This is a genomic window from Bittarella massiliensis (ex Durand et al. 2017), assembly GCF_017566145.1.
GTDB classification, from domain to species: domain Bacteria; phylum Bacillota; class Clostridia; order Oscillospirales; family Ruminococcaceae; genus Bittarella; species Bittarella massiliensis_A.
In genome coordinates this window covers 1-115,343 of the sequence record NZ_JABFCL010000006.1, presented here as the reverse complement: position 1 = coordinate 115,343, position 115,343 = coordinate 1, and the positions used below count along the sequence as shown (strand labels likewise).

Annotated in this window: 104 protein-coding genes, 2 tRNA genes and 1 pseudogene (1 of these 107 running past the window's edge); 71 read left to right on the top strand and 36 right to left on the bottom strand. The window is 61.8% G+C overall.

Translation table 11 applies throughout. The annotated features are described in order from the left end of the window. From dnaB to HJY11_RS08160, 6 genes are all read left to right on the top strand, one after another. On the top strand, positions 1–781 hold the 3' portion of the coding sequence (gene dnaB / locus HJY11_RS08185; RefSeq protein ID WP_368041563.1) for a replicative DNA helicase. The gene continues 575 nt to the left of window position 1, outside the view; only the last 781 of its 1,356 coding nucleotides appear in the window; the start codon falls outside the window, past its left edge; it ends in the stop codon at positions 779–781. Next, positions 771–2,168 carry a tRNA lysidine(34) synthetase TilS gene (gene tilS / locus HJY11_RS08180; RefSeq protein ID WP_208075497.1) on the top strand — a complete coding sequence of 466 codons (1,398 nt, stop codon included), beginning with the start codon at positions 771–773 and terminating at the stop codon, positions 2,166–2,168. The genes dnaB and tilS overlap by 11 nt, the downstream gene beginning before the upstream one ends. 4 nt (positions 2,169–2,172) lie before the next feature. Continuing rightward, entirely contained in the window at positions 2,173–2,712 is a 540-nt protein-coding gene (hpt, locus tag HJY11_RS08175; protein ID WP_208075526.1) for a hypoxanthine phosphoribosyltransferase, read from the top strand. A 29-nt stretch (positions 2,713–2,741) separates the two neighbouring features. Beyond that, on the top strand, positions 2,742–4,733 hold the full coding sequence (gene ftsH, locus HJY11_RS08170) for an ATP-dependent zinc metalloprotease FtsH (protein WP_208075496.1): 1,992 nt from the start codon (positions 2,742–2,744) through the stop codon (positions 4,731–4,733). A gap of 704 nt (positions 4,734–5,437) precedes the next feature. Beyond that, the gene (locus HJY11_RS08165) at positions 5,438–7,417 is read left to right on the top strand and encodes a DNA gyrase/topoisomerase IV subunit B (RefSeq protein ID WP_208075495.1); all 1,980 of its coding nucleotides are present in this window, start codon (positions 5,438–5,440) and stop codon (positions 7,415–7,417) included. A 42-nt stretch (positions 7,418–7,459) separates the two neighbouring features. After that, a complete protein-coding gene (locus HJY11_RS08160) occupies positions 7,460–9,700 on the top strand; it encodes a DNA gyrase/topoisomerase IV subunit A (protein ID WP_208075494.1) in 2,241 nt (746 codons plus the stop codon). A 214-nt stretch (positions 9,701–9,914) separates the two neighbouring features. Here HJY11_RS08160 and HJY11_RS08155 read toward each other — a convergent pair whose 3' ends face one another. Continuing rightward, positions 9,915–10,244, bottom strand: a complete 330-nt coding sequence (locus HJY11_RS08155) for a winged helix-turn-helix transcriptional regulator (protein WP_208075493.1) — start codon at positions 10,242–10,244, stop codon at positions 9,915–9,917. 196 nt (positions 10,245–10,440) lie between these two features. Here HJY11_RS08155 and HJY11_RS08150 point away from each other — a divergent pair, with 196 nt between their 5' ends. The 4 genes from HJY11_RS08150 to HJY11_RS08135 all read left to right on the top strand — a co-directional run bounded on the left by HJY11_RS08150 (position 10,441) and on the right by HJY11_RS08135 (position 13,164). Continuing rightward, entirely contained in the window at positions 10,441–10,842 is a 402-nt protein-coding gene (locus HJY11_RS08150; RefSeq protein WP_208075492.1) for a pyridoxamine 5'-phosphate oxidase family protein, read from the top strand. A gap of 15 nt (positions 10,843–10,857) precedes the next feature. Then, complete coding sequence (locus tag HJY11_RS08145) at positions 10,858–11,481, top strand: 4Fe-4S binding protein (protein ID WP_208075491.1); 624 nt, start codon at positions 10,858–10,860, stop codon at positions 11,479–11,481. Positions 11,482–11,570: 89 nt separating this feature from the next. Beyond that, positions 11,571–12,350, top strand: coding sequence for a protein-ADP-ribose hydrolase (locus tag HJY11_RS08140; protein ID WP_208075490.1), 780 nt, complete (start codon positions 11,571–11,573; stop codon positions 12,348–12,350). Next, positions 12,295–13,164, top strand: coding sequence for an SIR2 family NAD-dependent protein deacylase (locus HJY11_RS08135; protein WP_208075489.1), 870 nt, complete (start codon positions 12,295–12,297; stop codon positions 13,162–13,164). Before HJY11_RS08140 ends, HJY11_RS08135 begins: the two co-directional genes overlap by 56 nt. A gap of 76 nt (positions 13,165–13,240) precedes the next feature. On the opposite strand, the gene aepX is transcribed toward HJY11_RS08135, so the two are convergent. The 7 genes and pseudogenes from aepX to hemA all read right to left on the bottom strand — a co-directional run bounded on the left by aepX (position 13,241) and on the right by hemA (position 21,254). Further along, positions 13,241–14,536, bottom strand: a complete 1,296-nt coding sequence (gene aepX / locus HJY11_RS08130) for a phosphoenolpyruvate mutase (RefSeq protein WP_208075488.1) — start codon at positions 14,534–14,536, stop codon at positions 13,241–13,243. Beyond that, complete coding sequence (gene aepY / locus HJY11_RS08125; protein ID WP_368041562.1) at positions 14,533–15,675, bottom strand: phosphonopyruvate decarboxylase; 1,143 nt, start codon at positions 15,673–15,675, stop codon at positions 14,533–14,535. The genes aepX and aepY overlap by 4 nt, the downstream gene beginning before the upstream one ends. Then, a complete protein-coding gene (locus tag HJY11_RS08120) occupies positions 15,672–16,817 on the bottom strand; it encodes a 2-aminoethylphosphonate aminotransferase (protein ID WP_208075487.1) in 1,146 nt (381 codons plus the stop codon). The genes aepY and HJY11_RS08120 overlap by 4 nt, the downstream gene beginning before the upstream one ends. A gap of 192 nt (positions 16,818–17,009) precedes the next feature. Beyond that, positions 17,010–17,494: pseudogene (locus tag HJY11_RS08115) on the bottom strand (QueT transporter family protein). A 212-nt stretch (positions 17,495–17,706) separates the two neighbouring features. Then, complete coding sequence (hemL, locus tag HJY11_RS08110; RefSeq protein WP_208075486.1) at positions 17,707–18,984, bottom strand: glutamate-1-semialdehyde 2,1-aminomutase; 1,278 nt, start codon at positions 18,982–18,984, stop codon at positions 17,707–17,709. Beyond that, positions 18,984–19,967: a porphobilinogen synthase gene (gene hemB, locus HJY11_RS08105; protein ID WP_208075485.1), complete on the bottom strand. Its 984-nt coding sequence runs from the start codon at positions 19,965–19,967 to the stop codon at positions 18,984–18,986. Before hemB ends, hemL begins: the two co-directional genes overlap by 1 nt. A gap of 45 nt (positions 19,968–20,012) precedes the next feature. After that, positions 20,013–21,254, bottom strand: a complete 1,242-nt coding sequence (hemA, locus tag HJY11_RS08100; protein ID WP_208075484.1) for a glutamyl-tRNA reductase — start codon at positions 21,252–21,254, stop codon at positions 20,013–20,015. Positions 21,255–21,626: 372 nt separating this feature from the next. Here hemA and secG point away from each other — a divergent pair, with 372 nt between their 5' ends. The 4 genes from secG (at position 21,627) to HJY11_RS08080 (ending at position 24,842) form a co-directional block, all read left to right on the top strand. Further along, entirely contained in the window at positions 21,627–21,878 is a 252-nt protein-coding gene (gene secG, locus HJY11_RS08095; RefSeq protein WP_208075483.1) for a preprotein translocase subunit SecG, read from the top strand. Between the two features lie 122 nt (positions 21,879–22,000). Continuing rightward, positions 22,001–24,109 carry a ribonuclease R gene (gene rnr, locus HJY11_RS08090; RefSeq protein ID WP_208075524.1) on the top strand — a complete coding sequence of 703 codons (2,109 nt, stop codon included), beginning with the start codon at positions 22,001–22,003 and terminating at the stop codon, positions 24,107–24,109. A gap of 160 nt (positions 24,110–24,269) precedes the next feature. Continuing rightward, on the top strand, positions 24,270–24,539 hold the full coding sequence (locus tag HJY11_RS08085; RefSeq protein WP_208075482.1) for a DUF2508 family protein: 270 nt from the start codon (positions 24,270–24,272) through the stop codon (positions 24,537–24,539). A gap of 36 nt (positions 24,540–24,575) precedes the next feature. Continuing rightward, positions 24,576–24,842 carry a pro-sigmaK processing inhibitor BofA family protein gene (locus HJY11_RS08080; RefSeq protein ID WP_208075481.1) on the top strand — a complete coding sequence of 89 codons (267 nt, stop codon included), beginning with the start codon at positions 24,576–24,578 and terminating at the stop codon, positions 24,840–24,842. Between the two features lie 220 nt (positions 24,843–25,062). Here HJY11_RS08080 and HJY11_RS08075 read toward each other — a convergent pair whose 3' ends face one another. The 4 genes from HJY11_RS08075 to serS all read right to left on the bottom strand — a co-directional run bounded on the left by HJY11_RS08075 (position 25,063) and on the right by serS (position 28,879). Then, positions 25,063–25,698, bottom strand: a complete 636-nt coding sequence (locus HJY11_RS08075; protein WP_208075480.1) for a hypothetical protein — start codon at positions 25,696–25,698, stop codon at positions 25,063–25,065. Positions 25,699–26,004: 306 nt separating this feature from the next. Then, complete coding sequence (locus HJY11_RS08070) at positions 26,005–26,490, bottom strand: hypothetical protein (RefSeq protein ID WP_208075479.1); 486 nt, start codon at positions 26,488–26,490, stop codon at positions 26,005–26,007. A gap of 99 nt (positions 26,491–26,589) precedes the next feature. Next, entirely contained in the window at positions 26,590–26,967 is a 378-nt protein-coding gene (locus HJY11_RS08065) for a hypothetical protein (RefSeq protein ID WP_208075478.1), read from the bottom strand. A gap of 628 nt (positions 26,968–27,595) precedes the next feature. Further along, positions 27,596–28,879, bottom strand: a complete 1,284-nt coding sequence (gene serS / locus HJY11_RS08060) for a serine--tRNA ligase (RefSeq protein WP_208075477.1) — start codon at positions 28,877–28,879, stop codon at positions 27,596–27,598. 455 nt (positions 28,880–29,334) lie between these two features. Here serS and vanR point away from each other — a divergent pair, with 455 nt between their 5' ends. From vanR to HJY11_RS07975, 17 genes are all read left to right on the top strand, one after another. Beyond that, positions 29,335–30,030: a VanR-ABDEGLN family response regulator transcription factor gene (gene vanR / locus HJY11_RS08055; RefSeq protein ID WP_208075476.1), complete on the top strand. Its 696-nt coding sequence runs from the start codon at positions 29,335–29,337 to the stop codon at positions 30,028–30,030. A gap of 28 nt (positions 30,031–30,058) precedes the next feature. Then, positions 30,059–31,183, top strand: coding sequence for a sensor histidine kinase (locus HJY11_RS08050; RefSeq protein ID WP_208075523.1), 1,125 nt, complete (start codon positions 30,059–30,061; stop codon positions 31,181–31,183). A gap of 363 nt (positions 31,184–31,546) precedes the next feature. Further along, complete coding sequence (locus HJY11_RS08045; protein WP_208075475.1) at positions 31,547–32,305, top strand: coenzyme F420-0:L-glutamate ligase; 759 nt, start codon at positions 31,547–31,549, stop codon at positions 32,303–32,305. Positions 32,306–32,312: 7 nt separating this feature from the next. Next, on the top strand, positions 32,313–32,456 hold the full coding sequence (locus HJY11_RS08040; protein WP_208075474.1) for a hypothetical protein: 144 nt from the start codon (positions 32,313–32,315) through the stop codon (positions 32,454–32,456). A gap of 186 nt (positions 32,457–32,642) precedes the next feature. Then, positions 32,643–33,098: a GNAT family N-acetyltransferase gene (locus tag HJY11_RS08035; protein WP_208075473.1), complete on the top strand. Its 456-nt coding sequence runs from the start codon at positions 32,643–32,645 to the stop codon at positions 33,096–33,098. A 207-nt stretch (positions 33,099–33,305) separates the two neighbouring features. Next, a complete protein-coding gene (locus tag HJY11_RS08030) occupies positions 33,306–35,738 on the top strand; it encodes a GLUG motif-containing protein (RefSeq protein ID WP_208075472.1) in 2,433 nt (810 codons plus the stop codon). A gap of 222 nt (positions 35,739–35,960) precedes the next feature. Further along, entirely contained in the window at positions 35,961–36,407 is a 447-nt protein-coding gene (locus tag HJY11_RS08025) for a CtsR family transcriptional regulator (protein WP_208075471.1), read from the top strand. Between the two features lie 12 nt (positions 36,408–36,419). Beyond that, entirely contained in the window at positions 36,420–36,914 is a 495-nt protein-coding gene (locus HJY11_RS08020) for a UvrB/UvrC motif-containing protein (protein ID WP_208075470.1), read from the top strand. Further along, on the top strand, positions 36,914–37,990 hold the full coding sequence (locus HJY11_RS08015) for an ATP--guanido phosphotransferase (RefSeq protein WP_243764346.1): 1,077 nt from the start codon (positions 36,914–36,916) through the stop codon (positions 37,988–37,990). Before HJY11_RS08020 ends, HJY11_RS08015 begins: the two co-directional genes overlap by 1 nt. Positions 37,991–38,055: 65 nt before the next feature. Continuing rightward, complete coding sequence (locus tag HJY11_RS08010; protein WP_208075468.1) at positions 38,056–40,491, top strand: ATP-dependent Clp protease ATP-binding subunit; 2,436 nt, start codon at positions 38,056–38,058, stop codon at positions 40,489–40,491. A 28-nt stretch (positions 40,492–40,519) separates the two neighbouring features. Beyond that, positions 40,520–40,909, top strand: a complete 390-nt coding sequence (locus HJY11_RS08005; RefSeq protein ID WP_208075467.1) for a thioesterase family protein — start codon at positions 40,520–40,522, stop codon at positions 40,907–40,909. A gap of 172 nt (positions 40,910–41,081) precedes the next feature. Further along, positions 41,082–42,458, top strand: a complete 1,377-nt coding sequence (locus HJY11_RS08000) for an MATE family efflux transporter (RefSeq protein ID WP_208075466.1) — start codon at positions 41,082–41,084, stop codon at positions 42,456–42,458. Positions 42,459–42,590: 132 nt separating this feature from the next. After that, positions 42,591–43,112 (top strand): GNAT family N-acetyltransferase, encoded by a 522-nt coding sequence (locus HJY11_RS07995; RefSeq protein ID WP_208075465.1) that lies wholly within the window; start codon positions 42,591–42,593, stop codon positions 43,110–43,112. Positions 43,113–43,324: 212 nt separating this feature from the next. After that, entirely contained in the window at positions 43,325–43,822 is a 498-nt protein-coding gene (locus tag HJY11_RS15660; protein ID WP_208075464.1) for a helix-turn-helix domain-containing protein, read from the top strand. Next, positions 43,819–44,061 (top strand): hypothetical protein, encoded by a 243-nt coding sequence (locus HJY11_RS07985; protein ID WP_208075463.1) that lies wholly within the window; start codon positions 43,819–43,821, stop codon positions 44,059–44,061. The genes HJY11_RS15660 and HJY11_RS07985 overlap by 4 nt, the downstream gene beginning before the upstream one ends. Positions 44,062–44,233: 172 nt before the next feature. Beyond that, positions 44,234–45,808 carry a site-specific DNA-methyltransferase gene (locus HJY11_RS07980; RefSeq protein WP_208075462.1) on the top strand — a complete coding sequence of 525 codons (1,575 nt, stop codon included), beginning with the start codon at positions 44,234–44,236 and terminating at the stop codon, positions 45,806–45,808. Between the two features lie 53 nt (positions 45,809–45,861). Then, the gene (locus HJY11_RS07975; RefSeq protein WP_208075461.1) at positions 45,862–46,833 is read left to right on the top strand and encodes a hypothetical protein; all 972 of its coding nucleotides are present in this window, start codon (positions 45,862–45,864) and stop codon (positions 46,831–46,833) included. A gap of 196 nt (positions 46,834–47,029) precedes the next feature. Here the strand turns inward: HJY11_RS07975 and HJY11_RS07970 are convergent, their stop codons facing one another. After that, positions 47,030–48,127, bottom strand: a complete 1,098-nt coding sequence (locus tag HJY11_RS07970) for a DUF362 domain-containing protein (RefSeq protein WP_208075460.1) — start codon at positions 48,125–48,127, stop codon at positions 47,030–47,032. A 33-nt stretch (positions 48,128–48,160) separates the two neighbouring features. Next, on the bottom strand, positions 48,161–48,844 hold the full coding sequence (nth, locus tag HJY11_RS07965; protein WP_208075459.1) for an endonuclease III: 684 nt from the start codon (positions 48,842–48,844) through the stop codon (positions 48,161–48,163). 371 nt (positions 48,845–49,215) lie between these two features. Here nth and HJY11_RS07960 point away from each other — a divergent pair, with 371 nt between their 5' ends. From HJY11_RS07960 to HJY11_RS07935, 6 genes are all read left to right on the top strand, one after another. After that, entirely contained in the window at positions 49,216–50,052 is an 837-nt protein-coding gene (locus tag HJY11_RS07960) for a tyrosine-type recombinase/integrase (RefSeq protein ID WP_208075458.1), read from the top strand. 409 nt (positions 50,053–50,461) lie between these two features. Further along, positions 50,462–52,780, top strand: a complete 2,319-nt coding sequence (locus HJY11_RS07955) for an immunoglobulin domain-containing protein (RefSeq protein WP_208075457.1) — start codon at positions 50,462–50,464, stop codon at positions 52,778–52,780. Positions 52,781–52,830: 50 nt separating this feature from the next. Beyond that, positions 52,831–53,457, top strand: a complete 627-nt coding sequence (locus HJY11_RS07950) for an HD-GYP domain-containing protein (protein WP_208075456.1) — start codon at positions 52,831–52,833, stop codon at positions 53,455–53,457. A gap of 246 nt (positions 53,458–53,703) precedes the next feature. Then, on the top strand, positions 53,704–54,135 hold the full coding sequence (locus tag HJY11_RS07945; protein WP_208075455.1) for a DUF2752 domain-containing protein: 432 nt from the start codon (positions 53,704–53,706) through the stop codon (positions 54,133–54,135). 93 nt (positions 54,136–54,228) lie between these two features. Beyond that, entirely contained in the window at positions 54,229–55,485 is a 1,257-nt protein-coding gene (gene glyA / locus HJY11_RS07940) for a serine hydroxymethyltransferase (RefSeq protein WP_208075454.1), read from the top strand. A gap of 100 nt (positions 55,486–55,585) precedes the next feature. Continuing rightward, a complete protein-coding gene (locus HJY11_RS07935; RefSeq protein ID WP_208075453.1) occupies positions 55,586–56,878 on the top strand; it encodes a replication-associated recombination protein A in 1,293 nt (430 codons plus the stop codon). Positions 56,879–56,946: 68 nt separating this feature from the next. On the opposite strand, the gene HJY11_RS07930 is transcribed toward HJY11_RS07935, so the two are convergent. Beyond that, entirely contained in the window at positions 56,947–57,453 is a 507-nt protein-coding gene (locus HJY11_RS07930) for a hypothetical protein (protein ID WP_208075452.1), read from the bottom strand. A gap of 1,187 nt (positions 57,454–58,640) precedes the next feature. On the opposite strand from HJY11_RS07930, the gene HJY11_RS07925 reads away from it, so the two are divergent. Together HJY11_RS07925 and HJY11_RS15160 are read left to right on the top strand one after the other, a co-directional pair. Beyond that, positions 58,641–59,201, top strand: coding sequence for a hypothetical protein (locus tag HJY11_RS07925; protein ID WP_208075451.1), 561 nt, complete (start codon positions 58,641–58,643; stop codon positions 59,199–59,201). Between the two features lie 49 nt (positions 59,202–59,250). Beyond that, positions 59,251–60,606, top strand: a complete 1,356-nt coding sequence (locus HJY11_RS15160) for an Ltp family lipoprotein (RefSeq protein ID WP_243764330.1) — start codon at positions 59,251–59,253, stop codon at positions 60,604–60,606. Positions 60,607–60,697: 91 nt separating this feature from the next. Here the strand turns inward: HJY11_RS15160 and HJY11_RS07915 are convergent, their stop codons facing one another. Together HJY11_RS07915 and HJY11_RS07910 are read right to left on the bottom strand one after the other, a co-directional pair. Continuing rightward, the gene (locus HJY11_RS07915) at positions 60,698–61,726 is read right to left on the bottom strand and encodes a hypothetical protein (RefSeq protein ID WP_208075450.1); all 1,029 of its coding nucleotides are present in this window, start codon (positions 61,724–61,726) and stop codon (positions 60,698–60,700) included. A gap of 156 nt (positions 61,727–61,882) precedes the next feature. Then, positions 61,883–61,959 (bottom strand) — tRNA-Pro (locus HJY11_RS07910). Between the two features lie 340 nt (positions 61,960–62,299). On the opposite strand from HJY11_RS07910, the gene potA reads away from it, so the two are divergent. The 9 genes from potA to HJY11_RS07865 all read left to right on the top strand — a co-directional run bounded on the left by potA (position 62,300) and on the right by HJY11_RS07865 (position 70,329). Next, positions 62,300–63,349: a spermidine/putrescine ABC transporter ATP-binding protein gene (potA, locus tag HJY11_RS07905; RefSeq protein ID WP_208075449.1), complete on the top strand. Its 1,050-nt coding sequence runs from the start codon at positions 62,300–62,302 to the stop codon at positions 63,347–63,349. Next, positions 63,346–64,158, top strand: coding sequence for an ABC transporter permease (locus tag HJY11_RS07900; protein ID WP_208075448.1), 813 nt, complete (start codon positions 63,346–63,348; stop codon positions 64,156–64,158). Before potA ends, HJY11_RS07900 begins: the two co-directional genes overlap by 4 nt. A 14-nt stretch (positions 64,159–64,172) precedes the next feature. After that, entirely contained in the window at positions 64,173–64,961 is a 789-nt protein-coding gene (locus tag HJY11_RS07895) for an ABC transporter permease (RefSeq protein ID WP_208075522.1), read from the top strand. Beyond that, positions 64,958–66,205 (top strand): ABC transporter substrate-binding protein, encoded by a 1,248-nt coding sequence (locus HJY11_RS07890; protein WP_208075447.1) that lies wholly within the window; start codon positions 64,958–64,960, stop codon positions 66,203–66,205. Before HJY11_RS07895 ends, HJY11_RS07890 begins: the two co-directional genes overlap by 4 nt. A 200-nt stretch (positions 66,206–66,405) precedes the next feature. Next, positions 66,406–67,242 (top strand): endonuclease/exonuclease/phosphatase family protein, encoded by an 837-nt coding sequence (locus HJY11_RS07885; RefSeq protein WP_208075446.1) that lies wholly within the window; start codon positions 66,406–66,408, stop codon positions 67,240–67,242. A gap of 148 nt (positions 67,243–67,390) precedes the next feature. Next, positions 67,391–68,164, top strand: coding sequence for a hypothetical protein (locus HJY11_RS07880; RefSeq protein ID WP_208075445.1), 774 nt, complete (start codon positions 67,391–67,393; stop codon positions 68,162–68,164). A gap of 261 nt (positions 68,165–68,425) precedes the next feature. Further along, positions 68,426–69,199, top strand: a complete 774-nt coding sequence (locus HJY11_RS07875; RefSeq protein WP_208075444.1) for a nitroreductase family protein — start codon at positions 68,426–68,428, stop codon at positions 69,197–69,199. Between the two features lie 12 nt (positions 69,200–69,211). Continuing rightward, entirely contained in the window at positions 69,212–69,577 is a 366-nt protein-coding gene (locus HJY11_RS07870; protein ID WP_208075443.1) for an ArsR/SmtB family transcription factor, read from the top strand. After that, on the top strand, positions 69,574–70,329 hold the full coding sequence (locus HJY11_RS07865; RefSeq protein ID WP_208075442.1) for an EFR1 family ferrodoxin: 756 nt from the start codon (positions 69,574–69,576) through the stop codon (positions 70,327–70,329). Before HJY11_RS07870 ends, HJY11_RS07865 begins: the two co-directional genes overlap by 4 nt. A gap of 174 nt (positions 70,330–70,503) precedes the next feature. On the opposite strand, the gene HJY11_RS07860 is transcribed toward HJY11_RS07865, so the two are convergent. Beyond that, positions 70,504–70,779, bottom strand: coding sequence for a hypothetical protein (locus HJY11_RS07860; RefSeq protein WP_208075441.1), 276 nt, complete (start codon positions 70,777–70,779; stop codon positions 70,504–70,506). 75 nt (positions 70,780–70,854) lie between these two features. Further along, positions 70,855–72,417: a Na+/H+ antiporter NhaC family protein gene (locus tag HJY11_RS07855; protein WP_208075440.1), complete on the bottom strand. Its 1,563-nt coding sequence runs from the start codon at positions 72,415–72,417 to the stop codon at positions 70,855–70,857. A gap of 200 nt (positions 72,418–72,617) precedes the next feature. On the opposite strand from HJY11_RS07855, the gene HJY11_RS07850 reads away from it, so the two are divergent. From HJY11_RS07850 to HJY11_RS07810, 9 genes are all read left to right on the top strand, one after another. Continuing rightward, positions 72,618–73,499 carry a DegV family protein gene (locus HJY11_RS07850; protein ID WP_208075439.1) on the top strand — a complete coding sequence of 294 codons (882 nt, stop codon included), beginning with the start codon at positions 72,618–72,620 and terminating at the stop codon, positions 73,497–73,499. 475 nt (positions 73,500–73,974) lie between these two features. Beyond that, positions 73,975–75,078, top strand: a complete 1,104-nt coding sequence (locus HJY11_RS07845; RefSeq protein ID WP_208075438.1) for a BMP family lipoprotein — start codon at positions 73,975–73,977, stop codon at positions 75,076–75,078. Between the two features lie 320 nt (positions 75,079–75,398). Continuing rightward, positions 75,399–76,493: a BMP family ABC transporter substrate-binding protein gene (locus HJY11_RS07840; RefSeq protein WP_208075437.1), complete on the top strand. Its 1,095-nt coding sequence runs from the start codon at positions 75,399–75,401 to the stop codon at positions 76,491–76,493. A gap of 525 nt (positions 76,494–77,018) precedes the next feature. Continuing rightward, complete coding sequence (locus HJY11_RS07835; protein ID WP_208075436.1) at positions 77,019–78,113, top strand: BMP family ABC transporter substrate-binding protein; 1,095 nt, start codon at positions 77,019–77,021, stop codon at positions 78,111–78,113. Between the two features lie 653 nt (positions 78,114–78,766). Continuing rightward, positions 78,767–80,308: an ABC transporter ATP-binding protein gene (locus HJY11_RS07830; RefSeq protein ID WP_368041560.1), complete on the top strand. Its 1,542-nt coding sequence runs from the start codon at positions 78,767–78,769 to the stop codon at positions 80,306–80,308. After that, the gene (locus tag HJY11_RS07825; protein ID WP_208075434.1) at positions 80,301–81,380 is read left to right on the top strand and encodes an ABC transporter permease; all 1,080 of its coding nucleotides are present in this window, start codon (positions 80,301–80,303) and stop codon (positions 81,378–81,380) included. Before HJY11_RS07830 ends, HJY11_RS07825 begins: the two co-directional genes overlap by 8 nt. Then, the gene (locus HJY11_RS07820; RefSeq protein ID WP_208075433.1) at positions 81,380–82,312 is read left to right on the top strand and encodes an ABC transporter permease; all 933 of its coding nucleotides are present in this window, start codon (positions 81,380–81,382) and stop codon (positions 82,310–82,312) included. The genes HJY11_RS07825 and HJY11_RS07820 overlap by 1 nt, the downstream gene beginning before the upstream one ends. A gap of 105 nt (positions 82,313–82,417) precedes the next feature. Then, complete coding sequence (locus tag HJY11_RS07815) at positions 82,418–83,359, top strand: nucleoside hydrolase (RefSeq protein ID WP_208075432.1); 942 nt, start codon at positions 82,418–82,420, stop codon at positions 83,357–83,359. A gap of 491 nt (positions 83,360–83,850) precedes the next feature. Next, the gene (locus HJY11_RS07810; protein ID WP_208075431.1) at positions 83,851–84,801 is read left to right on the top strand and encodes a nucleoside hydrolase; all 951 of its coding nucleotides are present in this window, start codon (positions 83,851–83,853) and stop codon (positions 84,799–84,801) included. 147 nt (positions 84,802–84,948) lie between these two features. Here HJY11_RS07810 and HJY11_RS07805 read toward each other — a convergent pair whose 3' ends face one another. The 8 genes from HJY11_RS07805 to HJY11_RS07770 form a co-directional block, all read right to left on the bottom strand. Beyond that, complete coding sequence (locus tag HJY11_RS07805) at positions 84,949–86,115, bottom strand: M20 metallopeptidase family protein (protein ID WP_208075430.1); 1,167 nt, start codon at positions 86,113–86,115, stop codon at positions 84,949–84,951. Positions 86,116–86,398: 283 nt separating this feature from the next. Continuing rightward, positions 86,399–86,662: a GNAT family N-acetyltransferase gene (locus HJY11_RS07800; protein WP_208075429.1), complete on the bottom strand. Its 264-nt coding sequence runs from the start codon at positions 86,660–86,662 to the stop codon at positions 86,399–86,401. A 144-nt stretch (positions 86,663–86,806) separates the two neighbouring features. After that, positions 86,807–88,633, bottom strand: coding sequence for a glutamine--fructose-6-phosphate transaminase (isomerizing) (glmS, locus tag HJY11_RS07795; protein ID WP_208075428.1), 1,827 nt, complete (start codon positions 88,631–88,633; stop codon positions 86,807–86,809). A 460-nt stretch (positions 88,634–89,093) separates the two neighbouring features. Continuing rightward, positions 89,094–89,633: a hypothetical protein gene (locus HJY11_RS07790; RefSeq protein ID WP_208075427.1), complete on the bottom strand. Its 540-nt coding sequence runs from the start codon at positions 89,631–89,633 to the stop codon at positions 89,094–89,096. A 41-nt stretch (positions 89,634–89,674) separates the two neighbouring features. Then, positions 89,675–90,322: a J domain-containing protein gene (locus HJY11_RS07785; RefSeq protein WP_208075426.1), complete on the bottom strand. Its 648-nt coding sequence runs from the start codon at positions 90,320–90,322 to the stop codon at positions 89,675–89,677. Beyond that, positions 90,322–91,194 (bottom strand): DUF5685 family protein, encoded by an 873-nt coding sequence (locus HJY11_RS07780; RefSeq protein ID WP_208075425.1) that lies wholly within the window; start codon positions 91,192–91,194, stop codon positions 90,322–90,324. Before HJY11_RS07780 ends, HJY11_RS07785 begins: the two co-directional genes overlap by 1 nt. Positions 91,195–91,404: 210 nt before the next feature. After that, the gene (locus HJY11_RS07775; protein WP_368041559.1) at positions 91,405–91,881 is read right to left on the bottom strand and encodes an 8-oxo-dGTP diphosphatase; all 477 of its coding nucleotides are present in this window, start codon (positions 91,879–91,881) and stop codon (positions 91,405–91,407) included. A gap of 101 nt (positions 91,882–91,982) precedes the next feature. Further along, a complete protein-coding gene (locus tag HJY11_RS07770) occupies positions 91,983–92,810 on the bottom strand; it encodes a polysaccharide deacetylase family protein (RefSeq protein WP_208075424.1) in 828 nt (275 codons plus the stop codon). Between the two features lie 257 nt (positions 92,811–93,067). Between HJY11_RS07770 and HJY11_RS07765 the strand changes: the two genes are divergently transcribed. The 5 genes from HJY11_RS07765 (at position 93,068) to HJY11_RS07745 (ending at position 97,030) form a co-directional block, all read left to right on the top strand. Beyond that, positions 93,068–94,012, top strand: coding sequence for a nucleoside hydrolase (locus tag HJY11_RS07765; protein ID WP_208075423.1), 945 nt, complete (start codon positions 93,068–93,070; stop codon positions 94,010–94,012). Beyond that, the gene (locus HJY11_RS07760; RefSeq protein WP_208075422.1) at positions 94,009–94,962 is read left to right on the top strand and encodes a nucleoside hydrolase; all 954 of its coding nucleotides are present in this window, start codon (positions 94,009–94,011) and stop codon (positions 94,960–94,962) included. Before HJY11_RS07765 ends, HJY11_RS07760 begins: the two co-directional genes overlap by 4 nt. A gap of 57 nt (positions 94,963–95,019) precedes the next feature. After that, positions 95,020–95,955 carry a nucleoside hydrolase gene (locus HJY11_RS07755; protein WP_208075421.1) on the top strand — a complete coding sequence of 312 codons (936 nt, stop codon included), beginning with the start codon at positions 95,020–95,022 and terminating at the stop codon, positions 95,953–95,955. A 143-nt stretch (positions 95,956–96,098) separates the two neighbouring features. Beyond that, positions 96,099–96,557 (top strand): MarR family transcriptional regulator, encoded by a 459-nt coding sequence (locus tag HJY11_RS07750; protein WP_208075420.1) that lies wholly within the window; start codon positions 96,099–96,101, stop codon positions 96,555–96,557. Beyond that, positions 96,554–97,030 carry a flavodoxin domain-containing protein gene (locus HJY11_RS07745; RefSeq protein WP_208075419.1) on the top strand — a complete coding sequence of 159 codons (477 nt, stop codon included), beginning with the start codon at positions 96,554–96,556 and terminating at the stop codon, positions 97,028–97,030. Before HJY11_RS07750 ends, HJY11_RS07745 begins: the two co-directional genes overlap by 4 nt. A 42-nt stretch (positions 97,031–97,072) precedes the next feature. Here the strand turns inward: HJY11_RS07745 and HJY11_RS07740 are convergent, their stop codons facing one another. Next, on the bottom strand, positions 97,073–97,807 hold the full coding sequence (locus tag HJY11_RS07740; protein WP_208075418.1) for a metallophosphoesterase family protein: 735 nt from the start codon (positions 97,805–97,807) through the stop codon (positions 97,073–97,075). 54 nt (positions 97,808–97,861) lie between these two features. After that, the gene (gene fabV / locus HJY11_RS07735) at positions 97,862–99,043 is read right to left on the bottom strand and encodes an enoyl-ACP reductase FabV (RefSeq protein ID WP_208075417.1); all 1,182 of its coding nucleotides are present in this window, start codon (positions 99,041–99,043) and stop codon (positions 97,862–97,864) included. 241 nt (positions 99,044–99,284) lie between these two features. Here fabV and HJY11_RS07730 point away from each other — a divergent pair, with 241 nt between their 5' ends. The 6 genes from HJY11_RS07730 (at position 99,285) to HJY11_RS07705 (ending at position 105,586) form a co-directional block, all read left to right on the top strand. Beyond that, positions 99,285–99,851 (top strand): manganese efflux pump MntP, encoded by a 567-nt coding sequence (locus HJY11_RS07730; protein ID WP_208075416.1) that lies wholly within the window; start codon positions 99,285–99,287, stop codon positions 99,849–99,851. Positions 99,852–99,895: 44 nt separating this feature from the next. Further along, positions 99,896–100,597: an AzlC family ABC transporter permease gene (locus HJY11_RS07725; RefSeq protein ID WP_208075415.1), complete on the top strand. Its 702-nt coding sequence runs from the start codon at positions 99,896–99,898 to the stop codon at positions 100,595–100,597. A gap of 20 nt (positions 100,598–100,617) precedes the next feature. Next, on the top strand, positions 100,618–100,920 hold the full coding sequence (locus HJY11_RS07720) for a branched-chain amino acid transporter permease (protein ID WP_208075520.1): 303 nt from the start codon (positions 100,618–100,620) through the stop codon (positions 100,918–100,920). Between the two features lie 12 nt (positions 100,921–100,932). Next, positions 100,933–102,060, top strand: coding sequence for an exonuclease SbcCD subunit D (locus HJY11_RS15655; protein ID WP_208075414.1), 1,128 nt, complete (start codon positions 100,933–100,935; stop codon positions 102,058–102,060). 4 nt (positions 102,061–102,064) lie between these two features. After that, positions 102,065–104,965 carry an AAA family ATPase gene (locus tag HJY11_RS15475; protein WP_208075413.1) on the top strand — a complete coding sequence of 967 codons (2,901 nt, stop codon included), beginning with the start codon at positions 102,065–102,067 and terminating at the stop codon, positions 104,963–104,965. Between the two features lie 66 nt (positions 104,966–105,031). Continuing rightward, a complete protein-coding gene (locus HJY11_RS07705) occupies positions 105,032–105,586 on the top strand; it encodes an inorganic diphosphatase (protein ID WP_208075412.1) in 555 nt (184 codons plus the stop codon). A gap of 66 nt (positions 105,587–105,652) precedes the next feature. On the opposite strand, the gene HJY11_RS07700 is transcribed toward HJY11_RS07705, so the two are convergent. The 4 genes from HJY11_RS07700 to HJY11_RS07685 all read right to left on the bottom strand — a co-directional run bounded on the left by HJY11_RS07700 (position 105,653) and on the right by HJY11_RS07685 (position 109,262). Further along, entirely contained in the window at positions 105,653–106,279 is a 627-nt protein-coding gene (locus tag HJY11_RS07700) for an SOS response-associated peptidase (protein WP_208075411.1), read from the bottom strand. 79 nt (positions 106,280–106,358) lie between these two features. After that, the gene (locus HJY11_RS07695) at positions 106,359–107,294 is read right to left on the bottom strand and encodes an NERD domain-containing protein (protein WP_208075410.1); all 936 of its coding nucleotides are present in this window, start codon (positions 107,292–107,294) and stop codon (positions 106,359–106,361) included. Between the two features lie 182 nt (positions 107,295–107,476). After that, positions 107,477–107,563: transfer RNA gene (locus HJY11_RS07690), tRNA-Leu, on the bottom strand. A gap of 94 nt (positions 107,564–107,657) precedes the next feature. Next, complete coding sequence (locus tag HJY11_RS07685; RefSeq protein ID WP_208075409.1) at positions 107,658–109,262, bottom strand: MBL fold metallo-hydrolase RNA specificity domain-containing protein; 1,605 nt, start codon at positions 109,260–109,262, stop codon at positions 107,658–107,660. A gap of 278 nt (positions 109,263–109,540) precedes the next feature. Here HJY11_RS07685 and HJY11_RS07680 point away from each other — a divergent pair, with 278 nt between their 5' ends. Next, positions 109,541–109,741, top strand: a complete 201-nt coding sequence (locus HJY11_RS07680; protein WP_208075408.1) for a hypothetical protein — start codon at positions 109,541–109,543, stop codon at positions 109,739–109,741. Between the two features lie 41 nt (positions 109,742–109,782). Here the strand turns inward: HJY11_RS07680 and HJY11_RS07675 are convergent, their stop codons facing one another. The 3 genes from HJY11_RS07675 to HJY11_RS07665 form a co-directional block, all read right to left on the bottom strand. Continuing rightward, a complete protein-coding gene (locus tag HJY11_RS07675; protein WP_208075407.1) occupies positions 109,783–111,279 on the bottom strand; it encodes a putative bifunctional diguanylate cyclase/phosphodiesterase in 1,497 nt (498 codons plus the stop codon). A gap of 244 nt (positions 111,280–111,523) precedes the next feature. Continuing rightward, positions 111,524–112,192 (bottom strand): orotate phosphoribosyltransferase, encoded by a 669-nt coding sequence (pyrE, locus tag HJY11_RS07670; RefSeq protein WP_208075406.1) that lies wholly within the window; start codon positions 112,190–112,192, stop codon positions 111,524–111,526. Positions 112,193–112,375: 183 nt separating this feature from the next. Beyond that, positions 112,376–112,900: a hypothetical protein gene (locus HJY11_RS07665; RefSeq protein WP_208075405.1), complete on the bottom strand. Its 525-nt coding sequence runs from the start codon at positions 112,898–112,900 to the stop codon at positions 112,376–112,378. A gap of 166 nt (positions 112,901–113,066) precedes the next feature. Between HJY11_RS07665 and HJY11_RS07660 the strand changes: the two genes are divergently transcribed. Together HJY11_RS07660 and HJY11_RS07655 are read left to right on the top strand one after the other, a co-directional pair. After that, positions 113,067–114,614, top strand: coding sequence for a DUF4118 domain-containing protein (locus HJY11_RS07660; protein ID WP_208075404.1), 1,548 nt, complete (start codon positions 113,067–113,069; stop codon positions 114,612–114,614). Beyond that, positions 114,590–115,279, top strand: coding sequence for a response regulator (locus HJY11_RS07655; protein WP_208075403.1), 690 nt, complete (start codon positions 114,590–114,592; stop codon positions 115,277–115,279). Before HJY11_RS07660 ends, HJY11_RS07655 begins: the two co-directional genes overlap by 25 nt. Positions 115,280–115,343: the final 64 nt, after the last annotated feature.

The window sequence follows — 115,343 nt, the reverse complement described above, 5'->3', positions numbered from 1 at the left end:
CCTCTCCACCGGCTTTTCGGCGGTGGACAGCCTGATTTTCGGCCTCAACAAGTCCGACCTGATCCTGCTGGCGGCCCGCCCGGCCATGGGCAAGACCAGTTTCGCCCTCAACATCGCCACCAATGTGGCCAACCGCAGCGACAAGGCGGTGGTCATCTTCTCGCTGGAGATGAGCAAGGAGCAGCTGGTCTCCCGCGTCCTCTCCAGCGAGGCGTCCATCTCCAACTCGGCCTTTCGCACCGGCGATCTGACCGGGCAGGAGTGGGCCAACCTGGTGGCGGTGGCCGAGCACCTCTCCCAGAAGGAGATCTACATCGACGACTCCTCGGGGATCACCGTCCCCGAGATGAAGGCCCGGCTGCGGCGGATCAAGAACCTGGGGCTGGTGGTCATCGACTACCTGCAGCTCATGACCTCTGGCCGCCGCATCGAGAGCCGGGTGGCGGAGGTGTCCGAAATCACCCGGAGCCTGAAGATCATGGCCAAGGAACTGGACGTGCCCATCATCACCCTCTCCCAGCTCTCCCGCGGCCCCGAGAGCCGGCCCGACAAGCGGCCAATGCTCTCCGACCTGCGGGAGTCCGGCTCCATCGAGCAGGACGCCGACATCGTCATGTTCCTCTACCGGGACGAGTACTACAACCGGGACACCGAGGACGTGAACATCGCCGAGTGCATTGTGGCCAAAAATCGCCACGGCGAGGTGGACACGGTGAAGCTCAGCTGGGACGGCTCCTACACCCGCTTTGCCTCGCTGGAAACCTACCGCGATGCCCCGTAACCCAAAGGGGGAGGGGCTGCGGGCAGCCGTCTGCGACACGGTGCGGCGGCACCGGATGTTTTCCCCCGGCGAGCGGGTGATCGTGGCCCTTTCGGGCGGGCCGGACTCGGTGGCCCTCCTCCACGCCCTGCTGGCGAGTGAGGGGGAGCTGGGAGCCCGGCTCTCGGCCTGCCATCTCAACCACCGGCTGCGGGGGGAGGAGGCCGGGCGGGACGAGGCATTTGTCCGCGATCTCTGCGAGCGGTGGGGGGTGCCCCTCTACGCCTTTTCCGAGGACGTGCGGGCCGCCGCCCGGTCCCGGGGCATCTCGGAGGAGCTGGCGGGACGGGAGATCCGCTACCGCCTCTTCGGCGAACTGGCTGTGCGGGAGGGGGCGAAGATCGCCACCGCCCACCAGCTCACCGACCAGGTGGAGACCGTCCTCTTTCGCCTCACCCGCCGCGCCGGACTCGACGGGCTTTGCGGCATCCCGCCGGTGCGGGGTCCCTTTATCCGCCCCCTGCTGGGCTGTACCCGGGCCGAGGTGGAGGAGTACTGCCGGGAGGAGGGGCTCCCCTTTGTGGTGGACTCCACCAACGGGGACGAGGCCTATGCCCGCAACCGCATCCGGCTGCAGGTGTTGCCCGCCCTGCGGCAGCTCAACCCCAGTTTGGAAAAAACGGTGGCCGCCACCGCCGGCTACCTGGCCCAGGACCGGGATTTTCTCAATCTCCAGGCCGCCGAGGCATATGCTGCTTGCAGGGGCCCCGGCGGCGGGAGATCCCCGTCCCTGGAGGCCGCCGCCTTTGCGGCCCTCCACCCGGCCCTGCAGGGCCGGGTGGCCCGGCTCTTTTTAACCGACTGCGCCCTGCCCGCCACCGCCCTGGCCGCCGAGGCGGTGGCGCGGTTGGCTCTGGGGGAGGAGGGGGAGCGGGAGCTGGCCGCCGGGCACTACCTGCGCCGCCAGGGGACACTCCTCGTCTGCCGGGAGCGGACTGCCCCCCTCCCGCCGTCGCGCCCCTGTGAATTGGCGGTGGGCAAAAGCGCCAGTATTTTTGGCAAAACCCTCACCCTCTGTGTCACAACAGCGGAAAATAGCGCAATTCTAGAAAAAGTTCACAAAAACCACTTAATAAATTGTATGGACTATGATAAACTAAAGACTACACTTGTTGCGCGCGGCCGCCGGGCAGGGGACAGTATCTCCCTCTCCCGGCGGGGCGTCACCAAAACGCTGAAAAAGCTGTTTTGCGAGCTGGGTATCCCCCCCGAAGAGCGGGGGCGGGTCCCGGTGGTCGCTGACGGCGAAGGGGTGGTCTGCATCCCCGGCGTGGACGTGGCGGCCCGGGTCGCCGTGACTGGAAAAACCGAGAGGATAGCGGTACTGTACTGCGGGGAGGACGTATAAAATGATGAAAGACGACGTGCTGAAGACCCTGATCGGCGAAGAGGAGCTCAAAAAGCGGGTGCAGGAGCTGGGGGAGCAGATCACCCGGGACTACCAGGGCAAAAACCTGCTGCTGGTGAGCGTGCTCAAGGGCTCGATCGCCTTTATGGCGGATTTGATGCGGGCCATCGACCTGCCTCTGTCCATCGATTTCATGGCGGTTTCAAGTTACGGCGCGGGGGTCAAGACCTCCGGCGTGGTCAAGATCATCAAGGATCTGGACATCGACCTCAAGGGCTATGACCTGCTGATTGTCGAGGACATCCTCGACTCGGGGATGACTCTTAGCTACATCATGGAGATGCTGGAGGCCAGGGAGCCCAGCTCGGTGAAAATCTGCACCCTGCTCGACAAGCCCGAGCGCCGCCAGGTGGCGGTGGCCCCCGCCTATGTGGGCTTTACCGTCCCCGACGAGTTCGTCATCGGCTACGGGTTGGACTATGACGAGAAGTACCGCAACCTCCCCTATATCGGCGTTCTCAAACCAGAAGTTTACACGAAATAGCAAAAGCAGTCAGTTAGGAGGCTAAGCCGTTGACAAAAAAGAGAGGGAAAGGCTCCGGCACAGGAATCTATGTACTCATCCTGTTGGGGCTGGTGGTCTGCGCCTTCGTCCTGCTCAACCTCAAGACGGGCGAGACCAGAACCTACCAAGAAGTCATCGGGTATTTTGACGACCAGAAGGTGGAGAAGTTCACCCTGGATTTCGGCAGCGGGGAACTCAAGGCCAAGCTGCGGGGCCAGGAGGAGACCATCACCTACAACGTGCCCAATGTAAAGATGTTTGTGGACCATGTGGAGCCCGGCGTGCTCGAGTACAACGAAAAACACGCCGACGCCCCCATTGAGTACGACTACACCCCGCCGGTGGAGGCCCCCTGGTGGGCGGCCATGATCCCCTACGTGCTGCTCATCGGCGGGATGGCGCTGCTGTGGTTTTTCATGTTCCGCCAGTCTGCGGGCAGCGGCGGCAAGATGAATTCCTTCGGCAAGGCCAAGGTCAAACCCCAGCAGGGGGAGGGCCCTAACCGGGTCACCTTCCAGGACGTGGCCGGCGCCGACGAGGAGAAGGAAGAGCTGCGCGAGGTGGTGGAGTTTCTCAAAAACCCCGGCCAGTTCTCCTCCCTGGGCGCCCGCATCCCCAAAGGGGTGCTGCTCATCGGCCCCCCGGGCACCGGCAAGACCCTGTTGGCCAAGGCGGTGGCGGGGGAGGCCAAGGTCCCCTTTTACTCCATCTCCGGCTCCGATTTTGTGGAGATGTTTGTCGGCGTGGGCGCCTCCCGGGTGCGCGATCTCTTTGACCAGGCCAAGAAGAGCGCCCCCAGCATCATCTTCATCGACGAGATCGACGCGGTCGGCCGCCAGCGCGGCGCCGGCCTGGGCGGCGGCAACGACGAGCGGGAACAGACCCTCAACCAGCTGCTGGTGGAACTGGACGGCTTTGGCGCCAACGAGGGGGTCATTGTCATCGCCGCCACCAACCGCCGCGATGTCCTCGACCCCGCCCTGCTGCGGCCCGGCCGCTTTGACCGCGAGGTCTATGTGGGCTACCCCGACATCAAGGGCCGGGAGGAGATCCTTCAGGTGCACGCCCGCAACAAACCCCTGGGCCCCGATGTGGACCTGGGCGTCATCGCCAAGACCACAGGCGGTTTTACCGGCGCAGACCTGGCCAACCTCCTCAACGAGGCGGCCCTGTTGGCAGCCCGCAGAAACCGCAAGGCCATCACCGAGGCCGACATTCAGGAAGCCACCATCAAGGTGGTGGCCGGCCCTGAAAAGAAGAGCCGGGTGGTCTCCGACAAGGAGCGCCGTCTTACGGCCTACCACGAGGCGGGCCACGCCATCGTCACCTACTACTGCAAGTCCCAGGACCCGGTTCACCAGATTTCCATCGTCCCCCGGGGCCAGGCGGGCGGCTACACCATGAGCCTGCCGAAGGAGGACCGCAACTACCGCACCCGCTCCCAGATGTTTGAGGACATCGTCACCCTGCTGGGCGGCCGGGTGGCCGAGTCGCTGATGCTCGACGACATCTCCACCGGCGCCTCCAACGACATCGAGCGGGCCACCAACATCGCCCGGGCAATGGTCACCCGCTACGGCTTCTCCAAGGAGTTGGGCCCCCTGGTCTACGGCACCGACCAGCAAGAGGTGTTTTTGGGGCGCGACCTCAACCAGGCGCGCAACTACTCCGAAGAGGTGGCCTCCAAGATCGACAAGGAGATGCGGGCCATCATCGACAAGGCGTACAGCCAGGCCAAAACCATTCTGGAGGAGCACACCGACGCCCTGCACACCGTGGCCAAGGTCCTGCTGGAATACGAAAAGGTCGACGGCGAGACCTTCATCAAGTTGATGGAGACCCCCATGTTGGAAGGGGAAGAGGCGGCTCCGGCCCTTTCGGCTCCGGCGGGCGATCCCCCGGTTTTGCCCGAGGGGAACGGCGGTCTGCCGACGCCTCCCGATTCCGCGGCCCAGCCCGATGCGGGTGAGGGCGAAAACAGGGAGGAAGCGAAAGAATAGCCCTTTGCACCGACCTGAGACAGGCGGCTGCCGGTATTTCGGCAGCCGCCTTTTTGCACCCGCCCGCAGGGAGCCGCCGGCCCGGCCGCTGCACTCCTCCTTTTGGCTGTCGCCCCTGTCCCGGTTTTTCCCCGGCGTGGGATGGGCGCCTCTTACAGGCCGCCTTCTCCCTGGCCGTATTGCCCCCCTTTTTTCTGGAGGTGACTGCGCCCCCCGGCTCTGCTACAGAAAAAAGCTGTCTGCTGGGCCGCCAACATCTAATGCGAGGGAGGTGACAACCGGTCTGCGCTGCCGGTGGGCGGGAAAGACGCCCTGTGTGCGCCGAGGGGGACCCGCCTGGCGGTGAATTGTCGCGGCCTTTCCTTGGAGCGGGGGGCGGCACGGCCGCACCGAAAGCCGCCCGAAAAGGCATGGAGATGCCCCATCTGTCTGTCGGAAAAAGGACGGGCGGCGGGGGAATGGCCCATTGAGCAGCCGCCTCCCCGCGCCTCCCCTTTGACGCGCGTTCCGGCGCGGCGTATAAGCGGGCAAAAAGGGCGCAGAATCACCAAAGACGGCTGCCGGCCCTTGACAGTCCGCCCTGTTTTGAGATACTCTAATAAAGTTGGGAAGTGCGCCCGCCGCCCCTTGATCCAGGGGGTTCGCCGGGCGCCGCTCCCGTTATCCGACGCCGCACCGACAGAGAAAAAGGATGTAGAGCAGATATGACAGCGAAAGCCAAACAGTACGGCAACGAAAGCATCACCGCCCTAAAAGGGGCTGACCGGGTCCGCAAGCGCCCCGGTGTTATTTTTGGTTCAGACGGGCTGGAGGGCTGCGAGCACTCGGTCTTTGAAATCCTCTCCAACTCCATCGACGAGGCCCGTGCGGGCTTTGGCGACAAGATCGTGGTCACCAAGTACCGGGACAACTCCATCGAGGTGGAGGATTTCGGCCGGGGCATCCCGGTGGACTACAACCCCCGGGAGAAAAAGTACAACTGGGAACTGGTGTTCTGCGAGCTCTATGCCGGCGGCAAGTACGGCCAGGGCGGGGACAACTACGAGTACTCCCTGGGCCTCAACGGCTTGGGGCTCTGCGCCACCCAGTACGCCAGCGAATACATGGACGTGGAAATCTACCAGGGCGGTTTTCGCTACGAGATGCACTTTCGAAAGGGCGAGCCAGTGGGGGAGCTGCAAAAGGAACCCACCACCCGCAAAAAGACCGGCACCCGCATCCGCTGGCGGCTCGACCTGGACGTCTTCACCGCCATCGACATCCCCCTGGAGTACTACCAGGAGACCATCAAGCGCCAGGCGGTGGTCAATCCCGGGGTTCTCTTTCTGCTGCGGGCGGAGGGGGATGGGGGCTTTGAGGAGTTTACCTACCGGTACGAAAACGGCATCAAGGACTATGTGCAGGAGCTGGCGGGGGAGGACACCCTCACCGCTGTCCAGTACTGGCAGACCGAGACGGCCGGCCGGGACCGGGCCGACAAGCAGGACTACAAGGTGAAGCTGTCAGTGGCCTGCTGCTTTTCCAACCGGCGCCAGGTGGTGGAGTACTACCACAACTCCAGTTTCCTGGAGCACGGCGGCTCCCCTGAGCGGGCGGTGAAAACGGCCTTTGTCTACCAGATCGACGCCTACTTGAAGCAAAACGCCAAGTATCTCAAGGGGGAGAGCAAGGTCACCTACCAGGACGTGGCCGATGCGCTGGTGCTGGTCTCCTCCTCCTTCTCGACCCAGACCTCCTATGAAAACCAGACCAAAAAATCCATCACCAACGCCTTTATCGCCCAGGCCATGACCGACTTTCTCAAGCGCTCACTGGAGGTCTACTTCATCGAGCAGCCGGAGGAGGCGGGGAAGATCGCCGACCAGGTGCTCATCAACAAGCGCAGCCGGGAGAAGGCGGAAAACACCCGCAAAAACCTGAAAAAGACCCTCACCGCCACCATCGACATGGCAAACCGGGTGCAGAAGTTTGTGGACTGCCGCACCAAGGACGTCTCCCGGCGGGAGGTCTACATCGTGGAGGGAGACTCGGCCCTGGGGGCCTGCAAGCTCTCGCGGGACGCCGAGTTCCAGGCCATCATCCCGGTGCGGGGGAAGATCCTCAACTGCCTCAAAGCCGAGTACGACAAGATCTTCAAGAGCGAGATCATCACCGACCTCATCAAGGTGCTGGGCTGCGGGGTCGAGGTCAAGAGCAAGGCCAACAAGGACCTCTTGAACTTCAACCTGGACCAGCTCAAGTGGAACAAGGTCATCATCTGCACCGACGCCGACGTGGACGGCTTTCAGATTCGCACCCTGATCCTCACCATGCTCTACCGGCTGACCCCCACCCTCATCCGGGAGGGATATGTGTTCATTGCCGAGTCCCCCCTCTACGAGATCACCACCAAGGACAAGGTCTACTTTGCCTACAACGAGAGCGAAAAGACCGATATGCTGCGGGAGATCGGCAACCAGAAATACACTATCCAGCGCTCCAAGGGGCTGGGGGAAAACGACCCGGATATGATGTGGATGACCACCATGAACCCCGAGAGCCGGCGGCTGATCAAGGTCACCCCCGATTCGGTGGAGGAGACCGCCGCCATGTTTGACATCCTGTTGGGGGACAACCTGGCCGGCCGCAAGGCGTTTATCGCCGAGCGGGGACAGGACTACCTGGACATGCTGGATGTGTCCTGACCCAGACGCGCCCCAGAAAAACGCTTTTGAGAGGGAAATGATATGGCACCCAAGAAGAAAAAAGAGGCCCCGCGGCAGAAGCGGGCCATTCCCAACGCCGAGATCGCCGGGGCGGGGATCGTGGTGGAACAGCCCATCACCAACACCCTGCAGGAAAACTACATGCCCTACGCCATGAGCGTCATCGTCTCCCGGGCCATCCCCGAGATCGACGGCTTCAAGCCCGCCCACCGCAAGATCCTCTACACCATGTACAAGATGGGGCTGCTCAAGGGCGGGCGCAGCAAGTCGGCCCGCATCGTGGGCGAGACCATGAAACTCAACCCCCACGGGGACGCCGCCATCTACGAGACCATGGTCCGCCTCTCCAAGGGAAACCAGACCCTGCTGCACCCCTATGTGGACTCCAAGGGCAACTTCGGCAAGGCCTATTCCCGGGATATGGCCTACGCCGCTTCCCGGTACACCGAGGCCAAGCTGGACCCCATCGCCGAGGAGCTCTTTCGCGACATCGACAAGGACACGGTGGACTTTGTCGACAACTACGACAACACCATGAAGGAGCCCACCCTGCTGCCGGCCACCTTTCCCACCATCCTGGTCAACGCCAACCTGGGCATCGCCGTGGGGATGGCCAGCGCCATCTGCTCCTTCAACCTGCGGGAGGTCTGCGAGGCCACCATCGGCATCCTCAAAGACCCGAACTGCGACATCAGCGAGACCATCAAGGCCCCCGACTTCCCGGTGGGGGGCATCTATCTCTACGACGAGGCGGAGCTTCGCAAGGTGATCGACACCGGGCGGGGCAGCTTTAAAATTCGCGCCAAGTACCGCTACGACGAGAGGGAAAACTGCCTGGAGATCACCGAGATCCCCCCCACCACCACGGTGGAGGCCATCATCGACAAGATCATCGACCTCTCCAAACAGGGCAAGCTGCGGGAGATAAACGACATCCGCGACGAGACCGACCTGGGGGGGCTCAAGATCGCCATCGACCTAAAGCGCCGGGTGGAGCCGGACAAGCTGATGGCCAAACTCTACCGAATGACCCCCCTGCAGGACAACTTCTCCTGCAACTTCAACGTCCTCATCGCCGGGTCGCCCCGGGTGATGGGGGTGCGGGAACTGCTGCAGGAGTGGACGGCCTTTCGCCGGGAGTGCGTCCGCCGCCGGGTCTACTTCGATTTGGAGAAGAAAAAGGCCCGGCTGCACCTGCTGCTGGGGCTCGAAAAGATTTTGCTGGACATCGACAAGGCCATCCGCATTGTGCGGGAGACCAGGGAGGAGCAGGAGGTTGTCCCCAACCTGATGATCGGCTTTGGCATCGACAAGATTCAGGCCGACTATGTGGCCGAGATCAAGCTGCGCCACCTCAATCGGGAGTACATCCTCGCCCGCACCAGCGAGATCGAGAGCCTGAAGGCGGAGATCGCCGAGATGGAGGAGATTCTCGGCAGCCAGAAGAAGCTGGACAGGATCATCATCGGCGAGCTCAAAGAGGTGATGGCCAAGTACGGCCAGGACCGCCGCACCGAGATCAGCTATGTGGACGAGTACGTCTACGAGCCGGAGGAGGAGCAGGTGCAGAGCTACGAGGTGCGCCTGTTCTTCACCGCCGAGGGCTACTTCAAGAAGATCACCCCCCAGTCCTGGCGGATGAGCCAGGTGCACAAGCTCAAGGAGGGGGACTTCATCGCCCAGGAGATGGATGCCAACAACGACTGCGAACTGCTCTTCTTCACCGACCGCCAGCAGGTCTACAAGGCCCGCTGCGCCGACTTTGCCGACACCAAGGCCAGCCTCATCGGGGACTTTATTCCCGCCAAGCTGGAGATGGAACCGGGGGAGAAGTGCCTCTACATGGTGGCCACCAAGACCTTTGAGGGGTATATGCTCTTCTTCTTTGAAAACGGCAAGGTGGCCAAGGTGGGCCTCTCGGCCTACCGGACCAAGACCAACCGCAAAAAGCTGGTGGGCGCGTACAGCGATAAATCCCCCCTGGTGGCCATTGATTGCGCCCTTGAGGACAGGGAGTATCTGCTGCGCACCTCGCTGGACCGGATGCTCATTGTCAACTCGGCCCTCATCGCCCCCAAGCAGACCAAGAACACCCAGGGGGTGGCGGGCATCAAGCTGACCAAAAAGGCGGTATTGCAGAGCGTGCGTCCCCTGCAGGAGGCCGAACTGGCCGACGAGCACCGCTACCGCACCAAGACCATCCCCTCCATGGGGGCCAAGATCGCCCCGGAGGACCTGGCCAGCCAGCTGACTTTGGGCTGACGGCGGAGAGCTTTTTTTCAGACAAAGACGCGCGCCCTGTGACACGGCTTCTCGCCACGCCGCAGGGCGCGCGTCTTTGCGCGGGCGGCGGGAGAACAGCCCCTGCGCCGATTGTTTGTCCCGCTGCCCCGATGAAATGGCGGCAGAAGAGAAACGATAAAAGAGAGGGCGGGTTGCCGGCGAAGGACCGGCAGCCCGCCCTCTTCTCTCTTGCCTAGGCGGAGGGGGTATTTTGGGCCTTGTAGTGTTCGCCCCAGGCCCACATGGCGTCGAGGATGGGGCGGAGGCTGTACCCGGTCTCGGTGAGGGTGTACTCCACCCGGGGCGGCACCTCGGCGTAGACCTTGCGGCGCACCAGGCCGCTTGCCTCCATGGCTCGCAGTTGGGCGGTGAGCACCTTTTGCGAGACGCTGCCGATGGAGCGCTTGAGTTCGCCGAAGCGCTTGGTGCCGGAGAGCAGGTCCCGCAGGATCAGCACCTTCCACTTGTCGCCGATGAGGGTGAGGGTGGTCTCCACCGGGCAGGCGGGCAGCTGTTTTTCCATCTCGACTCCTCCTTTTTCCGTGCGCGGGGGAGGGAGAAAGTTCCTCTAAAAACCGCACGGTTATACGATGGTTTCCATTTGGTAACTACACCACTTTGTAGTGCGTACTTTACGAAAAGTGTCTGTGGGACTAGTATAGGGTTGTGGGAGGGAAAAGTCAACTCCTCCCCCTAAGCGACACAGGAGGTGCTTTTAAATGAACGAAGTGGTTACATTTTTGCAGGAGAACCCGGTACAGTATCTGGCGACCGTGGGGCGGGACGGCAAGCCCAAATGCCGGCCGTTTATGTTCTGCTTTGAGAGGGGGGGCAAACTCTGGTTTTGCACCAACAACACCAAAGAGGTCTACAAGGACTTGCAGGAAAACCCCTATCTGGAGGTCTCCACCTCCAGCCCCGCCTACGCCTGGATCCGCTTGAGCGGCAAGGCCGTCTTTGCAGACGACCGGGCGGTGAAGGAGGGCTGCATGGAAAACCCCATCGTCAAGGGCCAGTACCAGAGCGCCGACAACCCGATCTTCGTGGTCTTTTACCTGGAGGAAGCCAAGGCGGTCCTCGCCGACTTTTCCGGCAACCCGCCCCGGGAGTACACCCTTTAGGGGGGAGGGAACGCGGTGAACGCACAGCAGTGCCTGGCCTATCTGGTGGGGGAGGTTCACTCCACCGTGGCCGCCACGGTGGATGAGCAGGGGCTGCCCCACACCTGCGCCATCGACATGATGCTCGCCGACGAGGGGGGCCTCTACTTTCTCACCGCCCGGGGCAAGGCCTTTTACCGGCGGCTGATGAAACGGCGCTACCTGGCCCTTTGCGGGATGAAGGGGGAGGACACCCTCTCCACTGTGTCCGTCTCGGTGCGGGGCTGGGTGAGGCCCATCGGCCGGCAGCGGCTGGGGGAGATTTTCGAGAAAAATCCCTATATGCGGAAAATCTACCCCACCGAGGCCAGCCGCCGGGCGCTGGAAGTGTTCTGTCTCTACCGGGGGGAGGGGGAGTACTTCGACCTCTCCCAGCTGCCGCCCCTTCGCCAGACCTTTTCCTTTGGCGGGGAGGAGGTGCGGATATCGGCCTACCGAATCGACCCGGCCCGCTGCATCGGCTGTCAGGCCTGCCGGGCGGTCTGCCCCACCGGCTGCATCAGCGCGGAGGTCCCCCGCGCCATCGACCCGGCACACTGTATCCACTGCGGCAACTGCGCAGACGCCTGCCCGGTGGGGGCGGTGGAACAACCCAATTGAGCGGCAGGGGCCAATTCCCCCGGCAGGGCAAGCCCGGCCGGGGGCGTTGCCGTCTCTTTTGATGGCCCAAAGAGAGAGGAGAGGGAGCGATGAACCAGGACGAGCGCAGGGTCTACCTGCTGCGGGCCCTTTTGGCGGAGCGGCCGCAGGGGGAGGGGATGGCGATCCCCCCCTCGCCGGAGGGACAGTGGCGGCTGTTGCGCAGCCTCTTAAATATCCGCCCGCCGAGGCCGGTCAGCGAGGCCTTTTTGCAGGTGCAGGACGCCTACTTGCAGGAGGAGACCGCCCGCAAGGGGATTGCCGACTGGGCGGACCTCGCCCCGGTGGAGGAGGGCATCGCCCTCTGGCGGGGGGACATCACCACCCTGCGCATCGACGGCATCGTCAACGCCGCCAACAGCCAGCTGCTGGGTTGCTTTTGCCCCTGCCACGGCTGCATCGACAACGCCATCCACACCTATGCCGGGGTGCAGCTGCGCCTGGCCTGCGCCGAGCTGATGGCCCGCCAGGGGGCGGAGGAGCCGGTGGGCCGGGCCAAAATCACCCCCGGGTTCAACCTGCCCTGCCAGTACGTCCTCCACACGGTGGGTCCCTACGTGGCCGGCCCCCTGACCGAGGAACACCGCCGCCAGCTGGCCGCCTGCTACCGCGCCTGCCTGGCGCTGGCGGATGAGCGGGGGCTGCGCTCGCTGGCCTTCTGCTGTATCTCCACGGGGGAGTTTCACTTTCCCGCCGAGAGGGCGGCCGAGATCGCCGTCGAAACCGTTCGGGCCCACCGGGCCCTGTCAAAGCGACCACTGGAGGTGGTGTTCAATGTCTTTACAGAAAAAGACTTCGCCCTCTACCGGCAACTGCTGGGCAGGGCTTGAGCGGCTGCGGCAGGCCCTGGCGGCAGCCGACGCGGTGGTGGTGGGGGCCGGGGCCGGGCTCTCCACCTCCGCCGGGCTGACCTACACGGGGGAGCGGTTCGAGAAGAACTTCGCCGACTTCAAGGCCCGGTACGGCATCGGGGACATGTACTCCGGCGGCTTTTACCCCTACAGGAGTTTGGAGGAGTACTGGGCCTGGTGGAGCCGCCACATCCTCCTCAACCGCTACGACCAGCCGCCGGGCGCGCCCTATCTCGACTTGCTGCGGCTGCTGGCGGGGAGGGACTACTTTGTCCTCACCACCAATGTGGACCACCAGTTTCAGCTGGCGGGCTTTGACAAGAGGCGGCTTTTCTACACCCAGGGGGACTACGGTCTCTGGCAGTGTTCCCGCCCCTGCCACGACCGCACCTACGACAACGAGGAGGCGGTGCGGCAGATGGTTCGGCGCCAAAGGAATCAGCGGGTCCCCGGCGAACTGGTGCCCCGCTGCCCGGTCTGCGGGGCGCCCATGGCCATGAATCTGCGCTGTGACGGCCGCTTTGTGGAGGACGAGGGCTGGCACGAGGCGGCTCTGCGCTACCGGGCCTTTTTGGAGGGCCACCGGGGCCGGCGGCTCCTCTTTTTGGAGCTGGGGGTGGGGGGCAACACCCCGGTCATCATCAAGTATCCCTTCTGGCAGATGAGCGCCGAAAATCCCAGGGCCACCTACTGCTGCATCAACCTGGGGGAGGCCTCCGCCCCGCGGGAACTGGCGGAGCGGGCCATCTGTATCGACGCCGACATCGGCAGTGCCCTGGCCGCCCTGCACTAAAAAGGGGGCGGGAACAGACAAAAAGAGAGAGCCCGGCGCGTGGCCTGCGCGCCGGGCTCTCTCTTGCCGAAAAATACTACTGCTCGGGAATCAGGGTGAGGATCTCTCCGATCCCCATGCAGTTCTCGCTGGCCTCCAGCGCCCGCCCATTCTCCAAAATGACCTGGGCGGTGCGCTGCATGGCGGGAAAGGCGCTGCGAATCAGGTGGTTGGCGTAGATGACCACATTGACCCCGTGCCGATAGAGCTCGTCCTCGCGAACGCTGTTGAAGGTGGTGGGGACCACCACCAGGGGGGTGGTTTTGTCTGTCTGGCGGAAGGCGTCGCAGAAGGAGAGGATTTCGTCGGGCGTCTTTTGGCGGGAGTGGATCATGATCCCGGAAGCGCCGGCCGCCACATAGGCGCGGGCGCGCGCCAGGGCGTCTTCCTGTCCCTGCTCTAAAATGAGGCTCTCCACGCGGGCGATAATCATAAACTCCTTGGTGCGCTGGGCGGCTTTTCCCGCCCTGATTTTTTCGCAAAAGTGCTCGATGTCGTCTTGGGTCTGGTGCGCTTCGGTCCCGAAGAGGGAGTTCTTCTTGAGCCCGATCTTGTCCTCGATGATGACGGCCGAGACGCCCACCCGCTCCAAGCTCTGCACGGTGTAGACAAAGTGCTCAATGAGACCGCCGGTATCCCCGTCGAAGATAATGGGTTTGGTGGTGACTTCCATAATTTCGTCGATGGTTCGCAGCCGAGAGGTGATGTCCACCAGCTCAATATCCGGCTTGCCCTTGACGGTGGAGTCACAGAGGCTGGAGACCCACATGGCGTCAAAGCTGCGAATCTCACCGCCTTTCTTTGCCTGGGCGTGTTCGACGATGAGGGCGCTTAGGCCGCTGTGCGCTTCCAATACGCGCAGGGGCCGGTCGTACTGCAGCAGGCGCTGGAGCCGTGGCCGACGCGCGTCGGGAAGTCCCAGCTTGCCCTGCATCGAGTGTTCCAGCCCGGTGAGGCTTTCGCTGTAGGTGTAGGGAAACTCCAACAGCTGTCCGCCCTGCCGCGCCAGCTGCTCGATGAGCCGCTGGCGAATGGGGGCCAGGTCGCCGGTGCGCCAGTTGTCCCCGTGCACCACGTAGTCGGGGTGCAGCTCCTCCAAAATGTCATCGTAGTAGAGAGAGTCCTGCACCACCACATGGGAGATGTGCTTGATGTTGCGCAGCACCTTGATGCGCTCTTCCAGGGAGGTGATGGGGTAGCGGTCAAAGCTGGAAACCACCTCGTTGGTCATCACCCCGGCGGTGATCTCCCCGTACTCGGCGGCGCGGTTGATCAGGTTGATGTGGCCGCTGTGGATGATGTCGGACGAAAAACTGATGTACACCTTTTTCAATGTTCTTGCTCCCATTCTCTCATAAAGTCATCCCGATTTTGCAAAGGGGTGCGGGTGGGCCGCCCCAGGTCGTCCCTCGCGCCCAGAGCGCAGAAGACCCGCAGAAAAACAGGTCCGTTTGGCGGCTCGTCCGCTTGCTTGTCAAGGGCGGCGGCCAACTCGGCGGCGCTGTGGACCTCCATCGTCAGGGGGTAGCCGCAGCCTTTGGCAACGCGGCAGAAATCGCAGTTCCCGCTCACGGTGGGCAGGCCGCCGACGGTTTCGTGGGCGCCGTTGTCCAGCAGAATATGGATGAGGTTGGCGGGCCGGACAGAGCCGATGAGAGCGGCAGTTCCCATGTGCATCAGGAGGGCGCCGTCGCCGTCAATGCAAAAGACGCGGCGCTGGGGCCGATTCTGGGCCACCCGAAGGGCAATGGCCGAGCAGTGCCCCATGGAGCCGACGGTGAGAAAATCGTGGCCGTGGCCCTGTCCCAGCGCTTCTCGCACCTCGAAGAGTTCGCGGGAGATCTTGCCGGTGGAGGAGATGAGAAAGTCTTTTGCGCAGCAGTGCTCCACAATGGTGCGGATGGCGGCTTCCCTCTTTAAAGGGTACTTGTTTTGATAGCGCTGCGGGCAGTCAGCTGTCAGGGCCCCTTTTTTTACCACGACCGCCACGCTTTCTCCCCGGGGAAAGGCCGCCTTACAGAGGTGGGACAGGCTGTCCAGAAAGGGCCTCTCCTCCTGCTCGGGTGTCAAAACAAGGGCTTTGATCCCCAGCAGTTGAAGAAATTCCAAGGTGATCTCCCCCTGGTAGAGATGCTGCGGCTCGTCTTTGACTCCCGGCTCGCCCCGCCAGCCGACCACAAAGAGGGTGGGGATGGCGTAGACCTTGGGGTGGGTGAGGGAACAGACGGGATTGGCGATGTTGCCCAGCCCGCTGTTTTGCAGGTAGACGCAAGCCGGCCGGCCGCTGCTCAAATATTCCCCGGCGGCCAGAGCGGTACAAACCCCCTCGTTGGGGGCGATTTGGTGGTCCTGACAGATGCCTTTGCGGGCCATCAGCGCGTCGCAGAAAGGGCGCAGCTGGGAGTCTGGCACCCCGGTGAAAAAACGGATGCCCATCGCTTCAATGGCGGCAAGCAGGGTGGATGCATTCACTGTTTTTCCCCCTTTCCACTGGCCAGCGGGAGGGGGATTCCCAGAGAGCGGAGAGCCGCCTCAAACACCTCGAAGAACGCCTCAATATCGGGGGTGTCGATGGCCCCCAGGGCGCAGAGGCGAAAGGTGTTGGCGCCGGCAATCTTGCCGGGATAGATGGTGAAGCCCCTGGCATAGCAGTAGTCGTGTACGGCGTCAAAATCCCAGCGGGGGTCGTCGGGATAAGCGGCGGCGATCACCAGGCCGCTCTGCCATTCGGGGCGGATGACCTCCTGAAACCCAAGCCGAGCCAATCCCCGGTGGAGGGCTGAAAAGACGCGCTGGTGACGGGCCCACTTTCCGTCCTCGCCCTCGGCAAAATACTCTTTGATGGCCTGGCGGGCGGCGTAGATGGTCTGTACCGGCGGGGTGAAGTGCATCTCCCCTGTTTTTTCAAAATAGTCGTACTGCAGGGCGAGGTTGCAATAATAGGAGCGGGTGGGGTAATGGCGGGATGCCTCGATCAGGGCGCGCTTGCCGATGACGAAGGAAAGGCCGGTCATCGCCATCAACCCCTTCTGGGCCGAAGCCATGCAGAAATCAATGTTGTCTTTGGCGATGTCGATGGGGCGCATGGCGTAGGTGGAGGTGGTGTCCACAACAAAGCTCGCGCCGTGCCGGTGGGCGATGGCGCCAATTTCGCGGATGGGGTTGAGAAGGCCGGTGCCGGTCTCGTTGTGGGTGGTGTAGACCAGGGCAACGTCCGGGTGTTGATCCAGCAGCCGGTCGATCTCGTCCAGGTCGGGCAGCTGGTCGTATTCGACGGCGTAGTTGAGATGGGGCAGGTGATAGGCCTGACAGATCTCATGGGCGCGGGTGCTGTAGGCGCCGTTGTTGACCAGCAAAATTTGCTTGCCCTCAGGCAGGAGGGAGTTGAGACAGACGTCCATATTGAGGGTGCCGGAGCCGCAGAAGAGAACGGCGGTATAAATGTCCGGGTCGCCGTGGACGATGCGCACCAAGTCGGCGCGCATCTGCCGCATGAGATCGTCGAATTCCCGTTCCCGAGGGCAGATGTCGGGGACGACCTGGGCGTATTTCACCGCGTCGGTGGTGGTGGCCGGCCCAGGATTGAGGAGGATGTTTCGCCGCAGGGGCTGCATGGTGTGTCCTTCTTTCTGTAAAAATGTTGCAAAGATCGACTTCTTTTTTGCAAAGAGTAACACCAAAGGCTTGTAAAGTCAATATAAATGTTCAAATTAATTAAAATATAAATAAAATTGAACTAAACAAAAAGGCGGAAAACCAAAACTGCCGCCTGCAGCGGGTGCAGACGGCAGTCGCAGATATTTGATTTACTCCCCAAAGAGCTGGCGGTGCAGCCCCTTTTTTTCCAGCAGCAGGGCCAGGGGAATGCCCAACAGGTAGACCACAGCGGCTTCGCCCACCGCCACCCAGAGGGCGTTGGTGAAGAAGACCGGCAGGGTGAACGCCTCGCCGGGCACCAGCCAGATGGTCAGCTCAATGCCCACCACCACCGCATTCCACAAAACCGGCATCAGTGCGGGGAGGAGGGGGAGCCGCCGCACCCGCACCTGGCGCAGGGCGCGGGTGCAGAGGGCGGCCCCCAGGGTGGCCAGGGTGCCAAAGAGAATGTCCACCACCCCCATGGGGCTGCCCAGGTTGCCCACAATGCAGCCCACTGCCAGGCCGGGTACGGCGGCAGGGTGAAGAGGGGCAGGATACACAGCGCCTCGGACAGGCGAAACTGCACCATGCCGTAGGCCAGCCCCAGGGCGTTGGAGAGGTAGGTGAGGGCTACGTAGAGGGCGGCGATCATGCCGGCCTGCACCAGGTAGCGCGTCGGGTTCCTTCGTTTCATCATTTCATCCATCCTTTAGTTTTATTTTGGGTCAGGAAGGTCTCGAACTGACCGCGCCGCCGGAGAAGGCCCCGGCAGACGCAGTCCCTAGAATAACGCATTTTTCGACGAAAAACAAGCCTCTTTCCGCTGCCGAAAAGAGGCTTGTGAAGGGCGGTAAAAAGAGAAGATCAGCGGGTGAAGTAGGCCCTGGCCACTTCCAGGGTGCGCTCGATGTCCTCGCACTGGTGGGCGCTGGAGAGGAAGACGGCCTCGAACTGGGCGGGGGCGAAGTAGCAGCCGTTTTGCAGCATGTGGCGGAAGTAGGCGCCGTAGGCGTCGGTGTCGGCGCGGCGGGCGCTGGCGGCGTCCACCACCGGGCCGGGGGTGAAGAAGAGACAGCCCAGGGAGCCCACACTGTTGACTGTACAGGGGGCGCCGCTCTCGCCGATGATCTCCCGCAGCCCGTCAAAGAGCTCGGTGGAGCGGGCGGCGGCCCGGGCATAGACCTCCGGGTGGCCCTTGAGGATGCGCAGCTGGGCCAGGCCGGCGGCCATGGCCACCGGGTTGCCGCTGAGGGTGCCCGCCTGGTAGACCGGCCCCACCGGGGCGATCTGCTCCATCACATCCCGGCGGCCGCCGTAGGCCCCCACCGGCATCCCCGCGCCGATGATCTTGCCGAAGGTGGTCAGATCGGGTTGCACCCCGTAAAAGCCCTGGGCCCCGTCGAGCCCCAGGCGAAAGCCGGTGATCACCTCGTCAAAGACGAGGAGGGCCCCCTCTTTTTTGGTGATCTCCCGCAACCCCTGCAAAAAGCCGGGGGCGGGGGGCACCAATCCCATGTTGGCGGCCACCGGCTCCACGATGACGGCGGCGATCTGCCCGGGGTTGTCGGCAAAGAGGGCGCGCACGCTGCCCAGGTCATTGTAGGCGGCGGTGAGGGTGTCCTCCGCCGTGCCCGCGGGCACCCCGGCGCTGCTGGGCACCCCCGCGGTCATGACGCCGGAACCGGCCTTGACCAGCATGGCGTCGCAGTGGCCGTGATAGCAGCCGTCAAATTTGACGATCTTGGGGCGGCCGGTGTAGCCGCGGGCGGCCCGCAGGGCGCTCATCACCGCCTCGGTGCCGGAGTTGACCATCCGCACCATCTCGATGGAGGGGACCAACTCGCAGATGAGTTCGGCCATCTCCACCTCCTTTTCGGTGGCCGCACCAAAGGAGAGGCCGCTCCCCGCCGCCGAGATCACCGCCTCGCGGATGGCGGGGAAGTTGTGTCCCAGAATCATCGGCCCCCAGGAGCCGATGTAGTCGATGTAGCGGTTGCCCTCCACATCCCAGATGAACTGCTTGTCCGCCTTGCGGATAAAGCGGGGGGTACTGCCCACCGCGGCAAAGGCCCGCACCGGGCTGTTGACCCCGCCGGGGATGCGCTGCACCGCCCGGGTAAAGAGCTCTTCCGAACGGCCCATCAGCCAATCCTCCCCTCGTCCATCCACCCGGCCAGCTCCTTGGCGTAGTAGGTGATGAGAATATCTGCCCCGGCCCGGTAGACCGAGAGGGCGGCCTCGCAGGCCACCGCCGCCTCGTCGATGAGGCCGGCTGCTGCCGCGGCTTTGATCATGGCGTACTCCCCGCTGACGCTGTAGGCCGCGCAGGGGAGGGGGAAGGTCTGGGACACGTCGCGGATGACGTCCAGGTATGAGAGGGCGGGCTTGACCATCAGCAGGTCGGCCCCCTCCTCCACGTCCAGGGCGGCCTCCTTGAGGGCTTCCCGCCGGTTGTGGGGGTCCATCTGGTAGCCGCGGCGGTCGCCGAAGGCGGGGGCGCTGTCCGCCGCCTCCCGGAAGGGGCCGTAGAAGGCCGAGGCGTACTTCACCGCGTAGGAGAGGATGGGGATGTCGCCGTGGCCGGCCCCGTCCAGCACCCGGCGGATGGCTCCCACCCGCCCGTCCATCATGTCGGAAGGGGCCACCATGTCCGCCCCCGCCTCCACGTGGGAGAGGGCGGTCCTGGAGAGCACCTCCAGGGTCTTGTCGTTGTCCACCGACTCCCCCTTGAGGATGCCGCAGTGCCCGTGGGAGGTGTATTCGCAGAGACAGACGTCGGTGATGAGGTAGAGTTCGGGGAAGGCCGCCTTGGCCTGGCGCAGCGCACGCTGTACCACCCCGTTTTCATCCCAGGCGCCGCTGCCGCAGCTGTCCTTTTCGGCCGGCAGGCCAAAGAGGATGACGGCGGGCACCCCGGCCTTGGCCACCTCTTCCAGCCCCTGGCAGAGGGTGTCGGGGCTGTAGCGCAGCTGGCCGTAGAGGGAGGGGATCTCCTCCACCACGCCGCGGCCCTCCCGCACGAACATGGGGTAGATCAGGGAGGACTTGCGCACCCTGGTCTCCCGCACCATCTCCCGCAGGGCGGGATTTCCCCGCAGGCGGCGGGGGCGCTTGATCAAATCCATATCGGCAATGCTCCTTTGCAGGTGATTTCTTCAAAAAAAGGGGGCTCATTTCCCGTTCTCCCGGGGCCGGGCCGAGCGCCGCAGCGCCTCGATGCAGTCCCGGTAGAGGGCGCGGTCCAGTTCCTCCCGCAGGCCGTAGAGGAGGCGGGCAGCCGCCTTTTCGCAGGCGTCCCGCGCCCGGCGCTCCAGTTCGGCCGCCGCCTCGGGCCCGGCGGCCAGCTGGGCGATGGGCCGCTCCAGCCGGGCGGACGCGTCGTCGGCCACCAGAGCCGCCACCTCCCGCACGGCGGGGAGATGGGGACGAAAGTCGCACCAGTCGCAAAACCCGTCTGCGGCGGCCCGCAAAATGGCCTCGGCCCGGGCCACCTCCTGGCAGCGGGCCTCCCCCTCGCCGCCCCCCTCCAGATCGTCGATGTCGTAGAGGGTGACGCCGGGGAGGTCCCCCAGCCGGGAGGAGATGTCCCGCGGCACCGCCAGGTCGATGAGCACCCGCTCCCCCCCGCCGGCGAGAACGGGAGCGGCCTCCTCATAGCGGAGGGTGTGGTGGGGGCTGGCAGTGGCGCTGACGAGGGCGCGGCAGCGGGCCAGCCCCTGCAGCCGCTGGTCGTAGCGGATCACCTGGCAGCCCGCGGGAATCTTGACCTCTCCCGAGCGGTACTGGCGCACCGTCATCTCCACCCGGCAGCCCAGGGAGAGAAGGGTGGAGGCGGCCAACCTGCCCATCTCCCCGTTGCCGATGACCAGGCAGGGAAGGCCCTTTAGATCGGCGAAATGGCGGCGGAGCAGATCGGCCGCCCGGCTGGCAGAGGAGCTGTCCACCGCCGTCAGCCGCACCGAGGTCTTGACCTCTTTGGCGGCGGTGACGGCCGAGAGGAAGAGGCGATCGAGCACCCCGTCGGCACTGCCGCAGCTGCGGGCCAGGGCCAGGGCGTCCTTGACCTGGGCGATGATCTGGTCCTCCCCAAAGACCCGGGAGCACAGCCCGCAGGCCAGGGCGAAGAGGTGATCCACCGCCGCCCGTCCCCGGCGAACGGCGAAGGGGGTGTCTGCCGGTTGTGCTCCCTTGAGGTCGCCCAGCAGTTTCGCGGGGTCAAGGGTCGCCCCTTCGGCGCAGGAGAGCCAGAGTTCGGTGCGGTTGCAGGTGGAGAGGAGAACCGCCCCCTCGACGGCGGGGATTTCGGCCAGCCGGGCCAGGGCCTCGGCCGCCTCGATCTTGGTAAAGGCAAAGCGCTCCCGCAGCTGGAGAGGGGCGCGGCGGTGGTCAATGCCCGCCATGGCGATATTCAAAAGCGATCACCCCCAAAAGAAAGAAGCCCCGCGAGGGGCAGTGAAAATCTCTCTTTTCTCATTTTACGACAACCGCTTCAAAAGCACAAGGCAAAGAGGGGGACAGCCGGAGGAGAATTTGGCGGTCCCGCCGCTCCCTTCTTTGGGCAAAAAGGAGAGCCGGCGGTTTCCCGCCGGCTCTGTCCAGTGGACAATACTTGCAAACGCCAAAAAATAAAGGTACACTGGACAAGAACTAGTCTGTCCCTGCCGCCGGGTATTTATGCGAAAAATGGGGGAAAAACAAAATTGACAAGCCCCGGCGGGTGTGATAAAATATGAATGTTATTTTGAGGTACTGAGCGAGAAAAAATTCTATTCGGAGGGTTCGCCGTGAATACAATTCAAATCGTAGCGGGCGTGTTGCTGATCATCGCCTGCGTGGTAATCATCTTGATGGTGATGATGCAGGAGGCCACTTCCGGCATGTCCGGCGCCATCAGTGGCGGCGCGACACAGTCCTACCTGGGGCGCTCCGGCGGACGGACCCCGGAAGCTCTGCTGAGCAAGTGGACCAAGATCGCAGCGGTCGCCTTTTTTGTACTGACAATTTTAGTCGGCGTACTTGAAATATTTTTTAAGTAAGATGAGAAAAGCACCCTGCCGGATGTGCAGGGTGCTTTATTTCGCGAAAAATTCGTCGGATATTGTGGATGAAAAGACAGTCGGGCCGAGACGGCCCCTGGGAAAAGGACAGGTGAACGACCATCAAACTGAAAGAAACGGTAGAGAAACAGCTGCGGGAATCCCGTCAGCCCTACATGAACATGAAGCTGCTGTGCACCCGGATGCCCAGCTTTCAGAAGTACCAGATCCGGGCCTGCCTCAACGAGCTGGAGAGGGAGGGCAAGGTCTACTTCTCCAAGGAGAGCGGCTACGCCCTCTGCTCCCGGCTGGGCATCGTCAGCGGCACGGTGGTCAAGGTGGCGGGCAAATTTGGCTTTGCCCAGCTCGACGACGAGGAGGGCACCCAGGTCTTTATCCCCGGCCGCTTTTTGATGGGGGCCATGGCGGGGGAGAAGGTGCTGCTGAAAACCCGCCCCAGCCGCACCGGCCAGTCGCTGGAGGGGGAGGTGCTGCACGTCACCCCCGATCCCGACGGCGGCTATATCGGGGTGCTGCACCAGGCCGGCCAGAGCTGCTGGGTGGTCCTCGACTCGATGCCAAAGACCGACATCCAGGTGCGCCCCTCCAGCGTGGGGAGCGCCAGGGACGGAGACAAGGTGATGGTCAAGCTGGCGGTGCGGGGCAAGAGCCACTTCAGCCATGTGGCCGAGGTGGTCACCGTCTTCGGCGACAGCAAAAAAGCCAAAAACTGCTGCGACGCCATCCTGGTGGAAAACAAGGTCAAGCTGGACTTTGACGAGGCCACCCTGCAGGAGGCCGCGGCCGTGGGCGAGCGGGGGGTGGATCCCGCCGATTTCGCCGGCCGGGAGGACCTGCGGGACTGGTGCATCTTCACCATCGACAGCAAGGAGACCAAGGACATCGACGACGCCATCTCCTTTCGCCAGGTGGAGGGCGGCGTTGAACTGGGGGTGCACATCGCCGACGTGTCCCACTACGTAAAGCGGGGCAGCGCCCTGGATGCCGAGGCCTTTGAGCGGGGGACCTCGGTCTACTACGCCAATGCGGTGGTGCCCATGCTGCCGGTGGAGCTCTCCAACGGGGTCTGTTCCCTCAACCCCGACGAGGACAGGCTGGCCCTCTCCTGCATCTGCAAGATGGCCCCCTCCGGTGAAATTCTCGACTACCGCATCGCCAAGACGGTGATCCGCTCCTGCAAAAAGTGTGCTTACAGCGAGGTCAACGCCCTTTTGGACGGCACCGCCACCCCTGAAATTGAGGCGGCCTACGCCCAGGTGAAGGAGACCCTTTTGCAGATGGGCGCCTTCGGCAAGGTGCTGGAGGCCCGCCGCTTTGGCCGGGGGGCCATGAACATCGAGAGCATGGAGGCCAAGATCGTCATCGACGAAAACGGCGATCCGGTGGACATCCTGGTGCGGGACCGGGGCGACTCGGAGAAGATGATCGAGGAGTTCATGCTCACCGCCAACGAGGCCGTGGCCCGCTTTGGCCGGGAGAAACAGCTCCCCTTTGTCTACCGGGTGCACGAGGACCCCGACCCGGAGCGGTTGGAGGTATTGCAGGGGATTGTCAAGGCCTTTGGCCACCCCTACCTGAAGATCAAGGCCGGGGCCCCCTCCAAGGTGTTGGCCGACGTGCTGGACGTCACCCGGGGCAAGCCCGAGCAGATCCTCATCCACAAGATGGTGCTGCGCTCCATGGCCAAGGCCAAGTACGCCGAGACCCCTCTGGGTCACTACAGCCTGTCGCTGCACGACTACACCCACTTCACCTCTCCCATCCGCCGCTATCCCGACCTCTCGATCCACCGCATCCTCACCGATTATCTGGACGGGGTGCCGGCCGAGGAGATCAAAAAGCGCTACGGCGAGTTTGTCAAGGAGGCGGCTCTTCAGTCCACCAACCGGGAGATCGGGGCCATGTTGGCCGAGCGCTCCTGCGACGACGCCTACAAGGCCCAGTACATGGAGCGGTTTGTGGGCCAGGAGCTGGACGGGATCATCTCCGGCGTGGCCAGCTACGGCTTTTACGTCCAGCTGCCCAACACCGCCGAGGGACTGGTGCGGCTGGCGACCATCGAGAACACCGACTACGAGCTGTCGGAGGACGGCACCAAACTGGTGGAGGAGCGCACCGGCCACACCCTGCGCATCGGCGACCCGGTCAGGGTCAAGGTGCGAGCGGTCAACGTCTCTCTGGGCCAGGTGGATTTTGACCTGGCAAAATAAAATCTCCCTCTCCCCAAACGCCTTTGCGAGGGCGGAGCTGCGGCTCCGCCCTCTTTTTATGCCCGGGGGCGGGTTACTAAAACCTTCCCCCGCTGCATACAAATGGTAGCGACCGGGCAGACTACCACTACCGACAGCGAAGCGGAAGGGGGATTTCCCAGTGGAAGCAATCATCAAGGCGCGCGCGAGCGCGCGAGACTGGCTGCGCCGGGCCAGAGGCGAGGAGCAGCCCTCCGACCTGGAGCAGCTATTGAGGGACATCGCCCGCACCAACGACGAGTTGGAGGCGGCGGTCAACCGGTTCAACTTTTCCTGCGACGATCTGCTCATCGACGCGGCTGCCTTTGAGATGCAGGCGCTGGAGAGCAGGCTTGCCTTCCTCTACCGCAAGGCAAAGGAGAAGGGACTGCACATCGGGGCGCAGGGGTAAGCCCTGCCCCCGCCATAAAAGGGGATGGAAAACAGGATGGACAGCTATACCTGGGCCCTCATCGCGGTGGCGGTGGTGGCCGTGCTCTGCATGATCTGGGCCTTTTCACGGGGGCGGCACCCCTGTCCCACCGCCCTCTTTACCGGTCTGGCGGGCATCTGCGTTCTGCTGCTGCTCAACGTGCTCTCGCCCTTGATCGGGCCGACCCTCAAGCTCAACTTCTACACCTGCGGCGCCTCGGCGGTACTGGGGGTGCCAGGGGTGGTGGGGATGCTCTTCTTAAAATTCCTCTTTGGGCTGTGAGGGTACATAGGGGCCGGCTGCCGCGCCAGGGCATTTAGAGGGAAAAAGGCATTTGGCCCAACCGGGCCGAATGCCTTTTTGCAGTGCTTTTTCAGCCCACTCCGCCCTGTATGGGGGCGGTGGCGACTTTGCCCCCCGCCCCCTGCAAGGGGAGGGGACAAAAAAACAGGCGGGCGCTCCCCCGGGGGGAACGCCTGCCTGTTTTGCTTGTCTGTGCGATTTACTGCTCGTAAACACCCGAGATCAGCCACTTGTCATCGTGCTCGACGACGGTCACCTTCAGGGTGACATCCACATAGGGGGCGGCAGCGACGATCTCCTCCATCTTGTCGAACAGCTGGGGGGCCAGGGCGTCGGTCAGCTTCTGCTGCATGGCGGCCTCTCCCTCGTTCTGCATGACCGCCAGCAGTTCGTCCATGTGCTCCAGCGCGTAGGTCTGGCCCATGAGGGCGAACTCCTCAGAGGCAGTGGAGAAGTCGATGCTGTCGAAGTCGAGCTGTTTGATGTTGATAACGGCGTAGGCCTCGCCGTTTTTCTCCTCGGCGCTCACCAGGGTGTACTCTTTGACCACCTTGCCGACTACATTTTTAAAGAAATCTCTGGCCTCGGTCTGAAAGACCTCGCCCATCTCGTCGGCGCCGAAGGACTGGTCGAGGGTTTCCTCAAATTCGACCAACCCCATCTCGTCGGAGTAGCCCTCTTCGCAGGCCGCGCTCAACGCCTGTACATCCCCCGCCTGCATGGCGGTGAAGTAGCTGTCCACGGCGTTTTTAATGGCCTCTTTGTTGTTTTTTCCACAGCCGGTCATGGAGACGCAGAGCGCCAGGACCAGTGCGAGACTTGCCAGTTTTTTCATAGAATCCCTCTTTCCAAAAAGTGTTGGTGCTATTATACCGCAAGCGCGGAGCGCGCAGTGGTATTGGCCATGGGGCAGGGAGCAAGCGCAGCTTGCGCATCTGCCTGGCCATCCCCAGGTATAATAGCCGCTCCGCGGCTATTATACCACGGATAGAAAAATTTGTGGACTGTTTTAGCCGAAAAAGCAAAAAAATGGTGAAAAAGCCGGTTGATCGGCAGCAGAAGCAAGGGGGGCTTCACCGCTCTGCCAGAACAAAAAAGAGAGCCGTTTCAAACGGCTCTCTGACAGGCAGAGGGGGCAACGCTACCGGGAGAGCTGGGTGATGGCCCAGCGATCGCTCTGTTTTTGCAGTTTTACCTCGACGGTGTAGTCGATCACCGCGATCTCGCCCACACTCTCCGCTATCTTCTGGAAGAGCAGAGGGGCCACTCCGTCGTAGAGTTTTTTCTTCATGGCCGCCTCCCCCTTTTCGATGGAGAGACTGTTCAATTTGTACTCCTTGACGAACTTGCCGATGGTGTTCTTGGCAAACTGCTTGGCCTCGCTTTCAAAGACATCGCCGAACTGGTCGGTGGTGAAGCTTCCCATCACCTCGGCGGAGAGGATCATGGTGGTGTGATCTGAGACGTTGTCGTCGCAAAATGCCTTGGCGCCGCTCAAATCCCCCGACTGGAAGGCGGCAAAATAGCCGTTGACCACCTCTTGAATGGCCTTTTCATCTTTGTTGCCGCAGCCGGTGAGGGCCAGGCAGAGCACAAAGGCCAGGGTGATGCTGGTGAACTTTTTCATATTCTCTCTCCTCTTATGGCAGACGCCTGAGCGGATCGACCGCTATTTTTAAAGCCCCTTGCCGGGAGAGGCCGGCCGCTTTCCAGCAGACGACTTATTTTACGGCTCCTGAATGCGGTCGATGCGCCACTGTCCGTCATTTCCCTTCAGGATCAAAACGCAGGTGAAGTTGACGGTCGCGATCTCGTCGACCTGTTGGCAGAGATCGTCGTAGATCAGGAGGGCAACGGCGTTGTAGAGACGCTGTTCCATGGCCTTCTCCCCCTGGGTTTGCAGGATGGCGGCCAATTCGTACAGGTGTTCGTTGGTGTATTGGGTGACAATGCCCTCCGGTTCCAATTCCAGGGGCAGCATTTTAAAATCGATGGATTTGCCGCTCACCACCACCTTGGCTGTTCGCTCCTTGTTGGGGGAACCCCGTTCGATCCCGACACTGTCGACGGTGTAGGTGGAGACGAACTTGCTCAGGGCATGCACAAGGAACCGCTCCCCCTCCTGGCGAAAGGTGTCCCCCAGGTTTTGGCGCAGGAGGATGTGGATCAAATCGTGGTAGTAGGCGATCTTGTCCTCATAGGAGGGGGAACTGGATTGGTAGCCCGCGGTACAGTTTTCCGCTGCCCTTTCCCAATCGCCCTCCTGTACGGCGGAAAAAAGCTGGCGACCGTTGTCTCAATGGCCTGCTGATCTTTCTTCCCGCACCCCGAAAGAGAGAGGCAGAGGAGGGCGGCCAAGAGAACACTTCCCCACTTTTTCATCTCGTTGTCTCCTTTTTCGGCCGGCCGTCCCAGGCACCTAAAAAACGGCTTTGGCGAAAGCGGCCGGTCATTCACCTTCTTCGGCCTGTTTCGACAAAATCTTTCTATTATTGAATCAAAAAATAAAATGGTAAAGAATTTGTGAAAAATTCTACGACATAGCAGAAAAATAGGATCCAAAATTGTGCAAGGGAACAGGGGAGAAAGGTGGGCTTTATGTCGGGGGAACCGGCCGTTTTTTAAAAAGCGGGAGAGGGAGGCCGGTTGAAGGGGGGCTGTGCAGGCGGCTGTTGCCGCCGCAAAAAAAGAGAGGGGCGCCGGTCCGGCGCCCCTCTCTCGGGCAGATCGCTCTATTTTCCCAGCTTGTCCTTGCCGCCCATGTACATCCGCAGCGGCTGGGGGATGGCCACGGTGCCGTCGGCCTGGAGGTTGTTTTCCAGGTAGGCGATGAGCATCCGCGGCGGGGCCACCACCGTGTTGTTGAGGGTGTGGGGGAAGTAGTTTTTCCCGTCGGCCCCCTTGACGCGGATGCTCAGCCGCCGGGCCTGGGCGTCGCCCAGGTTGGAGCAGCTGCCCACCTCGAAATACTTTTTCTGGCGGGGGGACCAGGCCTCCACGTCCAGGCTCTTGACCTTCAGGTCGGCCAGGTCGCCCGAGCAGCACTCCAGGGTGCGCACCGGGATGTCCAGGCTGCGGAAGAAGTCGACGGTGTTCTGCCACAGCTTGTCGTACCACATCATGCTGTCCTCGGGCTTGCAGACCACCACCATCTCCTGCTTTTCAAACTGGTGGATGCGGTAGACCCCCCGCTCCTCAATGCCGTGGGCGCCCACCTCTTTGCGGAAGCAGGGGGAATAGCTGGTGAGGGCCTGGGGCAGTTCGGCCTCGGGGAGGATGGTGTCGATGAACTTGCCGATCATGGAGTGCTCGCTGGTGCCGATGAGATAGAGGTCCTCTCCCTCGATCTTGTACATCATGTTCTCCATCTCGGCAAAGCTCATCACCCCGGTGACCACGTTGCTGCGGATCATGAAGGGGGGAACGTAGTAGGTGAAGCCCCGGTCGATCATGAAGTCACGGGCGTAGGAGAGGATGGCCGAGTGCAGCCGGGCAATGTCCCCCTTGAGGTAGTAAAAGCCGTTGCCGCTGGTGCGCCGGGCGCTGTCCAGGTCAATGCCGTCGAGCCCCTCCATGATGTCCACGTGGTAGGGCACCTCAAAGTCGGGCACCACCGGCTCGCCGAAGCGCTCGATCTCCACGTTTTCGCTGTCGTCCTTGCCGATGGGGACCGAGTCGTCGATCAGGTTGGGGATGACCAGCATCCGCTCGCGGATCTGCTGGGTCAGCTCCTCCTCTTTTGCCTTGAGTTCGCTCAACTCCCCGGCAATGGCGGCCACCTTGGCCTTGGTCTTCTCGGCCTCTTCCTTGAGCCCTTTGCCCATCAGAGCGCCGATCTCCTTGCTGATGGAGTTGCGCTGGCTGCGCAGCAGGTCTCCCCGGGACTTGGCCTCCCGGAACTCCCGGTCCAGCTTCACCACCTCGTCCACCAGGACCAGCTTTTCCTCCTGGAATTTTTTCTTGATGTTCTCCTTGACCCGCTGGGGGTCCTGCCGCAGCAGATTGATGTCCAGCATCGCTCTCTCTCCTCTTCTTTTAAAGCTGTGGGGCAACAAAAAAAGCCCCTCGTCCCCAGCGCCCCCTCGGCGCTATTGGGACGAAAGGCGTTCCTTCCGCGTTGCCACCCAAATTGCTCGCCCCCTGCGGGGCGGCCTCTCGACAGTGCGGTAAAGGGCACCGGCCTTCGGCTCGTCGCCGACAGCTCGGGGGTGGAAAGGCCCGTCCTTCCCGCCGGTTTGCACCAACCACCGGCTCTCTGGGCGGATTCGCGGACCGCAGTTCCCGTCGTCGCTGTGAAATGCTGTTTTCTTACTCCCAGTATACCCCATTTTTCCCCGCCGCGCAACCGATATGCGAAAAACTCCTCCCGCCGGGAAAGCGGTCGCGTTTTACAAAAACACAGAAATTCTCAATCCATACCCCTCCCCCTTTCTGGTACAATGGAGAAAACGGAGGAAAGAGGGATGCGCAGATGGGCCAGACGGTGCTGGTGGTGGACGATGAGCGGGAGATTGCCGATCTCATCGAGGTGTATTTGAAAAACGAGGGCTTTGCGGTGCGGACCTTTTACCGGGCCAAAGACGCCCTGGCCTGCATTGCCGGGGAGAAGATCGACCTGGCGGTGCTGGACGTGATGCTCCCCGACGGGGACGGCTTCGCCCTCTGCCGTCAGATCAGGGAGGAGCACACCTTTCCCATCCTCCTGCTCACGGCCAAGGGGGAGGAGACCGACAAGATCACCGGCTTTGCCCTGGGGGCTGACGACTATGTCACCAAGCCCTTTCGCCCGCTGGAACTGGTGGCCCGCGTCAAGGCGCAGCTGCGGCGCTACACCCGCTACAACCCCGCCGCCGCCCGCCCCGACGGGCTGCTGGTGCGGGGCGGGCTGACCGTCGATCCCGGCACCCACGAGTGCACCCTCGACGGAAAGCCCCTGGTGCTCACCCCCACCGAGTTTTCCATCTTGCAGATCCTCTGCGAGGAGCGGGGGCGGGTGGTCAGTTCCGAACAGCTCTTCGCCCAGATTTGGGGCGAGGCCTATTTTACCAAGAACACAAACACCATCGCCACCCACATCCGCCACCTGCGCGAGAAGATGGGGGACTCGGTGGAGCGGCCGAAATACATCAAGACGGTGTGGGGAGTGGGGTATAAAATTGAGGGGTAACAGCTGGCGGCAAAAGCCCTATCGGCAGATGATGGGAAAGGTGTTCGGGCGGGTGCTGGGCATCGCCCTGCTGGCGGTGGTGACGGTGGTGGTGCTGCGCTCGGCCGGGCGGGGGAAGATCGGCAACTGGATCGCCGGGCTCATCAGCACCTATTTGGGGGTCGACTGGGAGACCGCGGCCCGGCTCTACTTCAACCATGTGCGCCAGTACCTGGACATCTTTTTGGGGGTGGCCATCGTCGCCTTCTTCCTCCTCTTCTTCTGGGCGCTGCTGAGCTGGTTTACCGGCTACTTTGACGAGATCATCGCCGGGGTGGATTGGCTGGCCGGCGGGAAGGGGGAGAACCTGGTCCTCTCGCCCGAATTGGACTTCATGGCCGAGAAGCTGGGGGCGGTCAAGGGCGAGCTGGAGCGCAGCGCCGCCGCCGAGCGGGAGGCCGAGCGCCGCAAAAACGACCTGGTGCTCTACCTGGCCCACGACATCAAGACCCCCCTCACCTCGGTCATCGGCTATTTGAGCCTGCTGGACGAGGCCCCGGACATGCCCCCCAAGCAGCGGGAGAAGTACATCCGCATCGCCCTAGAGAAGGCCGGCCGCCTGGAGGGGTTGGTGGGGGAGTTCTTCGAGATCACCCGGGACCTGCTGCAGCAGGAGTCCCTCTCCCGCCAGCCGGTGGACCTGTGCTGTATGCTGGTGCAGGTGGCCGACGAGGCCTACCCCCAGCTGGCCGCCGGGGGGCGGCAGGCGAGGTTGCACCTCCCCTCCGCCCTCTGCGCCTGGGTCGACCCGGACAAGATGGCCCGAGTCTTTCAAAACCTCCTCAAAAACGCCGTCGCCTACGGCGCGCCGGGGAGCGACATCCACATCTTCGGCAGCCGGGCGGGAGATGTGGTATCGATCCGCTTTGAAAACGCCGGCGACATTCCCCAGGAAAAGCTAGAGGCGATTTTTGAGAAGTTTTACCGGCTCGACGCCTCCCGGCAGACGGCCACCGGCGGGGCGGGACTGGGTCTGGCCATCGCCCGGGACATTGTGCAGCGCCACGGGGGGACAATTCGAGCCGAGAGCGGAGATGGGCGCATCTCCTTCACCGTCCAGTTGCCGGCGGGAACCGGCGGGGGGCTTTCGGAACCGGCAGAGCAGAATAGATAAAAGGGGACGGGCGGTTGCCGGGAGGGGCGGCCGCCCCCTCTCTTGCATTGGCGTATCTAACTGCGGTTTTCCCTGTGTCGCCACCTCTTCCGCCTGTCCCCCAGCGGCTTCTCGGTGCCGCTACACCGGTTGCCCTTTCGCTGATTTCTCCGTGTAGAAGGGGTTGGCGTCCCTTTTGACGCCCTCCCGGCGCTTCCGACGCATGGCCGCTCCCGCACTCTTTTCTGTCAAGTCTTGAAAAAGTCTCCATCCATTCTCTATTTTTTCTCCACCTCCCCTCAAAACACCCCCCTGCCGCCGGCGCTAGAATGGATCTTGTCAAAGAGAGACGGGCCCGCCCGGGCCGAGAGGAGCAGGAGAGAGATGGACGAGAGAGAAAAGAACCAGTCGAGAGACGGGGAAAAGGGGGAGCAGCGCCCTGCCTCGGTGGCGGGAACCGTCATCAATCCCGATAAAGAGGAGGGGATCACCTGGCAGGGGATGCGGTACCGCCGCCTGTGCATCCGCACCCCTGTCATCACCGCGGGGAACGACATTGTCCAGGTGGCCCGCCGGTGCGCTGGGCCGCTGCTCGAGAAGGGGGACATCCTCTTTGTCACCGAGAAGGCGGTGGCCTGTGCCCAGCGGCGGGCCATCCCCCTGGAGGAGATTCGCCCCCGCCCCCTGGCCCGCTTTTTGAGCCGGTTTGTCCGCCGCACCCCCTACGGCATCGGTCTGGCCATGCCCGAGACCATGGAGTGCGCCCTGCGGGAGTGCGGTACCCCCCGCATCCTGCTGGCGGCGGCGGTCTCGGCGGTGGGAAAACTGCTGGGGGAGCGGGGCTGGTTTTACCGGGTGGCGGGGTACCGGGCGGCCAGCATTGACGGGCCCTGCCCCAACACCCTGCCCCCCTACAACCGCTGCGTGGTGCTGGGTCCCCTCCGCCCCGACGGGGTGGCCCAAGAGCTGTCTCAGGCCTTGGGCTGTGCAGTGGCGGTGGTGGACCTCAACGACCTGGGGGGCGAGATCTTGGGGGTCTCTGACCAGCGGATGGACCGGGCGCATCTGCGCGCCCTGCTGCGAGATAACCCCCTGGGCCAGTGCAGCGAGCAGACCCCCATGGGGATTCTCCGCCGGGGGTAGAAAAACAGTGCCCCGTGTACTATGGGGGAAGGCCCTGTACGAGGGGGAGCGCAGCGACTCGGTTCCCGGGGGAAGGGCGGGTGGAAAAACCCTCGTCGGCGTCGATACGGTCACCGGCTTTTTTGCGGTGGAGGGGAGCACCCTGCTCTGAGACGAGCTCTGCGCCGTCCGCGGGCTGGATGAGCGGGACATCTCAAATGTTGTCGCCGTGGCCCAGTATATCGCCGCGAGGGAGCGGTTGGGTCTCCCCGTCGGGTGAAGCCGCCCGCGCCTTTTCCACGGGTCCCTTTTGTGCTATAATGGCGGGGAATTGTGGAAAAAAGAGGAGGGCGACAAGATGGCGAGACAGCTGCAAAGCGAAGCTCTGCGGTGCGAGTGGCACCGGGGCAAAGAGGGGGCGGAGGACGGGTTTGCCCTGCGGATGGAGGTCTTTACCTGCGAACAGGACTTTCCCGCCGAGATCGAGGTGGACGAGGTGGACGACACCGCATACCACCTGATCGTCCGCCGGAGCGGCGAGGCGGTGGCCGTCTGCCGCCTCTTTCCCGGGGAAGAGGCGGGGCAGTACGTCGTCGGCCGGGTCTGCGTCAAGAAGAGCTGCCGGGGCCAGAAACTGGGCCTTTTGCTGATGGAGGAGACCGAGAGGAAGGCCCGCGAAAGGGGGGCCCATTCGCTGCTGCTGCACGCCCAGGTGCAGGTGGCGGGCTTTTACGAGGCGGCGGGCTTTACTTCCCAGGGCGAAGCCTTTACAGAGGACGGCTGGCCCCACGTGAGGATGGTCAAAACATGGTGAGGGAGGGGCTTGCACAGAGCGACCTGTTCTCAAAGATGGGAATTAAGTGTAAAATATATCTCAAAATGCATTGAAAATAGTTGAACATAGCATCGAAATATGGCATGATAGAAGGCAAATAAGCCTTGCTCTTGGGGGAACCCCCTCTGGGGCAGCTGTGTTTCGAGGGCGGGAGAACCCCCTTCGAGAGCGAAAGGGGGCCTTTTTGTGAGAAAAGACAGGGGAGGACGGCTGCTGTCCCTTTTACTGGCAGCGCTGTTGGCGCTGGGGGCGGCGCCGGTGACGGCCCTGGCAGACGGCGGCGTTTCCTATGGCCTGTGGGTAGACGGGATTGCGGTCACCTCGGCCAATGCTGCCGATGTGCTGGGCGGGGCCGATGTGGGGGCCACCGTCAGCTACTGCGCCGACGACGGTGTTTTGACGCTCAACGGAGCCGATCTGCACCAATCCCATACCGGCGGCTCCTACCATTCGGCGGTGATCTACGCCGAGGGCGATCTGACCCTTCGGGTGCTGGGGACCAATGCCGTTTCGGCTGCCGACGGGAGGTATGACTGCAATGGCCTCTACGCGGGTGGGAGCATTGTCATCGACGGCTCGGGGAACTTGACGGTGGAGGCGAGCTGTCCCACTGCGCTCTGCGCCGCTGCCCGCACCGGCTATGCGGGCGGCGGGGTCACCGTTAACGGGGGGACGATCACCCTTTTGGCCCGCGGCGACGGCGCCTATGGCGTGGCGGTGGACAACCCGCTGATGGGGGTCGCCGTCAACGGCGGCCAGTTGGAGGCTGAGGGGGAAGCGGCCGCCCTCTCTGCCCAGATGCTCGATTTTGGGAGCTATGCCGGCTGCAGGGCGCTGGGAAGCATGGGCGACAGCGGCAGCGCGGTGGAGTTGAGCGGCAGTTCGCTGGACCGCCTCACCCTCGATTACTACAAGTTTGTCAAGATCTACACGCCGGTGCTCATCTATGACGAGAACGGCTTTGCGCCGGAAGGGCAGTTTCAGCCCGCCGAGCGGCAGGACAATGGGACGGAAAGCGATCCCAGCGACGACTGGCTCGAGATTAAAAATGCGGGCAACCTATTTTGGTTTGCCGGCTATTTGGCAGAGGACGAGGGGCACATTGGGGCCGGCGCCAAGCTGACGGCAGACATTTCCATGCCGGCGGGCAAATCGTTTGTGCCGCTCTCTGCGGGGCCCTCTGGGTCCGGGTACAGCGGCGTTTTTGACGGGCAGGGGCACACCGTCGACGGGCTGTACATCCACCCGGAGACAGGCTATTCCGCTACCGGCCTCTTCAAGCGGGTGAACGCAGGCGGGACGGTGAAAAACCTGGCCCTCACCGGGGTGGACATTGGCTGTGACACCAGCGAGGTGGGGGGGATCTGCGGGATCAACGAGGGCACCGTCGAAAACTGCTCTGTTACCGGTGCGGTCACATCGTCTGGGCACGCCGATTTTGTCGGGGGCATCTGCGGCACGAACGACGGGCTGGTGCAGCGGTGTTACAGCGGTGCCGCCGTGTCCGCCGGAAACAGCTCGGCGGGCGGCATTTGTGGCAGATCCCGGCCACAGCAGGGCGGGCGGATCGAAAACTGTTACAACGCCGGGGCGGTTTCCGCCAAATGGTTTGCCGGCGGCATCTGCGGCGACTTTCAGGGAGAGGAGATGCAAAACTGCCACAGTGTGGGCGGGGTGTCGGTGGCGCCCGGCTTTGCGGAGTGGAGCCACGGCATAGCGCCGGGCACATCTGGAAACAACTGCTATTACCTGGCTGCCGCCCCCTCGGCAGATGGGGGCAAAACTGCAGCCCAGTTCGCCTCGGGGGAGGTGGCCTACCTTCTCGCCGGCGGGACGGGAGAAGGGGAGGCGGTATGGGGTCAATCCCTGGCCGATCAGGCGTCGCCGGTGTTGGGCGGCTTAGAGGTGTACAGGGGCTATTCCTCCTGTGCCTCGGCCCAGTTTTCTTACAGCAATGATCCCGCCGCGCTGTCGCCGGATCCCATCCCCCACAGCGGCGGCGTCGCCACCTGCAGCGCCCCGGCGCGCTGCGCAGTCTGCGGCGCCCCATACGGCGAGCTGGATGAAGGCAACCACAGCTACGGCCCGCCGCAGCTGAGCTGGTCGGCAGACGGGAAGACCTGCATATCCACCGCGGTCTGTCAATACAACAGCGCCCACCTGCAGGTGACTAGAGTTCCGGTCCCCGAAATTGCGGTGGGAGGGGGACAGTTGGTGGCGCCGGGAACAGCGGCGGTTTTCACCTTCCGCGCAGAGCAGGGGATGCTTCTCTCCCTGTTGGTCGACGGGGAGGAGCTGGCCCCCCATCAGTACGCCCTTTCCGACGGAGGGGAGACCGTTGTTCTGAACGCCGACCTGGTCCAATCGCTGGCGGCGGGGGAACACACCCTGCAGGCAGTCTTTTCGACGGGGACGGCCCGGGTGCTCTTCGCCGTCGCCGAGGGGCAACAGCCCCCCGATGAAGAGGGGGAACAACTGCCCGGGGAAGGGCAGCTTCCCGGAGAAGAGCAGCTGCCCAACACGGGGGATGCTTTACCGCCCTGGCCGGCAGGACTCTGTCTGACGGGGGCCTGTCTGGGGGCCGCCATCGTCTGGGGCCGCAGAAGGCGGGGCTGTTGAGAACAGATAAAAAACAGGCAGGCGCTTAGGCGCCTGCCTGTTTTGCGCAAATGCCCGAAAAGCAGAGAGTAACTGCGGAAACGGGTGTTTACAGAAGGTATTTTTCTAATTTGAAACTTTGACTTTTTCTGACTTATGGGTATACTGGCTCTATAAGATCAGATAAAGTCAGCTCATGCTGCATAGAAATAGAGCCAGGGACCAGAAAGGGGAATGGGAACGATGAAAATCAGCGATTTGATCACCCAGCGCATCCTCCAGCTGATGGAGGAGCAGGACGGCACCGCCGAGATTCAGCGCAACGAGTTTGCCGGGGAAATTGGCTGTGTACCCAGCCAGATCAACTATGTCCTCACCTCCCGCTTTACGCCGGAGCAGGGCTATACCATCGAGAGCCGCCGGGGGGGTGGGGGGTACATCCGCATCACCCGCATCACCGTGGGGCCGCAGAACTTCATCATGCACGTGGTCAACTCCATCGGTGAGACGCTGGACGAGAACACCGCCCGCATCCTCTTAAAAAATCTGGCCCAGCGAGAGATCTTGAGCGAGGACACCGCCCGACTGATGCTCTCGGCGGTGTCCGACAAGACCCTGCGCCCCTGTCCCCCCGACTGCCGAGACAGGGTGCGAGCGGCCCTGTTTAAAAACATGCTGCTCAACACGTGAGGAGGAAGCGATATGCTCTGTGACATCTGCAAGAAAAACCAGGCCCAGATCAGCTACCGCCAGGTGGCGGGCGGGCAGGAGACCATGCTGCACCTCTGCCCCAGCTGCATGGCCAACATGGGCCTTTTGGGCGGGGGCATCCTCGCCGGGGCCCTCTTCGGCGAGGGGCACACCCCCCAGGTGCGGCGGCGCTGCCCGGGCTGCGGCAGCACCTTTGAGCAGATCGCCGAGAAGGGGAAGCTGGGCTGTGCCCAGTGTTACAGCTTCTTCGGTGAGGACGTGGCGCGGATGGTGGGCAAAATCCACGGCAACCTGACCCACCAGGGCAAAGTTCCCCACTCGGCCCACCTGGCCCCCCGGCAGGACCGGTCGGCCGAGCTGGCCGCCCTCAAAGAGGAGATGCAGGCGGCCATTGAGAGCCAGAACTTCGAACGGGCGGCCGTGCTGCGCGACCAGATCCGCGCCCTGGAACAGCCTGGGCGCGCGAGAGGGGAGGGGGAGCAGTGATGGGTGAAAAGTGGTATTTTCAGTCGGGCCCCGAGGGGGACGTGGTGATTTCCAGCCGCATCCGCCTGGCCCGCAACGTGGGCGACCTGCCCTTCCCCGACCTGATGAGCGCCCGGCAGCGGGCCGACTTTATGCAGCGGGTGCAGGCGGCGGTGGAGAACGCCGCCTTTGGCGAGGGGTTGCAGCTGCGCTATGTGGATGTGGCCGCCCTCGACCAGAACCGCCGCATGGCCCTGGTCGAGCGCCACCTCATCAGCTTGGAGATGGCAAAGGCCGGGGGCGGTCTTCTCCTCTCGGACGATGAGACGGTCTCGGTGATGCTCTGTGAGGAGGACCATCTGCGCATCCAGATCATGGGGGCAGGCCTCTGCTGCGAGGAGTGCTGGCAGCTGGCCGACCGGCTCGACGATCTGCTGGACGAGGGGCTGCACTTCGCCTTTGACGAGCGGTGGGGCTACCTGACCCACTGCCCCACCAACCTGGGCACCGGGATGCGGGCCTCGGTGATGGTCCACCTGCCGGCCCTGGAGCGTTCGGGATACCTGCGCGGCCTGATTAACAGCGCCTACAAACTGGGCATAACTATACGGGGCACCTACGGCGAGGGAACCTCGGCCGAGGGGAGCTTCTACCAAATTTCCAACCAATTGAGTTTGGGTCTCTCGGAAAAACAGGTGCGGGACAACCTGGCCGCGGTGGTGCGGCAGCTGGCCGCCGAGGAGCGCCGCCAGCGCGCCCAGTTTTGCGCCGAGGACCCCCTGGCCTTTGAGGACCGGGTCTACCGCGCCCTGGGGGTGCTGGAAAACGCCCGGCTCCTCTCCCATCGGGAGGTCATCGACTGCGTCTCCCAGCTGCGGCTGGGGATCGCCGAGGGGGTGGTGGAGCAGCTGGACTTCTTTGCCGCCGCCCGCCTGTTGGGGGAGACGGGGGCCAACTCCATCGCCGCCACCCACCCCGAGGCCCAGTCAGCCCGGGAGCGCGAGCGCATCCGCGCCCAGATCGCGCGCGATATTCTGGGCCGGGAGAGACGGGCCCGCCAGGGCCAGCCCCCGGCAAAAGACCGGGGAAACCAGTAAAAAGGGGCGGCTTAGGCCGCCGAGAGCGCCCGCTTACAGGGCGGGAATAGAGGAGGGATGAAATGATGTACTCATTTCGCGGATTCACCGAAAAGGCCAATACGGCTCTGAATATGGCCATCGAGACGGCCCAGAACCTGGGCCACACCTATATCGGCAGCGAACACATTCTGGCCGGGCTCATCAAAGAGGGCTCCGGGGTGGCGGGGCAGGTGCTCTCCGAGAGCGAGATCACCTACACCGATTTGGAGCAAAAAATCGTGGAGATGGTGGGGCGGGGCATCCACTCCAGCGTCACCCCGGGCGACTTCACCCCCCGGGTCAAGCGGATCTTGGAGCTGTCCATCCTCCAGGCCCGCAAGATGGGCCACAACTACGTGGGCACCGAGCACCTGCTGTTGGCCCTGCTGAGCGAGCGGGACTCGGTGGCAGTGCGGCTGCTAGAACAGTGCGGGGTGGACATCGACCGCCTTTACGGCGAGTGCGCCGAGTCGGTCTCGGCCGACGGCGGCGAGACGGTGGAGCCCGGCGTCCCCAAGGGGGGAAAGGGGAGCACCGCCACACTGGACAAATACGGCAAGGACCTGACCAAGGCCGCCCGCGACGGGCTGCTGGACCCGGTCATCGGCCGGGACCGGGAGATCGAGCGGGTGACCCAGATCCTCTCCCGGCGCACCAAGAACAACCCCTGCCTCATCGGCGAGCCGGGGGTGGGCAAGACCGCCCTGGCCGAGGGGCTGGCCCAGAAGATCGCCGCCGGGGAGGTGCCCGAGATTCTCAAGGGCAAGCGGGTCATCACCCTGGATCTGACCGGGATGCTGGCGGGAACCAAGTACCGGGGCGACTTTGAGGAGCGGCTGAAAAACGCCATTGCCGAACTCACCGCCTCCAAAAACGTCATCCTCTTCATCGACGAGCTGCACACCATCATGGGCGCCGGCGCGGCCGAGGGGGCGGTGGACGCCGCCAACATCCTGAAGCCCGCCCTCTCCCGGGGGGAGATTCAGGTCATCGGTGCCACCACCCTGGACGAGTACCGCAAGTACATTGAAAAGGACGCCGCCCTGGAGCGCCGGTTCCAGCCGGTGACGGTGGAGGAGCCCTCGAAGGAGGACTCGGTGGAGATTCTCAAGGGGCTGCGGGACAAGTACGAGGCCCACCACAAGGTCAAGATCACCGACGAGGCCATCGAAGCGGCGGTGGAGCTCTCCACCCGCTACATCAGCGACCGCTACCTGCCCGACAAGGCCATCGACTTAATCGACGAGGCCTGTTCCCGGGTGCGGCTGAAAAACTACACCGCCCCCCAGGGCGTGCGGGAGCTGGAAGAGCAGCTGGGACAGCTGGCCGCCGAGAAGGAGTCGGCAGTCAACGCCCAGGACTTTGAGCGGGCCGCCGCCCTGCGCGACCAGGAAAAGGCCCTCAAGGAGAAATTGGACGCCCAGAAGAAAAAGTGGGAGGAGGGCAACACCCACAAGTCCGATGAGGTGGGCCCCGAGGAGATCGCCCAGGTGGTCTCCCTCTGGACCAAGGTGCCGGTGAGCCAGCTGACCAAGCAGGAGAGCGAGCGGCTTCTGGATATGGAAAACATCCTCAAGCGGCGGGTCATCGGCCAGGACGAGGCGGTCACCGCCATCGCCAAGGCCATCCGCCGGGGGCGGGCCGGTCTCAAAGACCCCCGCCGCCCCATCGGCTCCTTTATCTTTTTGGGGCCCACCGGCGTGGGCAAGACCGAGCTCACCAAGGCCCTGGCCGAGGCCCTCTTCGGCGACGACACCGCCATGATCCGGCTGGACATGTCCGAGTACATGGAGAAGCACACCGTCTCCAAACTCATCGGCTCGCCCCCGGGGTATGTGGGCTACGACGAGGGCGGCCAGCTCACCGAGAAGGTGCGCCGCAACCCGTACAGCGTGGTCCTCTTTGACGAGATCGAAAAGGCCCACCCCGACGTCTTCAACATGCTGCTGCAGATCATGGACGAGGGCACCCTTACCGACAGCCAGGGCCGCAAGGTCAACTTCCGCAACTGCGTGGTCATCATGACCTCCAACGTGGGGGCCCGGCTCATCACCGAAAAGCGCCAGAGTCTGGGCTTTTCCGGGGTGGCCGACAGCCTGGAACAGGATGTCAGGGCCCGGGTGATGGAGCAGCTCAAAGAGACCTTCCGCCCCGAGTTTTTAAACCGGGTGGACGACATCATCGTCTTCTCCAAACTCACCCAGGAAAACATCGAGCAGATCGCCGGCAACATGCTGGGCGAACTGGCCGGGCGGCTGAAGAACGTGGGGGTGCAGATGGACTGGACCGAGGCGGCGGTCAAACAGCTGGCCTCGGTGGGCTTTGACCCGGTCTACGGGGCCCGCCCCCTGCGCCGGGCCATTGTCGCCCACGTGGAGGATATGCTCTCGGAGGAGCTGTTGGCCGGAAAACTGCAAAAAAATGACGCCATTACCCTTGACTATGGCGATCAGTTCTTCTATACTAAACACGATTCGTAAAATATCGGACGATTGAGGGGAGAGCCCAATGGACCAGGAAAACCGCAGTTACACCGCCACCGAAGAGGTGAGCGCCGCCAAGACCGCCAAAGCCGTGGGCAGCGGCGAGCTGGAGGTGTATGCCACCCCCGCCATGTTGGCGCTCATGGAGCGGGCGGCCACCGCCTGTTTGGCCCCCCTGTTAAAGGAGGGCGAGACCTCGGTGGGGGCCCAGATCGGTTCCTCCCACCTCTCCCCCAGCCCGCTGGGGGCCACCATCCGGGCCACAGCTACCCTGCTGTTCTTTGATGGGCGCACCGCCCGTTTCACCGTCACCGCCGAGGACAATTTTGGCAAGATCGGCGAGGGGGAGCACACCCGCGCCGTGGTGGAAGCCCAGCGGTTTGTCCAGCGGATGCGGGAGAAAAAGCCCCTCTAGGGCCGTCTCAAAATAGCCTCGGGGGTCCTGGTGGGGCCCTTGCTGGCGCCAAGAACCAACCGAATTGGGTGCGGCGAGTCATCGCCGTGCCCCTTTTTGGAGGTATATAGTATAACTTTGGACTAATTTTTCCGGGGCCATTCGCCGCCGGTTTTGACAGAGGGGGATTTGTTTGAAACAGTACGATCTGACCAGGGGAAGTGTGAAAAGACACTTCATCCGCTACTTTGTGCCGACGCTGCTGAGCAATTTTTCCGTCTCGGCCTTTGCCTTTGTCGACATGTTCTATGTGGGCAAAGGGGTGGGGGCTGACGGGCTGGCGGTGTTGAGTTTGGCGTTGCCCTTTGTCATTGTGGGCGGGGTCATCTCCCTGCTGCTGGGCATCGGCGGCTGCACCATTCTGGGCATTGAGACCGGGCGGCGAAACCAGCGGGCGGGGACCGAGCTCTTCTCCCTCTGCGTGAGTCTGGGGGCGATTGCCGGGGTGCTCATCACCGCCGTGGTCCTGCTCTTTTTGGACCCCATCGCCCGCTTTTCTGGCGCCAGCGAGGAGCTGCTGCCCATGGTCAAGGACTACCTGCTCCCCCTCACCGCCACCCAGGTGCTCTACATCCTCAACCAGATCATCGGCTTCTTTGTGCGGGTGGACGGGGCCCCCAACCTGGTGATGGGGGCGACCATCGCCTCCAACAGCTTCAACATCATCTTCGACTACATCTTCATCTTCCCCATGGGGATGGGGGTTTTCGGCGCCTCTCTGGCCACCGGGCTGGCCCCGGCGGTGGGCATCGCCGTCAACCTGCTCCACTTCCGCAAAGGGCATCCCCACACCATTGCCTTCCGCCCCTCGAAAGCCATGTTCTCCTGGCTGGGGCGGGTGGCCAAAAACGGCTTTGGCTCCTGCGTGTCCGAACTGGCCTCGGCCTTCACCATCTTCTGCTTCAACAACGCCATGCTGCGATTGGGGGGCGAGCTGGCGGTCTCTGCCTACTCGGTGGTCTCCAACCTCTCCTTTGTGGTCTTTTCCATGTGCAACTCCATCGGCCTCTCGGCCCAGCCCCTGGTGGGGGTCAACTACGGCGCCGGCAAGGGGGAGCGGGTCAAGCGCTCCCTCGTCACCGCCTATGCGGTGGCGGTGAGCTTTGGGCTGTTCCTCTTCGCCCTCTTCCAGCTCTTCCCCAGCCAGGTGATCGGGGTATTTGCCAAGGCGGGGGAGGACGCCCTCATCGCCGTTGGCACCCACGGGCTGCGGCTGTACAGCTTCGCCTTCCTGACCATGGCCTGCAATCTGACCACCATCGCCGTCTTTCAGGGGCTTGAGTGCTCCCGCAGCGCCAACCTCCTCTCGGTCTGCAAGGGGGTCGTCTTCATGTTGCTGGGCCTCTGGACCCTCTCGAGCCTGCTGGGGGTCGACGGGGTCTGGCTGACCACCCCCTCCTCCGAGCTGCTGACCTTCCTGCTGTGCATCGGCCTGCTCATCTACAACCTGAAAAGCCGGCTGGCAGCCCTCCCCGAGGAGTCGCCAGAGCCGGCGGCACAGGGGCGGTAACCCGCTTTTCATCGCTGGGAGGCGCTCCGGACAGATTTCTGGCCGGGGCGTTTTTTTGCGTGTTGCGGGGCGGGGGCACATCCCGTATAATAGAGGGACAGGCAGATCCAACGAAGAGGGAGGAGTGCAGAGATGACATTTCGCAAGACAGAGGCCGCCGATTTGGATGGGGTGATGGAGATCATCCGCCAGGCGCAGGACTCTCTAAAGGCCCGGGGGGTTGACCAGTGGCAAAACGGCTACCCCGACCGCCCCGCCATCGAGGCGGACATCGCCCGGGGCTGGTCCTATGTGCTGGCCGACGGAGAGCGGGTGTTGGGCACCGCCGCCATCTCCTTTGCGGGGGAGCCCACCTACGACACCATCTCCCAGGGGAGTTGGCGGGGCGAGGGGGCCTACGCGGTGATGCACCGGGTCGCGGTGCGGGAGGACTGCAAGGGCCAGGGGCTGGCCGGCCGGCTGGTGTCGGCGGCGGCTGACCTCTGCCGGGCGCAGGGGGTGGGGCAGATCCGCATTGACACCCACCGGCAAAACGCCTCGATGCAGCGGATGCTCGAAAAAAACGGCTTTGTCTACTGCGGGATCATCCTCCTGCAAGACGGCGCCGAGGCCGGGGCCGAACGCCTCTGCTTTGACAAGCTGCTGGAGGCGTGACACAACCAGAGGTAGAGGGGCGGGCGCCGATTGAGGAAAATTCGGCAAACTCCAACCTCCAGTTGTGAAAAACAGGGAAAAAGCGGGCAGAATCCAACCAGCGCTCTCCCTTCACTCAACGGCAAATCCCTTCCGGTGGGGGGCCATTTCCGGCATACTGGTACCAGGCCCCAAAGGGAGCCGCTACATCACCGAAAGGGAGAGATGAACCAATGGAAGAGAATCGGATCGGCAGACAGATCGCGGAAAACCGGCGGGCCAAGGGGCTTACACAGGAACAGCTGGCGGAGGCGTTTGGGGTTTCGCCCCAGGCGGTCTCCAAATGGGAAAACGGCGCTTCCTGCCCCGACATCCTCCTCCTCCCCAAGCTCGCCGACTTCTTCGGCATCACCGTGGACGAACTGTTGCGGGGACCTCGGGGAGAAGAGGTGCGGCTGCTGCCGCCGGAGGAGCGCAAGAACGCGGACGAGATGCTCATCAAGATCATTGTCGACAGCGACGAGGGGGACCGGGTGCGCATCAAGCTGCCCCTCTCCCTGGTGCGCATCGGCCTTCAAATCGGGCTGCAGATCCCCCAGGTGGGGGAGAACCCCGCCCTCAAGGATCTGGACTTCGACAAGATTTTTGACCTGGTGGAACAGGGGGTCATCGGCCGCCTGGTGGAGGTCGACACCGCCAAGGGCGAACACGTGGAGATCGTAGTGGAATGAACATTCGCATCCGGGAGGGGGGCTTTCGCCTCCGCCTCCCCATCCCCAACCGGCTGGCGTTCAGTGGGCTCTCGGCCAGGGTTTTTTCCCGCGCGGCAAGGGAGCGGGGCGTCGAGCTGACGGCCGCGCAGATTTTGACCCTCTTTCAGGCCATCCGCCGCTACCGCAAGGCCCATCCGGGCTTTACCCTGGTGGAGGTGCGCACCAAAGACGGCGGCGCGGTGGAGATCAAACTCTAAAAAAGCCCTTGCAGGGCCGGCGGTTTGGGACTGCCGGCCCCTTTTTGCCGCCGGGGGAGAAGCCGTTGGAATATTTGCGGGTTCGTGCTACAATAAAGCGGTGACGGGAGAGGGGCGCGCCTTGCCGGAGCGCATTTTGCACCGAAATACCGATGGGAGAGGAGGCGGCCGAATGGCGGATCAATTGGAGTTGAGGTGGAGCGGGAAGGACGAGCCCCCCCGCGTCGAGCCGCGGCTGCTGGTGGAAAACCCAGCGCTGTCCAACGCGGCGGCGGACCCGGAGACGGAAAACATGTTGATTCACGGGGACAACCTGCTGGCGCTCAAGGCGCTGGAGGGCCAGTACGCCGGGCGGGTAAAGTGCGTCTACATCGACCCGCCGTACAACACGGGCTCTGCCTTTGCCCACTACAGCGACCACCTGGGCCACAGCCAGTGGCTGCAGCTCATGTGCGCCCGCCTAAAAATCCTGCGGGCCCTCCTCGCTGAAGACGGCAGCATCTGGATGAGCATCGACGACGACGAGGGCCACTACCTGAAGGTGCTCTGCGACGAGGTGTTCGGGCGAAACAACTTTGTGAGCACCGTCGTCTGGGAGAAAAAATACACCGTGGCAAACGACGCGAAGTGGCTGTCGGACAACCACGACTTCATCCTCGTTTACGCAAAGAACAAGGAGGTCTGGCGGCCAAACCGCCTGCCCCGCACGCCGGCGATGAACAGGGCCTACAAAAACCCCGACCACCACCCCAAGGGGGTGTGGAAATCCACCCCGCTGCACGCGAAGAGCGGTTCGCCGGGGGGGACGGCTTTTTCGTACACCTTTCAAAATGGAGTCGTCTACACCCCTCCCCCCGGGACCTTCCCCCGGTATTCGGCGGAGTCCCTGCGGCGGATGGAGGAAAACGGCGAAATTTGGTTTGGCAAAGACGGGAAGTCAATTCCGTCCAGAAAGACGTTTTTGTGCGACTTGAAGCGACAGGGGGTGCCCGCCAAGACCATCTGGCACTTTGACGAGGTGGGGCACAACCACGAGGCGAGAAAAGAGGTCAAGCAGTTCAACCCCGAGGAGGTCTTTGCGACGCCCAAGCCGGAGCGCCTTGTGGAGCGCATTCTGCTCCTCGGCTCCGCCCCCGGGGACCTGGTTTTGGACTCCTTCCTGGGCTCGGGCACCACCGCTGCAGTCGCCCACAAGATGGGAAGGCGATACATCGGCATCGAGATGGGGGATCACGCTTACACCCACTGCAAGGCGCGGCTGGACGCGGTCGTCGCGGGGAGCGACCGGGGCGGCATCACAAAGGCCGTCAATTGGCAGGGCGGCGGGGGCTACCGCTTCTACGAGCTCGCCCCTCCCCTTGTCAACCGGGATGACTCCGGCCAACCCGTCATCGACGGGGCCTACAGTGCGGAGAGGTTGGCGGCGGCGGTCGCCCTGCGGGAGGGCTTTACCTACTGGCCGGACGGCAGTCGGTTCTGGAAACAGGCATTCAGGGGCGATGGATCATACCTGTTTGTGACCACCCGCCGCCTGACCGCCGCCCTCCTCGCCTCCATCGGGGCGACGATGGGGGAGGGCGAGCGCCTTGTCATCGCCTCCCCCTCGCCGGACAGGGAGCTGGACGGGGTCTGTTCGCAGATTGCCCTAAAGGAGATCCCGCAGGAGCTGCTTGCGCGCTGTGCCGCCGAAGCGGACGGCAGAGCCCCCCTTATCGTGCACCCGCCGGTGTGCGGGGTGGAGGAGTAGGGCCGGCGGCAGAAACAGCCTGTTTGGGGCGCGTTTGGAGGGAGGTCGTCAAGATGAACTATACCAGAGAGTACGCCGTTTACACCCCGACCTTAAAATCGGGGGAGGGGTGGCCGGTAAAGGTCAACCCCTCCCTGGGAAATTTCACCTATGGCTTTGACGATTCCGTTTTGGCGGCGTTTGGGCTGCGCGCAGTCTCCTTCTGCTTTTTTATCCTCTGGGATGAGGGACCGGGCCTGAGCGGCAGCCTAAACAGCGAGGTGTGGATCAAAAAGGAGCTGTCCATCCGGGGGCCGGGGCAGATCAACCTGAATGACAGGAGCTGTTTTGACCAAAAGTTTTTTGCCGACGAGCCCCTCTCGGAAGTCGTGAGCAAGGAGGAGTTCTTTCGCGCCCACGGCCTGCACCTGTCCTACATCGTCATACGCGACCTGAAGGGGGACTTTGCACTGCGGGAAGATCAAAAGGTGGCGGTTTTGCTCAGATACGACCCGTCCACCGGCACCCTCACAAAAGACCCTGTTGCGTTGAAACAGCTGCAGGAGATGCTGGTGCAGCACTCCAACAAGAAGATGAAGATCAACAAGCCCCTCCACTACTACGAGACGGACCTGGAGAAGTACCTCCAAACCACCTGCAAGGACACGGGGGCCCTGTTCCCGGGGGACTGCGACATGCTGCTGTACGACCAAAACAACCTCTGCAGGTGCATTCTCGAATTTAAGAAGACCACCCAGCGGGACGCTGCTTCCCTTGAGGAGCAGAGCTTTTTAAGGCATATGGACCGGGACAGAAGCAAGTACACCCGCCTGAACATCCTCCGCACCGCCCTCGCCGAGAGGGAGGGGCGTCCCATCCCCTTTGCGACGGTGTTCTACTCGGTCAAAGCGGGGGAGAACACCATCAAGATCGAGCGCATCGGCCCCTCTCTCCAGCTGGAGGGGGACTGCACCTTTGCGATTGGCCCCAACTTGCTGGAAAACCAGCGGCTGATCCTCCAAAAGACAATGGAGATATGCAGCTAGAGGGCTGCCCTGCAAATTGGCCTTTCCTCGACAGGGGGCAAGGCGGCTGGGTGCGTCCCGCGCGGGGGATGGTCAAAGGGAGGAAGGCGGCCTTCCCTGAAAAGCCGGCACAGCAAACCGAGGCCGGAAGGAATGCTCCTTCCGGCCTCGGTTTGTTTGTGGACTGTTTTTTGCGCCGAAAACCCGTTCAGCGAATCTAGATTTCGATCAGTTCGTATTCGGTGCTGCCCAGGCCGATCTTCTCGGCGTGCAGCAGGGTCCCCTTCCAGTCGGTGGTGGGGTGGGCGGCGCAGAAGTGGTCGCCGTCCTCCCGGCCGTCCAGGTGGCTGCCGGGGAGGGCGGGCTGGCGGTTGGCCATGTCGGTGCAGGCCATATCCAGCGCCACCGGATCGAAGGAGGCGAACATCCCCACGTCGGGGATGATGGCCGCGTCGTTTTCGGCGTGGCAGTCGCAGAAGGGGGAGACGTCGATCACCAGGCTGATGTGGAAGTGGGGCCGCCCCTGGAGCACCGCCAGGGAGTACTCGGCGATCTTGCAGTTGAGGATTTCGTTGGCCTCGTCCGACGCGGGCTGCACCGCGTCCGCCGGGCAGACGCCGATACAGCGTCCGCAGCCCACGCAGCGGCTGTGGTCGATGCGGGCTTTTTTCTCCACAAAGGAGATGGCGCCGTGGGCGCAGTTCTTGCGGCAGCTGCCGCAGCTGATGCAGCGCGCCTCCTCCACGTAGGGCTTGCCGCTGGAATGCATCTCCATCTTCCCGGCGCGGGAGCCGCAGCCCATGCCGATGTTCTTGAGCGCCCCGCCGATGCCGGTGGCCTCGTGGCACTTGAAGTGGGTCAGGGAGATGACCACGTCGGCGTCCATCACCGCCTGGCCGATCTTGGCCTCGCGCACGTACTCCCCGTCGATGGGCACCAGGGCCTCGTCGGTCCCCTTGAGACCGTCGGCAATGATCACGTGACAGCCGGTGGAAAAGGGGTTGTACCCGTTTTCATAGGCGGCATCCAGGTGGTCCAGGGCGTTTTTGCGCCGCCCCACGTAGAGGGTGTTGCAGTCGGTCAAGAAGGGGCGTCCTCCCAGCTTTTTGACCAGGTCGGCCACCACCTTGGCGTAGTTGGGCCGCAAAAATGCCAGGTTCCCCGGTTCGCCAAAGTGAATTTTGATGGCCGCATACTTGTTGTGAAAGTCGATGCGGTCCATCCCCGCCTCCCGGCAGAGGCGCTCCAGCTTCTGTAGCAGGTTTTCTTCCAGGGTGGTGCGCATGTTGGTGAAATACACTTTTGAAGGGGCCATGTTCTCTCTCCTCTCGTCTCTCTCAGCCTGGGCTTAAACCGCTGGGGCGGCCGTTTTTTTGGCGGCGGGCTTCTTGGCGGCCTTTTTCTCCACACCGGTCTTTTTGCAGATGTCTGCCAGGGGGCAGCCCTCGCACTTGGGGCTTCGGGCGCTGCAGACGTCCCGCCCGAAGTTGACCAGCCGGTGGCAGAAATTGTTGGACTCCTCGGGGGGGATGATCTTGCGCAGGGCCATCTCCACCTTCACCGGCTCCTTGCGCTCGGTTAGACCGATGCGGTAGGACAGGCGGATGCAGTGGGTGTCGGTGACGATGGCCGGCTTGCCGAACACGTCTCCCACGATCAAATTGGCGGTTTTGCGCCCCACCCCGGGCAGCTTGAGCAGCTCTTCCAAGCTGTCGGGCACCTGGGAGTCGTACTGGTCGATGAGCATCCCGCAGAGGCTGACGATGTCCCGCGCCTTGGTCTTGCCCAGGCCGCAGGGGCGAACGATCGCCTCCACGTCCTGGGGGTCGGCGTCGGCTAAGGACTCCAGGGTGGGAAAGCGCTCAAATAAAATGGGCGTGATCTGGTTTACCCGCGCGTCGGTGCACTGGGCCGCCAGCCGCACCGCGATGAGCAGCCGGTAGGGCTGGTCGTATTCCAGCGTGCAGTCAGACATGGGATATATTTCCTTCAGCCGCCGCACCGCCTCTAAAGCGCGCTCTTTTTTGGTCATGAAACACCCTCCTCACAGGGCGGAAAAAGCCGCCGGGAAACGGCCTCTATCCCGCAAATTAGACAAAAATAGTGTACCATACCGGCCGGTGTTGCGCAAGGTGGCGGAGCGGATTTTATCCGTTGTAAAATGGGAGGCGATTCCGGCCGCTGGGCAGGGAGAGCCACCCAGCAGCCAGAATCGCATCCCCGGGAACCGCGCCACCCCCTCTTGTTTGCGCTGGTTGGGACGGCGTCTACGAAATCGACCTGCAATGGCGGAGCGATTGTTCCCTTTGCGGCTTTTCCAACTTTCCAATCTGCCGCGGGACGGGTGTCAGGGGAATGGGCGGCTGGACGGTGGGAACGCTGTTGTATTGGGAGGTTTTAAAAATGGAAAAGTGTTTCAGAACACAGCTGGAAGCATACCTTGTCCACCTGCAGTTGGCGGAGAGAAGCCCTGCCACCCGGCGGCAGTACAGAGGGGCCATCCTCGATTTTATCGAATATTTGGGGGGTGAGCCGGCCACCAAAGAGGTGGTTATCAGGTACAAAAACCGGCTGCAAAAAATCTATCTGCCCGCCAGTGTGAATGCCAAACTCGCCGCCCTCAACGGATTTTTTTCCTTTGTCGGCGGGGATGGGTTGCGGGTAAAACAGCTGAAAATTCAGCGGCAGGCCTACTGCCCCAAGGAGAGGGAGCTGACCAAGGCCGAGTACCTGAGGTTGGTCAAGACGGCCCAGCGGCGGGGGGATCTGCGGCTGTCCCTGTTGATGCAGACCATCTGCAGCACGGGTATCCGGGTGTCGGAACTGCGCTTTATCACTGCCGAGGCGGTGCGGCGGGGGGAGGCGCTGGTACAGCTCAAGGGGAAGACCCGCACCGTTTTGATTGCGGGCAGGATGCGAAGCGCCCTTCAAAGATATATGCGCCGGGCGGGGATACAGGCCGGGCCGATATTTGTGAGCCGGGCCGGCCGTCCCCTGGATCGCAGCAACATCTGGAAGATGATGAGGGGGCTGTGCAGGGGCGCGGGGGTGGCGGCGGAAAAGGTGTTCCCCCACAACCTGCGGCACCTCTTTGCCCGGTGCTTCTACGCCGCCGACAGGGACATTGCCAAGCTGGCGGACATTCTCGGCCACAGCAACATCAACACCACAAGGCTCTACATTGTCTCCACCGGGCAGGAACACCTGCGCAGGATGGATGCCTTGGGGCTTGTGGTGTGAAGAACAATAAAAAAACCACATAATTTGCATTATGTGGTGCGCAAACAGAATATTTTGGACGCTACATAGGTTGTTTTCAATATTCTACCCTCCTTTCCTCCAAAAGTCAATCTGCAATCGCCTCTGTTGGGGAAAATTTGCGCGACAAACAGGCCTTTGCGCTCAGAAATGGCGCAAAGGCTTCTTTTTTGTGTCTTTGCAAAGGGGGCGGCTGCCGCCCGGTTGAAAAACGTGTCCCTTTGCGCCCCCTTATTTCACCTGAAGGGGAGGGGACACCACATAATGCAAATGATGTGGTGTCCAGGCGGCGGGGCGCTCATAGGGCGTGACGTTCTGGTCGGGCGCAGGAGAGACGGACGGCTTGCCGCCGGAAACGGGATGTCGACAAATAAAATTGGAGGAAAAAAAGATGAGGACACGGAAATTGAGGACGGGTAAGTTAAGGGGGCTCTTCTCGGCATTTTTATCTCTGGCAATTGCAGTCTCCGCCTGCGGCGCAACGGCTTTTGCCCAGGGAGAGGAGCCTGTCTCCCCAGCCCCCAAAGCGGCGGGAGAAGCAAATCTGGACGCAGGCCCGGAAAGGGCGACCGGCGGGGCCACCGTCTATATCGACGGTGTGAGAGGGTCGGACGGCAACAGCGGCGCAGACGCCGCGAACCCGGTCAAGACCCTGGAAAAGGCGCAGGAGCTGGCGGGGGAGGGCGGCACCATCCTGCTGGGCGGAAAGGTCGCCCTCAACGATGGCCAGGCGCATACCCTGGGCGGCAAAGTTGCCCTGCGGCGAGCGGCAGGGTATCAGGGCGTGATGATAGAGGTAGACGCCGCCACCCTGACCATCGAGGATGCAACTGTTGATGGCAACAAGGGCGAGGCGCCGTCTGCCACGGGGTCACTGGTTCTCGTCACCGGCGGGGGCGCCCTCGTCATCGGCCCCAACGCCCGCCTGGTCGACAATGCCCGGCGAGGTGTGGAGCTGTCCGGAACCAAGGCCGAGAGGGCCACCGCCACCATGTCCGGGGGCGAGGTCTCGGGAAATGAGGGCAGCGGCGTCGTTTTGGCCTGGGGCGGAGAGTTTCGCATGACGGGCGGGACGATCTGCGACAACCAGTCCTTTGAACAGGGGGCAGGTGTCGCCGTGATCAGAGAGGGCGCGGCCTTCTACATGTCCGGTGGGTCGGTTGAAAACAACACCGGCACCTCGGGCGGCGGCGGGATCGGCAACTCGGATGGGTATGTGGAGTTGACCGGCGGGACCGTTCGCAACAACAGCGCCCCTTGGGGCGGGGGGATCGGCACCTTTGGCGTCGGCACAACCGTCCTGGATGGCGGGGCCATCACTGGCAACAGGGCAGACGGCAATGGCGCTGGGGCCTACCTGGAGGGGTTTGACACGGGCATTGGTGCCACCGGCGAGCGCTGCCGGTTCATCGTGAAAAGCGGCAGCATCACCGGCAACACGACCGAGGGCGGCAACGGCGGCGGCATCTACGCCTGGGCCGGGGAGCGCCCGACGATCGCCGAAATCCAGGGCGGGACGATTGCCGGCAATGCGGCAAATTCGGGTGAGGCGATCGGCATCAGCGGCGACGGGGAATACCAGTGCGCCCGGCTGCAGGTGAGCGGTTCCCCCACCATCTCCGGCGTGGTCAACATGTGGGATGACGTATTTGAGACAGTCAAGGTGGAGGTGGTGGACACCTTTGCCCCCACCCAGCCGGTGGTGCTGGACGACAACATGTGGGTGAACCTGCGGACAGTGGTCTCCTACGATGAGGGGCTTGCACCCGATGTGGCGCAGTTTGAGTGCAATGGGGAAACATGGGGGATTGTCCAACAGGGGCAGGAGCTAAAGAGAATCCGGCTGGCCATTGTCGATTTCTGGGTGTACACCACCGAGCGGTACGAGGCCATCTACATCCTGCCCGGCACCGTCATCGACCCGGCGGACATTCCCCCGGAGGCCGTGACCAAGGCCGGCTACCGCGTGGTTGGCTGGGAGCGCAGAGATGTGGACTCGGGTCTGCCGATCGGCAATTGGAATATGGGGGCTCCCGTTTCGGAGCACCTGCTGCTTCACCCCATCTGGAAATTGGACACCCCCGCCGTCTCCCTGTCGGCGAATCAGGAGGTGGTCCACATCAAGGGGGACGAGGCGACGCTGACCGCCGCTGTCTCTCCCCACGGGGCCGCCCATGTCAGCTATCGCTGGCAGTGGTACAAAGACGGGGAGATCATTGCGGGAGCCACCGCCCCGCAGCTTAGCATCCAAGCGGCGGGAGAGTACAGGGTGGTGGTGATTGCAGACGACGGGGAAGGGCTGTCCGACCCGGCGGAGGCGGCCGTCTTCATCGCCGAAGAGGGCCACCTCTACAAGGGCTGGCTGTCCGACCCGGCGCACCACTGGCAGACCTGTGAAATTTGTGGGGAAGAGGCCCATGGGGCGGCCCACAGCTTTGGCGGGTGGGTGATTCGCAAAGAGGCGACGACGGAGGAGACAGGGCACAGAGAGCACAGTTGTACTGTCTGCGACTACACCGAGGAAGAGGAGATCCCGCTCATCGAAAAGACGCCCGAGGAGCCCTCCGGCGAGGAAGGGCGGCCGAGCGGGGAGAAACCTTCTGACACCCCCCAGACCGGCGACATCGGCGGCCTGACGTGCGCTGTCCTGGCATCGGCCCTGGGCCTGACGGCGGCAGCGGCGCTGATTCGGAGAAGGGCGCGCAGATAGCCCTCCCTCCCGCGGCGACCGCGGAGGAAAAGAAAGGGGATGGAGGCGCGATGTCCTGTCAAGGCCCCTCCCAATGGGAGCACCTCTACCGGCAGCTCTCCCCCTCTCTGCGGGGGCACTGCCGGCGGGTGGGGCGGATCGCCGGGGAATTTGTTCGGTATCTTCTGGAGAGGGGGGACTGTTCGCGCCCTCTCCGTGCCGGCGACCCCCTGCGCGCCGAGCAGGTGGGGAGATACCACGACATCGGCAAGCTCGCCCTTCCAGAGTCCATCTGGACGAGCGACCGGCCACTGACAGCGGCCGAAAAAAAGTTGATGTGGGCGCACCCCCTGTTTGGCGCTTTCCTGATCTGCGGCCGGGTGCAGTCTACGGCCGCGCAGGCAGAGCACTGCCGAGATGGCTGGCGGGGGGAACTCGCCCGGTGTTGCCAGTGCCACCACGAGCGCTGGGACGGGACGGGCTACCCCCTGGGACTTGCCGGGGAAGAAATTCCCCTCCTGGCCCGAGTTGTCGGCATCGCCGACAGTTACGACGCAATGACCCAGCGCCGCCCCTATCGCGACCCGCTCAGCCGGGAGGCGGCGCTAATGGAAATCCGCCAAAACGGCGGGCGGCAGTTTGACCCGCTGTTGGCAGACCTGTTTTGTCAGGCGATGGAGGGGATGCGGCCCTCTTGAAAGCGGGAGGGGGAACGTCTTTCTCGTGAGGCGGGGCGGCCCTGTGCCCCCGGCCAGGAGGATATGTGCAGCGGTGGAGAGGGGCCCGGCAACCAGCCGGGCCCCTCTCCGGCGTTTGTCCGGCGAGACCCGGCAGGGGATCCGCTGTACCCGCCTTTGCCAGCGCGGTTCTTTCGTGGTAGAATAGCAGCGTCGGCTGCCCGCCGGTCTGTGCCGGGCAGTTCGGAGAAACAAAGGAGAGGAAGTATGTCCGTGAAGCGCGCCCCATCCGCCCCCCGCCCCAAAAATCGCTGGTTGGTTTGGCTGATCGCCGCCCTATTCGCTGTAGAGGTGGTGCTGATTCTTACCGGCCGCTACCAGTGTCCCTTTTATGCGATCACCGGGGTGCCCTGCCCCGGTTGCGGCCTCACCCGCGCCGGCATCTGCCTGTTGCAGCTGGATTTTGCCGGGGCCTTCGCCCTCAACCCGTCAATCTACCTGGTGGCTCTGACGGCGGGGTTTGCCCTCCTCTCCCTCCTCCTCAAAAAGACCTGGCACACCCAGGTCTGGCCCTACGGGGCGATGATGGTGGGGGTGCTGCTGATCTACGTGGTGCGCATGGCCCTCTATTTCCCCCACACCTACCCCCTGGTCTGGAATGAGAGCGCCCCCCTCTTTCAAATGTTTGCCGGCCGTTAGGGCCGCCTTGTACTTTTGGGGAAATGGGGGTATACTGGTTTGTAATGCGGCCGCGGCCCTGGCCTGCGGCTTTGACAATGGGAGGGAAGAATTATGTTTGCAGATATGATGGACACCATCGGCTTTGTGGGAAAGACCGATCCCGAGTTGGCCAAGGCCATGGGGCTGGAGCTGGCCCGCCAGCGCCGCAATTTGGAGCTGATCGCCTCCGAGAACATCGTCTCTCCGGCGGTGATGGCCGCCATGGGGAGCATCCTCACCAACAAGTACGCCGAGGGCTACCCCGGCAAGCGCTACTACGGCGGCTGCGCCTACATCGACATGGTGGAGACCCTGGCCATCGACCGGGCCAAGGCGCTCTTTGACTGCCAGTGGGCCAACGTGCAGCCCCACTCGGGCGCCCAGGCCAACATGGCCGTCTATTTCGCCCTCCTCAACCCCGGCGACAAGGTGCTGGGGATGTCCCTGGCCGACGGCGGCCACCTGACCCACGGCAGCCCGGTGAACATGTCGGGGAAATACTTTCAGTTTGCCTCCTACGGGGTCACCCGCGAGGACGAGCAGATCGACTACGACGCCCTGCGCGCCCAGGCGCTGGAGTGGCGGCCCAAGCTGATCGTGGCCGGGGCCAGCGCCTATCCCCGCACCATCGACTTTGAGACCCTCGCGGGCATTGCCAAGGAGTGCGGCGCCCTGCTGATGGTGGATATGGCCCATATCGCCGGGCTGGTGGCTGCCGGGGAGCACCCCTCCCCCCTGCCCTGGGCCGACGTGGTCACCACCACCACCCACAAGACCCTGCGGGGCCCCCGGGGCGGTCTGATCCTCTCCAACGATCCCGAATTGGGCAAAAAGATCGACAAGGCCATCTTCCCCGGCACCCAGGGCGGCCCGCTGGAGCACATCATCGCCGCCAAGGCCGTCTGCTTTGGCGAGGCGCTGCAGCCTGCCTTTAAAGACTACCAGCGCCAGGTGGTGAAAAATGCCGCCGCCCTGGCCGCCGGTCTCACCGAGCGGGGGTTCCGCCTGGTTTCCGGCGGCACCGACAACCACCTGGTGCTGGTGGATCTGCGGAACTTCGATCTCACCGGCAAAGAGTTTGAGCGCCGGCTGGACGAGGTCTACATCACCGTCAACAAAAACGCCATCCCCTTTGACCCCAAGAGCACCTTTGTCACCAGCGGCATTCGCGCCGGCAGCCCGGCGGTCACCACCCGCGGTTTCAAGGAGGCGGACATGGCCGAGGTGGCCGAGCTCATCTATCTGGCCGCCGCCGACTTTGAGGGCCAGGCCGACGCCATCCGCCAGCGGGTAGGGGCCCTGTGCGAAAAATATCCCCTCTATCTCTAAAGAGAGAAGAGAACTGTGTTACAATGGCGGGTGGGCCGGCGGGGAAAGCCCGCCGGCCCACCCGCTTTGAACTCACTTTGCCAAACAGGAGGAGAGCGCCATGCCCTTGGCCGACCGCATTCGCCCCCAAACCCTCGACGAGGTGGTGGGCCAGCAGCACCTGCTGGCCCCCGGCTCGGTCTTTCGCAACATCGCCGACTCGGGGCAGATCCCCAACATGATCTTCTACGGCCCCTCGGGGGTGGGCAAGACCACCGTGGCCCGCATCGTGGCCAAACAGGCGGGGAAGGAGCTCCACCGCCTCAACGGAACCACCGCCTCCACCGCCGACATCAAGCAGATCATCGCCGAGTTGGACACCTTCTCCGGCGCGGGGGGGATTCTCCTCTACCTGGACGAGATTCAGTACCTGAACAAAAAGCAGCAGCAGACCCTGCTGGAATTTTTGGAGGACGGCTCCATCACCCTCATCGCCTCCACCACCGAAAACCCCTATTTCTACGTCTACAATGCCATCCTCAGCCGCTCCACCATCTTCGAGTTTCGCCCGGTGGAACCGGGGGAGGTCAAGCGGGCGGTGCTGCGCGCCTTTGAGAAGATGGCAGGGGAGATGGGCTACCCCATCCACTGCCCCGACGAGGTGGCCGACTACATTGCCCAGAGCTGCGGGGGAGACGTGCGCAAATCCCTCAACGCGGTGGAGCTGTGCTGCAACGGCACCGGCTTTGATGAAGGCGGGGAGGAAAAGACCATCACCCTGGAGCGGGCGATGCAGGTGGCCCAGCGCTCGGCCATGCGCTACGACCGGGACGGGGATGCCCACTACGACGTGATGAGCGCCCTGCAAAAGTCGATTCGCGGCTCCGACCCGGACGCGGCCGTCCACTATCTGGCCCGGCTGCTGGCGGCGGGGGACCTGCCCTCGGCCTGCCGGCGGCTGCTGGTGATCGCCAGTGAGGACGTGGGCCTGGCCTACCCCCAGTGCGTGGCCATCGTCAAGGCCTGCGTCGACAGCGCCCTGCAGCTGGGCCTGCCCGAGGGGCGCATCCCCTTGGCCCAGGCCGCCATCCTCATGGCCACCGCCCCCAAGTCCAACTCGGCCAACCTGGCCATCGCCGCCGCCATGGCCGATGTGGAGGCGGGCCGCTACTCCGACGTGCCCGCTGCCATCAAAGACGCCCACTACGGCGGGGCGGCCAAGATGGGACGCGGGGTCAGTTACCGCCTGCCCCACGACTATCCCGACCACTATGTGGCCCAGCAGTATCTGCCCGACAGCCTGCGCGGCCGGGTCTACTACCGGTACGGCCCCAACAAGACCGAGCAGGCCGCCAAGGCCTACTGGGACGGGATCAAGGCCCGCCACAAAGAGGGGGAGAAGGGAGCCCTATAGACAGAAAAAGAGAACCGCCCCCGCCGCAAACGCGGCGGGGGCGGTTTTTGACTGCCTGCGATGCCTTTTTACGCCTGGGGCTCTTCGCCCTCCTGGAGGGATTCTTCCTCGGCCTTCAGGCGGGCTTTTTCCTCTGCATCCCGGCGGCGGGCCTCCTCTTTCTCGGCCTTGAGGGCGGCCACCGCGGCGTTGGCCTCTTCTGAACCGGCGATCATCACCTTGCCGTCGATGTAGATGATCTCGCCCTCCTCGACCTGGCTGTACCCCTCGTAGTCAAAGTCGTCGGGCTCCTCCCTCTCCTCTTCGGGGAGGATGTCCAGGTCGTCGTAGGTGATGGCGGCCTGGCGGCGGCGGGCTTCCCGCTCCTGCCGGGCGCTTTCGGCCTTTTCCTCCTTGCGCTCCCGGTGGGTCTGAATGGAGTACCAGACCATGGCGACAAAAAAGAGCAGCAGCAGCACGCTAAAGGCCAGGAAAATCCACTGCCAACTGCCCCACTGGGCCAGCGGGGTGCGCACCAAAAAGAGGACGCAGGAGATCAAAATGAAGAGGATGGCTATTGCAACAAAAATTCCCATGGGGGAGATCGCTCCTTTTTCGTTTCAAGTCGGCGTCCTTTGTTCGCCGGAATCAGCGCCCCGCCGTTTCAAGGCCGTTAAAAACGGGAGGGGCAGTGCCCCGTGCCCGCGGCTTGAAAAGTTGGAAAGACCTGCCTGGAGAACGGAGGAATGCAGGCAGAGAACAGCGGCGCAGTAATTGCCTTATATCATACCACGAAACCGGTCATAAAACAAGAAAGGGGGGAGGCCGCTACATCGATTCCCCTGAAAAAAGGGGGGAGGGAAAGGGATGACGCCCTCCTCTCTGCCGTGTTCCAACTGCAATGACAGAGAAGCGCGCCCCCTTTCTCTGACAAAGCCGGGGCGGAAGGTGGCGAAGGCCGCCTCCGCTTGTCCCATTTTGCTGTTTATGAGGAGGGGAGGCGGCCTTTTCGAGCGCCGTCTGGGGAGAGAAATCGAATCCCTGGTATTGGGACGGTTTTTCTGTGTTGGCAGGGTGGGTTTGGCCTTTTGGAACTGCAGAGGGGAGATGGCAATCCCCTTTTTTGCGGTGGAGCGGTTAAGGTTTGGTTAAAGTGCGCCGAGGCCACAGCAATCTCTGGGGCCCCAATAAATGCAAAACGGGATTGTCTGAAAGCGGAACAGATGCTGCTCCTTTTAAGGCTTGGGCGTGGTCGTGTGGATGACAGACAGCTTTTTACCCCCACCTTTCCCCCTTCAGGCAACAAATGAAAAGAGGATACTGTCTGTGAAAAAGCATCTCCGCTCGTCTCCCGCCGTTTTCCTGGCCGCCCTTCTGATGGCCAGCGCTCTTTTCCCGCCCCTGAACCGCCGGCGCCGGAAGGCGAAGGAAGCGACCCCGATCAGGGAGAAGAGGGGCGCCGCCCGCAAAGGGAGACGCCCCCAACACTGACGCGCCCGCGCCCACGCGGCTTTTGGCGGCCCTAACAGCAGCTGCCTTGGCCGGATGGGGCGTGTGCCGCACCCGCAGAAAAGCGATGAGATAGGCGCACAGGGAGGACTGTCCGAAAGGGGTGGCCCTCTCTTTTTGGTTCGGCGCCGGCCTGCCCAGGTGCGGGGAGTTCTGTGCAAAGAGGAGCGGTCAATCTGCACAATCTTCGTGTCGAATCTTCTCCTTTTTTGTCGTTTGGAATGTGTTATAATGGACAAAACGGGCTGCCGACAGCCCGCGAGGAGGAGTTTGTGTGAAAAGGTGCTTGGCGCTGGTCATGGCGCTGTGTCTGGCCCTGCAGTTGGCCGGGTGCGGCAGAGCGAAGCTCCAAAGGAGCGGGGCGAGTTCTTCAAAGGCGGCGATGAAGACGGTGTCCATGCAGGGCATCACCTACCGGGTTCCGGAAGCATGGGCGCAGCAGGCGGGAGAGACCGGCTACTGGCACTACCCCTCTTCCGACAAGACAGCGGGCCTCATCAATACCAACTACACGGAGGTGGACTTTTCGGCCGTCAGCAGCGAAAGTGACCTGAAATTGGGGTATGAGGTGGCCTTTCGGGGAATTCAGGACAGCGCCGACAACTTTCGCCTGGGCAAAAAGGAGTATGTGAGGGTGGCGGGCAAAGTGTCCATGAAGGTCACTTACACCCAGACCATCGGCGGGCGGGGACCCTACACCACTGTGGTCTATATGTTGGCCGATGTGGACAGAGACACCATGTACTTTCTGATTTTCATCATGGACGAGGAGATGGCCAAGGTTATGACCCCTTATATCGAACCCATCGTCGACAGCGTGCGGTTTCGCAGGTGAGGGACTGGCACACAGAGGGGCGCGCAGATGATCGTTTGGAGGTGTTGATATGAAAAGAGCAGTTGGGGCTGTCCTCGCATTGGCCCTGTGTTTGCAGCTGACGGGCTGCAAAACAATCGCGAAGAGGGAGGAGGGCGGAAAGGAGAGCTCCGCCCTCCAGATGGAGAGGGTGCAGCTGGAGAAACTCTCCTACGAGGTGCCCGCCGGCTGGCGGAAGGTAAAGGGGGACGCGGGGAATTATCACTACCCCACCCAGGAGAATGAGGCGGGCTTTTTCAGCCTCTTTTACTCTGACCAGGACGTCTCAGCCGCCACTGACACCGAGATGCTTTACGAGGTGTACGACGCAGTTTTAGAGGGGATGAAAGAGGGGTCGGAGGACTTTCGCCTGAACAAAAAGGAGCGGGTCAGGCTGGCAGGGGTGGAGGCCCTAAGGGTCAACTACACCGAAAGGATCGCCCCCCACGGAGACTACACCGTAGAGCTGTACATCTTTGCCGGCCCGCAAAAGGAGGCCATGTACTTTGCCATCTTCACCATGAGCGACGCCCTCAAAGAGGAGATGAGCGCCCAAATCGCCCCCATCACCGCCGGCTTTCACTTCAGCGGCACAGGGGCCAGCGGAGGGAAAATGCCTACTGGTGGAGGAGCGGCAGCGTCCTCTTCCGGCGCGGCAGTGGGCGGTGGCGCAAACAGCGCTTCCCAGGGAACTGGCGGCGGCCATGCCGGTGCGAGCAGCTCTGGCCAAAGCGGTTCACCCCAGAGTGGCGCAGGGCAGAGCAGTGCCGCCCAGGAAAGCGTCCCCCCGAGTGGCGGCACACCGGCCAGCGGGGCCACAGCGCAACAGAAAAAGGCCTTGAGCAGGGCCAAATCCTACCTGGGCTCCTCGGCCTTTTCCCACCAGGGGCTGATCAAACAGCTGGAGTACGAAAAATTCTCCCACGAGGACGCGGTCTACGGGGCGGATCACTGCGGGGCGGATTGGAATGCCCAGGCTCTGAAAAAAGCCAAATCCTACCTGAATTCCTCAGCCTTCTCCCACCAAGGGCTGATCAAACAGCTGCAGTACGAGGGCTTCACCGACGAGCAGGCGGCCTACGGGGCCGGCAACTGCGGGGCGGATTGGAATGCCCAGGCGCTGAAAAAGGCCAAATCCTACCTGAATTCCTCGGCTTTCTCCCACCAAGGGCTGATCAAACAGCTGCAGTACGAGGGCTTCACCGATGAGCAGGCGTCTTACGGGGCCGGCAACTGCGGGGCGAATTGGAATGAGCAGGCGGCCAAAAAGGCCAAATCCTATCTAAAGGTCTCCTCCTATTCCCGCCAGGGGTTGATCAACCAGCTGAAGTACGAGGGCTTTACCGACGAACAGGCGGCCTACGGGGCCGATGCCGCCGGGCTGTAAATCAAAAAGCGGGTCCGCCGACAGGCGGGCCCGCTTTTTGATGTCGTGTTGCCGCTGCCCCATATCCACGGCATTGCAGAGGCGGCTGCTTTTATCTCTTGTGCTGCTGTAGGCTGTAGTAGGCCGCTCTATCTCGATCTTCCACTTCGCCAAAGTTGAGGCTGAAGGTGGCCGCAACGCCTGAATCAAACACAACCGAAACGATTGGTTGCCCATACTGAACAGAGCCTTTGACAACGGTATTGTGGTCAAACGAAAAATCGACAATGGTGCTGCCGACGACACCGGGGAAATGAAGTGAAATATCTTCCAATTCTTTTTTTGGCAGTTCGGTGTTTACCCAAGAGCATGCATACTGGTCTATTGTCAAATAGCCGCCGTCAAAAAGAAAATAGAGGGGCTGTCTGAAACAATTTTTGTGGTTGGAACCCGCCAGACTCAGGGGGTAGAAGACATTTCCTGACAGGGGCTTTTCTGCCAGTATGCCGATCACCCGTCTCCCAATAGCGGATGTGTAACTGTCTATACCACTGTAGGGAAGGCCGTCTTCCAGGGCTTGAAACATCTGGTAAAATGCTTCGTAAAGATTTTCAAGGTGGTGATCGTGCTCGCAGGTGCCTTGAAAACTGCATTCGGTGCCGACGAAGTTCCAGGGCGTTTCATCTGGCTCGCTGTCGTCAATGGGCAGATTTCTGGCACCCGCATCAAACAGCAGTTTGGCGGCGGTCAACATCTGCGGAGAAAAGGTGGACAGAACGATGGCATACAGGCATTGCGCACCGAATTTTCCGTTGTTTTTGTGCACGTCAAAGCCATGGTCTAGGAAAAATTGAATGATTTGAATCATTGCTTCACCGCGGCGTTCCCGTTGGGCGGCTAAAGCAGCATCCGCATCCAGATCGATTTCTTCGGGAGAAAAATCAACCGGGTCTTCCGTATACCAATACCCCTGCAAGATTTCCGACAACACGTTTTCATCGCTCGTTTGAGGGGAAACTGCATTCAAATCGGCGCCGCGAGCAATAAGGGCCTCGGCGGCCTCAAAATGGGGAGAGCCGGAACAACAAAAGAGGTCGATCAGCTGATCCTCCAATACCCCGTACCCATATTCGTGTGACACGTTTTGACCTCCTTTTTAGGCCCGCTCTGCTAAAGTGTTGCGCCGCTTGTTTTGGCTCCGTTCCCATTTGTGTTTTGCTGAGGGGCAGAGCATTGTTCCTTGCGTGGATAGATGGGCAACAAAAAACCGCTGACTTTTGTCAGCGGTTTTTTGCTTTGGTCCGAGTGACAGGAGTCGAACCTGCGGCCTCTTGAACCCCATTCAAGCGCGCTACCAAACTGCGCTACACCCGGAACTGCCTTACTAATATAGCATATTCAATTTTGAATTGCAAGGGGGTTTTTTCAAAAAAAAGACCTGTTTTTCATTGCTCTCGCAAAAAGGGCGCGGTCATGCCACTTTCCGCTTAAAAATATATTTTACAAGAGCGAACGACTGAATTTGTTGACAAAGTGTTACAAAGCACGTATAGTGTAGGGGTATCTCATTCATGCAGGCACATGTGCATGGCAGCGTATGCCCACAGAAACCGGGGCAATCCGGTAAAAACCTTTTGCGGGGTGGAGTCAAAAGCTGTCGCGCGCAAGCCGGGAGGCGGCCTGCAAAAAACCGCAAAGGGGATGTGATAAAGAGATGAAAAACAATATCATTGAAATCAAAAACCTTGTCGTCGATTACGACGACGAACGCGTCATCGACGGGATGGACCTGGACATCGGCGACAAGGAGTTTGTGACATTGCTAGGGCCATCCGGCTGCGGCAAAACCACCACCCTCCGCGTCATCGGCGGGTTTGTGGAGCCGACAGCAGGAGAGGTCCTTTTTGATGGCAAAGACATCAAGGCCCTGCCGCCCCACAAGCGGCAGGTGAACACCGTCTTTCAGCGCTATGCCCTCTTTGCCCATCTCAATGTCTTTGAGAATGTGGCGTTCGGGCTGCGCATCCAAAAGCTGCCGGAGCAGGAGATCGCCAACCGGGTGCGGGAGATGCTGGAGCTGGTCAATCTCTCGGGCTACGAAAAGCGCAGCATCGACCAGCTGTCGGGCGGACAGCAGCAACGGGTGGCGATTGCCCGCGCCCTGGTGCTGCGCCCCCGGGTCCTCCTGCTGGACGAGCCCCTGGGCGCCCTGGACCTAAAACTGCGCAAGGGGATGCAGGTGGAACTCAAGCGGATTCAAAAGAGTTTGGAGATCACCTTTGTCTACGTGACCCACGACCAGGAAGAGGCCCTCACCATGAGCGACACGGTGGTGGTGATGAACGACGGGGTCATTCAGCAAATCGGTTCTCCCGAGGATATTTACAACGAGCCCATCAACGCCTTTGTGGCCAATTTCATCGGCGAGTCAAACATCCTGCCGGGCATCATGCGGCGGGATTTCCTGGTGGAGTTTGGCGGCGCGGAGTTTGTCTGCGTGGACAAGGGCTTTGAGAAGGACGAGCAGGTGGATGTGGTGGTCCGCCCGGAGGACGTGAAGATCGTTCCCCAGATTTCCGGCCAGATCACCGGGGTGGTGGAGTCCATCATCTTTAAGGGGGTACACTTTGAGATCGGCATCGACTCCATGGGCTATCACTGGAAGGTCCACTCCACCCAGAGCGAGCAGGTGGGCGCCGTGGTGGGGATGACCCTCACCCCCGACGACATCCACATCATGCGGAAGATGGAGGGGGAAAAATGAAGTCAAAGCTGCCCTCCCTCCCGTACCTGATTTGGATGGCGGTCTTCATCGTCGTCCCGGTGGGGCTGGTGCTCTACTTTGCCTTCACCACCCAGGACGGGACCTTTACCATTGAAAACATCTCCCAGGTGGGCCAGTACACCGGGGTGCTGCTGCGCTCCATCTGGCTGGCGGCAGTGGCCACGGTCATCTGCCTGCTGATCGCCTACCCCCTGGCCTTCTTCCTCTCCCGCACCCGGGCCTCGGTCCAGCGGACCTTCATCATGCTGGTGATGCTGCCCATGTGGATGAACTTCCTGTTGCGCACCTACGCCTGGATGACCCTGCTGGAAAACGGCGGTCTCATCAACAAGTTCCTGGGCTTTCTCGGCCTGGGACCGGTGCAGATGATCAACACCTCCGGCGCGGTGGTGCTGGGGATGGTCTACAACTACCTGCCCTTTATGATCCTGCCGCTGCACTCCATCATGGTCAAAATCGAAAACACCACCCTGGAGGCGGCCCAGGACCTGGGGGCCAACTGGTTGCAGAGTTTTCGCCGGGTGGTCTTTCCCCTGAGCCTGCCCGGGGTGATGACCGGCGTCACCATGGTATTTGTGCCGGCCATCTCCACCTTTATCATCTCCCGGATGCTGGGGGGCGGCGGCAACAGCCTCATCGGCGACATCATCGAGTTGCAGTTCATCGGCGCCAGCTACAACCCCCACATGGGCTCTGCCATCTCGCTGGTGCTGATGGTGATCGTGCTGCTGTGCATGAGCCTCTTTAACCAGTTCGACAGTTCTGGAAAGGAGGGCATCTACTCGTGAACAACAAAAAGAAAATGTCCTTTGGCGCCAAGTTCTATATGGTGCTGGTCTACGCCTTTCTCTACCTGCCCATCGCGGTGCTCATCGTCTACTCCTTCAACGAGTCCAAGAGCCGGGCGGTCTTCTCCGGCTTCACCTTTGACTGGTATGCCAAGCTCTTTCACAACGAGGCCATCATGTCTGCCCTCTTCAACTCCCTGATCGTGGCGGTCATCGCCTCGGTGGCGGCCACCGCCATCGGCACCCTGGCGGCGGTGGGCATCAACGCCATGAGCCGCAGGATGCGCAGCTTGGTGATGAATTTCACCTATCTGCCGGTCATCAACCCGGAGATCGTCATCGGCGTCTCGCTGATGCTCCTCTTTGTCTTTCTGCGCTTTCAGTTTGGGCTCACCACTCTGATCATCGCCCACATCACCTTTGATGTGCCCTATGTGATCCTCAACGTCATGCCCAAACTGCGCCAGATGGACGCCCACCAGGTGGAGGCGGCCCGCGACCTGGGCTGCAACCCAGTGCAGGCCTTCTTCAAGGTGGTGATCCCCGAGATCATGCCGGGGATCATGTCCGGCTTTTTGATGGCCCTGACCTACTCCTTCGACGACTTTATCATCAGCCACTTTGTGGCCGGCCCCACCGCCCAGACCCTGCCTCTGGCCATCTACTCCATGACCCGCAAAAAGGTCAGCCCTGAGATCAACGCCCTCTCGGCGGTGATGTTCGCGGTCATCCTCTCCCTTCTGATGGTCTACAACCTGGTTTCTGCGCGGCGGGATCGCAACAAGGGGAGGGCGGGAAGATGAAAAAAAATCGCCTTTTCAAGCGGGTGTTCTCCCTGCTGCTCTGTCTGGCGCTCCTCCTCTGCGCCGCCTGTCCGGCCCTGGCCGAGGAGGACGGTTACGAGTTTGACACCACCGGGGTGGACTACCAAAAATTTCGGGGGCAAAACGTCTCCATCAACGTCTACAACTGGGGGCTCTACATCGCCGAGGGCGAGGACGAGTCCATGAACGTCTGCAAGGAGTTTGAAAAGCTCACCGGCATCAAGGTCAACTACACCAACTTCGCCACCAACGAGGAGATGTACGCCAAGCTCAAGAGCGGCGCCTCCAAGTACGACGTGATCTTCCCCTCCGACTACATGGTGGGCAAGCTCATCGAGGAGGGGATGCTGGCCGAACTGAATTTTAAAAACATCCCCAACTACGAGCGCTATGTGGACGACAACTTTAAAAATCTCGAGTACGACCCCGAGGGGAAGTACTCGGTGGCCTACACCTGGGGGACGGTGGGCATCCTCTACAACACCGCCATGGTGGAAAAAGAGGTGAACAGCTGGGACATCCTCTGGGATATGGACTACGCCGGTCAGATCTTGATGTTCAACAACTCCCGCGACGCCTTCGGCATCGCCCTGAAGAAGTTGGGGTATTCGATGAACACCACCGACAAGGACCAGCTCAAAGAGGCGGCCGATCTCCTCAAGGAGCAAAAGCCCCTGGTGCAGGCCTACGTCATGGACGAGATTTTTGACAAGCTGGGCGCGGGGGAGGCGGCCATCGCCCCCTACTACGCGGGGGACTACGCCCTCATCAAGGCGGACAACCCGGACATCGCCTTCGCCTTCCCTGAGGAGGGGACCAACCGCTTTGTGGACGCGGCCTGTGTGCCCAAAGACTGCAACAACCAGGAGGCGGCAGAGCTCTTCATCAACTTCCTCAACGACCCAGCCGTGGCCTACGAGAACTTCGAGACCATCGGCTACTCCTCCCCCAACACCGGGGCGCTGGAACTGATGGACGAGGAGGAGAAGGCCGACCCGGTTCTCTACCCCGGGGACAAGGTGCTGGAGAGCGCCGAGACCTTCCTCAATCTGGACGACGAGACCAACGAGTACATGCAGCAGCTCTGGATCGAGGTGCTCAGTGACGATCAGAACGTCAACCGCTGGATCATTCCCGTCTTTGTGGCGGGGGCCGTTGCCGTCTCCCTCTTCATCAATGTGCGGCGAAGCATCAAAAACCGCCGCAAGCGATATGAAAAATAGCATTCTTTCCAAAGGGGAGGGCGGCCGTCGGCCGGCCTCCCTTTTCTGCGCCCCTTCCCAGGCGGCGCAGGGAGGGGGAGGAGCGCCCAAAAAACTTGCAAAATCCTTTCAAAGCGCTGAAAATTCCTCCAGTCCCCTGGGAGCAGGTTCCCTTTTGCGGCGATTGTGGTATACTGAAAGGGTAAGTTGGAGGGATAGCCGTGAGTGAACAGGTGCTGAAAGTCATCACCTTTAATCTCAAGCGGGACAGCCGATTTGCCCGCAAAAAAATATGGGAAAACCGCCGGGAGTTGGCAGCCGGCGTCATTCGCGATTCGGGGGCCAGCGTGGTGGGGGTGCAGGAGCTGATGCCGGTGATGCGCCAGGATATCGCCTCCCTGCTGGAGGGATACAGCCTCTTCGGCTGGGGCCGCAAGCGCAACTTGGGGGACGAGCACTCGGACATCATCGTCAAGAACGAGGATGTGGACGTCCTCTTCCACGACACCTTCTGGCTCTCCAAGAGCCCGGCCAAGATCGGCAGCCGCTACGCCTTTGCCATCTTCCCCCGCATCTGCACGGTGGTGGAGGTCTATTTGAAGAAGGTGCGCCAGCGCATCCGGGTCTTCAACACCCACTTTGACCACCTGCTGCCGGTGGCCCGCAACCTGGAAGTCAAGGTCATCTTCGACCGCATTGCCGAGTATCAGCGGGTCGACCCTCTGCCCACCATCCTGATGGGGGACCTGAACGCCGGGCCCCACTCGGGATCGGTGCGGCGGATTCAGGAGCGGTCGCTGAAAAACGGCCCTCACTTTCAGGACGTCTTTACCGCCCTGCAAAACGGGGGACAGGGGGTCAACACCTTCCACTATTTCAAGGGGAAGGACAACACCACCCGGCGGCTGGACTACATCTTCGTCACCGAGGAGTTTGAGGTGCTGGACGTGCAGCTGGACAAGCGCAGCGAGGACGGTTTCTACCCATCTGACCACTACCCGGTCATCTGTACCCTGCGGCTGCGCACCCAGGAAGCCGAGTCCCAGGCCGCCGACTGACAAAAGACTGTGAACTGCCCGGGCGGGCGGCGCACATCGCGCCGCCCGCCCTTCTCTGTCTGGGGCGGGACCTTGCCCGAGTCGGGCGGATGTGCTATACTTTTCACGACATTGCAGCCGCAGCCGCGGCGTTGGGGAGGGGTCTGTTTTGACACAGGAGATCAAGCGGCAGGCAAGGGAGCTCTGCCGGGGCCAAAAGGGCCTCTATCTGGTGGCGCTGATCTACTCCTTCCTGGTGACGGCAGGGGGGGTGGTGGGCTATTTTCTCCCCCAGGGGGAGGCGCTGACCCTGGGGCTGACCCTGGTGGCGCCGGCGGTGAAGCTGCTGCTCTTCCCCCTCTCACTGGGATTTGTGCGCGCCCTCTGGCGGGTGCGGGAGGAGGAGCGAGCCCGTTTGGCCGACTTATTTTGGTTTTACACAGCCCCTGGCCGCCTCTGGCGGGCGCTGGTTTTGGGCCTCTGCACCGATGTGTTGATGAGCTTTTTTTCGGCCCTTCTGAGCCGGGCCGACGGGCTGATGATCGCCCGGGGAACGGGGGGGCTGGGCACCGGTCTGGTGCTGACGATCTTCTCCCTGCTGGCCGTGGGCTTTTCCCTCTTCGTCCTCCTGGCCAAGTACTGCCAGGCCCTGTCGCCCCGGCGCAATCCCCTGCAGTCGGTGGCGGCCTCCTGCAAGGCCATGCGCCACAACTTTGCGCAGGTGATCGTCCTCATCCTCTCCTTTATCCTCTGGATTGTACCGCCGGAACTGGCGGGGATGGCGGCGGAGAGCTATGGGCTGTGGGCGGCGATCGGGGTGCGGCTGGCCTGCTCCCTCTATCTGGCCTATGTCAACAGCTATATGGGGATGGCCCAATTGATTCTGGCCGACTTTATCCTCAAGCGGCGGGACCCGGATTACTGCCCCGCAATAGAGGGATGACCCCAAAATAGAAAAGCCGCCCCCGGACGAGGGGTGGGCGTCGGAAATAGAGGTGGGGCGGCGACGCGGCCAAGGAGCTGTGTCCCGCCCCATTTGTCGTCTGGGCGGCTTCTCTGCGTGTTCCCGTGGTGGCGTTCCGCCTGCGTCGGACGAGAGAAGGCCGCTTTGAGCCGGATGGGAACCGATTTCTTTACCGATGTTGTTTTGTCTCCGCTTCTCTGCTATAACAGTGAGTGAAGATTGACGAAAGGGTGGGGAGAGATGAAACAGCGCCAGGTGATCATTGACAGGTCTCGCTGCGTCGGCTGCGGTCTGTGCAGCCGGGTCTGTGTCGCGCACAACATTGCCGTCAGCGGTCAAAAAGCGGGCACAATAGGGGATGCCTGCATCTTCTGTGGGCAGTGCTTGGCAGTCTGCCCGCAAAAGGCCATTTCCATGGCGGGCTGCGGGGATGGGCAGGTCGAGAAAAAGGGGGATGTCCGCCTCTGCCCCGACGCCGTTTTGGACGTGATCCGCTTTCGCAGGAGCATCCGCACCTTCCAGCAGAGGGCAGTCCCACGGGAGGTGTTGGAGCAGGTTTTAGAGGCGGGCCGACTCACCCACACGGCAAAGAATGCACAGGACCTCTCCTTCGTCGTGCTCGACAGGGAGAGAGACCGCGTGGAGGGGATGGCGCTCAAGCTGTTCAGGGCGGTGCGGCCGATTGTAGGCCGGTTTAGCCCGCTGGCGAGAAACAGCCGAATAGACGATCACTTTTTCTTCTTTCGCGCCCCGATTGCCATCGCCGTCTTGGCGGAAAACCGGACAAATGGCGTCCTCGCAGCACAGAATATGGAGTTTGTCGCAGAGGCAAACGGCTTGGGCGTGCTGTACAGCGGCTTCTTCACTATGGCCGCCCGCGCCTCGCGGAAGATAAAACAGGCGATCGGCGTCCCCAAGGGGAAACAGGTGGCCATGACGTTGGTGCTCGGCTACCCGGGCGTCAAGTTTCTGCGGTCGACCCCTCACCGGGAGCTGGACGCGCGCTATTTATAGGGGGGATTTGGAGTGGAAAGAGGGTGCGAGGAAAACCGCCGGCAGCTTGCCGACGGCTTTCGGCGCTGCCGAGACGCCTTTACGGCAATCGGGGATGAGACGGGGCAGGTTCTTCTGCTCGCGCTGTTGGAGAGCGATCTGTCCGGGATTCGGGTGGGGGAGATTGCCCAGAAAGCCCACCTCACCCGGCCCTCCGTCTCCCGCCACCTGAAGGTGTTGCGGGAGGCCGGCATCGTCGCTATGCGCCGGGAGGGGACAAAGCACTACTACTATTTGAGCGCCGACGAGACGCGGTGGAGGGAGATCGTGGACTTGGTGAACCGCATTTACTTGAGCATCCAGCACATCGGTGTGCCATCGGAGGAGGAAAAACAGTGATTTTATATTTTTCGGGAACGGGAAACAGCGAGTATGTAGCCCAGAAATTGGGGATGGCGGTTGACGACGAGGTCTTGAACCTCTTTGAAGCCATCAAAAACAGCGACTTTTCAGAGGTGTATTCCCAGCGGCCTTGGGTGGTTGTCGCCCCGACATACGCCTGGAGAATCCCGCGCATTCTGCAAGGGTGGCTGGAGCGCACCCGCCTCGCCGGAAGCGAGGAGTTGTATTTCGCCATGACCTGCGGCGGCAGCATTGGAAATGCCGGCCGCTACCTGGCGGAACTCTGTGCCCAAAAGGGGATGCGCTACCGCGGGTGCATGGGGATCGTGATGCCCGAAAATTACCTCGCCCTGTTCACCACCCCCACCAAGGAGGAGGCGCTGCGGACGATCGAGAAGGCGGATAGAGAGATCGAGGGGGCGGCGCGCCTCCTCGAGGACGGAGAGGATTTTCCCGAACCGGATGTCTCCTTCGGCGACCGGGTGAACAGCGGCCTTGTCAACACTCTCTTTTATCCCCTGTTTGTCCGTGCTAAAAAGTTCTGCGTCACCGACGCCTGCATCTCCTGCGGCAGATGTGCCGCTGTCTGCCCCCTCGGCAATGTTCGCCTGACAGATGGGAAACCCGTGTGGGGGGACCGCTGCACCCACTGCATGGCCTGTATCTGCCGCTGCCCCCAAGAGGCCGTTGAATACGGGGGCCACAGCAGGGGCCTGCCGCGCTACACCTGCCCCCAAAAGGCGAGATGAGGATACTCGGATAAGCAAGGGGGAAACGGCCTGTGGGGGTTGTCTTCCCCCTGCCTGTGCCAGGGCGAGAAAGGGTTTTTGCCCTGGCATTTGCCCCACATGGGGGAGGCGCAAAAACAGGGCCGGTGGAGCAGCGATCGCTCCACCGGCCCTGTTTGGTTCCATTTGACGGATCTACTGGCCGCCCTTGGGAGGAGTGTCGTCTCCCTCCGGCTCCTGAATTTCCAGGTGCTCGGCGGGGGACACCGGGGGTTGGATTTCCAACTTTTCAGCCGGCCCGTCGTAGGCGCGGCTGTTGGCCCGGTTAGATTCCTCCTTTTGCTGCTGCTTTTTTTTGTAGTGGTTGCTGATGAGCTTGCGGACGACAAAGACCGCAATGAGCATCAGCAGGGCATATACCAGGGTCTGTCCCGCCATGTAGGAGGCGCGAACCAGTGATTCGTTGTCCATAAAAGATCCCCTTTCCAAGGTTGTGTGGCTGCCCGAGCGATACGGGCAGATGGGTTTGCCGGAGAGGGTTGCCCCTTAACGGTTGGCAGCTGCAGCCTGCTCCTTTTTCACGGTGCGGCGGTGGAGGAAGAGGAGGGAGAGAAGCAGCAGCGCCACCGCCACCGCCAGGGTGAGAAGGGCGTTGGCGGTAAAGCCTGCCACAATAAAGCCCACAAAGCAGCAGCCGGCAGCCAGGGTGGCGTAGGGCAGCTGGGTAGACACGTGGTCGATGTGGTTGCACCCGGCCCCCGCGGAGGAGAGGATGGTGGTGTCGGAGATGGGGGAGCAGTGGTCGCCGTAGACCGCCCCGGCCAGGATGGCGGCAAAGATGATGGGGATCAGTTCCGGCGCCGAGTAGCGGGAGATCTCCACCGAGATGGGGATGAGCATGGCAAAGGTCCCCCAGGAGGTGCCGGTGGCAAAGGCGAGGCCGCCCGCCACCGCGAAGATGACAGCGGGGAAGAGCTGCAGGGGGAACTGGGAGGTGCGCACCAGTTCGCCCACGTACTGCCCGGTGAGCAGGTATTCGGTGCAGACGCCGCCGATGGACCAGGCCAAAACCATGATGGTGATGGCGCCCAGCATGGATTTAAAGCCGGTGGTGATGCCGCCAAAGAACTCTTTAAAGGTCATGAGACGGCGGGGCAGATAGAGGAGCAGGGCCACAATCAGGGCGCCAAAAGCCCCGTAGGTGAGGGAGGCGTTGGAGTCGGTGTTGGCAAAGGCTGCCATCAGCCCAACTTTCTCGCCCTCCACCACGGTGCCGAAGCCGCCGGTCCAGAGCATGGAGGCCACAGTGAAGAGGATGAGGGAGGCAATGGGGAGAACCAGATCCCAAATCCGCCCCTTTTCCGAGGGGACGATCCCGTCAAGTTCGTCCTGCGCCTGGGCAGCGAGGGCGTTTTTGGCCCCACTGCCTTTGCCTCTGCCCTCCCGACAAGCCTTCTCAAACCGCTCCATCGGGCCGAAATCCAGCTGGCAGAGGGAGAGGGCGATGACCATGATGATGGTGAGGATGGCGTAGAGGTTAAAGGGGACCGACTGCAAAAAGGTGGTCATCCCGTTTTGGGTGGCGCCGGTGTCCGCCAGCACCGAAATGGCGTAGGCCGCAAAGCTGGAGATGGGGGCGATGGCGCAGATGGGGGCGGCAGTGGCGTCGATCACGTAAGCCAGTTTGGCGCGGGAGATCAGGTGTTTGTCGGTGATGGGGCGCATGACGGTGCCCACTGTGAGACAGTTGAAGTAGTCGTCAATAAAGATGAGCAGTCCCAGCCCGCTGGTGGCCAGCATGGCGCTGGAACGCTTTTTGATCTTGCGGGACGCCCAGTCGCCGTAGGAGCGGGAGCCGCCCGACATGGTGACCACACAGACCAGGGCCCCCAGCAGGGAGAGAAAGACCACCATATAGGCGTTGTCGCCGATTTTGGTGGTGATGAGGGAAAAGAGCTCCACCAGGGCCTGAAGGGGATTGCCGCCGGTGTAGATGAGCAGCCCGGAGAGAATGCCCACCAGAAGCGAGGAGATGACCTCTTTGGTGATGAGGGCCAGGACAATGGCCAAGATGGGGGGGAGCAGGGACCAGAAGCCGAAGTGCTCCATAGCAATGACCTCCTTTGGTTTTGCCGAAATCGACACAGCTTATCAAATTTTATCACAATTTGTATGAAAAAACAATTGTGTCGACAAATTGCACATCTTTTGAAAGGCTGCCTTGGAGAAAAAGTGGGGAAATGGGGTTTGCCTTGATTTCCCAGTGCAGATACTATAAAATGTAGACAATAAACAGGGAGGTATCCAACATGGAAAACACCTATCTCATCACCACCGACTCCACCACCGACTTCGACCCCGCTTATATAAAGGAACACGACATTCACATGGTCCCCCTCTCCTACGTGGTGGACGGGGTGAGCCGCCCCGACCTCAATGCCACCGATACGGGAGACTACAAGGCCTTTTACGATGCCCTGCGGGCAGGGGCGATGCCCACCACCTCGCAGGTCACCCCGGAGGAGGGGATTCACTTTTTTGAGCCCTTTTTGCAGCAGGGGTACGACATCCTTCACCTGGCTTTTACCTCCGGCCTCAGTGGTACCTGCGGCAGCATGATGGTGGCCGCCGACGAACTGCGGGAAAAATACCCCGCGCGCAAAATCACCGTCATCGACTCCCTCTGCGCATCGCTGGGGGAGGGGCTGCTCTACCACCACATGCGCCGCCTACAGGACGAGGGAAAGAGCATGGAGGAGGTGGCCGAGTGGGCCGAGCGCAACAAGCTGCGCCTGTGTCACCAGGTGGTTGCCGATGATCTGCACCACCTGCAGCGGGGCGGCCGCGTCTCCAAGACAGCGGCGGTCTTTGGCACCATGCTGGGCATCAAGCCCATCATCCACGTCAACAACGAGGGCAAGCTCATCCCGGTGGGCAAGGCGCGGGGCCGCAAGGCGGGGGTAGAATCCCTCCTCAAGACCATGGAGGAGAAGTTTGTCAAAGAGGACAACGACGTGGTCTACATCTGCCATGCCGACTGCCTGGAGGATGCCCAGCAGACAGCCAAGCAGATCAAGCAGCGCTTTGGCGTCAAAGAGGTGTACATCAACTACATCGGCGCGGTCATCGGCAGCCACACCGGCTGCGGCACCATGGCCGTCTTCTTTCTGGGCGATAAACGAGATATGTAAGCCGCAGGAAAAATGAATGGGAAGGCGCCTTCATACAGTGCATGGAGGCGTTTTCTCTTTTTGTGCAGAAAAAGAGAGCGGCCTTTTTGCCCCTAAACAGCCGAAAAAAGCGCCATCTTTTTACCTGATAGGGGGAATCCCCAAGAGTGAAAGTTAATGAATTTTTTTATGGAAAATGATAGTTGCATACAGTTTGCACAATTTGGGGAGACAGGGAAAAAAAGAAGAGGAAGGGAGGCTTTGACAAAAAAGTTGTAGTATTTTACCACAATAAAATGTAAAAACGGTTTTCTATATGAACAGATTACACACAAAAAGGAAAAGCGCACAAAAATGAGAATTGATTTTGATGAAAATCGGCAAAAGTAGAGCGATTGAATTGACAAGGCATTTCCAACTGGCTAGAATGAATTACAGCAGAACCCGTTTGACAATCCCCGTGTGGCGCGGGGAACCATTTGGAGGAGGTTTCAAAATGAAAAAATTACTGGCATCTTTGCTTGCCGTAACCATGATCGCCTCTCTGGCGCTCGTTGGCTGCGGCGACAGCAAGGAGGAGGGCAAAGGCAGCGGTGAAGAAAAGAACACCATCAAGAGTATCTGCTTTGTCACCACCAACCTGGGCGACAAGTCCTTCAACGACATCGCGAATGACGGCATCGTCAACTCCGGCAAAAAGTTGGGGTTGGAGTACAAGACCATCGAGTACGGCACCGACAAATCCAAGATGGAGCCTGCTTTCCTGGACGCGGCTGAGAGCTTTGACATGGTCTTCTTTTCCAGCGGCGAGCAGCTGGAGTTGATCCAGCGTCACCTCGAGGCGGGCGAGTTCCCCGATGTGAAGTTTGTCGGCTTTGACATCGACCCTGACAAGGATCCCAAGTATCCCAACGTCTTCTGCATCACCTATGCCCAGAACGAGGGCGACTTCCTGGCCGGTGCGCTGGCCATGAAGATCTCCAAGACCGGTGTCATCGGCTTTGTCGGCGGCGCTGAGGCCCCCGTTATCAACGACTTCATGGTCGGCTACATGGAGGGTGCTCTCCACGCCAGGGCTGACGGCAAGGTGGCCATCGCCTTCGTGGGCGACTACACCAACGCCCCCAAGGCCAAAGAGTTTGCGCTCCTTCAGATCACCACCAACAAGGCGGACGTTCTGCACGGCGTGGCCGGCGGCGCTGGCCTGGGCGTGTTCGAGGCTGCGACTGAACATAAGGGTGTCTGGGGCATCGGCGTGGACGCCGACCAGCGGCAGTTCTTCGTGGACTCCAAGCCCGAGATCGCCAACGTTATTTTGACCTCCATGCTCAAGCGCAACGACATTGCCATCGAGGACATTGTCACCCGCACCTACAACGGTGACACCAGCGACTTCGGCACCATTAAAAAATGGGGCGTTGAGAAGGAAGTTACCGTTCTGGTCGAGAACGACTACTACAAAGAGAACACCACCGAAGAGCAGCGCGCGTTTGTCGACGAGTGCAAGAAGGGCATCATCGACGGCTCCATCAAAGTTTCCACCGGTTACGGCATGGATCAGGATACCCTGAACGCCCTGCGCAACAAAGTGAAAGCTTAAGAGAGCGGTTTCTCAACAAGCGGGTTTTCAAACGGCTCAATCAAGTCAAAAGGGGAGAGCGATTTCGCTCTCCCCTTTTTTGTGTGGAAAAGGGCTTGACACGGGGATAGGAGCAGGTAGACGAGGATTCTTTAGCGGAGAGGAACGCGGTAAAACAGGTGATTTTACCAATGTTTCTGTTAAATGAGTACAAAAGAAATAGCTGTATTGATTGAAAAGAGAGAAGATTTTGTTTACATGTTGACATATTTTTATACATAGTATATGGTCAAGGCAAACGAACCCACCCGTGAGAGGCCATTTTGAGGAGGATGCTTGACATGAAGAAAATCGGCGCACTGCTATTGGCACTGACATTGACAGCGGGAATGCTCCTGACCGGCTGCGGCGACAGCAAAGAGGAGGGCGGAGCGGGCGAAAACAAAGAGGGGACCATCAAGAGTGTGGCATTCCTCGCCGGCGCCCTCGGTGACAAGTCGTTTGTCGACATCTCCTGGGCGGGGGTAAAGGCCGCCGGCGAGAAGCTGGGGATCACCCACAAGGCTGTGGAGTACGGCACCGACAAATCCAAGATGGAGCCGGCCCTTTTGGACAGCGCGGAAACCTATGATATGGTCATCTTCTCCGGAAACGAATTTTTGGAGTACCTGTACAAATACCCCGACGATTTTCCCGACACCAAGTTTGTCTGTTTTGACATCGAGCCCGGCACCGAGATCAAGATGGCCAATGTTTTTGCCATCACCTTCCGCCAGTGCGAGAGCGATTACCTGGCGGGTGCTTTTGCCATGACCTTGAGCAAAACCAAGGTCGTCGGGTTTTTGGGCGGCATGGAAGCCCCCGTCATCAACGATTTTTTGGTCGGATTTATTGAAGGGGTGCAGAGGGTGGACCCCAACGGCAAGGTGGCGCTGGTCTACAACGGCTCTTACAGCGATGCGCCCAAGGCCAAAGAGTTCTGTTTGATGATGGTCAACCAGAACAAGGCGGATGTTTTACACCAGGTTGCCGGCGGCGCCGGCCTGGGGGTGTTCCAGGCCTGTCAAGAGGCTGAAATTTGGGGGATCGGCGTAGATGCCGACCAGTATGAGTTCTTTAAAGATGAGAAACCCGAGATCGCTGCGGTCATTATCACCTCTGCCGAAAAGAGGGTGAATGTGGCCCTTGAAATTGCCATCACCGATACTTACAATGGCACTGCCACCTACTATGGCACCCGTGAGGACTGGGGAATTGAGAAGGGGGTTGCCGACCTGGCTCAAAACGAGTTTTATGAGGCCAACGCGCCGCAGGCTTGCAAAGACGCGGTCGACGCAGCCCGCGAGGATGTCAAGAGCGGCAAGGTAAAGGTCACCACCGGCTATGGCATGGAGCAGGAAGAACTGAACAAACGCCGCAATTCGGTAAAACCGTAGAATTCGCTTTTTCCATCGGGAGAAGGGGGCGCAAAGGCGCCCCCTTCTTTTTTGTGACAGGCCCTTCGCGAGGAGGAGAGCACCTCATAGGGGCGGGGGAACGGAAAGCGAGAAAATGATTTTTCTGGAGAAGGGGGGCATTTTGCTAAGAGGAGAAGAAATACTTCCCTTTTGAATGGCAGTTGGCGGGAGCAGTATGTCGCCGAAAAGGAACGGGAGAAGGGAAAATTGGCCGTTTGAAAGGGCCATTTTGCAGATGATCAGAAACAAAGGGGATTTTTTCCAAAAATCACATTTGATAGGGAAAATATCACAAAAGTTGAAGAGAAAACGTCCATTTATATAAGGAAGGGAAACTTTTAAATAGAATTTATGGATTTATATAAATCGTGCACAAAAAAAGGTTGAGATTTTGTTCCATATTAGAGAAAACGGTTCGATTTTATTGACGAACTGTTACGAAAGGATTATACTGCAAGCATGGAAAAACCCATCTCAAGTATTTTTATGGGGAGGCTATTCAAAATGAAAAAACTTCTGGCAATGCTGCTGGCAGTGACCATGGTTGCGGGCTTGGCCCTGACCGGTTGCGGCGACAGCAAAGAAGAGGGCTCTGGCGGCGACGCCAAAGAGGGCGCCATCAAGAGCGTAGGCTTTATCGTCGGTGCTCTGGGCGACAAGTCCTTCAACGACATCTCCTACGAGGGCATCAAGTCCGCCGGTGAAAAGCTGGGCATCACCTACAAAGCGGTCGAGTACGGCACCGACAAGGCCAAGATGGAGCCCGCTCTGCTGGACAGCGCTGATGCGTACGACATGATCATCTTCTCTGGCAACGAGTTCCTCGAGATTCTCGAGAGACACGCCGATGAGTTCCCGGACACCAAGTTTGTCTGCTTCGACATCGAGCCGGGCACCGAGATCAAGATGTCCAACGTCTTCGCCATCACCTTCCGTCAGTGTGAGAGCGACTACCTGGCCGGTGTTTTCGCCATGACCCTGAGCAAGACCAAGGTTGTCGGGTTCCTGGGCGGCATGGAAGCCCCCGTTATCAACGACTTCCTGGTCGGCTTCATCGAGGGTGTCCAGAGAGTTGACGCCAACGGCAAGGTTGCCCTGGTTTACAACGGCTCTTACACCGATGCCCCCAAGGCCAAAGAGTTCAGCCTGATGATGGTCAACAACAACAAAGCTGACGTTCTGCACCAGGTCGCCGGTGGCGCCGGTCTGGGCGTGTTCCAGGCCTGCCAGGAGGCGGAGATCTGGGGCATCGGCGTGGACGCTGACCAGTACGAGTTCTTCAAAGACGAGAAACCCGAGATCGCCAAGGTCATCATCACCTCTGCTGAGAAGAGAGTGAACGTGGCTCTGGAGACCGCCATCACCGACACCTACAACGGCACTGCCACTTACTACGGCACCCGTGAGGACTGGGGCGTTGAGAAGGGCGTTGCCGATCTGGCGGAGAACGAGTACTACAAGGCGCAGGCTCCTCAGGAGTGCAAAGACGCCGTGAACGCTGCCCGCGAGGACATCAAGAGCGGCAAGGTGAAGGTCACCACCGGTTACGGCATGGCTCAGGACGAGCTGAACAAACGCCGCGACTCTGTGAAACCGTAAACTCCTAGCGAACAATCAAAAGAAGAGCGGATTTTCCGCTCTTCTTTTTTGCGGAAAAATGAGAGCAATGGGGTGCGCCGAAAAGCGAAAGCGCTTTTTTCTTGGGCACGCAATTTTTTGGAAATCGTCAATGCAATTTTCGCAAGGGTGTGTAGAGCCCTTTGCACAAACAGAAAACAGAGCGATAGGCCGGGGAGGTCAACCGAGTTTGTGAACGAACTGTAAAAATGAGGAAACTGTTATATTTGACAAGAGAAAACCGCTGCAAATTTGCAATCATCTATACAGTTGTACAAATTAACTTCAGTTTGTTTTCAATGTTTATGGCAATTTTATCTAGTTATTTTTGAGCGTTCCTCTTAGCAAAAATTCAAAAACTGACAATTTGCATAAAATCCAAAAGCCATATATGTGCTATAAAGAGGTTTTCTTCATTCCCTGTTTACATTTCCAAGCAAATTGGTTAGAATTTATGATAGTGAAATTAGTATTGGGTGCCGTGCGGCGTTTGGTGCGGCCACAGGGTTTTCAATACTAATCTTTGGGTGTCCCGAGCGCCCGAAATCACGAAAATCTACTGCAAATGTCCTGTCAAAAGGCAGGCCGTTTAAAGGTAAGTACGAGGTGATTGTATGCCAGAAGAAATTCTATTAATGGACAACATTACCAAAGTGTACGCCAATGGCTTTGTGGCCAACAAAGACGTAACATTGTCCGTTAATAAGGGCGAGATCCACGCGCTGTGTGGCGAGAACGGCGCTGGCAAGTCCACCTTGATGAAGGTCCTCTTCGGTAGTGAAACCCCCGAAGAAGGCCGTATTGTCATCAAGGGAGAAGAGGTCAAAATCAACAACCCCCTAGAGGCCATCGCCCTTGGGGTCGGCATGGTTTGGCAGCACTTTATGCTCTGCCCCTCTTTGACCATCGCTGAAAACCTGATTCTGGGCATGGAGCCCAAAAAGTTCGGCAAGTTCGGGCCGCTGAACATGGCGCAGGCCAACAAGGTCGCCCAGGAAGCCTGTGAAAAGTACGGCTTCAAGCTGGACGTCACCAGAAAAGTTGAGGAACTGGCCGTCGGCAACAAACAGAAAGTCGAGATCCTCAAAGCCCTGATCCGCGGCGCCGAGATCCTGATCCTCGACGAGCCCACCGCCGTTCTGACTCCGCAGGAGACCGCCGAGCTGTTCGTGCAGCTGCGCCACCTGAAAGAGCTGGGCCATACGATCATTTTCATCTCTCACCACCTGGACGAGGTCAAAGAGCTCTGCGACCGCCTGACCGTTCTGCGCCTGGGCAAATCCGTGGGCACCGCCATTGTGGCAGACGTGACCCAGCAGGACATCTCCCGGATGATGGTCGGCCGCGACGTCATGCTGAAGATCGACAAGACCAAAGCCCAGCCCGGAGAGACCGTGCTGAAAATCCGCGATCTTACATACAAAGACGAAGAGGGCCGCGACATTGTCAAGGGCTTCAGCGCCAGTGTCCGCAAGGGCGAGATCGTCGGTATTGCCGGCGTTGAGGGCAACGGCCAGCGCGAGATCTCCGAGATCATCACCGGCCTGTTGCCGCTGAACAACGGTGAGATCACCATCGACGGCCAGTCCATCCGCGGCAAATCCATCCGCAAGATCCGCGAGATGGGGGTTGCTCACATCTCCGAGGACCGCATGACCTACGGCTGCTCTGAGAACCTGTCGGTCAAGGACAACATCATCTCTGACCGCTACTACAAGAAAGATTACAAGCAGGGCCCCCTGATGAACAACAAGAAGCTCGATAGTGAAGTAGACGAGCTCATCAAGGAGTTCCTGGTCAAATGTGGCGACCGCAATGAGCCGGTTCGGATGCTCTCCGGCGGCAACATGCAGAAGGTCGTCGTCGCCAGAGAGTTCTCCGGCCAGACCCGCCTGATCGTCGCCAATCAGCCCACCCGCGGCATCGACGTCGGCGCCACCGAGTTCATCCGCAGAAAGCTCGTCGAGCTGAGAGATGGTGGCGCAGCTGTTCTGCTGATCACCGCAGACCTCAACGAAGCGCTGGAATTGAGCGATAGCTTGGTTGTCATGTGCGGCGGCGAGATCGTTGCCTACTTTGAAGATGCCTCTCAGGTCACCGACTTCATTCTTGGTGAGTACATGCTGGGCCTGAAGAGAATGTCCGACGAGGAAATCGGGAGGGTCTGCTATGACTAGTAAACAAATTGAAAAACGCTTTGACTTTTTCAAAACCGTTCTCTGTGTTCTCATCTCTTTTGTAATTGCGTTTATTCTCATCCTGATGGTCAGTAAAGACCCGTTTGAGACCTTTAAGGTTTTCCTGATCGGGCCTCTGCAGTCCGTCCGCCGGATGGCAAACGTCATTGAGTTGGCAATCCCTCTGACCTTCTGCGGCGTCGGTGTTGCCATCATGTACTCGGCCAACCAGTTCTCCATGATCACCCAGTCCTCCTTCTTCCTGGCGGCCTGCTTGAGCTCCTGGTTTGCCATCTACGTGAAGCTGCCGAAGGGCCTGCACAGCCTGCTGGTCATCTTCATGGGCGCTATCATCGGCGGCGCCATCGCCGCTATCCCCGCCTTCATGAAGGTGAAATGGAAGGCCTCTGAGGTCGTTTCCTCCCTGATGCTCAACTACATTGTCAACAACTTTGTGGCCTACTTCTTGATTTACGTCTTTAAAGACAAAGACGCGGGCTTCAACGCCTCTTACGAGTTCCTCAAATCTGCCAAGCTGACCGTTTTGATCAAGGGCACCCGCATTCACACCGGTATCATCATCTGCGCCCTGGTCGTGGTCTTTGCTTACCTGCTCCTTTACAAGACCAAATGGGGCTATGCCATCCGCGCAGTCGGCCAGAACCAGGATTTCGCCAAGTACTCCGGTATCGCAGTTGCTTCCGTTATGATGTACTCCCAGATCATCGGCGGTATCATCTCCGGTATCGGCGGTTCTGTCGAGATGATGGGTCTGTTCACCCGGTTTACCTGGGAGGCTCCCCCGACCTACGGCAACGACGCTCTGATGGTCGGTATTCTGGCTCGCTACAACCCTGCAATGGTTCCCCTGTCCGCTCTGTTCCTGGCCTACATTCGTACCGGTGCTGACGTCATGTCCCGTGTTACCGATATGCCCATCGAGTTCGTGTTTATCATCCAGGGCGTTGTCATCATGCTGGTTGCTGCCGACATGTTCCTGGCCAAGTGGAAACATAAACTCATCGTTAAGAATGCTCAGAAACAGATTGCTGTGAAGGAGGTTGCGAAGTAATGTTAGAACAGATTTTTTCGACTCTGTTTAGTTGGGCTACCCTGAAAGCTGCTCTGCGTTTTACAACCCCCATCCTGCTGGCTTCTCTGGGCGCTATCTTTACTGCAAGAGCAGGCGTTCTGAACCTGAACTTGGAAGGTACCATGCTGGCCGCAGCTTTGGGCGGCGTTCTTGGGTGCCACTACGGTGGAAGCCTTTGGACCGGCGTTCTGGCCGCCATTCTGGTAGGCGTTTTGATCGCTGCCATCCTCGCTTGGGACGGCATCTACATGAAATCCAACATGGTGCTTGCCGGCACCGCTTTGAACACCTTTGTCTCCGGTCTTACCATATTCGTACTGTTTATGATAACGGGTGAGAAGGGCACATCAACGCGGCTGACCAGCTACAAAATGCCCAGCATTGACATCCCCCTGATCAAGGATATCCCTGTTCTGGGCGAGATCCTCTCCGGGCACAGCATCCTGACCTACTTCGCCTTCATCTGCGTGTTCATCGCCGCCTTCCTGCTGTTCAAGACCGCCATCGGTCTGCGGATTCGCGCAGTTGGCGAGAACCCCGATGCCGCTGAGTCTGTCGGCGTCAACGTCAAGAGAATCAAAGCCATGTCTCTGATCATCTGCGGCTTCTTCGCTTCTCTGGGCGGCGCCTACCTCTCCATGGACTATGTGACCTGGTTCCAGCGTGAAATGACCTCTGGCCGTGGCTTCATCGCCCTGGCTGCTATGAACCTCGGCAACTCGCACCCTGTTGGCACCATGCTGGCCGCCATGCTGTTCGGCGCGGCTGAAGCTATCGCCACCATCCTGCAGTCGCTGAAGATTCCCTATCAGCTGGTTCTGATGATCCCCTACTTCGTCACCCTGATCGGCCTGATCGTCTACGCTATCCGCCGCGAAGCAAAAATCAAAAAGCTCCGCATGTCCAGATAGTCGAAATCCCAATATCTTGCAAATGGATAGCTGTTTGGCTATCCATTTGTTTTTTCTAAGACGGGCGGCCGAAAGGGCCGCGGCTGTTCAAAGGAGGAGACATCTGTGGAGAAAATTCCCGTTATTATCGATTGCGATCCCGGCCACGACGACGCCATCGCCCTCACCATGGCGCTGGCCAGTGAAAAGCTGGAGGTGCTGGGAGTGACCCTGGTGGGCGGCAATCAGACGCTGGAGAAGATCAGCAAGAACTGCTTGACAGTGCTGGACTACATCGGCAAGGAGGTACCTGTGGCCGTGGGGGCTGAGGGCCCCATCCGCAGGGAGTTGACGGTGGCGGCCAATGTGCACGGCGAGAGCGGGCTGGATGGCCCGGTGCTGCCGCCGCCCCATTCAAAGCCTGTTTCCATCCACGCAGTTGAATTTATGCGCCGGCTGATCGAGGGGTGTGACCGCCCGGTCACCTTGATCCCCCTGGGCCCCCTGACCAATATCGCCACCCTCTTTTTGGCCCACCCGGAACTCAAAGCAAAAATCAGCCGTATTTCCCTGATGGGTGGGGCGGCCATCAGCGGCAACCGCACCCCCACGACCGAATTCAACACCTGGCAGGACCCGGAAGCAACCCACCTTGTCTTTTCCTCCGGCATCCCTGTTACCATGTGCGGCATCGACATCACCCATAAGGCCCTGATTCGGGACAGCGACATCGCCGACTTCCGGGCCATCGGCAACCGGGCGGCAGTGATGGTGGCCGACCTGCTGGACTTTTTCTCAAGTTACTACAAGTCCATCGGCGTCAATGAGACCCCACTGCACGACCCAGTGGCCGTGGCCTGGGTCATCGATCCCAGCATCTGCCGGACAGAGCACCTCAACGTCTCGGTCGATTTGGACGGCGAACACACGGTGGGCTGCACAGTGACCGATTTCTGCGGCGTCACCGGCAAAGAGCCCAACTGCGACGTGGGGTTGGATATTGACAGAGAGGCCTTTGTCGACCTCATCAAAAAGTTGCTGCACCACTATGATGGGCGGGTTGCCTAGATGGAAAACAACGCCGGAAACGGACGCTGAGATAATTGCGTCGAACCGGAAAGTTTGTTGCTGCAGGGCCTGCAAAGGCAGAGGGGTGGGAAAGAGGGCTGACAATAATTTAGTTCCCTGTTCCGTGACCACCTCCCTTTCTCTGCCGCTGGATGGGCGGTGGGTGCGCTTCCTTACAGCGGCTACGCCGTGTCCGGCCCTGGGGGAGACCCGAGGCACAAGTTTGCAGCCGGTGGGGCGGGTAAAGCTGTCCAATGTCCCGAAAGACACCTCGCGGCAGGGTTACAAGGGTACAACAACCAAGGGCTTCCCGGCAAGAACCGCTTGTGGGAAAAGCGAAAAGTGGGGGATGGCAAAAGCCGGACGGTTTAAGCATTCTACCGCCGCGGCCAAGGGAACCCTTTGGCCGCCTCTGCCCCCGATTCCCCGTGGGCCAATATCGACCGATAAACCAGGCGGTCAGACCGCCATTTGAGAGGAGTAAGATTGATTTGGAAAAGAGAATTCCCCTGATCATTGACACCGACCCGGGTGTGGACGATGCCTTTTGCATGTTGCTGGCGAACTCCAGCGACCGGGTGGAGATTCGCGCCATCACCGCGGTGGCGGGAAATGTCCCCCTGTGCTACACCCAGGAGAATGCCCGCCGTTTGGCGGGGATGATGGGGCTGTCCGAGACCCGGGTAGCCGCCGGTGCAGAAAAGCCGTTGATCGTACCCCAGGAGACAGCGGAGATGGCCCACGGGAAAAACGGGATGGGTGGACTGGAACTGCCTGAGACCGACAAGGAACTGGACCCGCTGCCCGCCTGGGATGTGATCTATGAGGAGTGCAAAAAGGCGGGGGGAGAGATGCAGGTTGCAGCTGTGGGCCCCCTGACCAACATCGCCATCGCCCTTCTCAAATACCCTGAACTCAAGGACCTGATCAAGCACCTGACCATTATGGGGGGCGCCCAGACAGCGGGCAACCACTCCCCCTATGGCGAGTTTAACATCTGGGCCGATCCCCATGCGGCGGAAATCGTCTTTCAGGCGGGAATTCCCATGACCATGATCGACCTGGATGCCTGCCACATGAGCTACCTCACCGACGAGGAATACGACGCCTTTGTGGGGATGAGAAATCGGTACAGCGAGTGTTTTTTTGACTTTATGGCCAAACGGGATGGGGAGCGCCGCAAAAGGATGGCGGGCACCCCCTTTGCCGGCAAATATGGCCCCTGCGACGCGGTGACCATTGCCGCCCTGCTGGACGAGGACCTCTTTACCTATGAGTGGCTGCCTGTGTCGGTAGAGACCCACGGCCCCTGCATGGGACGGACGGTGGTGGACTACCGCAACCGCGAGGGCAAGACCCCCAACTGCCGGGTGGTCAAGAGCGCCGACCGCAAGAAGTTTGTCGATCTCTTCTACAAGATGGCGGAAGTCTACGCCCAATAGGCATCAAGCCAAAAAAAGCGAGACCGCTTTAAGCGGTCTCGCTTTTTTTGCAGGGGAAAGACGGGTTATCTCGCTGTGGCTAGGGGGGAGTTATCCATGATTGCACAGATTCTGCAAAAGGCTCCTCCCTCCGGCTGGAGAGGTCCCTTACTCGCCCAGGAAAAAGGCAGTGTAGCGGACAAAGAACTCGACTCCCAGGGGAAGGGCGGTTTCATCCACGTCAAAGGTGGGGTTGTGGTGGTTGCCAGAGGTGCCGGGTCGGTTGGAGTGGCAGCCCAGATTGGCGTAGAAGCCGGGGAAGGTGGCCAGGAATTCGGCAAAGTTGTCCGACGCGGCAGAGGGGTCTCTGCCGTCGACCAGCTCAAGACCCATTTCCTGGGCAATCTGGCGGCCGTCCTCGGTGGCGGCGGGGTCGTTGATGAGGGGGAATTTGGCGGCGACCGCGCTGGTCACCTCGACGGTGCAGCCGTGGGAGGCACAGACCCCCTCACAGGTCTGGCGGATCTTCTCCAGCACCCTCTGCCCGTCGCCGTACTTGTAGTAGCGGATGGTGCCTTCGATGTGCCCGGTCTCGGGGACGATGTTGAAGCGGTCCCCCGACTTGATGGCGCAGGGGCTGACCACACAGGTGTCAAACATGCTGTGGTGGTTGACGGGGATGGTGATGATCCGCTGGTAGCAGTCCACCGTGGCCTTGATGGGGTCGACGGTCAGGTCGGGCCGGGAGCCGTGGCCACCCACCCCCTTGACGTCGATGTAGAAAATCTCGGCCCCAGAGAGGCGGGCCCCGGGCACCAGTTCAAGGGTGCCGGGGTTCAGGTCGCCCAGCACGTGGATGCCAATGGCCTGATCGACCCCGCCCTTGCCCTGCAGGTACTCAACGATCTCGTCGGCACCCTGGCCGGCCTCCTCGGCGATCTGAAAACAGAGGTAGACCTTCCCCGCCAGCTGGTCTTTGATCTCCAGCAGGGCCTTGCCGGTGCCCAGCAGCATGGCGGCGTGAGCGTCGTGGCCGCAGGCGTGCATGCAGCCGGGAATCTGGGACTTGTAGGGGACGTCGGTCTCCTCTTCCAGAGGCAGGGCGTCAAAGTCGGCGCGGATGGCCAGGGATTTGCCCGGCTTTCCCCCCTCGATGACGCCCACCACATTGCGTCGGCCCACGATCTCGCAGGGGATGCCCATGGCTGCCAGTTCTTCGGCGATGCGGCCGGAGGTCCACTCCTCTTGCAAGCTCAGCTCAGGGTGCATGTGAAATTCCCGTCTGCGCTCCACCACGTATGACTCATGCGATTTGACAAGTTGATGCAGGTCCATCTGTTTTTCCTCCCAATAGCGGCTGCCCCGCAGTCACGGGTGAGGGGACAGCGAAAATCATGATTTTACTGCTTTACAGCATTTCCTCACCCATTATACGGCTGGACAAAAAGCCTGTCAATCGCCGGGGAAGGAGGAGACTATCTGACGGTGATTTTGCGCACTTCTTCCCAAAGTGGGAAATGGGGGGGAGACGGAAGAGTCCAGCCCCAGCGCATTCGGCCGCCGGAGAAAGCAGGCCCCTCCCTCCTTTCTCCGGCGGCCTTCTCTGGGAGAAAAGAGATCATCGGGGCCGCTCTTTTTGAATGGCATAGGACGGCAGGCTCGGCTGACACCCGTTTTTTTCGTAGAACTTCTCCGCCCCCGGCTGTGCGCCAAAGTACAACAGGGTGGGGGTGCGCTCCCGGGCCAGCTGGAGAAGGCAGCTGCCGACGCCCTGCCGCCGGTACTGCGGGAGGACCAGCAGCTCTGTAATGGTGCCGAAATAGTAGCCGTCGGTGAGGATGCGCAGACACCCCACCAGCAGCTGGCCGTCGTAAGCTGTCATGTTGATGGTTCTGGACAGCGCGCGCTTTGCCTTTTAGCCACCATAGCTCACTCCCTCCGCGGCCACAAGAACTGGGGCTGGGGTGAAAAAGAGAGAGCCCGCATCAAGGCGGGCTCTCTCTTAAAAGCTTTACAGTTTGAAAATCTACTCCACAGTGACGCTCTTGGCCAGGTTGCGGGGTTTATCCACATCGCAGCCCTTGAGGAGGGCCACATAGTAGGCAAACAGCTGCATGGGGATGATGGAGAGCAGGGGGGCAAAGAGATCGTTTGACTGGGGCAGGGCGATGACGCTGTCGGCAAACTCTGAGCAGTCGCCGTACCCTTCGTAGCAGATGAAGAGGACGTCGGCCCCGCGGGCCTTGACCTCTTTGATGTTGCTGACCATCTTCTCGCACAGCCGCTGCTGGGTCGCCAGGGCGATGACCGGCACCCCGTCGGTGATGAGGGAGATGGTGCCGTGCTTCAGCTCGCCGGCGGCGTAGGCCTCGCTGTGGATATAGGAGATCTCTTTGAGTTTGAGAGACCCCTCCTGGGAGAGGGCGTAGTCCAGCCCCCGGCCGATGAAGAACATGTCTTCAGCGCGGCAGTACTTCTCTGCGATGGCCTTGTACTCTTCGGCGTGACCGAGAATCGACTGCAGCTGCACCGGAATGCCGGCCAACTCGTCGATGAGGGCGTCGGCGTCGGCCTGCGAGAGGGTGCCCTTGCAGAGCCCCAGTTTGAAGGCCAGCAGGTACATCACCGACAGCTGCACGGTGTAGGCCTTGGTGCTGGCCACGGCGATTTCGGGGCCGGCCCAGGTGTAGAGGACGCTGTCGGCCTCCCGGGCGATGGAGGAGCCCACCACGTTGACCACCGCCAAGGTGTGGGCACCGTGCTTTTTGGCCAAACGCATGGCGGCCAGGGTGTCGGCGGTCTCGCCCGACTGGGAGATGATGATGACCAGGTCCTCTTTGTTGAGGATGGGGTCGCGATAGCGGAACTCAGAGGCCACATCTACGTTGACCGGGGTGCGGGCCAGCTTTTCGATGAGATAGCGCCCGACAATGCCGGCGTGCATGGCGGTGCCGCAGGCGACGATGTGAATCTGCTTGAAGGCCTTCAGCTGTTCGTCGCTCAGCTCGATGCCCAGGTCGATCTTCCCGTTCCGCAGGCGGGGGGAGACGGTGTTGGAGAAGGCCGAGGGCTGCTCAAAAATCTCCTTGAGCATGAAGTGGGGATAGCCGCCCTTTTCGGCCGCCTCGATGTCCCAGGTGGCGGTGAGCACCTCTTTTTCAATGGGGTTTCTGTCCAGGTCGGTGATGGTGACCCCCTCGGCGGTGAGGGTGGCCACCTCGTTTTCCTCTAGCAGGTAGTAGTTGCGGGTGTGCTTGAGGATGGCCGGCACGTCGGAGGCGATGAAGTTTTCGCCCTCGCCCAGCCCGACGATGAGGGGGCTCTCCTTGCGCACGCCGAAGAGTTTGTCGGGGCAGCTGTCAAAGAGGATGCCCAGGGCGTAGGAGCCCCGCACCTGCCGCAGGGTGCGACTGATGGCGTCAAACTCGTCTTTCGCGCCGTTTTCCAGGTGGTAGTCCAGCAGCTTGGCGACGGTCTCGGTGTCGGTCTGGGACTGGAAGGTGTAGCCCTTGCCCAGCAAGAATTCTTTGATTTCGATGTAGTTTTCAATGATGCCGTTGTGCACCACGGCGGTGTGTTTGCCGCAGTGGGGGTGGGAGTTCACGTCCGAGGGCACCCCGTGGGTGGCCCAGCGGGTGTGGCCAATGCCGCAGTGGCCGGTGGGCCAGCCCTGGGATTTGAGCTTCTCTTCCAGGCAGGCCAGGCGGCCCTGGGCCTTGACGACCCGGATGGCCCCTTGGTCAAAGATGGCCACCCCGGCCGAGTCGTACCCCCGGTACTCCAGTTTGCTCAGACCGTCGATCAACAGGTCGGCACAGTTTTCACGGCCGACATATCCTACGATTCCACACATACTATGTATCCCTCAAATCATGTCAAAAATTGTCCTCCGAACGCCCTTTGTCCCCGCTGTTGCCAGCGGGTTTTGTGACGCCGGTCACGACCGGGCAGAATCTCTTCTGCCAAAGCCGGGAGGGCATCCGCCGAATTTTCGATCACCCTCCGCCTCGTCGGCCCCGTGGGCCCTGGCGCTTTCTCTTCCCCTGCCCTCCTTTCTCTACACAAGTGAAAGATATTATACCCCATGTTATGCAAAAAGTCAAAATCCGTGCTGCTTTTTGAGCGATTTCTCCCCGAAAAAAGAGAAAGTGAAATGGAGGGTACGTTCTTTTCCCCCCTCTGCAAGGGGTGGGGGAAAGGGGGCTCAGGGGGAGAGGAAAGCTCCCGGGTTTTCTCCTTTTAGTTGCAGGAAGGGAAACCCCTTCCTGCAAAATGGGCGCAAAAAAGCCCCCGCGGCAGGCAGAGGCCAAATGTCAAAAGCGGCGCAGAAACTTGGGGCGAAACCAGTGGACGTACATGGAGATCACTCGGGTGAGGGCGATGTCGTAGACGACATTGGTGACATTGGCCACCGCCAGCAGCACCGCGAGGAAGCCGGCGGTGTAGGTGGAGAACTCGTCGGCCACCGCCGCCAGCCCGAAGACGTGGAGCATCAGGTAGTAGGCGAGAAGGATTGCCCCGTTGAAGAGGAGAAGCTTGCAGCCCCATTGGACCCAGCGGCGGGAGAACTCCTCAATTTTGGATTTGAGGATGGGGTAGTATCCCAGGTAGAAGACAAAGAGGCAGACCACCTCCTTGTCGGGCACTAGAAGCACCGCCAGCACCGCCACCCCCAGGTAGCAGAAAAAGGCCCACCGGCGGCCCGACTCGACCACGATGGGCATGAACAACACCCCCGCCACGGCGGGCAGGGCGATGGAGGCAAAGGGGAAGAGGCCGGAGAAGAAGAGCATGACAATGCTCAACGCCCCCAGAACCCCGCCCAGAGCCACCCGAAAACTTCTGGATTTCACAACGGTCCCCCCGCAATCTTAAAAGGCGTTTGTAGAGATTGTCAGCAGCAGCGAATCAGGTCGCCGCCCATGCACTCGCAGCAGCAGTCGGCGCAGATGAGGCTGTTGCAGACGTCACAGGCCGAGCAGCCGCCCACATTGGGGTTGGTGTTGTAGCCGCCCCCGTAAGGGTTGCCGTACATGGCGCCGCCCCGCTGGCTCTGGATCTGGCGGATGGCGGCGGCGTACTCGGGGTTTCCGGGATCCATGCTCTGGGCCTGCTGAAAGTACTTGAGGGCATCTTCCAGCCAGGCGCGGTTGTAGAAGATAGAGCCCTTGAGGAAATACCACTCGGCGCTGCGGGCGTCGCCGGGCACCCCGTCGAGAATTTCCTCGGCCTCGACGATCCGCCCCTGCTCGATGAGCTTGCGCACGTCGCCGAACTGGGTGGTGGCCCCATAGCGGCGCTGGGAGCCGGCCGAACCCGCGCTGGAACCGGCGCTGCTGCCGGTGCGCTTGGCGGAGCGCCGGTCGGTGATGATCTCGTCGTAGGCGGCGTTGATCTCCTTCATCTTCTCGGCGGCCAGGTCCTCCAGCGGGTTGTTGACATAGTTGTCCGGGTGGTATTTGGCAGCCAGCTTTTTGTAGGCGGATTTGATCTCCTCATCGCTGGCGTCACGGGATACCCCCAGTACTCGATATGCGTCCATTATGCGTCCCCTTTATATTTGGTAAAAACGTTGGCTTGGGTATTTTTAAACCCCAGAAAGACGATGTTGTCTAAAATGGGCTTGTAGTGATACAGGTCCAGCAGCTGGTAGCCGGCGGAAAATTCGCTGATGGTGAAGTTGAGCATCTCCACAATATCTTGGCCGATGTCTGTCCGATTATAATCGTCCCCCCGGCGCAGCCCGTACCGGCCGATGAGAGGGTTGTAGTTTCCCCGTTTGAGGTCGCTTTCCAGATCGTCAAAGGCGTCCATCATGTAGATCCAGCGGCCCAGGAGATAGCCCATGCGCGAGAGGATGCGCCGCTGCCCGTCGGTGCGGGCCACCTGCTCGAATACCCGGCGCAAAAAGGTGCCGGACGGATCGGCCGCCCGGTCGATGCTGTCGCAGCCCTCTTCCTCGATCCGGCGCTGGCCGGCCATGGCCTCGGCCATGATGGCGTCGATTTCCCCGTACTGGCGGGCGGCCTTTTTTCGCGCCCGGGCCAAAAAGGGATAGGAGAGGGCGGAGAGCAGCCGGTCTTTCAAGCCGTGGTCGTGCAGGTTGTCCTTGGCCTTGTAGTAGGCCATGATCATGGCGCACCCGGCGGAGAAGCGCAGCCCCTCGTTTTCAAGGCAGCAGGCCTTTTTTTTGAGGGGGTTGGCCATGCAGCGGCAGCGGCCGTACTGGGGCCCCTCTTCCGAAAGGCCGGTGAAAAGGAGGGCGAGAAAGACAAAGTCATAGCTGAGGGTCAGCCGTGAAAAGGGGCCGAAACTGGCTCCCAGCTGGCGGCAGAGCCCGCAGTAGAGGGACTTGTAGGTGTCCAACTCGCAGACGCGGAGATAGGGCTGAAAGGGCTTGACATAGCCGAACAAGGAAACACCACCCGATGGACAGAGCAGCCGGGACGGCTGCTCTGGAATAGTATCAGTTTACAACGGCCCACCGCCTTTGGCAATGGACAATTTGTAAATACTGGCTGTGTGTGGACAAATTTAGCCGTTTTTTTCGCCCGAGTGGAGCGCACGGCCCAAAACGGAGTGAAAAAAACGGTTTCTATCCCCCCGAAGGGGTGTTCTGGCCCCCTATTTGTAGGCGATGCGGCGGCTGCCGTCGGCCTCGATCCCGGTGCCGTAGACCTCGCAGTGCCCGTCCTCCAAAAAGAGGGGGAGATAGTGCTCGAAATTTTTGCAGAGATCGAGCTGGGGCAGGGTATCCAACTCCTGCCACCAGACCGCCCCCTCGTCGGTGGCGGCGAGCAGCTGCCCCTGATAGTGGCAGGTCTTGTAGAGAAAGACCAGGTAGCGGGGCCGGCCGTGCCCGGTGCTCCAGTGGATGATGCCGCAGGGCTCCAGCTGCGAGATTTCAAGGCCGGTCTCCTCTCTCACCTCCCGCACGGCCGCGTCCACCAAACTCTCCTCCGGCTCCACATGCCCGCCGGGAAAGGTGACCCCCTTCCAGCTCTTGACCCGGCGCTGGACCACCGCCCGGTTGTGCTGGGGGTCGTAGACCATCACCATGTTGGTCAGTTCCACCGGCTCTGTCTTTTCTCTCTGCGCCACAGCTTGTCCTCCTCTGTTTTGTCTACCGTACAAAATACCACGAAAACAGGCGGGCCGCAAGGCCCGCCTGTCGGATTGCACAGGGGAAAAAGCCGCAGGGGTCACTTGCCGCGGCTGTGGTGGCAGGTGACGGAGTCGGAGAGGGTGGCGAAAGAGTACCCCTCCTTTTGCAGTTCATCGACGATGCGGGGGATGGCCTCGGCGGTGGCCTTGTGGCCGGGGCCGTCGTGCATCAGGATCACCGGGCAGTCCTGCTTGAGGGCCTCTTTGACTACCTTGTTCACGATGTAGTCGGCGCTCTTTTTGCTTCCCACCGCGTCCTCGGCGGAGACGGTCCAGTCGTAGTAGGAGAGCCCCTTTTCCGACAGCTGGGAAATGAGGGTGTCCATCAGGCCGCTGACCTTGCTGTAGCGCCGGTACACTGTGTTGGAACTGCCGCCGGGAAAGCGGTAGGCAGTGCTGGGCTGGCCGGTGAGGGTGGTCACCGCCTTCTGCAATTTGTCGAGGTCGTTCCAGAAGGACTCGGGGGAGGCGTAGATCTCCTTGTACTCGTGGGAAAAGGAGTGGAGCCCCAGCACATGGCCCTCGCCCACAATCCGCTTGTAGGTATCGGGCCGCTTCTCAAGCTCTGTGCCCAGAACGAAGAAGGTGGCCTTGACGTCCCTCTCTTTGAGGGCGTCGAGAATCTTTTCGGTCTCTTCCGAAGGGCCGTCGTCAAAGGTCAGGTAGGCCACCTTCTGCCCGCTTTCCGACTGGGGAACGGCGTTTGCCAGGGTCTCGGCGCCCAGCCCATACTCGCTGGGAAAGAGGCGGGACTCCTCTGTCCCACCCCGCCTGGCAAAGGCGGCGACGCAGATGCCGATGGCCGCCAGCACCGCCAAGGGGATCACGAGCATCCGCTTTTTCAGGCGAAATACATAACACTTCATATCATCCACTCCATCGCTGCCAAAGTTTTGCACTGTTTTATCTATACGGCCAGGGTGAAAGGGATATGCCCGCCGGGACGGAGAAGGGATCTCTTTTGGTGTTCTCCCCCTTTTTTGCGCCGGAGGGGTGGGAAGCAAAGGCGAAAAAAGAGGGGGTCCTCCCCTGCGGGATGGCGTTGCGTCAGGGGGATTTTTCCTGTATACTAAAGGAGACAAGCGACGCCCTTTTGCGCCGCACAGGGGAGGAGTTTGAAGCGGTGAAAACGACAGAGAAGATACCAGTTTTGTTGGACGGGGACCCGGGGCACGACGATGCCATGGCCATGGTGCTGGCCCTGTCAAGTGACCTGGTGGAGGTGCGGGGGATGACGGTGGTGGCCGGCAACAGCACCCTGCAAAACACCTCGCGAAACGCCATTCGGGTGCTGGAGTGGGTCGGCCGGGCCGATGTGCCGGTCTGCCAGGGGGCTGCTCGCCCCCTGATGCGAAGGTTGGAGATCGCCGACAGCGTGCACGGCGAGAGCGGGTTGGACGGCCCGGTCTTCCCGCCCATCACCCATGCGCCGGTGGAGCAAAACGCCTGGGACTTCATGGCCGAAAAGGTGCGCGGCTGCGAGGAGAAGACGGTGCTGGTGGGGATGGGCCCCCTGACCAACATCGCCATCTTTCTGCTGGCAAACCCCGAGCTGCACCAGAAGATCGCCCGCATCTGCCTGATGGGGGGCGCAGCGGTGGGGGGAAACTGGACCCCCACCGCCGAGTTCAATATCTGGGAGGACGCCGAGGCCGCCCGCATCGTCTTTGACGCGGGCATCCCCATCACCATGTGCGGGTTGGACGCCACCAACAAGGCCCGTCCCACCCTGGACGACCTGGCCCGCTTTCACGCCATCGACACCCGGGGCGGGCGGCTGGTGGCCAGCTTGATGGACTTCTTTAAAGATCGGACCCTGCCGGGCACCGACTGGCTGGAGGTGCCGATGCACGACGCAGTGGCGGTGGCAGCGGTGGTGGCCCCCCAGGTGCTCACCCTGCGCGACTGCCACGTGACGGTGGACATCGAAGGGGAGCACACCCAGGGTTGCACCGTCTGCGACCTGCGGGGGGTCACCGGCAAGGCCCCCAATGTCCAGGTGGCGATGGATTTGGATAGAGAGGCCTTTATCGACCTGTTGGCCGCCGCCTGCGAGAAGCTGAAATGAGGGGCCAAGAGGGGCGGCCAATCCCCATTTTACTGGATGTGGACACCGGCATTGACGACGCGCTGGCCCTGCTCTACCTGCTGGGGGAGCCGCGGGCCAGGCTGTTGGGGATCACCGCCATGGAGGGGAGCGTCCCCCTGGCGCAGGTGGCCCGCAACACCCTGGCAATTTTGCAGCTGTGCGGGCGGGAGGACATCCCGGTGGCGCTGGGGGCAAAAAAACCGCTGCTGGGGCAGTTCTCCCCCTCCGGCAAGGGGGCGATCCACGGGGAAAACGGACTGGGAGATGTGTCCATCCCCGACCCCGTGCGGCAACCGGAACCCTGCCGGGCGGTGGAGCTGATGGCCCGGCTGATTGAGGAGAGCACAGAAAAGGTCACCGTGGTGGCGGTGGCCGCCATGACCAACTTGGCGACCTTTTTGCTGTGCTACCCCCACCTGAAAGGGAAGATCGGGCAGCTGGTGCTGATGGGGGGCGCGGCCTGGTGCCGGGGGAATTTTTCCCCGGTGGCCGAGGCCAACATCGGCCGCGATCCGGAGGCGGCGCAGATCGTCTTTTCCGCCGGCATCCCCATCAAGCTGGCGGGGCTGGACGTCACCTACAAGGCCTATGCCACCGCGGCGGAGCGGGAGGCCTGGCGGGACTGCGGCACCCGGGCGGGCCGGTTTGCCTGGGAGATGTTTGTCCACTACGCCTCCTTTTACGAGGGCGCGCCCGGCTGCGCCCTGCACGACCCCCTGGCGGCGGCCTGGGCACTGGACGAGGCGCTGGTGAAGTCTCTGCCCGCCCATCTGGAAGCGGACCTCTGCGGCCGCTCTACCCGCGGCGCCACGGTGGTGGATGCGGGCGGCGCCAGGACCGGCTGCCCCTGCAACGCCCTGGTGGGGGTGGAGGTGGACCGCGAGGCCTTTGCACACCGGCTGTTGGCGGCGCTGCGGCGGCTGCCCTAGAATGAGGAAATACGCGCGGCCCCGGCCGCCTAAACAGATCAAAAGGGAGAGATTGCTGTGAAGAAAATCCCCGTCATCATCGACTGTGACCCCGGCACCGACGACGCCTTTGCCATTGCCCTGGCCAAATCCAGCGGCCGGCTGGACATCCGCGCCCTGACCCCGGTCTCGGGCAACGTGGGACTGGAGCACACCGCCCCCAACGCCTTGGCCCTGAACGACTACCTGGACCTGGGCGCGCCGGTGGGCAAGGGGGCCGACCGCCCCATGATCAAAGAGCGGGTGGTCAACCCCGCCACCCACGGCGAAAACGGGCTGGGCGGGGTGGAACTGCCCGCCCCCCGCTGCACCTTTGAAGAGGACCCCGCCTGGGACGTGATCTACCGGGAGGCGGTGGCCCAGAAGGGCGAACTGGAGATCGCCGCCATCGGCCCCCTGACCAACATCGCCATCACATTGCTGAAATACCCCGACATCAAGCCCCTGATCAAGCGCATCACCATGATGGGCGGGGCCTGGGGGGTGGGCAACTCCACCCCCTACGCGGAGTTCAACATCTGGGTCGACCCCCACGCCTGCGACGTGGTCTTTAAGAGCGGTATCCCCATCACCATGGTGGGGCTGGACGCCACCCGCCAGACCTTTTTCACCGCGGAGGAGATGGACCGGCTGCTGGCTCCCGACTGCGCGATTGCGCCGCTGCTGCGGGGTATTTGGGAGTACACCCGGGCCCAGAAGGCCAGAGAGGGGCGGGAGAGCGGCATCATCCTCCACGACGCGCTGGCCATTGCCGCCGTCTACTGTCCCGAAGTCATCCGCACCGAGCCCTATTTTGCCACCTGCGAGGTGCGGGGCAGCCTCACCGAGGGGCAGACGGTGGTGGACCTGCCAAACCGCTGGAAAAAAGAGCCCAACGTGGACGTGGCCATGTCCGCCGACAAGGAAAAGCTCTACGCCCTGCTGCAGGAAATGGTGGCCTTCTACCAAAACTGACTGGATCACCACCAATGCAAAAGGGACAGCCGCCTTCCCCTTTGGGGGAGGGCGGCTGTCTTGCGATCGGCGGGCGGTTGACAGGGGGGAAAAGAGAAGGTATACTCAAATAAGTAATATATTACTTATTTGGGGGAATCGCTGTGCAGAGAACGGAGAAGTTGGAGGGGATAGACCGGCGCTATCTGGCCTTTGGGCTGCTCTTTGCGGCCAGCAACCGGTTGGAGACGGTGGGAGACCGCTACCTGGGGGAACTGACAGCCAAGCAGTGGTATCTGCTGCTCTGCCTCACCACCTTTTTTGAGGGGCCCCCGACCTTGAGCCAGCTGGCAGAGCAGATGGGGAGCTCCCGCCAAAATGTCAAGCAGCTGGCCCTGAAATTGGAGAAAAAGGGCTTTGTCGCCCTGGTGCGGGACGAGGGGGACCGCCGGGCGTTGCGGGTGACGCCTACCCAGCAGCTGGCCGACTACCAGGCGCGCCGGCAGGAGAGGGACGCGGCCTTTGTCGAGCGGCTCTTTGCTGGCGCTGCCCCGGAGGAGCTGGCGGCGGTCAACCGGCTGCTGTTGGCCCTCTGCAACCGATTGGAGGAGATGGAGAGATGACAAGGACGGTTTTGGTCGCCTATCGCTCCCACTATGGCAGTTCCCGCCGGTACGCCGAGTGGCTGGCCCAGGGGCTGCACTGCCCCGCCGCGGAGTGGAGCCGGGTGCGCCCCGCAGAGTTGGCCGGGGCAGAGACCCTGGTACTGGTGGGCGGAGTCTACGCCGGCTGTTGGAGCTGTGCCTCTGGGGTGAAAAAGCGGGCGGTCCAGCTGGCGGACAAAGAGGTGGTTGCCTGCTTCTGTGGGCTCACCCCCCGGAAAGAGGTGGACCTGGACGCCCTCAAAAAGCAAAATATCCCCGCGGGGGACGCCGCCGCCTTCTGGCTGCCGGGGGACTTTGAATTTGCCGCTTTGGGGCTGGTGCACAGGGGGCTTATCCGCTTGGCGAGGCGGGACCTGTTGGGCGCCGCGGTGCACCAGACGGATGGGGGGGAGTTGGCCCCCGTTTTGGCCCACCTGCAAGGGGAGGAATAAAAGCGAAAACGCGCCCGCAGAGATTTTTGCGGGCGCGTTCTGTTAAAAAGGAGGGTGGGCGGGCCCGTAGAAGGCCCGCAGCAGGGCGGGCCCCTCCGGCACCCGGCGGCGGGCAAAGGCAGCCCGCACCAGATGCAAGTCGTAGGTGGGTGCGGCGGCCTGCCATTGCCAGCGGCCCCGGTCCAGGGTGAGCACCCCGCAGCGGGCAATGCCGCCCAGGCCGTGGGGGCAGCCCAGGGAGCCGGGATTGAGGAAGAGGCGGGCCCCGTCTGCCACCGCGAAACCGGCGTGATCGTGCCCGCAGAGAACCACCTGCCCGGGCAGATGGCCAAAGAGGGCGCGGCAGTCCCCAGCGGTGGGGGCCGGGCGGGGTGGGGCAAACTCGCCTGCCGCGTCCAGCGGGTAGTGGAGGGCGCTGATGCGGACCTCCTCCCGCCGCAGGGTCAAAGAGAGGGGGCGCTCCCGCAGCCACTTTTGGGTGGTGGGGGAGAGGGCGCCGTGTACCCAGCGGTGGTGGGCGGCCTCCCCCTCCTCCATCCGGGGGGGATAGGGCGGGGCGAGGCAGCGGTCAAAGTAGCGGTCGTGGTTGCCTGCCAGACAGTGGATGTCCCCCCGGCTCTGCAGTAGGGCGGCCACCTCCTGGGGCCAGGGGCCGATCCCCACCAGGTCGCCGCAGCAGAGAAATTCGCGGCACCCCGTCCCCTCCAGATAGGCGAGGGCGGCTTTCAGGGCGGGCAGGTTGGCGTGCGGGTCGGAAAAGACCCCGATGCGCAGCATTGGCTCCTCCTCTCTCACAAAAAAAGAGCGGGCGGCAGTCCGCCCGCTCCAACACTATTCGTCGATGCTGGGGATCTTCACGGCGGGGTCGACGTCCGCTTGGTAGTCGACGCCGGGCAGGTCAAAGCCGAACATCTGGTAGAAGTCTTTCCAGTAGCCGTCGATGTCGGCGTACTGCTCCAGGTTTTCGTCGCTCAGCCCCTCCCAGATGCGGGCGATCTCGGCTTGGACTTCGTCTCTCATCTCCCAGTCGTCCAGGCGGATGCGGCCCTCCCCGTCCACCGGGGTGGGCTCGGCGTAGAGCCGGTCGTGTACCAACCGGTACATCTGCTGGATACAGCCCTCGTGCAGCCCCTTCTCCTTCATCACCTTGTAGAGCAGGGAGATGTAGAGAGGGACGATGGGGATGGCGGCGCTGGACTGGGTCACCAGGGCCTTGTTGACCGACAGGTAGCTGCGCAGGCCGGGAATCTCTTGGGCCAGCTTGGCGGCGGTGGCAAAGAGGTGATCCTTGGCCCGGCCAATGGAGCCGTCTTTGTACATGGGATGGGTCAGTTCCGGCCCGATGTAGGAGTAGGCGGCGCTCACCGCCCCCTCGGCCAGGACCCCTGCGTCCTGCAGGGCCAGCATCCAGTCCTCCCAGTCCTCGCCGCCCATGACGGCCACGGTGTGGGCGATCTCCTCCTCGCTGGCCTGGGGGATGGTGATGTCAGAGAGGGTGCGCTCTTTCAAATCGATGGTCTTGTTGGTGTAGTCGCTGCCGGTGGTCTTGAGCACCGAGGAGACGGTGGTCCCGTCTTTGAGGGTGCGCCGGGGGGCGGCCAGACTGTAGATCACCACGTCCACCTGGCCCAGATCGGCCTTGATCTTGGCGATGACCTCGTCCTTGCACTGCTGGGAGTAGGCGTCGCCGTTGACGGTTTTGGCGTAGAGGCCGTCGGCGGCGGCAAACGCCTCAAAGGCGGCGGTGTTGTACCACCCGGCGGAGGCGGTGCGCTTGCCTGCAGCGGGCTTTTCAAACTGCACCCCCAGGGTGGCGGCCCCACAGGAATAGGCCAGGGCGATGCGGGTGGCAAGACCATACCCGGTGGAACTGCCGATGACGAGGGCCTTTTTGCCCCCCTCGGTCTTGGGCTGGGAGCGGATGTACGCGATCTGTTCCCGCACGTTTTCGCGGCACCCGGCGGGGTGGGCGGTGGTGCAGATAAACCCGCGGATTTTCGGTTCAATAATCATGGCAAAAAACTCCTTTAGCGGCGAATCGGGGTTGGGCACAGGGAGGACGGTCCCAAACCGTCTTCATTATAGAGGATTTGGCATGGAAAATCCACCCCCCGGTGAACAGAGAGAGGTAAAGCGGTTGCCGAGCGCATACAAATAGCGGTATAATGGCCAGGCAGATGTGCAAACGCCGTTCGCTCTCTGCCCAATGGCCAACTGCCACTGTACTTGTGGTATCGTGCGGGGGGAAGAGCGCGTGGATTTTGTCACCATGGTTTTGCTGGGGTTGGGGATGGCGATGGATGCCTTTGCCGTCTCGGTCTCCAACGGGCTGACGCACAGGGGGCGGCCGCTCCCCTGCGCCCTGGCCTGCGGCGCGGCCTTTGGCCTGGCCCAAGCGGCGATGCCGCTGCTGGGCTTTTTTGCCGGCTACACCTTCAGCGGCTACATCCACCGGTTTGACCACTGGGTGGCCCTGGCGCTGCTGGCGCTGTTGGGGGGGAGGATGGTCTGGGAGGCTCGGAGGGAGGAGATCGAGCCCCTCTCCCGCCCTCGCAGGCTCACCGGGCGGCTGCTCCTGGGCCAGGCCGTGGCCACCAGCATCGACGCGCTGGCCCTGGGGGTCAGCCTCTCCTGCATCGGGGCGAATATCTGGCAGGCGGCGGCCGTCATCGGCTGCTGCACCTTTCTGTGCTGCTTTGTCGGGGTCTATCTGGGCCACCGCTTCGGCTGTCTGCTGGGGCGCTGGGCCCAGGTGGTGGGGGGCTGGCTGCTGGTGGGCATCGGCGTCAAGATCGTTTTGGAACACACCCTGGGGCGCTGACGCCCCGGGTGGGACAGGATGTTTGAAAAGAGGGGAGAGGACAGTTGAAAAAAGCCTTTCGCGCGGCCTTTCCGGTCACGGTGCCGGTGCTGCTGGGATACCTGTTTGTAGGGCTTGCCTTTGGGGTACTGCTGCGCCAGGAGGGGTACGGCCCCCTCTGGGCGGCGGGGATGAGTGTGGCGGTCTACGCCGGATCGATGCAGTTTGTGATGCTCAACTTTCTGGGGGGTGGCTTTTCCCTGGTGCAGGTGGCGCTGATGACCCTGGCGGTGAACTTCCGCCATCTCTTTTACGGCCTCTCCTTCACCGAGCGCTTTCGCAAAATGGGGAAAAAACGGTGGTATATGATCTACTCCCTCACCGACGAGACCTATTCCCTCCTCTGCTCCCAGCGGGCGCCAGAGGGGGTGGAGCAGGGGCAGTTTTTCTTTGCCATCGCCCTGTTGGACGAGCTCTACTGGATTGCCGGGGCGGTATTGGGCACGGTGGTGGGAGGGCTGCTCCCCTTTGACACCACCGGCATCGACTTTGCCATGACCGCCCTCTTCATCGTCATCGCCGTCGAGCAGTGGCAGGCCTACAAGAGCCGCTTTCCCGCCCTCTGGGGGGCAGGGTGCGCCCTGGCCTGTCTGCTCCTGCTGGGGCCAGACCGGTTTTTGATCCCCGCCCTGCTGCTGGCGGTGTTGGGACTGCTGGCCTTTGCGCGGCCGATCGTGAAAAAACTGGGAGAGGAGGGGGAGCAGTGAGCGCATTTCGCGCAGTGGCGATGATTGCCGTCGTAGGGGCGGTGACCTTTTTGACCCGGGCGGCACCCTTCTGGTTTTTTAAGGGGGGAACCCCCCGCTGGGTCAACTATCTGGGCCGGGTGCTGCCCCCGGCCATCATGGCCATTTTGGTGGTCTACTGCCTGCGGGGGGTCAGCCTGCTGACCTACCCCTACGGCCTGCCGGAACTGCTGGCGGGGGCCGCGGTGGTGGGGCTGCACCTGTGGAAGAAAAACAACCTCATCAGCATTCTGGGGGGGACCGCCCTCTACATGGTGCTGGTGCAGCTGGTCTTTGCCGGATAGGGGGATGCGCGCGTGAAGTTTGTCCACACTGCCGACTGGCATCTGGGAAAGGTGCTGGGAGAATTCTCCCTGCTGGAAGACCAGATTTTTGCCATGAACGGTTTGCTGGAGCTGTTGCGGCGGGAGAGGGCGGACGCCCTGGTCATCGCTGGGGACGTGTACGACCGCTCGGTACCCCCGGCCGCCGCCGTCACCGCCTTTGACGACTTTGTCAGCGCCGCGGTGGGGATGGGGGTGAAGGTACTGGCCATCGCCGGCAACCACGACAGCCCCCAGCGCCTCTCCTTTGCCAACCGCCTGGTGCGCAGCGAGGGCTATTTTGTGGAGGGGAGTTGTACCCTGCCCCTGGCACAGGTGCCGCTCACCGGCCGCGACGGGGTCGCCGTCACCTTCACCCTGGCCCCCTTTACCGACCGCTATCAGCTGCGGCGGCTGCTGCCGGAGGGGGAGTACCCCACCTACACCGACGCCTACCGGGCGCTGCTAGAGGGGACGCCCCTCCCCGCCGGGCCCAACGTGCTGGTGGCCCACGGCTTTTTTGCCGGGGGAGAGGAGCTGGTGCGCAGCGACTCCGAGCTCTCGGTGGGGACCGGCGACCTGGTGGCCGCCTCTGCCCTGCGGGGGTTTGACTACGCCTGCCTGGGGCACCTGCACGCCCCCCAGACCTGCGGGCGGGAGACGGCCCGGTACAGCGGGTCGCTGCTCAAGTACTCCCTCTCGGAACAGGGGCAGAGAAAGGCGGTGGCGGTGGTGGAGATCGATGCCGCCGGCGCTGTTTCGGTGCAGGAGGAGCGGTTGCCCGTCCGCCGGGATTTGGCGGTGGTGCGGGGCAGCTTTGAAGAGCTGGCAGCCGGCGCCCTCCACCCCCCGGGGGAGGACTACCTCTACGCTGTCATCGCCGACAACGAGTTGGTCTACGGGGCGGTGAGCCGGCTGCGGGCGCTCTACCCCAACTTGTTGGGGGTCAAATTGGAGGCGCGGGCGCAGGGGGAGGATCTGCCCGATCTCACGCCCCAGGACGACCGGCCCACCGACGAGCGGTTTGCGGCCTTTTACAGGGACGTGAAGGGGATGGAGCCCACCCCCGGTCAGATGGAGACCATCCGCGCCCTGCTGGAACAATTGGAAGGGGAGGTGTAGCGCCGTGCGCCTTGTCAAATTGGAACTGCGCGCCTTCGGCCCCTTTGGGGGCTGCCAGGAGATCGACTTTGAAGCCCTGGGAGAGGATGGCATCTTTCTCATCACCGGCCCCACCGGCGCGGGGAAGACCACCCTCTTCGATGGGGTGATGTTCGCCCTCTACGGCCGGGCCAGCGGCGAGCGCCGCCAGCCCGAACAGTTTCGCAGCGACTTTGCGGAGGAGACGGCCGTCTGCTCGGCGGCGCTGGAATTTGCCATCCGCGGCGAGCGCTACCGCATCGAGCGCCAACCCCAGCAGGTGCGCCGGAACGCCAAGGGCCGGTATGTCGCGGTGAAGGCGGGGGCGGTGCTCACCGGCCCCAAGGGGGAGGTGCTCTCCAAAATCCGGGAGGTGGACGCCCGGGTGGTGGAACTGGTGGGACTGACCGCCGAGCAGTTTCGGCAGATCGTGCTGCTGCCCCAGGGGGAGTTTCGCAAGCTGCTGGACTCCTCCAGCGCCGAGAAGCAGGAGATCTTTCGCCGCATCTTCGGCACCCAGAAGTTCAGCCGCCTGGAGGATCTGTTGCGGGAACAGGCGGGGGACGCCCAGGCCAAGATGGAGGAGCTGACCGTCCGCCTGCAGGTGGAGAGAGAGAAGATCGCCTGCACGCCGGGCAGCTTGTTAGAAGGGCTCTGCCGGGCGGAGTACCCCGACTACGACGCCATTTTACAGCAGTTGGAGGAGAGCTTGCGGGCCGCCCGGGGGGAGATGGAGCGCGCCGCCGCCCGCCGGCAGGGGGCGGCCGCCCGCCGCCGCGCCCTGGACCCCGACGCCCTGGCCCGGCAAAACCAGGGCATTGCCGCCCTGGCGGCAGCCAAGGCCCAATGGACCGCCTGGCAGGAGGAGGGGCCCCTGCAATCCCAGCGGGAGAAAGCCCTGGACCTGGCTCGCCGGGCCGAGCTCTGCCGCCAGGCCATGCGCCGGGCCAAGGAGGCGGCCAAGCGGGCCGAAACCACCCGCCTGCAGGCAGAGGAAGCCGCCCGCGCCCTGGCGGAAAACCAACCCCGCTGGGAGGCCGCCCAGGCCGGAGCCGAGGCGCTTTTGAAACAGGAGACCGCCCGCACCGCAGCCCTGCGCCGGGCGGAAGCCCTGCGAGGACAGCAGGAACAGGCCCGCCGCCGGGAGCGGGTAGAGGGGGAGCTGGCCCGCTGTGAGCGCACCCTGCAGCGGTTGGAACAGCTGCGGGAATACCTGCAGCTGCGCGACAGGCGCCGAGAGAGAGAGGAGCAGCGGCGCGCCCTCATCGCCCTGCGGGAAGCAGTTCTCGTCCGGGGCGAGGCGGAGGCGGCCCTGGCGGAGGCCCAGCGCCAGGCCCAGGAGGAGAGCCAGCGCCACCTGCAGGGACAGGCCGCCCTGCTGGCCGAGGGGCTGACGCCGGGCGCGCCCTGCCCGGTTTGCGGGGCCACCCACCATCCGGCCCTGGCCCGGGCGGCCGGCGAGATTCCCACCGCCGCCCAGCTGGAGGAGACGGCCGCCCGGGTGGAGGCCCTGCGCCGCCGGGCGGAAGAGACCCGCGCCGAGGAGACCACCTGCCGCGCCGCCCTGCCCGCCGCCTTGCAGGGGGTGCAGGAACTGCCCGCTCAGGACGCCGCCCTGAAGGGCGAACTGGCCCGATTGGGGGAGCAGGAGCGGCAGCTGGCGGCCCAGGTGGCGGCCTTTATCCCCCTGGATCAGCTGGCGGCCAAGGGGCTGGACACCTCTGCGGGCTGCGAACTGGCCGCCTCCCGCCAACAGAGCCGGCGGGAGGCCCTGGGGGAGGAGAGGGGACAGCTGGCGGACCTCCCCCTCCCCGCCCAGCTGGAAGGGGAGGCCGCTGCGGCCGAAGCCGAAGCCAAAGCCCTGGAAGGGGAGATCGCGGCCCAACGGGCCGCCTTTGCCCGCGCCCAGGAGCGGCAGGCCAGCCTGCAAAAGGCGGTGGACATCTACACCGAGGGGGCCCGGGAAGCGGCGGCTGCCGCCGAAGCGGAGGGGGAGACAGCCCGCCTGCAGTTTGCCCGCCAGGGGCTGCAGCCCGATGCGCTGCCCCAGGGCGGGGAGGAGGGGATTGCCCGCCTGGAAAGGGAGATCGCCGCTTACCGGGAGAGGGGGACCCAGTGGCGGGCCCGGCTGGAAGGGCTGGCGGAGTACGAGGGAAAGACCCCCTGCGACCTGGAGGAGGCCGCCCGCCAGGACGAGCAGTTGGCCGCCGAAGAGGAGACGCTGGAGCGGCAGCTGTCCGAGGGACAGGTCGCCCTGGCCCAGAACGGCGCTTGCAGGGAGGCCATTGCCGCCCTGCTGGCCCGGCGCGACCGCTGGGGGGAGGGCTATCGGGACGCGGTGGATCTCTACCGGGTGGCCAGCGGCCAGAACGCCAAGAAACTCTCCTTTGAGCGGTACGTCCTCTCGGCCTATTTTGACCAGGTGGTGCGGGCGGCCAACCGCCGCTTTGCGGGGATGACCGAGGGCAAGTACACCCTGCTGCGGCGCACCGAGCGGGAGAAGGGAAACCGCGCCTCCGGCTTGGATTTGGAGGTGCTCGACAGCCTCACCGGCAAGACCCGCCACGTGAACACCCTCTCGGGGGGCGAGAGCTTTCAGGCCTCCCTCTCCCTGGCGCTGGGGCTGGCCGACGTCATTCAGCTCTTCTCCGGCGGGGTCAGCCTGGAGACGGTCTTTATCGACGAGGGCTTTGGCAGCCTGGACGCCGAGGCGCTGGAGTGCGCGGTGGACACCCTGGAGCGGCTGCGGCGGGAAGACCGGGTGGTGGGGATCATCTCCCACGTGGAGTGGTTGGAGGAGCGGCTGCCGGTGGCGCTGGCGGTCCGGCCCCTGCCGGGGGGCGGCAGCCGGGCGTCGGTGCGCCGGGGCGGCCGAGAAAGCGATTGAAACTTTGCCCCCCGTTTGCTATACTAAAGCCAGACAGAGCGAGACGAGAGAAAAGGGGAATATGAGATGAACATCTGGCACGACATCGAACCCGCCTGCATCAAACCCGAGACCTTTACCGCGGTCATCGAGATCCCGGCGGGCACCAAAAAGAAGTACGAGTTGGACAAACACACCGGGCTGCTGCGGCTCGACCGCATCCTCTACACCTCCACCCACTACCCGGCCAACTATGGCTTTATCCCCCGCACCTATGCCGATGACGGCGACCCCCTGGACGTGCTGGTCATGTGCTCCGAGACCCTGGATTCCCTGGTGGAGGTGGACTGCTACCCCATCGGCGTGATCCGGATGATCGACGGCGGCGAGGTGGACGACAAGATCATCGCCATCCCCTGCCAGGACCCCACCTGGAATTTCTATCAGGACATTTCGGCCTTGCCGCCCCACATCAGCGACGAGGTCAAGCACTTTTTTGAGGTGTACAAAGGGCTGGAACACGGCCACACCACCACTTCAGAGGCCCTGGGCCGCCAGCGGGCGGAGGAGATCATTGCCGAGTGCATCCAGCGCTACGAGGTGCACTTTTGCGGCTTGCGCCTCAAAGGCGAAGAGGAGTAAAACCCCCTTGCACAAAAAAGCGGGCGGGTGCGAAACCAATCGCACCCGCCCGCTTTTTTCTTGCTGCTAAAAGAGGCGGATTTGTGGGAACTCGCCCCCCTCCGGCGGGGCGCACCGCTCCCTGTCCAGCAGGGGGGGCGTCTGTCCCAGCAGGGCGAGGGCGGCGCCGGTGTCGGTCAGCCACCCCTCCAACTGGCCGGGGGCGAGGAGGACCGGCATCCGGGGGTGGATGTCTGCCATGGAGGGATTGGCGGCGGTGGTGAAGAGGGTGTAGCGGGCCTCTCCCCCCTCCAGCCGGTAGCAGCCGGCCAGGTAGAACAGGGGCTGGCCCGGCAGGGTGAAGCGGTACTTGGCGCTGGGCCGGTGGGACCTGTCCCACTCGAAAAAACCGGTGGCGGGGACGGCACAGCGGCGCTCCAGCAGGCTGTCGCGAAAGAGGGGGCGCTGGGCCGCCGTCTCCGCCCGGGCGTTGATGACAAGCCCCCCACCTTGGGGAGAGGAAAAGCCCCATCTGGCCAGCCCCGCCGCCACCCGCTTGCCGGTGTGGGCGAGGATGGGGGCCCAGTTGGAGGGAAAGACCTCCCCGCTGGCGGCTTGGCTGGATTTTTCAGGATAGCGGCGGGCGATCTCCGCCAGAATGGCCTGCAACTGGGCGTTTTCGCGGGCGGTGTAGAGGCTATAACGGCCGCACATCAAAAATCCCCCTTCCCTTCGCGTTCTCTTTCATTATAGCGCAAAGGGAAGGGGGAGAAAAGCGGGAGGGGAGAAACGGTTACTGTTCGATGTTGACAATGCCCCGGCAGCGGGGGTAGTTGGTGCAGCCGTAAAACTCCTTCCCCGCGTTGGGGCCCCGGGCGGCCCGCCGGCGCACCATGGGGGCCCCGCACCGCGGACAGAGAAGCCGGGGCGAGTGCTCGTCGGGGGAGGGGAGCAAATCGGCAGGGGGGATGGCGGGTTCGCCCTCCTGCTGCCGGTATTTGGCGGTAAAATCGGTGGAAGCAGGGCGGTGTTGGGCGAGGAAAAAGCGGGCCAACTCCTCCATCTCTCTGTCGCTGGAGGAGGACAGGTTGGACTGGGCGTTGGAGCGCCGGATATAGTCGGCCAGCTGGTCGGCGCGAACGACCATTTCCCTTACTTCGCGCTTGGCGTAGCGGGTGTTGAGGACGGTTTTGGGGTTGGTCAGCACGATGATCGACCGATAATTTTCAGAAAAGTTTTTTTCAAATAGGGTCCGGATGAGGGCGTTGCTCTTTTCGGCCCGACGCAGTTGGAAAATCAGGTCCAGGTGGCGCTGATTTTGGGTGATGGGGGAGTAGATTCCCTCTTTTTGAAGGTGCCTTCCGTAGGAGAGGGTTCGCACAAAATCCCCACCGCTGCCAATTTCAATATTTCCGTACAAGTTCTTGCACTCTACCACGTAGTTGCGGCGGCGGGTGATGAGCAAAAAGTCGATCTGGGCCCTTTGGCCGTCAAACTCGAGATTCAAATCGTGGAGGACAAACATGGGCAGATGGCTGTTCTCCAGTTCAAAGAGAATATTTTTCTCCCCGGCAATCCCAGCTTGCAGGGTGCGGATGTCCCGGTCGATTTGCTCCTGGAGCGCTGGAGGCGCGGTTTCCCGCAGCCCTTGCAGGGCCGCCAACTGTTCGCCGGCGATGCTGTCCCGCTTTAAAAAGGCAGGCTCTTTCATTTTCTCAAATAGCCCCATGTTTTTCTCCCCCTGTGGCTGTGAACACAAGCGTCCACGGCCATTGACACAGTACACCACCATTGTATCAACAGGACAGGGACTTGTCAAAAAAGGGGGAAAAAGATGGGCTGCAATGGCGGCGCTGGGGGGAGAGGGCGGCGGAAAATAAAAAAACACCCGGCCGTTGACCGAGTGCCTTTTGGTGCAGACGATGGGATTTGAACCCACACAGGCTTACGCCCACTACCCCCTCAAAGTAGCGTGTCTGCCAGTTCCACCACATCTGCATGTAAACGGCCCGTAAGCCGTTTAACAGGTTGTATTATAGCACCGATTTTCCCGTTCGTCAACCGGGAAAAGAGAGATTTTTTGTGCGGCCGGTCAGCGGTCCCACTTTTCGCACAGGGCGATGATTTGATCTCGAAATTTGCCCAGGTCCTTGTTGCTGCCGCCCTGGTTGTGGGCGATCACGTCCAGCAGGCGGGTCCCAGCCGCCAGCAGTTTGCCGAAGGCCTGGTTGGAGGTGCCGTTTTTGCGCTCGCCTTTGGGGCGCAGCTGCTCAAAAGGCACCCCTGCGCTGATGATCTGTCCGGCGGCCAGATCGTACACCTCGCTGAAGTTGGGGGCGTGGGCCGAGAAGCCCCGCGCCTCCAGCGCGGTGCAAAACTGCTGGCAGACTCCGTTTTCCCCGTGGACCACAAAGATGTGGGCCGGGGCGGGGGAAAAGGCGCCGATCCAGCGCAGCAGGCCGTTTTTGTCGGCGTGCGCCGAGAGGCCGGGAAAGTTGACGATGCGGGCCTTGACGGCGATTTCCTCGCCGAAGAGCTTGACCTGCTGGGCGCCCTCCAACAGGGCGCGCCCCAGGGTTCCTTCGGCCTGGTACCCCACAAAGACCACTGTGCACTCAGGCCGCCAGAGGTTGTGTTTGAGGTGGTGGCGAATCCGCCCAGCCTCGCACATTCCGCTGGCCGAGAGGATGACCTTGGGGGTGGGGTCGGCGTTGAGGGCCTTGGACTCCTCGCTGCTCTCGCACATCTGCATCCCAGCGAATTCCAGTGGGGCGTCCCCTAGATGAAGCAACTTTAGGGTGTCCTCGTCGGCATAGGGCAGCAGGTCGCTGCTGTAGATGCGGGTGGCCTCGGTGGCGAGGGGGCTGTCCACATAGACGGGGAAGTGGGGGTCGGCCCCCACCAGACGCCGTTCTTTGATCTCCCGCAGGAAGTAGAGCAGTTCCTGGGTGCGCCCCACGGCAAAGGAGGGGATGATTACATTTCCCCCCTTGGCAAAGGTCTGGTTGAGGATGTCGGCCAGTTCGGCCACGTAGTCGCTGGAGGGCGCGTGCAGTCGGTCGCCATAAGTGCTCTCCATCACCACATAATCCGCCTGGGTGAGGAATTGGGGATCGCGGATGATGGGCTGGTCGGTGTTGCCGATGTCGCCGGAGAAAACCAGCTTTTTTTCCACCTGTCCCTCCCGCACCCACAACTCGATGGAGGAGGAGCCTAGCAGATGCCCCGCGTCCTGGAACCGGGCCCGCACCCCGTCGGCGATTTCCACGAACTCGCCGTAGCGGCAGGGGGTCAGCAGGGGCAAGACACGCTCTGCATCCTGCACGGTGTAGAGGGGCTCCACCCCCTCGTCGCCAGAGCGGCCGCGCTTGCGGTTTTCCCACTGGGTGTCCACCTCCTGGATGTGGGCGCTGTCGCGCAGCATGATGGAGAGGAGGCGACAGGTGGCGTCGATGGCGTAAATTTTGCCCTGAAAGCCGTCCTTTACCAGCAGGGGCAGCCGGCCGGAGTGGTCGATGTGGGCGTGGGTGACCAGCACCGCGTCAATGCTGGCGGCGGCGAAGGGGAGCTGCTGGTTGTCCTTTTCGTCACGCCCTTGCTGCAAGCCGCAGTCGACGAGCAGGCGGGTGTTCCCCACCTCGATGCAGTGGCAACTGCCGGTGACCTCGTGTGCAGCGCCGTAAAATGTCAATTTCACAGGTCGTTCCCCCTTTGTGGGTGGGATTGAAGGGTCTAAAAGCCCATTTCCCCCTCTATTTTCATTGTAAAGGCACTTTATGTCCGGCCTGTGCGCAGTTTTCGCAATTTTTGTGAACAGACTGCGGTTTTGGCAAACGCCACAAAATCGCTGTGTTTTTTGCAGCAAAAGGGCAAAGAGCGGCAGGTGGCGCATATCTGCCCGGCGGCGGGGAAAAGTGAAGGGTGAAGGCGGCTGTTTTCGGCGGCCGCCCACCCAAAACCAGGGAGGGACACAGGATGAGCGATGCCAAGAAAAAGGTAAAAACCTATATGGACGAGCAGATTGCCACACTGGAAGAGGGGCTTGACCGGCTGTATGCAGAGGACCGGCAGCCCGCCAAAGAGGGAAATCTCTACAACGGAATGCTCAAGAGCACGGTGGAGTTTGAAATCACCCACATGCGCCACCTGAGCGAGGACCTGCAAAAGTTGCTGTAACCCAAAAAAGGCCTGGCCTCCCTGTGAGAGGCCGGGCCTTTTTATCTGCCTGTGGCGGGGACGGCTGCGTTTTGCCGGCAGAGCGTTTCAAACGCATCTGCCGACATGGGGCGGGCGTAGAGATAGCCCTGGGCGTGCTGGCAGCCGATCTGCAGGAGAAAGCGGGCCTGTTCCGGCAGTTCCACCCCCTCGCAGATGACCAAAATTCCCGTCTCGTGGGCCAGCTCCACCACCTTTTGGACAATGGTCTGGGAGCGGGGGGAGGAGAGGGCCTTGTCCATAAAGGTGCGGTCGAGTTTGATGGTGTCCAGCGGAAATCCCCCCAGCAGGGAGAGGGAGGAGTAGCCGGAGCCAAAGTCGTCGAGAGAGAGGAGAAAGCCGATCTCTTTGAGCTGTTTTGCCAGTTCGTCAAGGCGCTCCAACCCGTTGAAGGCGGTCTCGGTGAGTTCCAATTCAATGAGGTCAGGAGGGACCCGGTGGCGCTTGACCATCTCTGTCAACCGCTGTATATACCCCTCCTCCTGCAGGTGGAGGCGGGACTGGTTGACAGAGATGGGGAGGACGGGAAGGCTGCTGTCCAGCCGGCGGCGCAGCAGGGCGCAGGCCTGATCGAGCACGCAGAAGTCCACCTCGGTGATGAAGCCGTTTCGCTCGAACAGGGGGATGAACTCGTCGGGGTAATAGAGGAGAGAAGGGCCCCGCTGCCAGCGAACCAGGGCCTCCGCCCCGCAGATCTTGCCGGTGGCCATGTTGAATTTGGGCTGGTAATAGGCCACAAATTCCCCCTCTGCCAGGGCTTGCTCCATCTGGTCTTCCATCTCCCTGTTTTGTCGCAGCCGCTCTTCCAGCTCGCCGGAGAAGAAGAGAATCGGTTCGGGGCGGATGCGGGTCTCGCGGCGGGCGATCTCCGCCGCGTCAATAAAGGCGGTGAAGGGGAGCTGGCTGTCGCCGATCTCGGCGATTCCGAAATTGAAGCGCAGTTTGATGTGGTGGCTGGCGGCCGAGTAATCGCTGTTTTGGGCGGCGAATTCCAGCAGAGTGGCGCGGGTCTCTTCCTCGCAGGAAAAGGGGAGCAGCAGCAAAAAGTGATCGGCCTTGACCCGGGCCAGCAGCGCCCCCTCGACAAAGGTTTCCCGCAGGGCCCTGGATACTTGCCGGATGATGTCGTCTCCCATCTGCCGGCCGTAGCTGTCGTTGACGGTGCTGAAATGGCTGATGTCGACGGAGACGACGCAGAGGCTGTGGGGGGTGGCAGAGCGCCGCCGGCGACTGCCCTCCTCCTCAAAGTAGTTGGGGTTGGCGAGCCCTGTCAGCAAGTCGACATAGGCCAGCCGGTAGAGGTGGTGGTTGAAGCGCTGGCGAAAGAGAAAGACCGCCACCAAGACGGCCAAGAAAGCCCCCAGAAAGAGCAGCAGCAAGTTGAGCGGAGAGAATGCCTGGGGAGAGAGAACCGCACCGGTTCCCCACAGGAGGGCGAAGAGCCCTGCACAAAACAGGGCAGAGAGGAGGATGAACCGATTGTCGGAGATGCGCTTCACAGATGAGCCGCCACCTTTCAAAATGGGGTGGAAATACGACCCGGTAAGAGACCTGTTTTGCAGGTATTGCCGGTGTTTGCACCGCTTATCTGCATTTCATTTTACCACCCTTTTTTAACAAAGTAAAGAAAGAAGACGGGAGGGGGAGAGTGTGCTTTGGCGAGCGGGGGAGCTTGTTCGGTGCGGCGGCAAAAAAAGAGAGCCACACCCTTTGGCGCAGCTCCCAGTTCCGGCCTCCGGCCGGTCAGATCCCGTATTTTTCCAGATAGGCTTCCATTCGGGCCTTCATCTCGTCGTCGATATAGACCTTGCCGTCGACTTCCCGGCCGTGCAGGTAGGAGATGATCTCCCGCACGGTGACGATGGGGTAGGCGTCGATCCCGTACTGCTCCTTTACCTCCTGAATGGCGGACTTGTCGCCGGTGCCCTTTTCCATCCGGTCCACCGAGATGACGAGGGCGCGAATGTCCACCTTGGCGGCGCCCTGCAGCACCGGCAAGCACTCGCGGATGGCGGTGCCGGCGGTGATGACGTCCTCGATGATGGCGACCCGGTCGCCGTCTTGCAGCTTGTAGCCCACCATGGTGCCGCCCTCGCCGTGGTCTTTGGCCTCCTTGCGGTTGAAGCAGTAGTTCACGTCCTGCCCGTACTGCTCGTAGAGGGCGATGGAGCAGGATACCGCCAGGGGGATGCCCTTATAGGCGGGACCGAAGAGGGCGTCCACCTGGTCGCCCAGGTTGTCGTGCAGGCAGGCGGCGTAGAACTGCCCCAGTTTGGAGGCCTGATAGCCGGTCTTGTAGTTGCCGGTGTTGATGAAATAGGGGGTTTTGCGGCCACTCTTGGTGGTGAAATCGCCAAAGGTGAGCACCCCGGAGCGAACCATAAATTCGATAAATTCCTCTTTGTAGGTCATCTCTTCAAACATCCTCCTGTCGCCGGCGCGCCGGACAGCCCCGGTGCGGGAACTGCCCGGCGGCGCGGGCAATCTTTACTGTGCCCAATTATACCACAGCCCCGCCGGACGGCACAATCCCTCCCTGGCAGAGTGGGGCCACGGCTGTTCCCATGAAAAAAGAGGAGCGCTGCTCCTCTTTTTTTACTTCTGAGCTGTGACGGTGAAGGCGGCGCTGTCGCCGGTGCGGTCAAAGCGGTAGAGGCGCTGGTTGTACTGGTATTGGGTGTGGATCTCCTCGTCGCCGGTCGCGGCTTTGGCAAAGGCCAGTTCTTCAATGAGGGTGCCGAGTTCCTCCTCTCGCAGGTTGTTGTCCATCACCACCATCAGGATGCCGGCGCATCCGGAAAAGTTTTTCATGTGCTCCTCGCTGTCGAGTTTGCCGGTCAGGGAGACAGACGAGACCACGCCCCCCTCCTTCTCGGCGGTGTAGGCCAGGGTCATCTCCTCCCCCGTATAGGTGGCGTCTCCAGCGGCCTTGAAGTTGGGAAACTTGTCTGCGGCCTTGGCGTTGAAGGTGTCGGTGACCTGCTTGGCGGTGAGGATAAAGGCCCCGTCCTTCACGTCGTTTTTGTAGCCGGTGTCGCAGCGCACCAAAACCAACAGGGCGCAGGCGATGGTCAGGATCCCCACCAGGATCAGGGTGGCGTGTCTCTGCTTTTTGTCCATTCTCTCTGTCAAACCGTCCTTTATCGCATTTCGCTCAATACTGGTTTTCAGTATAGCGCATTTTGCCCGTTTGCGCAATCGGCCGGGCGGCGCTTTTCTTTTTGCGCGCGAATATGCTATACTGCTGTTACAAAATTCTTCTTTTCCCGACAAAAAGGAGGCTGTTATGGGCCCTGACCGATCCCGCGCAAAGACCCGCCTGCTCCATCTGGGGCAGACGGTTTTGATCCTGCTTGTCTGCACCGCTGTGGCTGTCCTCTTCGACCGCATTGGCATCCGCCAGGAGAACATCACCATGGTCTACCTCACCGGGGTTCTGGTGATCGTGGTGGAGACAGGCGTCTTTTTCTGGGGGATCATGGCCTCGCTGGTCTGCGTGTTTGCCTTCAATTTCCTCTTCACCCAGCCGCGGCTGACCTTTCGCATTGCCGATCCCAGCTATATTGTCACCCTCATCCTCTTTTTGCTGGTCTCCCTCATCGCCGCCAGCCTCACCTCGCAGTTGCAAAGACACGCCCAGCTGGCCCGAAAAAAGGAGAATCAGACCCAGCGCCTTTACGAGATCAGCCGCAGCTTCCTCAACCTCTCGGGGCTACAAGAGGTGGTCTGCCACGGTATCGCCAGCATCTACGAAGGGGTGCAGCGGCGGTGCGTGGTCTATCTCATCGAGGAGGGCGAGGGCCTCTCCCAGCCCTACTACCTGCCCGGACACTACCTGGACGGGGTGGAGGTGGGGGATGACACCTTGGCCAAATGGTGTTTAAAGGAGGGGGAGCCCTGCGGATGCGGAACCGAGAATTTCGCCATCTCCCAGTGGCGCTACGCCCCCTTTAAGAGCGGCAGCCGCCCCCTGGGCGTGGTGGAGGTGTACTGCGGAAACGCCCCCTTGGGGGAGGAGGAAACCCTCTTTATTGACACGGTGATCAGCCAGCTGGCCCTGGCGGTGGAGCGGGAGCAACTCTACGCCCTGCAACAGCGCAACCAGGTGGAAATTGAAAAGGAGAAGCTGCGCAACAACCTGTTGCGGGCGGTCTCCCACGACCTGCGCACCCCCCTCACCGGCATCGGCGGCTCGGCCGAGTTTTTGCGCCACAGTTACGACCAGCTGGACCGGGAGACGGCCATGAAGCTGCTGGGCGACATTTCCGGCGACGTGGCCTGGCTGGAGAGCATGGTGGAAAACCTGCTCAACATGACCCGCATTCAGGATGGCAAGCTGGCGCTGCAGGTGAAAAACGAGGTGGTGGACGACGTGGTGGCCGAAGCCACCGCCCGCCTGGCGAGGTTGCCCCATGCCCGCCCGGTGGCGGTCTCATTGCCCGAAAAACTGCTGCTTGCGCCCATGGACGGCAAGTTGATGGTGCAGGTGCTGGTCAACCTGCTGGGCAATGCCGTGTCCCACACCCCCGACAGTGCCGCCATCCGTCTGGCCGTGCGCGGGGAGGGGGAGAGGGTGGTCTTTGAGGTGATCGACGACGGCGGGGGCATCGCCCCGGAACTGCTGCCCCATCTCTTTGACAGCTTTGTCACCTCGCCGGGGGACAGCCGGCGGGGGATCGGCCTGGGACTCTCCATCTGCCAGTCCATTGTACAGGCCCACGGCGGGGAGATCGAGGCGGAGAACAACGACATCGGCGGCGCTACCTTTCGCTTTTGGCTGCCGCTGGAGAAGAGCGAGGAGGAGAAAAAATGCTTGCAGAGCGCCGTATTTTGATTGTCGAGGACGACAAGAGCATCTCGAACTTCCTCTCCATCTCCCTGCGCACCAGCGGCTATGACATTCAGGTGGTCGCCACCGGGATCGAGGGGATCGGGCAGGTGATGAACGACCCGCCCGACCTGGTGCTCCTGGACTTGGGGCTGCCCGACCTGGACGGGTTGGAGGTGCTGCGCCAGATCCGCTCCTTTTCGCAGGTGCCGGTGATCGTGGTCTCCGCCCGCACCCAGGAGCGGGAGAAGGTGCAGGCCCTGGATGGCGGGGCCAACGACTATGTGACAAAACCCTTCTCCATCGGCGAACTGCTGGCGCGGGTGCGGGTGGCACTGCGCACCCCGCCCGCCGCCCTGCCCCAGGAAGAGGTTTTTTCCACCGGTGGCCTGACGGTGGATTTTGGCCGGCGGCAGGTGCGAGTAAACGGAGAGGAAGTGCACCTGACCCCCATCGAGTACAAGCTGTTGCTGCTGCTCATCGAGCACCGGGGAAAGGTGTTGACCCACAGCTTTATTCTCAAGGAAATCTGGGGTTACTCCGGCGCCGAGGACTCCCAGTCCCTGCGGGTGTTTATGGCCAACATCCGCCGCAAGATCGAGGAGGACACCGCCCACCCCCACTACATCCTCACCGAGGTGGGGGTAGGGTACCGGTTCGTGGACGAATAAAACTTCGTGGGTCCCCATCCCACGAAGTTTCGACATCTGCCTTTCGCCCACTTTAAGTGGGCGA

Bases quoted from the DNA above. Each gene is read 5' to 3' on its own strand.
- HJY11_RS07700 (WP_208075411.1), bottom strand. From the start codon at position 106,279: ATGTGCGGCCGTTATAGCCTCTACACCGCCCGCGAAAACGCCCAGTTG.
- HJY11_RS07985 (WP_208075463.1), top strand. From the start codon at position 43,819: ATGAACATTCGCATCCGGGAGGGGGGCTTTCGCCTCCGCCTCCCCATC.
- HJY11_RS08135 (WP_208075489.1), top strand. From the start codon at position 12,295: ATGTCTTTACAGAAAAAGACTTCGCCCTCTACCGGCAACTGCTGGGCA.
- HJY11_RS07825 (WP_208075434.1), top strand. From the start codon at position 80,301: ATGACTAGTAAACAAATTGAAAAACGCTTTGACTTTTTCAAAACCGTT.
- HJY11_RS07950 (WP_208075456.1), top strand. From the start codon at position 52,831: ATGTCCTGTCAAGGCCCCTCCCAATGGGAGCACCTCTACCGGCAGCTC.
- HJY11_RS08005 (WP_208075467.1), top strand. From the start codon at position 40,520: ATGGACCAGGAAAACCGCAGTTACACCGCCACCGAAGAGGTGAGCGCC.
- HJY11_RS07945 (WP_208075455.1), top strand. From the start codon at position 53,704: ATGTCCGTGAAGCGCGCCCCATCCGCCCCCCGCCCCAAAAATCGCTGG.
- HJY11_RS08080 (WP_208075481.1), top strand. From the start codon at position 24,576: ATGGACAGCTATACCTGGGCCCTCATCGCGGTGGCGGTGGTGGCCGTG.
- HJY11_RS07785 (WP_208075426.1), bottom strand. From the start codon at position 90,322: ATGGACGCATATCGAGTACTGGGGGTATCCCGTGACGCCAGCGATGAG.
- HJY11_RS07655 (WP_208075403.1), top strand. From the start codon at position 114,590: ATGCTTGCAGAGCGCCGTATTTTGATTGTCGAGGACGACAAGAGCATC.
- HJY11_RS08120 (WP_208075487.1), bottom strand. From the start codon at position 16,817: ATGCAGCCCCTGCGGCGAAACATCCTCCTCAATCCTGGGCCGGCCACC.
- HJY11_RS07995 (WP_208075465.1), top strand. From the start codon at position 42,591: ATGACATTTCGCAAGACAGAGGCCGCCGATTTGGATGGGGTGATGGAG.
- glyA (WP_208075454.1), top strand. From the start codon at position 54,229: ATGTTTGCAGATATGATGGACACCATCGGCTTTGTGGGAAAGACCGAT.
- HJY11_RS07975 (WP_208075461.1), top strand. From the start codon at position 45,862: ATGAACTATACCAGAGAGTACGCCGTTTACACCCCGACCTTAAAATCG.
- HJY11_RS08025 (WP_208075471.1), top strand. From the start codon at position 35,961: ATGAAAATCAGCGATTTGATCACCCAGCGCATCCTCCAGCTGATGGAG.
- HJY11_RS07840 (WP_208075437.1), top strand. From the start codon at position 75,399: ATGAAGAAAATCGGCGCACTGCTATTGGCACTGACATTGACAGCGGGA.
- hpt (WP_208075526.1), top strand. From the start codon at position 2,173: ATGAAAGACGACGTGCTGAAGACCCTGATCGGCGAAGAGGAGCTCAAA.
- HJY11_RS15660 (WP_208075464.1), top strand. From the start codon at position 43,325: ATGGAAGAGAATCGGATCGGCAGACAGATCGCGGAAAACCGGCGGGCC.
- HJY11_RS07720 (WP_208075520.1), top strand. From the start codon at position 100,618: ATGATTGCCGTCGTAGGGGCGGTGACCTTTTTGACCCGGGCGGCACCC.
- HJY11_RS07665 (WP_208075405.1), bottom strand. From the start codon at position 112,900: ATGGACAAAAAGCAGAGACACGCCACCCTGATCCTGGTGGGGATCCTG.
- HJY11_RS08160 (WP_208075494.1), top strand. From the start codon at position 7,460: ATGGCACCCAAGAAGAAAAAAGAGGCCCCGCGGCAGAAGCGGGCCATT.
- HJY11_RS07830 (WP_368041560.1), top strand. From the start codon at position 78,767: ATGGACAACATTACCAAAGTGTACGCCAATGGCTTTGTGGCCAACAAA.
- HJY11_RS07930 (WP_208075452.1), bottom strand. From the start codon at position 57,453: ATGGGAATTTTTGTTGCAATAGCCATCCTCTTCATTTTGATCTCCTGC.
- HJY11_RS08075 (WP_208075480.1), bottom strand. From the start codon at position 25,698: ATGAAAAAACTGGCAAGTCTCGCACTGGTCCTGGCGCTCTGCGTCTCC.
- HJY11_RS07850 (WP_208075439.1), top strand. From the start codon at position 72,618: ATGGAAAACACCTATCTCATCACCACCGACTCCACCACCGACTTCGAC.
- HJY11_RS07845 (WP_208075438.1), top strand. From the start codon at position 73,975: ATGAAAAAATTACTGGCATCTTTGCTTGCCGTAACCATGATCGCCTCT.
- HJY11_RS07970 (WP_208075460.1), bottom strand. From the start codon at position 48,127: ATGGCCCCTTCAAAAGTGTATTTCACCAACATGCGCACCACCCTGGAA.
- potA (WP_208075449.1), top strand. From the start codon at position 62,300: ATGAAAAACAATATCATTGAAATCAAAAACCTTGTCGTCGATTACGAC.
- HJY11_RS07695 (WP_208075410.1), bottom strand. From the start codon at position 107,294: ATGGGGCTATTTGAGAAAATGAAAGAGCCTGCCTTTTTAAAGCGGGAC.
- HJY11_RS07980 (WP_208075462.1), top strand. From the start codon at position 44,234: ATGGCGGATCAATTGGAGTTGAGGTGGAGCGGGAAGGACGAGCCCCCC.
- HJY11_RS08015 (WP_243764346.1), top strand. From the start codon at position 36,914: ATGGGTGAAAAGTGGTATTTTCAGTCGGGCCCCGAGGGGGACGTGGTG.
- vanR (WP_208075476.1), top strand. From the start codon at position 29,335: ATGGGCCAGACGGTGCTGGTGGTGGACGATGAGCGGGAGATTGCCGAT.
- HJY11_RS07740 (WP_208075418.1), bottom strand. From the start codon at position 97,807: ATGCTGCGCATCGGGGTCTTTTCCGACCCGCACGCCAACCTGCCCGCC.
- HJY11_RS07895 (WP_208075522.1), top strand. From the start codon at position 64,173: ATGTCCTTTGGCGCCAAGTTCTATATGGTGCTGGTCTACGCCTTTCTC.
- HJY11_RS07875 (WP_208075444.1), top strand. From the start codon at position 68,426: ATGAAACAGCGCCAGGTGATCATTGACAGGTCTCGCTGCGTCGGCTGC.
- HJY11_RS07935 (WP_208075453.1), top strand. From the start codon at position 55,586: ATGCCCTTGGCCGACCGCATTCGCCCCCAAACCCTCGACGAGGTGGTG.
- hemL (WP_208075486.1), bottom strand. From the start codon at position 18,984: ATGGGCCGTTCGGAAGAGCTCTTTACCCGGGCGGTGCAGCGCATCCCC.
- HJY11_RS08050 (WP_208075523.1), top strand. From the start codon at position 30,059: ATGATGGGAAAGGTGTTCGGGCGGGTGCTGGGCATCGCCCTGCTGGCG.
- HJY11_RS07855 (WP_208075440.1), bottom strand. From the start codon at position 72,417: ATGGAGCACTTCGGCTTCTGGTCCCTGCTCCCCCCCATCTTGGCCATT.
- HJY11_RS07860 (WP_208075441.1), bottom strand. From the start codon at position 70,779: ATGGACAACGAATCACTGGTTCGCGCCTCCTACATGGCGGGACAGACC.
- HJY11_RS08140 (WP_208075490.1), top strand. From the start codon at position 11,571: ATGAACCAGGACGAGCGCAGGGTCTACCTGCTGCGGGCCCTTTTGGCG.
- HJY11_RS08010 (WP_208075468.1), top strand. From the start codon at position 38,056: ATGTACTCATTTCGCGGATTCACCGAAAAGGCCAATACGGCTCTGAAT.
- HJY11_RS08150 (WP_208075492.1), top strand. From the start codon at position 10,441: ATGAACGAAGTGGTTACATTTTTGCAGGAGAACCCGGTACAGTATCTG.
- HJY11_RS07805 (WP_208075430.1), bottom strand. From the start codon at position 86,115: ATGGACCTGCATCAACTTGTCAAATCGCATGAGTCATACGTGGTGGAG.
- fabV (WP_208075417.1), bottom strand. From the start codon at position 99,043: ATGATTATTGAACCGAAAATCCGCGGGTTTATCTGCACCACCGCCCAC.
- HJY11_RS15160 (WP_243764330.1), top strand. From the start codon at position 59,251: ATGAAAAGAGCAGTTGGGGCTGTCCTCGCATTGGCCCTGTGTTTGCAG.
- HJY11_RS08020 (WP_208075470.1), top strand. From the start codon at position 36,420: ATGCTCTGTGACATCTGCAAGAAAAACCAGGCCCAGATCAGCTACCGC.
- HJY11_RS07890 (WP_208075447.1), top strand. From the start codon at position 64,958: ATGAAAAAAAATCGCCTTTTCAAGCGGGTGTTCTCCCTGCTGCTCTGT.
- HJY11_RS07760 (WP_208075422.1), top strand. From the start codon at position 94,009: ATGAGGGGCCAAGAGGGGCGGCCAATCCCCATTTTACTGGATGTGGAC.
- HJY11_RS08165 (WP_208075495.1), top strand. From the start codon at position 5,438: ATGACAGCGAAAGCCAAACAGTACGGCAACGAAAGCATCACCGCCCTA.
- nth (WP_208075459.1), bottom strand. From the start codon at position 48,844: ATGACCAAAAAAGAGCGCGCTTTAGAGGCGGTGCGGCGGCTGAAGGAA.
- hemB (WP_208075485.1), bottom strand. From the start codon at position 19,967: ATGGATTTGATCAAGCGCCCCCGCCGCCTGCGGGGAAATCCCGCCCTG.
- HJY11_RS07745 (WP_208075419.1), top strand. From the start codon at position 96,554: ATGACAAGGACGGTTTTGGTCGCCTATCGCTCCCACTATGGCAGTTCC.
- tilS (WP_208075497.1), top strand. From the start codon at position 771: ATGCCCCGTAACCCAAAGGGGGAGGGGCTGCGGGCAGCCGTCTGCGAC.
- HJY11_RS07660 (WP_208075404.1), top strand. From the start codon at position 113,067: ATGGGCCCTGACCGATCCCGCGCAAAGACCCGCCTGCTCCATCTGGGG.
- HJY11_RS08035 (WP_208075473.1), top strand. From the start codon at position 32,643: ATGGCGAGACAGCTGCAAAGCGAAGCTCTGCGGTGCGAGTGGCACCGG.
- HJY11_RS08155 (WP_208075493.1), bottom strand. From the start codon at position 10,244: ATGGAAAAACAGCTGCCCGCCTGCCCGGTGGAGACCACCCTCACCCTC.
- serS (WP_208075477.1), bottom strand. From the start codon at position 28,879: ATGCTGGACATCAATCTGCTGCGGCAGGACCCCCAGCGGGTCAAGGAG.
- HJY11_RS07705 (WP_208075412.1), top strand. From the start codon at position 105,032: ATGAACATCTGGCACGACATCGAACCCGCCTGCATCAAACCCGAGACC.
- HJY11_RS07955 (WP_208075457.1), top strand. From the start codon at position 50,462: ATGAGGACACGGAAATTGAGGACGGGTAAGTTAAGGGGGCTCTTCTCG.
- HJY11_RS07800 (WP_208075429.1), bottom strand. From the start codon at position 86,662: ATGACAGCTTACGACGGCCAGCTGCTGGTGGGGTGTCTGCGCATCCTC.
- HJY11_RS07770 (WP_208075424.1), bottom strand. From the start codon at position 92,810: ATGAAGTGTTATGTATTTCGCCTGAAAAAGCGGATGCTCGTGATCCCC.
- HJY11_RS07680 (WP_208075408.1), top strand. From the start codon at position 109,541: ATGAGCGATGCCAAGAAAAAGGTAAAAACCTATATGGACGAGCAGATT.
- HJY11_RS07820 (WP_208075433.1), top strand. From the start codon at position 81,380: ATGTTAGAACAGATTTTTTCGACTCTGTTTAGTTGGGCTACCCTGAAA.
- glmS (WP_208075428.1), bottom strand. From the start codon at position 88,633: ATGTGTGGAATCGTAGGATATGTCGGCCGTGAAAACTGTGCCGACCTG.
- HJY11_RS08070 (WP_208075479.1), bottom strand. From the start codon at position 26,490: ATGAAAAAGTTCACCAGCATCACCCTGGCCTTTGTGCTCTGCCTGGCC.
- HJY11_RS07835 (WP_208075436.1), top strand. From the start codon at position 77,019: ATGAAAAAACTTCTGGCAATGCTGCTGGCAGTGACCATGGTTGCGGGC.
- pyrE (WP_208075406.1), bottom strand. From the start codon at position 112,192: ATGACCTACAAAGAGGAATTTATCGAATTTATGGTTCGCTCCGGGGTG.
- HJY11_RS07960 (WP_208075458.1), top strand. From the start codon at position 49,216: ATGGAAAAGTGTTTCAGAACACAGCTGGAAGCATACCTTGTCCACCTG.
- HJY11_RS07900 (WP_208075448.1), top strand. From the start codon at position 63,346: ATGAAGTCAAAGCTGCCCTCCCTCCCGTACCTGATTTGGATGGCGGTC.
- HJY11_RS08045 (WP_208075475.1), top strand. From the start codon at position 31,547: ATGGACGAGAGAGAAAAGAACCAGTCGAGAGACGGGGAAAAGGGGGAG.